The following is a 113091-nucleotide window of genomic DNA, read 5'->3' as shown; positions in this document are numbered from 1 at the left end:
GCAGTTGCACGCCGAGGATGAGGACCCGCTGCGGGCGCGGGCCGGTGGTGGCGACGCCGGCGTTCCAGCCGAAGGTGATCAGGACGACGTCGGGCCGGGGCGTCTCCAGCCGGTCGGCGATGCGGCCGATCAGCGTGTGCAGGGTGGGCGCGTCCGCCGGCTCGACCCGGTAGCTGTTCGCCAGCAACGGCTTGAGCCGGTTGAAGCGCGGGCGCAGCACGGCCGCGAAGCTCAGCAGGAGCAGTCCGAACACGATGGGGAAGAACGGGCCGCCCGCGATGATCAGCCACAGTCCGGCGGCGATGGCCGCGACCATCACGACCATGACCGCCGCCGAGAGAGCGACCAGGAACCGGTGGCCGTGGTGGCGCACCGGCTCCGGCTCGGCCGACTCGGCCAGCAGCTTGTCCGAGCGGTAGCCGGCCCGCCGGTCAGCGGCCACGATCCGGTTCCAGAACCAGCCGTATCCGGGATCGGCCGGGTAGTGGTCGAGGTTCCACTCACAGGCGGCGCACCACGGCGTCTCGTCCTCGGCTGTGGCCGTTGTCGTGCCGCAGCGCGGGCACGGGGACGCCAAGGTCGTCGATGTCACGGCCGACATGATGATCGATACCCGGACTCTGTGCAATACCGGTCAGGTCAGCCGTCGGCGGCCACTTTCCCGGGCCGAGAGCGTGCGGACTCGGAATGCCGCGAGAGTGGTGACACTTCGTCACGACCGGAGACTTCGAGCCCGACCTTCGCGTTGCGGTCGGCGGTGGGGCTCCGCGGTGTGCCCGCGATGGCTACGCTGCCGCGGATGAGAAAGCTTCTGCTCACCGACTCCGGCGTCAGGAACGCGAGCATCCGGGCCGCGCTGACCGATCTGCTGGGCAAGCCGATCGCCGAGGCCACCGCCCTCTGCATCCCGACTGCGGGATACGGCGGCCCCTACGCCGACCCGGTCTCGCCCTGGAATTTCGTCAGCGGGAATGCCCCCAGTCCGATGACCGGGCTGGGGTGGAAGTCGGTGGGCATGCTGGAACTCACCGCGCTGCCCAGCCTCGAGGAGGAGCACTGGGTCTCCTGGGTCCGGGCGGCTGACGTGCTGCTGGTCAACGGCGGTGACACGCTGTACCTGGCGCACTGGATGCGGGAGTCCGGGCTGGCCGGCCTCCTGCCGTCGCTGACGGACACGGTCTATGTGGGACTCAGCGCCGGGAGCATGGTGCTGACCCCTCGCGTCGGGCCGGAGTTCGTGGGCTGGGAGCCACCCGGTGGCGGCGACAGCGCGCTGGGCGTCGTCGACTTCTCGATCTTCCCGCACCTGGAGGGCCCGGACACTCCCGACAACACCATGGCCGCGGCGGAACTGTGGGCGGCCGGAATCGGCGGGCGCGCGTATGCGATCGACCAGCAGACCGCCATCACAGTGGTCGACGGCACGGTCGACGTCGTCTCCGAGGGCCACTGGAGACTGTTCGATCCGGCGCCGTGAACGGTCGGCGCTGACTCGGGGACGGCAGCGACGCGCCAGGCCGATCGGCCCGGCGCGCCGGGCAGCGTCACTGGGTGCGGAGCTTGCCCCAGACGTGCCAGTGCGTGATTTCCACCTGGGCGCTGACGCGGGGGCGCTCGCGGTTGGCGTACGGCTCGCCGCCGTAGTGGCGGGAGAGGCGGTCGATGTCGCGCAGGCCCTCGTCGGGGACGATGGAGACGACCGTGCCCTGCAGGCTGACGTGGGTGTACCAGTCGTCCTGGGCCAGCACGGTCAGCGAGATGCGGGGATCCTTCTCCATGTGCTTGATGCGGGCGCGCTTGGCGTCCAGGCCGAGCAGGATGCGGCCGTCGTCCTCGAGCAGGTACCAGGTGGCGACGCTCACCGGGCGGCCGTCGGCGGCGACGGTGGCCATCACGGCCGGGTTGGGCAGGCGCAACATGTCGATGACCGGCTGCGGCATGGGAGTCGTAGACATCCCAGCAGCTTAGGCTTCGAAAGTATGACGGTGATCGCCAAGGTGTCGGCCATCCTCGACGCCTTCAGCGCCGACGACCGGGGGCTCGGGTTCGCCGAGCTGCAGCGGCGTACGGGGCTGGCCAAGGCGACGCTGCACCGGCTGACCGGCGAGATGGTCGAGGCGCGGCTGCTCGACCGGGCGGGCGACGGCCGGTTCCACCTCAGCGGCTACCTGTTCGCCCTCGGCATGCGCGCCTCGGTCGAACGCAGCCTGCTCGAGGTGGCCACGCCCTTCCTGGAAGACCTCTACGAACGTACGCATGAAACCGTGCACCTGGGCCTGCGGGAGGGTGCCGAGGTCGTCTACGTGGCCAAGATCGGCGGCCACCGGCAGGCCCGGGCGCCCTCGCGGCTGGGCGGGCGGATGCCGCTGCACGCCACGGCGATCGGCAAGGCGCTGCTCGCTTTCGCGCCCGATCCCGTACGGGCCGAGGTGCTCGCGGCCCCGCTGGCCCGCCTGGCGCCACGTACCGTCACGTCGCCGCTGATCCTGCGGCGGCAGCTCGACGAGGCAGCCGCGACGCGGGTGACCTTCGAGGCCGAGGAATCGGCGGTCGGGATCGTCTGCGTCGGCGCCCCGGTGCTCGATTCCGACGACCTGGCCGTGGCCGCCGTCAGCGTGGCCGGCCCGGCCACCCGCTTCCGCCCTCAACAACACGCCGGCTCGGTCAAGGCGGCCGCCGCGGGTATCGCGGCCATGCTCGCCCGGCGGAAAAGTTCCGCCTAGCGGAACTCTTCGGTAGGCCGCGGCGGCCGGAATCAGGCATGGTCGGCACATGACCACACCCGCGGCGCAACGCCTGCTCGACGCGGCGCGCACCAAGACCCCGTGCCCGCCCGTCCGTGACCTGCTCGGCGCCGACGACATCGAGGCCGCGTACGCCGTCCAGCGGGAACTCACCGAGCTGCGGCTGCGGACGGCCCGGATCGTCGGCCACAAGGTCGGCCTGACCTCGCCCGCCGTGCAGAAGCAGCTCGGGGTCGACCAGCCAGACTTCGGCGTGCTCTTCGACGACATGGACGTCAGCGCGCTCGACCCGGTGCCGGTCGGCGACCTGTTGCAGCCGCGGGTCGAGGCCGAGGTGGCGTTCCTGCTCGGCGCCGACCTGACCGGCGACTTCACGCCGGCCGACGTGTGGAACGCGGTCGACGAGATGGCGCCCGCGCTCGAGATCGTCGACAGCCGGATCGCCGGCTGGGACATCAGCATCGCCGACACCATCGCCGACAACGCCTCCAGCGCCCTGTTCGTGCTGGGCGACCAGCGGGTGCGGCTCGACGCGCTGCGGCCGGTCGACATCCAGATGGAGATGAGCGTGGACGGCGCGGTCGTCTCCAAGGGCTCGGGCGCCGCCTGCCTGGGCGACCCCCTCGCCGCGCTGGCCTGGCTGGCCGCGGCCGCCCGCGATCACGGCGATCCGCTGCGGGCGGGCCAGGTTGTGCTCTCGGGGGCACTCGGACCGATGGTGCCGGTGGTGCCGGGCATGCAGGTCACCGCGACGCTGTCCGGGCTGGGCCTGGTCGCGGCCAACTTCGGGGAGGTCTGATGCCGACGAAGGTCGCCGTCATCGGTTCCGGCAACATCGGCACCGACCTGATGATCAAGATTCTGCGCCTCTCGGCGACGCTCGAGATCGTGGCCATGGTCGGCATCGACCCGGCCTCGGACGGGCTGGCCCGGGCGGAGCGGCTGGGCGTCGCCACCACGGCCGAGGGCGTCGACGGGCTGATCGCCATGCCCGGGTTCGACGACATCGCGGTCGTCTTCGACGCCACCTCGGCCGGTGCCCATGTCGCCAATGCCGCCAAGCTCACCCCGTACGGGAAAATTCTCATCGATCTGACGCCGGCCGCTCTCGGGCCGTTCGTGGTGCCCGCGGTCAACCTCGACCTGCAGGCCGGCGTGCGCAACATCAACATGGTCACCTGCGGCGGTCAGGCCACCATCCCGATCGTCGCCGCCGTCTCGCGGATCGCCCCGGTGCCGTACGCCGAGATCGTGGCCTCCATCGCGTCGAAGTCGGCCGGTCCGGGCACCCGGGCCAACATCGACGAGTTCACCGAGACCACTGCCCAGGCCATCGAACAGGTGGGCGGGGCCGGCCGCGGCAAGGCGCTGATCGTGCTCAACCCGGCCGAACCGCCGCTGATCATGCGGGACACCGTGCTCTGCCTGGTCGACGCGCCCGCGGCCGAGACGCGGGAGGCGATCAAGGCGTCGGTGGAGGAGATGGTCAAGGTGGTCTCGGGGTACGTGCCCGGCTACCGGCTCAAGCAGCAGGTGCAGATCAACCCGATCCCGGACGACCAGCCGGTGCAGACGCTGGCCGGCTCGGCCGCGGCGACCCACCAGGTGTCGGTGTTCCTGGAGGTCGAGGGAGCCGCTCACTACCTTCCCGCGTACGCCGGGAATCTCGACATCATGACCTCGGCTGCCATCGCCGCGGCGGAGAGGATCGCGGCGTGATCGACTGCACCGGAGTGAACGAAGTAGTCGTAGGGCCAGGAGAGCACGCCCAGGAGGCTCAGTCATGACGAAGATCTTCGTGCAGGACGTGACGCTGCGGGACGGCATGCACGCCGTACGGCACCGGATGGCACTCGACTCGGTGGCGAAGATCGTCTCGGCCCTGGACGCGGCCGGGGTCGACGGCATCGAGGTGTCGCACGGTGACGGGCTGGCCGGCGGCAGCCTGACCTACGGGCCGGGCTCGAACACCGACTGGGAGTGGCTCGAGGTGGCGGCGGCCAACATCAGCCGCGCCCGCCTCACGACACTGCTGCTGCCCGGCATCGGCACGATCGCCGAGCTGAAGAAGGCGTACGAGCTGGGGGTGCGCTCGGTCCGCATCGCCACCCACTGCACCGAGGCCGACGTGGCCGCGCAGCACATCGCCACCGCGCGTGAGCTGGGCATGGACGTCAGCGGGTTCCTGATGATGAGCCACATGGCGCCCGCGCCGGTTCTCGCGGCCCAGGCCAAGCTGATGGAGTCGTACGGCGCCCACTGCGTCTACGTCACCGACTCGGGCGGCCGGCTGATGATGGACGGCGTCCGCGAGCGGGTCCGTGCCTACCGCGACGTGCTCGAGCCGGAAACCGAGATCGGCATCCACGCCCACGAGAACCTGTCGCTGTCGGTGGCCAACTCGATGGTCGCCGTCGAGGAGGGTGTCTACCGGGTCGACGCCTCGCTGACCGGGCTCGGGGCCGGGGCCGGCAACTGCCCGATCGAGCCGTTCATCGCGGTCGCCGACCTGCAGGGCTGGGAACACGGCTGCGACCTGTTCGCGCTGCAGGACGCGGCCGAGGACCTGGTGCGCCCGCTGCAGGACAGGCCGGTGCGGGTCGACCGCGAGACGCTGACCCTCGGGTACGCGGGCGTCTACAGCTCGTTCCTGCGCCACGCCGAGGTGGCGGCCGGGCGGTACGGCGTCGATGTGCGTGATCTACTGGTCGAGGTGGGCCGGCGAGGCCTGGTCGGTGGCCAGGAGGATCTGATCGTCGACATCGCCCTGGATCTGGTGTCCGCGGGGCCGGCCGAAATCGATTAGCATGCGTCAATGCGTCGTCTGCTGGCGGTTCTCGGTTCCGTAGTTGCCCTTCTGTTGCCCGGCTCGGCGGCGGTTGCTTTTTCTCCCGCCGATGATCTTCTCGACCGGCTGAAGGCGATACCCGGGCTGACCGTCGTCTCGGAGAGCCAGCCCACCGGCTACCGGTTCTTCGTGCTCACCTACCGCCAGCCGGCCGACCACCGGCATCCCGGCCAGGGCACGTACGAGCAGCGGCTCACCCTGCTGCACCGGTCGGCCGACGCGCCGGTCGTGCTGGCCACCGGCGGGTACGGGCTGGCGGCCAACCCCCAGCCCGGGCGCACCGAGCCCACCCGGCTGCTCGACGCCAACCAGGTCTCGGTGGAGCACCGCTTCTTCACGCCGTCGCGGCCCAGCCCGGCCGACTGGTCGGACCTGACCATCTGGCAGGAGGCCAGCGACGAGCACCGGATCGTGCGGGCGCTCAAGTCGGTCTACTCAGGCAAGTGGATCCAGACGGGCGCCAGCAAGGGCGGCATGACGTCGGTCTATCACCGGCGGTTCTATCCGAACGACATCGACGGCGTGGTGGCCTACGTGGCGCCCAACGACTCGCTCAACGACCTCGACGGCGCGTACGACCGCTTCTTCCGGACGGTGGGCGACGCGGCCTGCCGCAGCGCGCTCGACGGCGTACAGAAGGAAGCGCTGAAGCGACGCGACCGCCTCGTGCCCCGCGTGGCCGCGGAGGCCGCCGCCAACGGCTGGACCTTCAACCGCACGATCGGGACGGCCGACCGCTCGTTCGAGATGACAGTGCTCGACACGGTGTGGGCCTTCTGGCAGTACAGCGTGGCCGCCGACTGCGCGGGCGTGCCCGCTGCGACCGCCACCGACGACGAGATCTTCAACTGGATCAACGGCGTCGCCGGCTGGTCGTTCTACACCGACCAGGGCCTCGAGTTCTACTGGCCGTACTACTACCAGGCCGCCACCCAGCTCGGCTGGCCGTCGCTGCGCTTCGACCACCTGCGCAACCTGCGCCGCTACCCGGCGCTCTACACGGCCAACTCGTCGCTGCCGCCGGAACTGCGCCGCTCGCACAACCCCCTGCCGATGCTCGACGTCGACCTCTGGGTCCGCACTCTCTCGCAGCGCATGATGTTCGTCTACGGCGAGAACGATCCGTGGGGCGCCGAACGCTTCACCCCGAGCCGCCGCGACTCGGCCCTGTACGTGGCCCCCGGCGCCAACCACGGCGCCAACATCTCCCGCCTGACCGCCGACGACGCGGCCGAGGCCACCGCCACGCTGCGCCGCTGGGCCGGCGTCCCGCAGGCCACCACGCTCACCCAGCGCCCCGCCGCCGACCTACCCTTCGACGACATGCTGGAGCCCCGCCGCCGGCTCGGCTGACCCCGCCCCGGCTCGTTCGTGGCATCATCCTCGCCCATGGATCATCAGGGGCAGTTTCGCCGGGCGGCGCTCGAGTCGGGCATTCCGGACGACGAGGTCACCGCATTCACCGAGTACCTCCGTTTGTCGATCCGGTTGAGCGGAGGTTCCGGCGGGGCTCCGGCCGGGCAGTTCGGTGGGTTGCCCCGGCTGCCGGTCGGCATGGACTGGCCGTCAGCCGGGGCCGGTCCGCTGCCGTTCGTCTTCTCGGTCGCCTGCGCGTCGTTGCCGAGGGTGGACGGCTTCGGACTCCCGGCGGACGGCTCGCTGCTGTTCTTCCTGGATCACGAGCGGGATCACCTGGCCGCTGCCGCCGGGGAACATGATTACGCGCGAGTCGTGTACGTGCCGGCCGGCGCCGACACGGAGGTGGCGGAAGCACCCGCCGACTACGCGCCCGGCGAGCAGTACGACGTCGGCGCCACGCTCGTCGCGCAGCTTCCCCCGTGGTTCGAGACGGACGAGGATGAGGACGAGGACGACCTGTCGCCCTTCCAGCAGCAGTTGCTCATTGACCTGGAGCGTGACCTGCCACGCCTGGACGAACTCTCTGCTCTGGCGGACGCCCTCTGGCCGCCGGGCGAAGGGCTCGCCGGCGCCTTCATCGGCGGGTATGTCGACGATGAGGTGATGACGAGTATCGCGGAGCAGACGCTCGCGGGTCGCGAGAAGGCCGGCGAGATCGTCGTGCCGGTGGCGAAGTGGAGTTCCCACGTCGAGAAGGAGAAGCACCAGCTGACGAGCGAATGGGTTTCGCTCGCCGACTTCTCCGTGGCCGACGAGTTGTACTCCGGCAGTTTCGTGACCCGCCATGACGACCTGACCGCCCGTCGGCTGGACAAGGCGCTGTCAGTGACCCGGTTCAGCGAGTAAAGCGCCGGTCCCGCCGCGTGGGCGCGGTGGCGTACTCTCGTGCCGCCGATGGCGCGCAGGCGGTGACCCCCGGGTCGCCGAACTTGTCGTGCGGCGATGGGGTGACATTGATGTGCGACAATGTCTCGGTGTCGGGAGGGCTGGGGTGAGCGGAATCATGGGCGCGTCACAGGACGTCGCCACCGCGGCCGACCGCGACGAGCAGGCGGCCGGCGGAAGCGCTCAGAGGTCCGGGCCGATGCTGAACGCGGTGAAACGGCTCTGGTCGCGCCGGGAGTGGATCCTGGTGGTCCTCGGTGGGCTGGCGCTCGCCGTGGCGCTGACCTGGCCGACGATGCGCGATCCGCGGCACACCGTGCCGGGGGACATCGGCGATCCGGCCATGTTCGCCTGGCAGATCGCCTGGATGGGGAACGCGCTCCTGCACCATCCCTCGCAGCTGTGGGACTCGAACACGTTCTACCCCGATCCGAACTCGCTGGCCTTTACCGACACCATCCTCGGCTACGCGCCGTTCGGGATGATCGGTTCCGGCATGGATGCGGCGGTGCTGCGCTACAACCTCTTGTACGTCCTGCTGCACGCGCTCGCCTTCGTCGGGGCGTACGCCCTGACCCGCCAGCTGGGCGCGCATCCGCTCGGCGCGACAGTGGCCGGGATCGCGTGGGCGTTCGCGCCGTGGCGGCTCGCGCATGTCGGGCACCTGAACGTCATCTCGACCGGCGGCATCGCGCTCAGCCTGGCCATGATCGCTCGCGGTCACGGCTGGTCGTTGCGCCGGGGCCACCGCCCGGACAGGCACAGCCCGGGATGGGCGCTGGCCGGCTGGCTGGTCGCCGCCTGGCAGATCACCCTCGGCCTCGCCATCGGGCTCGTCTTCGCGTACGTGATGGTCGCCGTCTGCCTGGTGGTTGCCGCGCTCTTCGGCTGGGCCTGGTGGCGACGCGGCCGGCCGGCCTTCGGGCGGCGGCTGCTGGTCGCCGATCTGGTCGGCGGGGTGTTCTTCGGCGCCGCCACGCTGTACCTGGGCCTCGCCTACTCCCGCGTCGTGGAGCTCCAACCGCAGGCCGACCGGTCGCTGGCCTGGACCGAGATGTATTCGCCGGCCTGGCGCGGCCTCTTCATCGCGCCGGAGTCGTCCTGGCTGTACGGCGCCCGGCACGCGACGGCCCGCGCTGAACTGTCGTGGCCGCCGGAGATGGCTCTGCTGCCCGGCATCGCCTTGATCATCCTGGCCGCGACGGGCATCTTCTTCTCGGTGTTCCGCGTCCGCCACCGGATCCTGCTGACCATCGGCCTGGCCGTCGCGGTGCTGCTGACGCTCGGCGCGACCCTGCCCTGGAACGGCGATCCGGGTTACCTGACTCTCTCCAAACACCTGCCGGGCTGGTCGGCACTGCGGACCCCCGGGCGAATAATGATCTGGACCACGCTGGTGATGGCCATCCTGGCCGCCGGCGCGGTCAGCGCCTTCGTCGCCGAGGTGCGTGCCGCCGCGCCCTGGCCCAAGGCCGGCGCCGCGCGGTCGGTGCTGGCCCGCGGCAAGTTCGTCGTGCTGCGGCTCGCCCTGGTGATCCCGCTCGCGCTGGTCGTCGTCGACGGGGTCAACCGGAGCCCGCACCCCGAGGTGCTGCGATACCCGGCCGCGATGGGCGCCGCGTCGGAGCCGACCCTGGTGCTGCCCAGCGAGGGCAGCCTCGAGATGTCCATCATGCTGTGGTCCACGAACGGGTTCCCGCGCATCCCGAACGGGATCGTCACCTTCGTCCCGTCCGGCCAGGAGCGGATCCGCTCGAGCAGCATGACGTTCCCGGACTCGACGAGCATCGCCGCGCTGCGGGCGGCCGGCATCAAATCGGTCGTCGTCCTGCCCGAGTGGCTGAGCGGAACGCCGTGGGAAGGGGTGCCCAACCGTCCGGTCGACGGCCTCGGCATCACGCGCGAGGAGATCGACGGCGCCCTGCTCTATCGGCTCGGCTGACGCGGCACGGCGTCGACCAGTGCAGGTTGTCCGGGCGCGTTCACGAGCGGAGCGTCAGCGGGCCGGAGGGCATTCCTGAGTTCGGCCCAGGAGCGGTGCCGCTGGAACGGCGCCTCGAACAGCCGGGCGACGAGCCAGGCGAGGGCCAGCGAGAGGCCGCCGGCGAGCAGCGTCGTGATCGTGAACGAGACGGTGTCGCGGCCGAACCGGGGGATGACCACCTTCAGCGTGATCACGACCACGATCGGCAGGTGGACCAGGTAGAGGCTGTACGAGAGCGAGCCCAGCCACTTCAGGGGCCCGGAGTCGAGCAGCCGGACCAGGGCGGCGGGCCGGCCGCTGACGATCGCCAGCAGGAGCATGGTCATCGCGGGGGCGATCGCCAGGTCGACCCAGTAGTAGTGGCCGATCATCCACCGCGAGCCCTGATACAGGACCAGGATGCCGACCGGCGCCGCGGCCAGCACCGACAGCCAGGCCCAGGGCACCCTGAACCGGTCGCCGGCCGCGACCACGCCGGCTGCCACGACGCCGGCCGCGAAGACGGGCACGAGGTGTGGCGCCAGCCAGTTGTCGGCCTGCGGCGGCGACCCGCCGAAGACGGCGAACCCGGCCACGACCACCGGCAGCGTCACGACGGCCAGCATCGCCGCCGGGCCGATCCGCCGGCACAGCAGCACGAGCAGCGGAAGCAGGGCGTACAGCAGTGCCTCGACGCCGATCGACCAGAAGGCGCCGTTCGGGGTGGGCGCCGCGATCAGGTCCTGCAGCAGCAGCGCGTAGACCACCACTGACTCGAAGGTGGGCTCCGCCGAGTGGGGCTGGCGCACCACGGTCCAGGCGACGACCAGACTGAAAACCAGCGCGGCCCAGTACGCCGGGAGGATCCGCCACGCCCGCCGCCGGGCGTACCGGCGCAGGCTGCCCAGGCGCCAGCCGTTCCGGGCCGCCGCCATCGCCAGCGAGAATCCCGACAGGATCAGGAACATCACCACGGCCAGCCGGCCGAACCCGAGCCAGCTCAGCCATTCCGGGCCGCGATAGCGGGGAAACCCCCGGAACGTGTACGCCCAGCAATGGAACAACAGCACATACAGGGCGCAGAGGCCGCGCAGGCCGTCCAGCCCGGCCACCCTTTTCGCGCTCACGTCACTGTTCACGCAGAACGGGGGTGAAACGTTCGACGAAGCTCGCCCGGATGGTTCAGGACGCGGGGCCGTACAGCCGGGCGACGTCGGGGGAGTCGAGCCAGCCGCTGTAGGCCGGTGCCTGCGGCCAGCCCTCGGGAGAGTCCTGCCACTCCTCCTGCCGCCCGTACGGCAACGCGTCGACCAGGGCGAACGTGTGGGTGAGCTGCTCGACGCCGCGACCGCTGGTGTGCCAGGTGCGATAGACGGTCTCGCCGTCGCGCAGGAAGACGTTGAGCGCGAACCCGCCGCCGGGAGGAGCGTCGACGTCGGCCCCGAAGGGGCTGTCCGCGGTGGAGTACCACGTCATTGTGTTGCCGACCCGTGCGGCGTAGGCGAGCGCGTCCTCGATGGGGCCCTGGGTGACGACCACAAATCGCGCGTCGTAGTTGTCGAGGAAGCCCAGCCGGGTGAAGACCGAGGTGAAGCTGGTGCAGCCACCGCACTGCCACTCGGCGCCCGGGTCCCACATGTGGTTGTAGACGATCAACTGCGACCGGCCGTCGAAGATGTCGGCCAGCCGGACCGGACCCTCGGCTCCGACCAGGGTGTATTCGGGCAGGCGCACCATGGGCAGCCGCCGCCTCTGCGCGGCGATCGCGTCGAGTTCCCGGGTGGCTGCCTTCTCGCGTGCCCGCAGCGCGTCCAGTTCCTCGCGCCAGGCCGCCTGATCGACAACGGGTGGCATCGCCATGATCGACGTCTCCTTCTCGGTGAGTTCGCTCGGTAGTCGTCAGACTCACCGTGCCGCTCGAACTCATCGGTGATCCGCGGATCGGCGTGTCCTACCGGCCGGCGTTGGTGACGTACGGGTCGTCGGACAGCCAGCCGGTCACCACGCGGGTACGCGTCTCGTAGCGCGCCTGGACGAGCACCCGGACGATCCTGGTGATCCTCCTGGTCTCGTAGTGCGCCTTCACCCACGTCCGCGCCCTGGCCTTGACGGTCCCGGTCGCGTACCGGCCGGGGACCCACACCTTGGCGGGGCCGATGATCTTCCTGGTGGTGTAGTGCGCCTTGATGTGCACCCGGTAGGCCTGAGTGACAGTGCCAGGCCGCTGCCAGCCGGTGGGGCGCCGGGTCCAGCGGCTGCAGGCGGCGCGCCAGGTCTTCCTGCCGGCCACCGTCTGGTTGATCCGGAAGCACAGGGTGGTGGCGGTGGCTGCGTACGGGTTGCTGCCGGCGGGCCAGTCGTCGCCGCCCGGGTAGACCGTAGCCATGGCCCGGTAGAGGTTGTAGGCCATCTTGGCGTAGCCGTCGTCGTTGGGGTGCAGGTTGTCGAACTCCGACAGCCCTCCGATCGACGACTGGTCGACCAGGTACACCTTGGCGTCCTTGCCGGCCAGGATGCCGGGAATCCGCTCGTTGTAGGCCGCGATCCGGCTCCGGTACGGCTCGACGTGGCCCTGGACGAGCTGCTGCACGAAGATGTCGGCGTCCGGCCGGCCGGCGCGGATCTGGTCGATCAGCGCCGACAGCCGGGCCGCCGAGTCGCCGACGCTCCTGTTCTGGGCCATGTCGTTGGTGCCGAGGTGCAGCAGGATCACGTCCGGCTGGTAGGCGGCCAGCCAGCCGTCGACGTTCGCGGCGATCTGATCGATGCGCCAGCCCGGGTGGCCCTCGTTGTCGCGATCCGACCCCCGCGGTCCGGCCTGCTGGGACCCGACGAAGTCCACGTCCAAGCCCGCGGCTTCGAGCCGTTTCTGCAGGTCGATGCGGTAGCCGCTGGCCGTGGTGGCGCCGGTCCGGTTGCCGGCCCGCGAGTCCGCCGACCCGCTGCCCCAGGTGATCGAGTCACCCAACGGCATGATCTTCAGCGGCGCGTACGCCGGATCGGCCGCGCCCGGGACAGCAGCAGCCACGGCCGGCCCGGCGGTCGCGGCAACCGGTCCCGACAGCGCGGCCAGGACCGCGACGACAGTGAGAGTGATGCCGCCGAGGCGGCCGGCGATGCGGATCGTCACACCGAAGCCATCGGCCCGTGCGGGTGCGCACCCGGTCATCCCACGGGTGCAGCACGGGTGCCGTGCCTCGTTCAGCCGTCCTTTCCGACGGTGATGACGGGGTTGGTCAGCGTTCCCAGGGCCGGGGACGTGATCTCGATGGTGTCACCCGGTTGGGTGGTGAAGCCGGCGTCCGGGACGACGCCGGTTCCGGTCAACAGCACCGCGCCGGTCGGGAAGGTCAGCGCCCGGAACAGCCAGCCGGCCAGGTCGTCGAAGCTACGGGCCATCGACGACGTCGAGGTCGTGCCGGCGTACGCCTCCTTGCCCTCGCGCAGAATTCGCAGCCCGATCTCGAACGGGCCCGGAGGGATGGCCCAGCTCGGCACGATCGCCGGGCCCAGGGCGCACGAGCGGTCGTAGATCTTCGCCTGGGGCAGGTAGAGCGGGTTGTCGCCCTCGATCGAGCGGCTGCTCATGTCGTTGCCGAGGGTGTAGCCGAAGATCTCGCCGGCCGAGTTGAGCACCAGGCCGATCTCGGCCTCGGGGACGTCCCAGCCGGAGTCGGCGCGGATCCCGACGGCGTCGCCGTCGCCGACCACCCGCCACGGGCTGGACTTGAGGAAGAGCTCGGGGCGGTCGCTGTCGTAGACGTCGTCGTAGAGGGAGCCGTGCCCGGACTCCTCCTTGCGGCCGTCGCGGCTGCGCAGGTAGGTGACGCCGGCCGCCCACACCTCCTGGTGGTCGACGGGCGGGAGCGCGTCCCCGCCGGGTATGACGCGGGCGGCCGCCTCGACCGCGGAGCGCGCCTGGTCGAGCGGCCGGGCGAGCAGATCGGCGAGCGTCACGCCGAGCTCACGCCATTCGCCGTCGGCGCGCACCGCCCAGCGCGACTCGTTGCCGTTCCGCAGGCGGTACAGGGACATCGACATCTGACCATCCTAGGTGTGTGAGGTGCGCAAACAGGCCGGAACGGGGGCGCCCGGGGGGCGCGGCTACGCTCTGGGAATGCCTCGTGCAGTACCGGCGGTCGTCCGCGCGCTCGACATTCTCGAGCTGTTTCTCGAACGCCCCCAGCTGTCGGCCCGCGACGTGATGGAGCGGCTCGACCTGCCCCGCACCACCGTCCACGAGCTGCTGGTCACGCTCGTCGACCGCGCTTACCTGATCTCTGTGCCCGGTCAGCCGGTGCAGTACCGCCTGGGGATGCCGCTTTTTCAGCTCGGCGCGGCGTTCGCCGGCCGGCTCGACCTGGTCCGGGAGGCGCAGTCCGTCACGCGGGACGTGGCTGCCGCCTGCAACGAGGCGGTTCACGTGGCCGTGCTCGACGGCGCCGACGTCATCTATCTCGTCAAGGTCGACAGCATTCACCCCGTCCGGATGGTCTCCGCGGTCGGGCGGCGGCTGCCGGCCCACTGCACGGCGGTCGGCAAGGTGCTGCTGTCGGGCCTCGACCGGGCGACCCTGGACGCCGTGCTGTCGAAGGGCGTGCTGCCGGGCATGACGCCGGAGAGCATCACCGACCCCGACCGCCTGCGCGAACAACTCGAGCGCGTACGGGCCGAGGGTGTCGCCATCGACGCCGGCGAGTCCGACACGGCGATGCGCTGCGTCGCCGCGGGGATCCGCGACCACCGCGGCGTCATCATCGCCGGGATGAGCGTCTCGGCCCCGATCATCCGCTGGACCCCGCAGGCCCATGTGGAGTGGACCGAGCTCGTCCGCGAGGGGGCGGCCACGCTGTCGGCCCGCATGGGCTGGTCGGCGCCGCCTCGATAGCCCGCTTGCCGCTCCGGGCCAGAAACCGCTTCGAAACATTGACACCCCTCACGGTCCTGCTCTAGCGTCGCGTCCACTCCATACGATATCTCGAACAGAGTTCGGTATTTCGAACGGCGCGAGTCAAGGAGGCGACACCATGGGGGGCGACATTTTGCGGACCCGGCGCGATTTCCTGGGGATGGGCGTGGGGGTGCTCGGCGCGGCCGGCCTGGCCGCGTGCGGGGGCACGTCCTCATCGAGCACCTCCGTGCAGCCGGAGGTTCCGAAGGATCTGCTCGACGCCGCGGCGTCGTTGAAGGGCACCTCGATGGGGTTGCTGTCGCAGAAGCTGTACTCGACGGCGGCCAACGACGCGCTCGACAGCTCGATCAAGAAATTCGCCGAGGCGACCGGCTCCAAGATCGAGAACAGTCTGGTCCAGGCCGACGCGGGGGACGTGGTCGCCAAGATCGACGCCGAGGTCAAGGGCGGCGTGGCGCGCGACCTGGCCTTCATGACCGACTCGCGGTTCATCGCGCAGTTCCACGCGCTGGGCGACCTCGAGGACGTGACGGACGTCGTCAAGGCGCTGACGGCCAAGTACGGGGAGCCGTGCGCGGAGGCCAAGAACTTCTGCGTCTTCGACGGCAAGTGGTACGCGATTCCCTACCACTTCATCGGGATCGGGTCGTTCCTGCGCAAGGACTGGATGCAGGAGAAGGGCCTCACGCCCAAGGACGTCTACAGCTGGGAAGAGCTGCGCGACGTGTGCCTGGAGATCTCCGACCCGGGCAAACGCCGGTACGGCTGGGGCATGATGGTCAACCGGTCCGGCGACGGCAACGGCATGATCGAGGCGCTGATCAACTCGTACGGCGGGGCCATCGCCGCCAACGACGGCCGGAAGGTCACCTTCGACTCGCCCGAGACGGTACAGGCGGTGACGTTCCTGGGCGACATCTACACCAACCCCAAGTACAAGCCGATGCTGCCGCCCGGCGTGGCCAGCTGGACCGACACCAGCAACAACGAGAACTGGCTGGCCGGGGTGCTCGGCTACACCCGCAACAGCTTCAGCGTGTACGCCGACTCCAAGACCAAGAAGAACCCGGTCTACGAGAACACGCACGTCTTCTCCGACTGCATCGGCCCGGCCACGGACAAGTCGCTGCTGCTCGGCCAGTCGCAGGGCTTCACCGTCTTCAAGGGCGCCAAGAACGCCCCGCTGGCCAAGCTCCTGGCGCAGTACCTGATCACCGCGCCCGCCCTGGTCGGCGTGTCCAAGGAGGCGCCCGGCCTGGTCATGCCGGCCTGGGAGAAGGTGTGGGACGCCGACCCGTACTTCACCGGCGGTGACCCGGCCTTCAAAATGGTGCGCACGCTGTCGCAGCAGCCGCTGCCGCTGAAGACCAAGAACGGCCTGGAGTTCCCGCAGAAGGCCAGCGCCGGGCAGCAGGCCGTCGTCGCGGCCTACGTCCTCACCGACATGATGCAGCAGGTCGTGCAGGGTACGGCGCCCGCGCAGGCCGTCAAGTCGGCCCACGACAAGATGGTGCAGATCTTCAGCCAGCAGGGGCTGCCCCAGTGAGGACGGTTCGCCAAGGCCCGGCCCCGGTGAAGCGGTCAGCCCCGCCGCCGGGGCCGGGCTCCCTCACGCCGGCCCAGCGGCGGCTGGGTCGTGACTGGCGGCTGTCGACGCTGTTCCTGGCGCCGACGGCCGTCCTCGTCGGGGTGCTCGTGCTGCTGCCGATCGGCCGGTCGATCATCACCAGCACCACGGAACGGCACGGCTCCGACAACGTGTTCGTCGGCCTGGACAACTACACCGCCCTGATCGGCGACGACCAATTCCGTACGGGTGTCATCAACTCGTTCGTCTTCACCACGTACGCGGAAATCTTCAAGGTCGTGCTCGGACTGGCGGCGGCTCTGCTGCTGCACAACCAGCGTCGTGGCCGCGCCCTGCTGACCGGGCTGCTGCTCGTGCCGTGGGTGGTGCCGACGGTCGTGACGGCGTTCAGCTGGCGCTCGCTGCTCGACCCGATCTTCGGCAGCGTCAACTCCCTGCTCGGCGCCTCCGGAATCGGGCAGCTGCTGGCGTCGGCACACCTGATCGACAGCTGGCCCGCGGGCTGGCTGTCCGACACGTCGCTGGCGATGCCGTCGGTGATCCTGGTCAACGTCTGGAAAGGCGTGCCGTTCTTCACGATCTGCTTCCTCGCCGGGCTCAAGGCCATCCCGAGCGACCAGTACGAGGCGGCGACGATCGACGGCGCCTCGGCCTGGCAGCGGTTCATGCACGTGACGCTGCCCGGGCTGCGGCACGTGATCACGGTGACGGTGACCCTGTCGTCGATCTGGACGTTCAACAACTTCGACCTGATCTGGCTGCTGACCCAGGGCGGGCCGGGCGACGTGACCGCGCCGTACGTGCTCATCGCCTACTCCAAGGCCATCCTGCAGCTGCAGTTCGGCGCCGGGGCGGCGGTCACGCTGGTCATGCTGCCGGTCATCGGCGGGCTGGTGTTCTACCTGGTCCGGCTGCTGAGACCGGACCTGATCAACCGGCCCTACCGGCCACCCGGAGCCCTGCGCAAGGCCGTGCCGTGGATCATCACGGCGATGGTCACCATCGCGCTGGCCTGGGCATCGCCGCAGATCTTCTGGAAAGCGGCCGTGCTGCTCGGCGTGTTCATGCTGATCGCGGCGGGGGTCGGCCGGGTGGTCTCCGGGCTCCAGGCGCGGGGAGGACGCCGTACGTCGTCGGCAGTGTCCAATGTGGGTCGTAGTGTTGCGACGTTCGGGTTGCTGGCGTTCGTGCTCGGCCCGATGTACTGGATCGCCGTCACGGCCTTCAAGACCGAGGGGCAGGTCGTCTCCCGCGTCAACGACCTGTGGCCCACGCCGTGGAGCTTCGAGCAGTTCACCGCCCTGTTCACCAACCAGCCGTTCGGGCGCTGGTACCTCAACACCATCCTGGTGTCCGCCGCGTCCACTGTGGTCGCCCTGATCTGCGCGGTGCTGGCCGGATACGCCTTGGCCCGCCTACGTTTCCGCGGGGCGCAGGGTTTCACCGTCACGGTGCTGCTCACCTACGTGATGCCCGGGGCGCTGCTGTTCATCCCGCTGTACCAGCTGCTCATCGGGGTGCGGCTCACCGACTCGTTGTGGTCGCTCGTGGTGACGTACCCGACCTTCACCATCCCGTTCGCCACCTGGCTGCTGGCCGGCTACTTCTCGTCGATCCCGGCCGAGCTGGAGGAGGCCGCGCTGGTCGACGGCTGCTCCCGCGTCCAGGCGTTCGGCCGGGTCGTGCTGCCCCTGGCCAAGCCGGGACTGCTGGCGGTCGCGCTGTTCACCCTGACCAACGCCTGGAACGAGTTCCTGTTCGCCTTCGTCTTCATCACCAAGGACGAGTTCAAGACGCTGCCCGTGGGGATGCAGTCCATGATCGCCGGCGATGTCGTGCCCCAGGGCCAGCTCGCCGCGGCGTCGCTGCTCGTCAGCATCCCCGTCGTCGTCATGTACGCGTTCGGCCAGCGCTTCCTGACCGAGGGACTCACCGCGGGCGCCGTGAAGGGCTGACCGGCCCCCACCAGGGGGCCGGTCACCGTATTCTCGACTCGCACCCGGTGGCCTCACGCCGGGCCGGGAGAGGGAAACCATGCGGATCACCGTGCTGGGCGCGGGTTCTTGGGGTACGACGGTCGCGTCCGTCCTCACCCGGCGGGACCACGAATCGCTGATCTGGGCGCGCAGCGCGGCCGCGGCCGACGAGATCAACGCCAAGCACACCAACGACCGCTACCTCGAAGGGTTTCCGCTGCCGGACCGGCTCCGGGCCACCGCCGACCTCGCCGAGGCGGCCGCGCACGCCGAGTTGCTCGTTGTCGGCGTGCCCACGGGGGCGTTCCGCGCCACTCTGGAGCGGGTGCGGCCGGACCTGCATCCGTGGATCCCGGTCGTGAGCCTCAGCAAGGGGCTCGAGCGCGACTCGCTGCTGCGGATGACCGAAGTGATCAAGGACGTGCTGCCGGGGCACCCGGCCGCCGCCCTCACCGGGCCCAATCTGGCCAAGGAGATCATGGCGGGCATGGCGGCGGCCACCGTGATCGCCACGGAGGATCTCACCGTCGCCGCGGAGCTCCAGCGGGTGTTCCGCCGCGGCATGCTGCGCGTGTACACCAACCACGACGTGATCGGCTGCGAGGTCGGCGGGGCGCTGAAGAACGTCGTGGCGATCGCCACCGGCATCGCCCAGGGCCTCGGCGTCGGCGACAACACCCGGGCCGGGGTGATCAGCCGCGGGCTCGCCGAGCTGACCACGCTGGCGGTCGCGATGGGCGGCGAGCCGAGCACGCTGGCCGGCCTGGCCGGGATGGGCGACCTGGTCGCGACCTGCATCAGTCCGCACAGCCGCAACCGGTACGTCGGCGAGCAACTCGGCCGCGGGCGCAGCCTGAACGACATCCTCGCCGAGATGGGCCAGGTCGCCGAGGGAGTCAAAACCGTGCACGCCGCGGTGCAACTGGCCGACCGCCACGACCTGGCCATGCCCATCACCCGCACGATCCACCGCGTCGTCACCGGCGACATCACCGCCGAACACGCCTACGACGGCCTGCTGCGTACCCACCCGGCCGGCCACGAGTCCGACCCCGGCTGACGCCGATTCGACGGCAGATCGGGAAGTCGCGGCTTGTCCAGGAACTCTGCGACCGTTGTGCTCGATGAGATGCCCTGGATCTCCGAACAGGATGCGACCTTCGACGGCCATGTGCAGGCTGCTTGGGATCGGCTCATCTCCCGCAAGCCCGTTCTGCTGCTGTTGCTCGGGAATCTGCCTGGAATGGTCGCCAGGCGTTCCGCCGGCCGACTTCCTGACTGCGGAGATCGCCAACAAGACCTCGGCGTTGTTCACCGTTCCCGAGCAGTCCCTGGCATCGGAGTTCCCCGCCCCGGATACTGCCAAGCGCGTTCTGGAAGCGGTCGGTGGGACGGGCGGCCGCACGTTCAGCAACATCGCAGCGGCCGCCGGCGACCGCGCGGGGCAGGTCAGCTCGGGCACCCTGTCCCCACTGCTGCACCGTCTCGTCGATGAGAAGCAGACCCTCGCCGTCGACCGGCCGCTGTCCACAAAGCCCAGCATCGCGTTCGCCGGTTCCATGAAGTGGCAGGATGGCCCCTTCGACCGGCGCCACCTGGACGACCTGCAACGGCACGCTCCGATGATTCCGGGATTCGAACCCGGCGTCAGCGGCCTCGTCGTCGTCAGCCGCTCGGGAGCTGACCTTCCCGTCGGAGCGGCCGATCTGATCTGGGACCGGACAACGTCGTCCAAGCCTGGACGGCCTGATCTAGCTCCGGCCCGGGTGCCGGGGTTGGCGTCCGGGAGCGACCAGGCCGTTCTCGTAGCCGAAGACGACCGCGTGGACGCGGTCGCGCAGGCTCAGCTTGTGCAGGATGCGGCTCACGTGGGTCTTGGTGGTCTGTTCGGCTATGAACAGCTCCTTGGCGATCTCGGCGTTGGACATGCCCATCGCCACGTGGCGCAGGACCTCGCGTTCGCGGTCGGTCAGGGCGTTCAGGGCCGTCGCCGGTGGGGTGGGCTGGGTCTCGACGAAGTTCTCGATCAGGCGGCGGGTGATGCTGGGGGAGAGCAGCGCCTCGCTGTTGGCCACCACGCGTACGGCGCGCATGAGCTCTTCCGGTTCGCTGTCCTTCAGCAGGAAGCCGCTCGCGCCGGCCCGCAACGCCTCGTACACGTAATCGTCGATGTCGAAGGTCGTCAGCATCAGCACCTTGGGGGTGTCGCCGGCCGCGGACAGCAGCTCGCGGGTGGCGGCCAGGCCGTCCAGCTCGGGCATGCGGACGTCCATCAGCACCACGTCGGGGCGCAGGGTGCGGGCCCGATCGATCGCCATCCGGCCGTTCTCGGCCTCGCCGACCACCGACATGTCGGGCTGGGAGTCGAGGATCGCGTGGATCCCGGCGCGGATCATCGGCTGGTCGTCGACCACGAGCACACGGATCATTCTGAGCCTTCCAGCGGGAACGTCGCGGTGACACGGTAGCCGCCCTCGGGGCGGGGGCCGGCCTGCAGCGTGCCGTCGGCGAGCCGGGCCCGCTCGCGCATGCCGACCAGGCCGTGACCGGCGCCGGGGGACTCCTCGATCGACCGCGGCAGCTCGGTCGGCAGGTCGTTCTCGACGACGACGACCAGGGTGCCGTCGTCGACGGTGACGCTGATGCGGGTGGGTGCGCCGGGCGCGTGCCGCACGACGTTGCTCAGTGACTCCTGGACTATCCGGTACGCGGCCAGTCCCACCGTGTCGGGAAGGTCGGCGTCGGCCACCTCGAGCTCCACCGGGACGCCTCCACCGCGTACGGAATCGGCGAGCTCGCCCAGATGCTTCAGGTCGGGCATCGGGCGCAGTTCGTTCTCGGCGTCCTCGTCGCGCAGCAGCGCCAGCAGCTGCCGCATCTCGCGCAGCGCGCCCCGTGTGCCCGCGGCGATCCGGCCGAACTCGGCCTTCGACTCCGGGTCGAGATCCTTGATCCGGTACGCGGCCGAGGTGGCCTGCATGTGGATGACCGACATGCTGTGTGCCACCACGTCGTGCAGCTCGCGGGCGATGCGGTTGCGTTCCTCGACGAGGGCCCGCTGCGCCTGCTCCAGCTCGACGTCACGGTAGGCCTCGGCCAGCTGACGGCGGGCCGCCTCGCGCTGATTCCAGGCGATCATGCCGAAGAGCACGAGCACCGAGGTCGTGGCGTACAGGATCAGCGAGCCGTCGGCGTCGTCGAGGGCACGACGGCGGGGGTCGGCCAGCACCAGCAGGATGCCCGCGAGCGCGCTGGCCCACCAGGTGATCACGGCGTCGCGCCAGGGCCGGGTCGCCGCGATCAGCCCGACGTGCGCGATCAGCAGCACCATGACCGGCAGGTTCAACGGCCACAGGCCGTCGGCGTCCGGCTGCACCCACGCGAACGTGGTCACCCCGCCGAGCTGCAGAACGAGGGCGGGCCAGGGCCGGCGCAACGCCAGCGGCAGAGCCGCGCACTGGGCGGTGGCGGCCGCGTACGAGACCAGCAGCGGCACATCGTAGAGCGAGGTCATCAGCAGGGACTGGACCACCAGCAGGAAGCCGGCCGCCGCACCCACGACCAGCACCCACAGCCGCCTCACCGGTTCCACCCGCGCCACCTCCACACCGGCGACGTTACCCACCGGATCCGGCGCCGGCGTCCCGCTCGCGAGCCACCGGACCCCCTACCACGGAGCTACGCGGAAGGGCCCCGCGGACGGACGCCCCGTTCGGAACCTTTCCCCGAGTCTTCTCGGCATGGATCTGACACAGGCCGTGCTGGAGCACCCGTACCTGGTGCTCGGCCCGCTCGTGCTCATCGAGGGGCCGGGCGCGACCATCGCCGCGGGCACGCTCGTCGGCGCCGGGCTGGCCGCGTTCTGGCCGATCTGGGTCATCGTCGTGCTGGCCGAGGTGGTGGGCGACAGCCTGCTCTACCTGCTCGGCCGCTGGGCCCGGCGGCCGTGGGCGGCGCGCCTGCTGCGCAAGCTGCGGGTCGACCGGCTGGCCGCGATGCCACTGCCACGGCTGGTCATCACGGCCAAGCTCGTCGACGTCGTGGCCCTGCCCGCCTTCGTCTCGGCCGGGATGGCCCGGATCCCGTACCGCCGGTTCGCCGCCTGGGTGGGGGCCACTGCCGCCGTACGCGGTCTGGTCCTGATCGGCCTGGGCGCGCTGCTCGGCAGCCGGCTCACCGGCCTGCTCGAGCGGCCCGGCGGCATCTTCCTGCTCACCGCGGTCGTCGCTGTGCCGGTCGCGCTCGTCCATCTCGCCATTCGTCGCTGGAGCAAAGGAAAAATCGCATGCGCATCCTCATCGGAGCCGACACCTACTCGCCCCACGTCAACGGAGCCGCGGCCTTTGCCGAGCGCCTGGCCGTGGCGCTGACCGCCCGGCACGAGGTGCACGTCGCCGTCCCGTCGACCACCCGCCGCAGCCACACCGGCATGACCCGCGACGGCGTCGTCGAGCACCGGGTGCGGTCGCTGTCGATCCCGGGCCACCCCGGTTTCCGGTTCTGCCCGCCGCTGGGGCTCAGGGCCGAGGCCCGGCGGATCCTCGACGAGGTGCAGCCGGATGTGCTGCACGTGCAGAGCCACTTCCCGTTGTGCCGGGCGCTGATCGAGGCCGCCAACGAGCGCGGGCTGCTCGTCGTGGCGACCAACCACTTCATGCCCGAGAACCTCGTGCACTACCTGCCGATCGGCGACGCGGGCCGGCAGGGCGTGCACGGGTGGGCCTGGCGTGACGCTGCACGGGTGCTGGGCCGGGCCGACATCGTCACGGCGCCCACGCCGTACGCGGCGGCGCTGGCCACGGTGGCCGGGGTGCCGGGCCCGGTGCTGCCGATCTCGAACGGCGTCGACCTCAGCCGGTTCCGCGAGCAGGCCACGGCCGGGGAGTTCCGGCTGCGCTACGGCGTGCCGGACAAGCCGGCCATCACGTACGTGGGAAGGCTCGACGCCGAGAAGAACCTGGACGTCGTGATCCGGGCCTTCGCCGCGGTGCGCCGCAGCATCGACGCCCAGTTGGTTCTGGTGGGCGCGGGCGCCGAGCGGCGAGGGCTGAGCGCTCTGGCCGCGGGCCTGGGCGTCGGCGAGCACGTCACGTTCACCGGTTACGTGGCCGATTCCGACCTTCCTTCGGCGTACGCCGCCACGACCGTCTTCGTCAACGCGGGCACCGCCGAGCTGCAGAGTCTGGTCACGCTCGAGGCGATGGCCAGCGCCCGCCCGGTGGTCGCGGCGGACGCGGCGGCCCTGCCCCACCTGGTCGAGAACGACGTGACCGGCTATTTGTTCCCGCCCGGCGACAGCGACGCCCTGGCCGGCCGCCTGCTCGCCCTGCTCTGCGACCCGCAGCTCGCGCAGGGGATGGGCCGCAAGGCCCGTGCCGTCGCCGAGCAGCACGACGAGACGCGGACGGTGGCGGCTTTCGAGCAGCTGTACGCGATCCGGAAGGCGCCCGCCCGCCCGGTCGAGGCAGCAGCGTGACAGCCACAACGACCCACGAGCGCCCACCGGGCAATGGCGCGTCCCCTGTCGGGTCCCTCGACGCTGAGCCGGCCCGTGCTCGCCGGGGTGACCGCTGGTTCCGGAACTCGCGGGTGAGCCTGGGGGTGTCCACGGTCGCCGGGGTGGGGCTGCTGGTTGTCGGGAACGCGGACCCCCTGAACGAGATGCTGAGCGACGCGGTGCGGACCGTGCCGGGCGCCCTGTTGCTGATGGTGGCGGCGTGCGGCCTGGCAGTCAGCGAGATGTGGCTGCTCGCCGGGGTGCGGCGTGCGCTGCCCCGGGCTCGGGCGGTCAGCTGGCTGCTCGGGGTCTGGTGCGCGTCGCTGGTGGCGGTGGCGTTCTTTCCGACCAACCTGCCGGGCACGGAGCCCGGAGTGGCCGCGGTGGTGCATCGGGTCGCCGCGGCTCTGCTGGCAGCGTTGCCGCCCCTGATCGCTCTACTGGTGGTGGAGGCGGCCGGTCGTCGGGCGGAGGCGGGCCGGGCCGGTCCGGTTCACGCAGACGGGCGGGCGGAGGCGGGGCGCGTCCGGTGGCTGCGTGTGGCGGGGCTGTCGGCGCTGGCCGCCTGCGTGGCGTTCGGCGCGGCCCACGGGCCGGCCGTCATGTTCGGGGCCGAACTCTTTCCGTACGCGGGGCTCGCCGAACGCATCCTGCTGGCGCTCGTGCTCGTCGTGGTCGGCCTGTGCGCCTGGGCGGTCGAAGGGGTGGAGCGGGAATGCTGGAGCTGATTGAGGGCTGGATGGCCGCTCCCGCGATCTACGCCGTCATCTTCGTGCTCGCCCTGCTCGACGCGGTCCTGCCGATCGTGCCGTCGGAGACCGTCGTCATCGCGGCCGGGGTCTTCGCTGTGTCGGGCGTTCCCGCACTCCCGCTGGTCATCGTGCTGGCCGCGGTGGGGGCGTTCGCCGGCGACCATCTGGGCTACGGCCTCAGCCGGTGGCTGCGCCGGCGTCGCTCGCACGGCCGGCTGGCCCGGGCCGCCGACCGGATAGCCCCGCACTTGCACCGCCGCGGTGGTGCGCTCATCGTCGCGGGCCGCTTCGTTCCCGGCGGCCGCACCGCGGTGGTGACGGCAGCCGGCGCCACCGGCTACCCGTTGGCCCGCTTCTCGGGGTTCACGTCCGTCGCCGCCGCGCTGTGGGCCACGTACTCGGGATTCGTCGGATATCTGGGCGGCGCCGCCTTCGAGTCCAACCCGGCGATGGGCCTGCTGGCCGGCCTCGGCATAGCGATGGCAGTCACCCTGCTGGGCGAGCTGATCCGCCGTTTCCGCCCGTCGAGGAAGCCCGTAGCGGACGGCCTTCCAGCGCCACAGGTTCACGAGCTGACGCGGTGATCAGGCGAAACCGCGAGTCCAGTACCACCATGGCTTGCCATTCATCGAGGCCGGCTCCCCGTTGAGGTCTGTTTCGCGGCTGGGGCGGGGCTGCGGCTGGCATGCTCGTTGAATGCGCCTGTGTCGCAGTGTGGTGGCGGGGGTGGCCGGCTTGAGCTGCGCGGTGGTGCCCGGCTGCGGCACGGATCCGGGGGCTCGAAGCGGGTCGGCGCCTTCGGCGGACGCTGTTGCAAGTGCGGGTGTCACGGTGAGCCCCTCGGCATCGCAGTCGTGGCGGCCGTGGATCCCGCCGATGGACTGGCCGGATTTCGGGCTGTCGCCGACGCCCGCGGCGAGCACCAGGCCCGTCCCGGCGACGTCCAGCCCGAGTTCCGGGCGGGTCAGCGACGGCTGGGAGGTCACCGTCTATTACACGGCGGTGGAGGAGTTCCACGACGGCGAGCCGGAGCAGGTGTCCGGCTGTCTGCAGCTGGACTGCTCGAACGGCGACGACGACCTGGGCCGCTATCCGGCGGATTTCGTGCGGGCGGTCCGGGACGAGGGGACCGGGCGGACGGCCGCCGGGCGGTATCTGAACTGGTCGTACGACGTGGGGTTCTGGATCGACTCGCAGCCGCGCAGCGCGGATGGGCGGGCGCTCGTCCCGTTCGTGTCGGCGGCGGCCGACCCGGGTGTGCTGCCGCACGGCACCCGCTTCACCATCAGCGCCTGCGGGCGCCAGGACGACGGCTCGGCGCTGCCCTCGGCTACCTGTGGGGCGCTGCGCCGGGCGTCCTGGCTGATCACCGACGAGTTCACGCCGGGGCTGGGCGGCAACCGCCACATCGACGCCTACATCGGGCCGGAGACCGGGCCGGATTTCACCGACTCGGACTGGTACGTGACCCTGCAGGGCGCCCGTCTGACCATCAACTGAAGCCCGGTCATTGGGTCACGGCGGCGACGTATTTGTCGGTGCGCAGCGTGGACGGGGTCAGGCGTGGCTCGGGTGCGGCCGGGGCGTCGGCGGTGGGTGCGGGCGGGGCGGCCGCCGGCGGGGCCGGTTGCTGGCGGGCCAGCAGGCCCTTGCCGAGCGCGGCGAGCGTCGTCACGGTGGCGACGTTGAGGGCTGTGCCCCAGTCGAACGCGGTGATGTCGAAGACGGTGGCGGCCGCGACCGAGGCGGCCAGTGAACCCAGGAACGTCTTGCCCAGGCGGACGATCAGGTCGGGCCAGAAAGCCAGGTCCGTCCTCTTGGCCAGGTATTGCAGCGCCGTGAGAATGACCGAGGAGACCGCCGCGCTGAAGGCCAGCGTCAGGGCGTACGCCCAGGGAAGGGTGGCCACCGAGACGGCCGTGCCCCCGGCGAGCAGCGTCGCGAAGAAGATCTCACCGGCCGACCAGCCCGCCCTCTCGAGGAAGTCGAGCAGGACCGCGCGCCATTTCTCTGTCGTCCACACCGTCCACAGAGTCCTCCCGCCGGGGCGTCACCACAAGGGCTACACGGCGAACGTCGTGCCGATGCCCATGCCGGTTATCCATTCGGGGACGGGCTCGTAGCTGTCCCACACCAGCGGCAGCCCGGCCGCCGCGTGACCGACCAGCCAGGTACGGACCTCGTGCCCGCCGCTGCCCGCCTCGTCCTCCAGCTTGTCGTGGCCGAGCGCGACGATCGGGTCGAGATCCCGGGAGTACAACTGGCGCAGGAACCACTGGTCCCAGGCGGCGTTGACCGGCGCGTCGGGGTTGCCGGCCATGGCCCGTACGCGTGGTTCCCGCACTGCGGCGAAGGCGCGCGCGTCCTTGCGGCCGTTGATGAGCGACTCACGCTTCTCGCCGGCGACCGACGGATCCCGCGGGTCGTTCGAGGGCAGCCAGTGCGACAGCCCGCCGCTGGCGACGATCAGCACCCGGCCCGCGAAGGACGATCGCCGGATCGCGTCGCCCAAAGCCTTGCCCAGGGCCACGCAGCGGGCCAGCGAGGGCAGCGGCGGCGCGGCCGTGTTGAGCACCAGCGGCACGAGCGGGACCGAGAAGCCGGTCGTCATCCCGTAGCTCTGCACCACGCCGTGGTCGACGGTCAGCGCGTACGACAGGGAGACGTCGAACCCCGCCTCGTCGAGCCCGTCCCGCACCGCCCAGGCCAGCGGGGCGGCGACCGGCAGCTCCCCCTCGAAGCTGCCGAAGTCGCCGAACCCCGTGGCCATCTCGACACCCAGCACGAACGGCGGCATCTGGTCGTAGAAGTTGGCGTGGAAGTGGTCCGGCCCGATCACGACCACCGCGTCCGGCGCCAGAGTGGCCACCGCCGCGGCCACGCGCCCGGCGTCGGACAGAAACTGGCCGCCGGGACCGCCCTCGAAGGGCAGCAGCGTGGCGAACGGCGAGTGCGACATCCCCACGAAGCCGACGATCTCGCTCATGCCGCGCTCCCAGCCGGACCGAGCAGGAAATCCCGGTGTGTGCGCAGGTATTCGTCGACCTTCTCCCACTGGGGCCAGTGCCCGGCGTCGGCGATGACGTGCAGCCGCGCGTCGGGCAACCACTGCAGCAACATCTCGGCCTCGTCGAGCCCGCCGGTCGGGTCGTGCTCGGTCCACAGCAACAGCGTCGGCGCGGTCACCTTGCCGACCCAGCCCGGTTCCCAGGCGTACGCCTTACGCACCACCGGATCCTGCAACACCAGCGTGTTGGTGATGGCCTGGACGAAGCCGGGCCGGCTGTAGACGGCGCGCCGCAGGTCGACCAGCTCGTCGGTCACCATTTCCTTGTGGTGGAACAGGAACTCGACCCGCCGCCGCACGGTCTCGTCGCTGGGATCGCGCACCGCGGCCATCGTGCTGTCACGCATCCGGGCCATCACCTCGGGCTTGTTGGCGATGTTGCCCGGCGTGTTCAGCACCAGCCGGTCGACCCGCTGCTGGTGGAAGGCGGCCGTCCACGCCACCACCCAGCCGCCGAGCGATTCGCCGCTGAGGTGCGCGCGCTCGATGCCGAGCGCGTCCATCAGGCCGATCAGGTGATCCGAGAGAACGTCGATGGTGTACGGGCGATCCGGCGTGTCCGACCAGCCGTGCCCCAGCATGTCGTACGCGGTGACGCGGAAGTCCTCGGCCAGGCCGGCCAGATCCCGCGCGTACGCCTCGAGGTGTCCGCCCGTGCCGTGCAGCAGGATCAGGTCGGGCCCGCTGCCCGCCTGCAGGACCCGGGTGCGCACCCCGCCCACGTCGACGTGGCGCAGCGCGTGGTCCAGCGTCGCCAGCTCACCCCAGATGCTGATGTGTGTCATGCGCCTTCCTTGCCTCGTCGACGGTGGCCAGGCCCATGCTCTGGCGGCGGGCGATCCCGAAGTGGCTGAGCAGCCGGGAATTCTCGATGGTGAGGAACTCGACCGGCTCGTCCGCGGAGTCGTTGTAGTGCCGATGCCAGGTCCACGGCGGCGTGTACACGAAGGCGCCCGCTTCCCACGGTGAGGACTCGTCCTCGAGCTCGGTGTGCCCGTGGCCGCTGATCACGAAGTGCACGGTCTCGTGGTAGTGCCGCTGCATGTCCGAGCTGAGGCCGGGCGGGATGGTCTGCCGGAAGACCTCGAACGTGCTGGTCGGCAGCTTCCCGGCGATCCGCAGCGTGGTCGGGTTGTGCACCTGCGCCGCGGGCAGGGTCTCGAGTTCGTGGTCGTGCACCACGAACGGCCGGGCCGTTCCGGGCTTCACCACGTCGGAGATCGCGCCGAGGAAAGCCGCCATGTCGAAGGACATCAGGGTGTCTCCGTTCTGCCGCCGTCGACCGTGAGCACGGTCCCGTTGACGTAGCTTGCGGCGGCCGAGGCCAGAAAGGCGATCACTTCGCCGATCTCCTCCGGTCTTCCCGCGCGCCCTGCCGGCACCGTGCTCACGTCGGCGGCGTCGATTTCCTCGTACGGGATTCCGGCGCGCTCGGCTCGGGCGGTGAGGACGTCGCGCCGCCGGCCGGTGGCCGTCGGACCCGGAGCTACGCAGTTCACCGTGATGCCCCGGTCCGCGTACTCGCGGGAGAGCAGTTTCGCCGCACTGGTCACCGCGGCCCGGAGAACCGTGCTCGCGGCGAGGTCGGGTTGCGGCTGCCGCACGGCCGTGGACGTCACGAAGACGACCCGGCCGAAACCTCGCGCAGCCATGGCGGGCAGCGTCGCCCTGGCCAGCCGTAAAGGCCCGCGCAGCAACAGATCGAACGCTCGCTGCCAGCCGTCGTCGTCCACGGTCAGGATGCGCCCGGGCGGCGGCCCACCCGCGTTGAGCACCAGAACGTCGGCGGAAACGGCCGCCGGCGGGCAGTCGGCGGCGAGATCGGCCCGAACAGTCGTGACCGCGGCCCCGGTGCGCTCGGCGATCGCGGCAGCGGCCTTCCCGAGCGGCTCAGCGCGGCGGCCGGCCAGAACGACGTCGTGCCCGGCACGCGCCAGGCACTCGGCGGCCGCGAATCCGATCCCGGATCCGCCCCCACCGACCAGAGCGGTTCTCGTGCTGATGAGGCCTCCTCGTGTTACGCGGACTCCCGACGTGGCTCGAACACGGCTAGCCTGACCGCCATGACTGCCGAGGCCCTACCGTGAGTCCCGCTCAGCGGGACAGTGGGTCGCTGGGCGGGCTCGACCGGGCCGCCGCCATCCTGGGCGCGTTCGACGAGCAGCACCGCGAACTCAGCCTGGCCGCCCTGGTGGCCCGCTGCGGCCTGCCCCGCTCGACCACGCACCGCACGGCCGACAAGATGCTCAAGCTGGGCTGGCTCGACAAGCCCGCCGACCGCTACCGGGTCGGCAACCGCATCTTCGAGCTCTCGGGCCTCGCCCCGGTCCGGCACCAGTTGCGCGAGGCAGCGCTGCCCTACCTGCAGGATCTGCACCACGCCACCCGCCTGACGGTGCAACTGGGCGTGCTCAGCGGCACCCAGGTGCTGCTGGTCGAGAAGATCACCGGACATCGGCCGATGCCGATGCTGTCGCAGGTCGGCGCGTTGCTGCCGGCGCACTGCTCGGCTCTGGGCATGGCGATCCTGGCCTACAGCGACGAAGCGGCCGTGCAGGCGGTGATCAACGCCGGTATGGAGCGGCGGACGCCCCGCACGATGACCACAGCCACCGCGCTGCGACGGGAGCTGGCGGCCATCCCCGACCGCGGGCTGGCCGTCGAGCGCGAGGAGGGAAACGTCGGCATCAGCTGCGTGGCCGCTCCGATCTTCGGGCCGCTGGGCGTCGTCGTGGCTGCCGTCTCGGTCACCGGGCCGGTCGCCCTGGTGCGCGCCGACCGGGCCGGCCCGGCCGTGCGCCTGGCCGCGGCGGCCGCCTCTCGGGCGTACAGCAGCTTTCCGTCCCGCTGAGCGGGACGGTCGTTTGGGTGCTCGCGCCGCGAGCCGCAGGCTGTGACCCAGTGCACAGCCCGGCGAAGTGGAGGAGGAGCCGTGAGTCTTGGCGGCGGTTACATGCTCAGCTCGCGCAAAGGGACCCAGATCCCCGCGATCGGCCTGAACATCACGATGAAGGCGAACGGGCCGGCCACCCGCGACGCCTACTCGCTTTTCGAGTACGCGATCCCGCCGGAGACCAACGGCCCGCCGGCCCACCTGCACACCCGCGAGGACGAGTCGTTCATCTGCCTGGCCGGCCGGCTCGATGTGTCGCTCGGCGGCGAGGAGTTCACCCTCGAGTTCGGCGACTACCTCTACCTGCCGCGCAACGTCGTGCACACGTTCCGCAACCCGTACGGCGACGAGGCCCGGGTCGTCTCGGTGGTCTCACCGGCCGGGCTGGAGGCGTACTACCAGGCGCTCGGTGAGCTGCCGCCCGGCCCGAAGGACATGGCCACGCTCAAGCCGATCATGGAGGAGTTCGGGATCGAGCTGCAGCTGCCGCCCGGCGGGGGTCGCTGACCATGCGCGTCGGGATCATCGGCGCCGGCGTGGCCGGGCTGGCCACCGCGAAGACACTGCTCCAGGCCGGCCACGAGGTGGTCGTCCACGACTCGGCGCCGGACGTGGGCGGGGTGTGGAGCCGCACGCGGCGGTACCCCGGCCTGACCACTCAGAGCGCCAAGGCCACGTACGGCCTCTCCGATTTCCCGATGCCGAAGGATCTGCCCGAGTGGCCGACCGGCGCCCAGGTGCAGTCGTGGCTGGAGGCGTACGCCCACGAGTTCAAGATCGAGCCGCACCTGCGCCTCGGGGTCCGTGTGCTGTCGGCGGCCGGCGACGGCAAAGGGTGGACGCTGACCCTGTCGACCGGCGGGACCGACACGGTTGACAAGCTGGTCGTGGCCAACGGCGTGTTCTGCGAGCCGGCGATGCCGGTCTTCCCCGGCGCCGCCGACTTCGAGAAGGCGGGCGGGCAGATCCTGGCCGGCACGTCGGTGCACTCGGCCGACATCGCGCGCGGGAAGCGCGTACTCGTGGTGGGGTACGGCAAATCGGCGTGTGATGTCACCGTGCCGCTGTCGCAGGAGGCCGCGAGCACGGACGTCATCGCCCGGCAGCTGCTGTGGAAGGTGCCGCGCAAAATCGGCGGCGTGCTCAACTTCAAGATGCTGCTGCTGACCCGGATGGGCGAGGCGCTGTTCCGCTACCACCGGCTGCGCGGCGTCGAGAAATTCCTGCACGGCCCGGCCAACCCGGTGCGGCGCAGCATGCTGAACTCGGTCGGATCGGTGTCCGTACGCCAGTTCAAGCTCGAACAGCTGGGCCTGGTGCCCCGGGGCACGATGGAGGGCATCGTCAAGGGCGCGATCGGCCTGGCCACCGAGGGCTTCTTCGAGGGCGTCGAGAAGGGCACGATCCGCGTGCGCCGCGACACCACCATCGTCCGGCTGAGCGCGGGCCGGGCCGAGCTTTCCGACGGTACGGTGCTGCCGGCCGACCTGATCGTCTGTGCCACCGGCTTCCGGCAGGGCGTGCCGTTCCTCGACGAGACGGTGCAGCAAAAGCTCTTCGACGAGCGCGGCAACTTCCAGCTGTACCGCCAGATCCTGCCGCCCGGCGTCGACGGCCTCTACTTCAACGGCTACAACTCCTCGTTCTTCAGCCCGCTGAACGCCGAGATGGCCGCCGTCTGGATCACCGCCCACCTGGCCGGCGCGGTGCCGCTGCCCGGCCCCGAAGCGATGCGCCGCCAGGTCGAGGCGCAGCTGGCCTTCATGGACGAGGCCACCGACCGGCACCACAGCCGCGGCACCAAAATCATCCCGTTCTCCTTGAAGAACGTCGACGAGGTGCTGGACGACCTGGACCTCAACATCAGCAAGCGCGTCCGCGCCTCGCACTGGCTCAACCCGGTCGACCCGTCCGCCTACCGCGGCGTGACCCCGGCCCTGCTGGGCCGCCTGCGCGCCCGCGAAAACGTCCTCGAGGACGCCTGAGCCCGGTGCCGGCCCGCAACGTGGCAGCGGGCCGGCACCGGCAAGGACCCAGTACGGTGCCACCATGCCTGACAGCGCGTATTTCGATCAGTGGTATGCGGACATGTCCTCGCCCGCTCGGGACGCGATCGTCGCCCGTGCCATGGGACTGCCGGTGGAGCTGGGGGATGCGGGCGTCCTTTCCTGGCCGGGAATCGGCGAGCTGACCCGGGAATTGCGCCTGGCGCCGGGCGGCCTGCTGCTCGACATCGCCTGCGGGCGGGGCGGGTACGGCATCGAGGTCGCCCGGCGGACCGGCGCACGCGTGGCCGGGGTGGATTTCTCCTCCGTGGCCATCGAGCGCGCGAAGCAGAACGGCGCGCGCCGGCTGCCCGCCGGGCGGGCACAGTTCCAGACGGGGACTCTGGTGGCGACGGGCCTGCCCACGGGCGCCGCGGACGGCCTGATGTGTGTGGACGCCGTGCAATTCGCCGTACCACCGCTCGCCGCGCTGCTCGAGTTCCGCCGGCTGCTGAGGCCCGGCGGTCGGCTCGCCGTGACCTGCTGGGAGGCCGAAGACCCGTCGGACGAGCGCGTCCCGGCGCGGATCCGTGCGGTGGATCTGCGGCGAGACCTGACGAGAGCCGGTTTCCTCGGGGTGGAGGTGCACGAGAAGCCCGAATGGCGCGAGGCTGAGCGAGCGATGTGGGAGGACGCGGTGGCGGCGGATGCCTCGGACCCGGCAGTGAGGTCTCTCCAGGCCGAGGGACGGCTCTCGCTGGCGACGTTCGACTCGCTGCGCCGCGTGTTCGCCACCGCCGCCGCGCCCTGAACGAAGGCGGCGCCGGTGTTCAGGCCGGGTGGGAACATGAGGGGATGGCGACGCTTCGCTCGGTCAATGTCGGACTGCCCAAGGACGTGCTGTGGCGTGGGCGCACTGTGCACACCGGGATCTGGAAGGCGCCGGTCGACGGGCCAGTCATGGCGCGCCGTCTCAACCTCGACGGGGACGGGCAGGGGGATCTGGGCGGGCACGGCGGTGAGATGCGGGCCGTGTTCGTGTACCAGCTGGACTCGTACCGGTATTGGCAGAAGTTTCTGGGCCGGGACGATTTTGTGCCGGGACAGTTCGGCGAGAACTTCACGGTCGACGGGCTGGCCGACGACGAGGTGCGGGTGGGCGACCGCTACCGGGTCGGGGCCGCGCTGTTCGAGGTGACCCAGCCCCGGGTCACCTGCTATCGGGTCGGCATCCGGATGGACGATCCGCGGATGCCGGCCCTGCTCGTGCAGCACCACCGGCCCGGCTTCTACTTCCGGGTGCTGAGCGAGGGCGAGGTGCGAGCGGGCGACGACATCGTCAAGGTCGCCGACGGTCCCGAAGCGCTCACCGTGGCCGAGGTCGACGCCCTGCTCTACCTGCCCGGCCATTCCCGGGAGCGGATCGAGCAGGCGTTGCGCATCCCCGCGCTCAGCCCGGGCTGGCAGGGCTCGTTCCGGGCGATGCTCGACGAGCCGGCGTCCTCGAGCGGCAACGCGGGCCTGGTCGCCGCCTCGCCCCCGCCGGCCTGGGCCGGGTTCCGCCCGCTGCGGGTGACCGCTGTCGAGCCGGAGAGTTCGACGATCGCCTCGCTGCGGCTGGCCGATCCGGACGGCACGGCGTTGCCCGCGGCCTTACCGGGCCAGTTTCTCACCGTACGGCTGAAATCCGGCCTGGTACGCAGCTACTCCCTCTCCGGCGCACCCGGCGGCCCCGAATACCGCATCAGCGTCAAGCAGGAACCGCACGGCCGAGCCAGCGCCTACCTGCACACCGGCGTCCGCTCCGGCGACCTGATCGACGCGGCCGCACCCCGCGGCACGTTCGTGCTGACCCCGGGCGACGGGCCGGTCCTGCTGGTCAGCGCGGGCGTCGGGGCGACCCCGGTGCTGGCCATGCTGCACGCGCTGGCCGACCAGGCGTCGACCCGGGAGGTGTGGTGGGTGCAGGCCGCGCGCAACGGCGAGGAGCAGCCCTTCGCGGCCGAGGCGAGGGCCCTGCTGGCCCGGCTGCCGAACGCTCACTCGTACGTCTGCTTCAGCCACCCGCGCCCGCAGGAGCCCGGCGACTACGACTTCGCCGGCCGCTTGTCGGCCGCCTCGCTGCACGCCCTGAACCTGCCGGGGGACGGCGACGCCTACGTGTGCGGCCCCGCCACCTTCCTCACCGACGTGACCGCCGCTCTAGCCGGCCGCCGCGTCCACACCGAGATCTTCGGTGCGGCGCCCGGCCTGACCCCCGGCATCGAGGCGAAGCCCACCCGCCCACCGCACCCGCCGGCGGGCGAGCCGGGCACCGGCCCCGCGGTGTCCTTCGTCCGCAGCGACCTGACCGTGCCCTGGCCGCGGGAATCGGCCAGCCTGCTCGACCTGGCCGAGGCGTGCGACGTCCCGGTCCGCTGGTCGTGCCGCGTCGGCGTCTGCCACAACTGCGAATCCGGCCTGCTGTCGGGCGAGGTCACCTACACCACCGACCCGGTCGACCCGCCGGCCGAGGGCAACGTGCTGATCTGCTCGGCCCGCCCGGAAGGCGACATCGTGCTGGACCTGTAGAGCGCCCCCATTCTCTCCGGGGCGCGGAGCGATCACTATGAGGTCTGCGCCGAGACGGACCACGTGACGGGAGCATCCATGGCCGACGAGACCAGGCAGTTCATCGACGCCGACCTGAGTGGCGCCCGCTTTGTCCGCAGCGACCTGTCCGGCGTCGTCATGCGGGCCGTCGAGCTGCAGGGCGCGGACCTCGACGCGCCGTGGCTGTTCGAGGGCGACGGCGTCCTGCGGGTCAACGGCGTCGACGTGGTCCCGCTGGTCGAAGCGGAACTCAACCGCCGCTTCCCCGGACGCGCCGACCGCCGGGCGACCGACCCCGACGGCCTGCGGGCCGCCTGGGCCGCGCTCGAACGCACCTGGGCGGCCACGCTCGACCGCGTCGCCGCGATGCCGCCCGGCACCACCGACGTGTCGGTCGACGGCGAGTGGTCGTTCGCCCAGACCCTGCGGCACCTCGTCATGGCTACCGACACGTGGCTGCGCGGTGCCATTCTGGAGGTCGCCGAGCCGTACCATCCGATCGGCCAGCCGAACGCCGAGTACGAGACCGACGGCTACGACCTCTCCGTCTTCATGACCGGCACGCCGCCGTACGCCGAGGTGCTCGAGGCCCGGGCCGGCCGGGTCGCCCTGGTGCGCGGCTATCTCGCCACGGTCACCGCTGACGACCTGGCCGCCGTCCGCCGCAACCCGTGGGGGCCCGAGCATCCCGAGACCGTCCTGTCCTGCCTGCACACCATTCTGCAGGAGGAGTGGGAGCACCACCGCTACGCCGTCCGCGACCTGGACGCTCTCAAGGCTTGACGACGACCAGGCGGGCGACGGTGGCGCTGCCGTCCTCGGCGCCGGCCACGCCGACCTCGGCGCCGGTCTTCAGGGTGCCGCGCAGCCGCAGCTTGTCACCCTTGGTCCAGGTCAGCGTGAAGCCGTCGGTGGACTTCACGCTCAGGGTCTTGTCGTCGGTGGCGGTGACCGTGCCGCGCTGCACGACGAGGGTGCGGGTGCCCTGTTTGCCGCTCACGACCACCTCGCCGTGCAGGGTGTTCTTGCGCAGGTAGGCCCGGGCCGGCTTGGCGCCGGCCTGTTGGTCACCCTCGAGCGCGGCCAGGGCGTAGGTGTCGTCGGCGGCGTCGGCCGGGGTGGCGACGGCCGCCCCGACGGCGACCGCGGCCACCACGCCGGTCACGCCCAGAGCGGTCAGGGTCAACGTCATGCGGGTACGTGTCATGACGGGAAGCCTCGACCCGGCGTACGCGGAACGGGTCAGGGTTTTGTTCGGGCTGTGTAAGGCAGCGTCACCGTGAACATCGCGCCGCCCTCGGGGGCGTGCCCGGCCGCGATCGTGCCGCCCAGCCGGGTCACCAGGCGCGCGGCCAGGGCCAGGCCGAGCCCGCTGCCGGTCGGGCGTTCGTGGCGGTAACGCTGCCGCAGCGCGCCCCGCTGGAAGGCCACCTCGAGATCCTCGTCGGTGAAGCCGGGCCCGCCGTCACGCACCTCGACCACGCCGCCCTGCTCGCCGGCGCGGACCGCCAGCACCAGCGGCGTCCCGGCCGGAACGACCCGCAGCGCGTTCTCGCACAGGCCGTCGATGACCTGCCGGATCCGGTCGGGGTCGGTGTCGACCAGCACGGGCTCGGTCGGCAGCTCAGCGCTCAATTGCGGACCGTAGCGCGGCCGCCAGGCCTGCGCCGCCGCGTCGACCAGCTCGTTGAGGTCCACGGCGACGACGGTGACCGGCAGATCGCCGGCCTCCAGCCGGGACAGGGCGAGCAGGTCGGAGATGAGCCGGTCGAGCCGCTGGGCCTCGCGCAGGATCGTGTCGCCACCCTCGGGCCCCTCGACGACCCCGTCGGCCAGGGCCTCGGCATAGCCACGGATGGTGGCCAGCGGCGTACGCAGCTCGTGCGAGACCGACAACAGGAACTCGCGTTCCCGGCCCTCGCTGCGTTGCAGGGCCGCGCCCAGCTGATTGAGGGCGGTCGCCAGCTCGGCCGCCTCGACCGGCGGGCGCACGGCCAGTCGCACCGACCGGTCCCCGGCCGACATCCGCCCGGCCGCGAGCGCCGCCTGCCGCAACGGACGGGCGATGAACCGGGCCAGCAGCGCGCCCGCGCCGATCCCGCCGGCCAGACCGGCCAGCAGGGCCACCCACACCCCGCCGAGCACCCGCGCGGCCGTTCCCGAGGACGCGGCCCGGGTCAGCACGACCCCGGCGTCGTTGCCGCTCAACGGCCGCCCCGCGATGAACACGGACTCGCCACCGACCACCCCGCGCGTGTCCACGGTCGAGCCGGCCGCGATCTGCTCGAGAACCCGCGGCGGCAGGCCCGGCCGGTCGGCGACGCCGCGGCGGACCAGATAGACCGAGATGCCGTCGTCCCGCAGCCGCGCCACGATCCGCTGCCGCGCCGCGAACCGCTCGGTGGTGAGCAGCTCGACCGCGATCGCCGACTTGTCGGCCAGGTCGGCCCGGCCCGCGTTGTTGGCCGAGCGCACGGCGATGGGCAGCGCCACCAGCGCGGTCACGATCACCGAGATCACCGCGGTGGCCGCCGTGACCAGAACGGCCCGTCCGGTCAGCGTCCTAAGCATCGGCGGTGTACCCGACGCCGCGGACGGTGCGGATCAGTCCGGCCGCGTCGCCGAGCTTGGCGCGCAGCTGGGCGACGTGCACGTCGACGGTGCGGGTGCCGGCGTGTGACGCGTAGCCCCACACGCCGGCCAGCAGCTCCTCGCGGGTGAAGACCCGGCCGGGGCGGCGCAGCAGGTGCCCCAGCAGGTCGAACTCGGTGGGAGTGAGCACGAGCGGCCGATCGGCGACGGTCACCGAGCGGCGTGCCGGGTCGAGCGAGACCGGGCCCAGGGTGCGTACGCGCTCGCCCTCACCCGGACCGGCCGCGCGCCGCAGCAGCGCCCGCACGCGGGCCACCAGCTCGCGCGGGCTGAACGGCTTGGTCAGGTAGTCGTCGCCGCCCAGCTCGAGCCCGAGGATCCGGTCGACCTCGTCGTCGCGCGCGGTCAGGAAGACGACCGGTGTCCAGTCCCCGTCCTCGCGGAGCCGCCGGCAGATCTCGGTGCCCTCCATCGACGGCAGTGCGATGTCGAGCACGCAGGCCACCGGCCGCATGCGCCGGGCCGCCGCCAGTCCCGCGGCGCCGTCGTGCTCGACGTGCACCCCGAAACCGTCCCGGCTCAGATAGAGCCGCAGCAGGTCGGCGATGGGCCGCTCGTCCTCGACGACCAGCACCAGCCCTTTCTCCGTCACCGGCCCATTCTGCCCGCTGGAAGCGGTCCGCGATGTTCGGGGAACGTACGGGCCTCGCGCTACTGTCCTGCGGTGGCGGCGTTCGATGCGGTAGTGACGGATCTCGACGGCACGGTGGTTCGAGCTGACGGCACGGTCAGCGACGCGACGCTGCTGACCGCGCGCACCCTCGCCGAGCGAGGCGTGCCCCTGCTGGCCGCCACCGCCCGCACGCCCACCGGGGTGGCCGCGCTGGAAGAACTGGCGCCGCACCTGGCCTTCGCGGTCTGTTGCAGTGGCGCCGTCGGCTGGGTACCGGGCGCTGCCACTCCTGCCTGGTGCGAGCGGTTGCCGCGCGACACGATGACCGATCTGATCGCCTTCCTGACCCGCGAGTTGCCCGCGGCCGCGATGGCGGCCTTCGACAACCGCCAGTGGCGCATGAATGCGGCCTACCAGGTCATGCGACCGAACACCCATCGGGGCCCGATTGCCGTCGTCGCAGCGGAGGCACTGGCCGAGGCGGATCCCTGCACGATGGTCGTCGCCCATGCCGGCTGGCCGCCGGAGCGGCTCGTCGCGGTGCTGATCGAGGCCGGCTTCGACACCACCCGCCTCGGTCTGCATCGCGCCGGGCGCCGATTCGTCGAGGTGACATCCGCTCGGGTCGACAAGGCCAGCGGGGTGCTGCGCGCGTTGCACACCATCGGCGCCGCCCCGGAACGCACCATCGCCTTCGGCGACATGCCGATCGACACCACGATGTTCGCAGTGGTCGGCCACTCCGTCGCTATGGCCGATGCCCCGGCCGAGGTCCTGGCAGCAGCGGCCCACCGGACCGCGTCCGTCGAGGACGACGGCTTCGCCCGCACCCTCGCGGCACTGCTGTGACGCGGCGATCACCGTCCGAGCGTCGCCGGTCTCACCGGGATCGCAGAGAGACCTTCACGCCGCCGGACAGCGGGGAGTCGTGCAGCTCCAGAATCGTCAGCTTGACTGTCCGGGGAACGTCGAAGACGAGCTTGCCGGTCACGCGCTCGCCGGGGTCGAGCTTCTCGAGGAACGTCTGGGTGTCGCGGTTGGCGTAGACGCCGGCGACGGTGTCGTCTCCGTAGGCGGTGCCGGTGGCGTCGTACGCCTTCTGGGCCTGGCCCAGGAAGTAGCGGGCGCCGTCCGAGATGTTGCGGACCGACAGGCTGATCACGCAGAACCTGCCCTCGGCGGTGCGGGTCAGATGCTCGGGGCCGACCGTGGTGCGGGAGCAGTCGAGGCGCGAGACGACGAACTCGAACTTGCCGTCGCGGACCTTGTCGCCGAGGCCGGGCTGGGCGGCCCGGGTCGTGGGCGCTGTCCTGGTCGGCTCGGCCGCGGCGACCGGCTCCCCGCTGCCGAGTTGCTGCGCGGCGACGCCGGTGAGGAACAGCGCGACCACGGCGACGACCGCGAACAGGGCAGCGAGCAGCGGGTTGAGCCGGAATCGAGGTCGAGGGTCGTGCGGCATCGGATCACTCCAGGCGCCGGCGTGTCTACCCCCTCACTGTGAGTCACCGGGCGCGGTCTGGCCACCGATTCGTCCGATTGGCGTCAGCCGTCACCCCGGCCACGGCTGCCGGGCCGCGCGGGTCAGGCCCTCCAGCATCCCGGCGATCTCGAGCAGCCGGCGCACACTCCGCTGCGCGGCATGCCACCTCGATCGAGTGGTCCCCGGCCGGGCCGCTGTCGGTGGTAGAAAGGCCCGATGAGCGCAGCCGATCCTTTCACCGATCTCGACGCGTACGTCCGGGTGCCGCGACTGGCCGGGTTGTGGCTCTCGCCCGACGGAAGCCGGCTGGTCGTCGGCGTGGGCACGCCGGACAAGGACAATGCCCGCTACGCCACCGCGTTGTGGCAGGTCGACCCGGCGGGGGAGCAGCCCGCCCGGCGCCTGACCCGCAGCGTCAAGGGGGAGTCGGCGGCCGCGTTCACGCCGGACGGCGACCTGCTGTTCACCTCGGCCCGGCCCGGCCCCGACGGCGACGACGACAAGGACGCCAAGGCGGCGCTGTGGCTGCTGCCGGCCGCCGGCGGGGACGCGCGGGTGATCGCCAAGCTGCCCGGCGGTGTGCACGGTGTGCAGGCCGGACCGGACGGGACGCTGGTGGCCGGCTCCGCGGTGCTGCCCTCGGGTGACGACGAGGGGCGGGAACAGCGCAAGAAGGCCGGGGTCTCGGCGATCCTGCACGAGGGCTATCCGGTGCGGTACTGGGATCACGACCTCGGGCCCGACCGGCCGCGGCTGTTCGCCGGGTCGCTGCCCGATCCCGAGCTGCGGGATGTCTCCGGGCATGCCGGGCGGGCGCTGGACACCGAGGGGGACTGGGAGCTGACGCCCGACGGCCGCAGCGTGGTCGCGACGTGGCTGGTGCCCGAGAGCGGCGGGTCGGAGCGGTCGACGGTCGTGGTCATCGACCTGGCATCGGGGGAACGCCGGGAGATCGCGGGCGACGACCCGAACGGCTACAACTCGCCGCGGGTGTCGCCGGACGGGTCGCGGGTGGCGATGCTCGTACGGCGGAAGTCCTCCGCGGACGACCCGGGCGACTTCTGGCTGGCTCTGGTTCCGCTGGCGGGCGGGCCGGTGGAGGCGGTGGCCGCGGACTGGGACCGCTGGCCGCACAGTCCACGATGGACGCCGGACGGGGCCGCGTTGATCGTGGCGGCCGACGACAACGGTCGTTCCCCGCTGTGGCGTGTGGACGCCGCGACCGGCGCGGTGACACGCCTGACGGACGACGACGGCGTCTACACCGACCCACGGGTGTCGCCGGACGGGCATTACGTGTACGCGTTGCGAAGCACCATCACCAGTGCGCCGCACCCCGTGCGGGTGTCCCTGGCCACCCACGAGATCGAGCTCCTGCCCAGCCCGGCCCTCACTCTCGACGTACCGGGCCGTCTGGAGGAAGTGACGGCGCAAGCCGCCGACGGCAGCCCGCTGCGCGCGTGGCTCGCGTTGCCGGCCGAGACCGGCGAGCCGGCGCCCCTGGTGCTGTGGATCCACGGTGGACCGTTGAGCTCGTACAACACCTGGTCGTGGCGCTGGAACCCGTGGCTGCTGGTGGCGCGCGGCTACGCCGTCCTGATGCCCGACCCGGCCCTGTCCACCGGCTACGGGCTCGACTTCATCAAGCGCGGCTGGGGAACGTGGGGCGACAAGCCGTACACCGACCTCATGACGATCACCGACGCCGCGCTCGAGCGCCCGGATCTGGACGCCACACGCACTGCCGCCATGGGTGGCTCGTTCGGCGGCTACATGGCGAACTGGGTGGCCGGGCACACCGACCGCTTCGACGCGATCGTCACGCACGCTTCGCTGTGGGCCCTCGACCAGATGATGACCACGACCGACCTGGCCTTCTACTGGCTGCGCGAGCTGACGCCGGAGCGGCTGGCCGAGCACTCGCCGAACCGCTTCGCCGACGCCGTCACCACGCCCATGCTGGTCATCCACGGCGACAAGGACTACCGCGTGCCGATCGGCGAGGGCCTGCGCCTGTGGTGGGACCTGCTGTCACGCTCCGAGGGCAAGCACAAGTTCCTGTACTACCCCGACGAGAACCACTGGATCCTCAAGCCCGGCAACGCCAAGGTCTGGTACGAGACGGTGCTGGCGTTCCTCGACCACCACGTGCTCGGCGAGAAGTGGCAGCGGCCGGAACTGCTCGGCTAGCCGGCTTCGTCGAGGCGGCGGCGCTGCCGGGGGTCGAGTTTCAGGTCGCGGGCGGCCAGCACCTCGTCGAGGCGTTCCGGCGTGCTGGCGCCCACGATCGGCCACACCGGCGGGTCGCCGGCCAGCAGCCAGGCCAGAACCACCTGGTTCGGTGTGGCGCCGAGCTCGGCGGCGACCTCGGTGAGCGCGGCGAGCCGCCGGTCGGTGCCGGGATGCGCGTACGCCTCCTCGAGCGGCCGGTCCGGGCGGCCGTACCCGCCGTTGATCAGCGTGGAGTACGCCCACAGGTCCAGGCCGGTCGTCCGCACGTAGTCGAGGGTCTCGGGAGACACCTGCCGGTGCGCCGACGACTCGAGGGCGGCGCCCGGCCGCGGCTGAACGTAGGAATGGCGCAGCTGCAACGCCGTCCAGCTGTGCCCGGCAAGGCCGCGCGCCTGCTCGACGCGCCACGCGGGGGTGTTCGAGGCGCCCAGCCGCGCGGCGAGGCCCTCGGCGACCAGGTCGCTGAAGGCGCCGGCGGTCTCGGCGAGCGACACCGAGCGATCCTCGACGTGCGCCCAGCACATGTCGACGCGGTCGGTTCCCAGCCGTTGCAGGCTGCCCGTCAGCGCCGAGCGGATGACCGGCGCCGACAGTCCCTCCATGGCCTCCAGGCCGCGGGCCGGATCGGTCGGCTCGGCGCCCACCTTCGTGCTGATCAGCACCCGGTCGCGCATTCCCGGTCGTGCGGCCAGCCAGCGGCCGATCACGTGCTCGCTCTGGCCGCCGAGCCCGGACGGGTGCAGCCAGAACGCGTAGTTGTTCGCGGTGTCGATTAACCGGCCGCCGCCCTCGACGAACCGGTCGAGCAGCGCGAACGACTCCCGCTCGCCGATCCGCGTTCCGAACAGCATGGCTCCCAGCACGATCTCCGTCATGCCGGCGATGATGGTCCTTCGAGCGCGCTCGAAGTCAAGGCAGTGATACAAAGACCTGGATGAGCGCCGATGCCTTTCATGACCCGGACGCGTACGTTCGTCTGCCGCGACTGGCCGGGCTGTGGCTCTCGCCCGACGGGCGCCGGCTGGTCGTGGGCGTGGGAACGCCCGACCGCGAGGGCATCCGCTTTCGCACCGCGCTGTGGGAGGTCGACCCGGCCGGTCAGCGCCCGGCACGGCAGCTGACCCGCAGCGACAAGGGGGAGTCGGGCGCCGGCTTCACCCCGGCCGGCGATCTGCTCTTCACCTCGGCGCGGCCCACGCCCGGCGACTCGGGCGACGACGATGGAAAGGCCGCGTTGTGGCTGCAGCCGGCGGTGGGCGGGGATGCGTACGTGCTCGCGAAGTTGCCCGGGGGGATTCACGGGGTGCGGGTCAGCCCGGTGGGGACGCTCGTGGCGGGCTCGGCGGTGCTGCCCGCCGGCGGCTCCGGGCGGGAGCAGCGCAAGGCGGCGGGGGTCTCGGCGATCCTGCACGAGGAGTTCCCGGTGCGGTTCTGGGATCACGACCTCGGGCCGGACAGGCCGCGCCTGGTGGCCGGGTCGCTCGACGACGGCGTCCTGCGGGACGTCACCGGCCATGTCGGGCGGGCGCTGGACACCGGAGGGGACTGGGAGGTCACGCCGGACGGGCGCAATGTGGTCGCCGCCTGGCAGCTGGCAGCGCCGGGTGGGGCGCAGCGCTCGGCCCTGGCGGTCATCGACGTCGCGACCGGCGAGCGGCGGATGCTCGCCGACGACCCCGGCTACGACTACGTGTCGCCGAGGGTGTCGCCCGACGGCGCCCAGGTGGCTTTCGTCGTACGGCAGTGGTCCTCAGCGGACGACCCGGGCGGCATCCGGCTGGCGCTGGCGCCGCTCGACGGTGGACCGGTCACGTCTCTGACGGGTGACTGGGACAGATGGCCGCACAGCCCGCGCTGGACGCCGGACGGCACTGCGCTGATCGTGGCGGCCGACGACAACGGCCGCTGCCCGCTGTGGCGGGTGGAGGCCACGACCGGCGAGGTCACCCGGCTCACTGCCGACGACGCCGCGTACACCGATCCGCACGTGTCGCCGGACGGGCGCTGGGTCTACGCGTTGCGCAACACCATCGCGAGCCCGCCGCACCCGGTGCGCGTGTCGCTCGACTCCCACGAGGTTGAACTCCTGCCCAGTCCGGTGCCGGCGGTGCGCGTACCCGGGAATTTGGAAGAAGTGACAGCGCAAGCCGCCGACGGCACCCCGTTGCGCGCCTGGCTCGCGCTGCCGACCGGCGCCGAAACGCCGGCGCCCCTGCTGTTGTGGGTCCACGGCGGTCCGCTCGCCTCGTGGAACATCTGGAAGTGGAACTCGAACCCGTGGCTGGCCGTAGCCCGCGGCTACGCCGTGCTGATGCCCGACCCGGCCCTGTCCACCGGCTACGGCGACGCCTTCCTGCGCCGCGGCTGGGGCGCCTGGGGCGAAACGCCGTACCACGACCTGATGGCCATAACCGACGCCGCGCTCACGCGCCCCGACCTGGACCCATCACGGACGGCCGCGGCAGGAGCCTCGTACGGCGGCTACATGGCAAACTGGATAGCCGGCCACACCAACCGCTTCGCCGCAATCGTCACCCACGCGTCGTTGTGGGCGCTCGACCAGATGATGACGACCACCGACTTCCCGTACTACTGGCTGCGCGAAATGACCCCGGCCCGCATCGAGGCGAACTCCCCGCACCACTTCGCCGACGCCATCACCACCCCCATGCTCGTCATCCACGGCGACAACGACTACCGCGTCCCGATCGGCGAGGCTTTACGCCTGTGGTGGGACCTGCTGTCCCGCTCCTCGGACGGCCGCCACAAGTTTCTCTACTACCCCGACGAGGCCCACGGCGTGGCCAAGCCGGGCAACCTCGCCGTCTGGCATGCCACGATGCTGGCCTTCCTCGACCACCACGTACGCGGCGAGCAATGGCAACGCCCGCCCCTGTTGGGCTGAATCAAACGCTGGTATCAAAAGGGCCCCAGCTATTTCGGCCAGGCCTTCGTAAAGATCCATTCAGTCGGCCTACCAAGAATTATCAGCTGTAGGAATGGCAGGCCGACCAGATCCACTATCTATTGATCGTCACGATCGTCAGGGCAAGTATCAGCGCGGCGAAGGCCGCGATCGCGGTGGCGAGGAGTGATGTCGTCGCGACAAACACTCCGCCGATGCCGGCGAGCGTGCCCTCGATGATCAGAAGCAGTCCACGCGCTGACCACCCCGGGTTCGACCGGCCCGACCGTCGGCGTGTTGCACCCGACCTGTTTTGGTCACTCACCGGCATGACTCCTCGGCTGGGTCGCTGAGGATACGACCATGCTGGGCCCTTGGGTCATGCAGATTTCGTTGGACCTGGCATGTCTCTTTGCTACGGTCATTTCGAGACCTCCTCCGACTGAGGGTCGCGGGTAAGGGATCATGAACGGCATCCGTGAGCAAGACGGATGCCGTTCTTCTTGGCTTCGCCACGGGTTCAGCAGTGGTTACTGCGACCTCCGGCAAAAGGTCCCTCGGGTTCTCTTTTCACTACCGTAGGTGCTCGACCCCCTACGGAAGCAAGACACCGGGGTGGAAACAATGGGGAATGAGATGAGATGAATGCCGCATTCACGCAAAGCCGGTTCTTGCGAATGGTGCATCTCTGGGGCTCGTCATCCTGTGTGGCACTCCGTGGACCAAGTTAGTCGACGCGCCGACCCGGCGCATAGATGTCTCATGATCTAGGCATAACGTGATTGCTTGAGTTCGGAGAGTGCGACAGATGATCTGCGGTCGGCTCGTGGTGCACTACGTCGACGGAAGTCGGACAGCTGCGTACCGTGCTGCTGCACCGGCCCGGCGCCGAGCTGGCCCGCCTGACCCCCGCAACAACGACAGCCTGCTCTTCGACGGTATCCCGTGGATGAGCCGCGCCCAGGAGGAGCACACGCCTTCGCGGCCGCCCTGCGCGAGAGCTGCGTCACTACCTGGCCGACAGGATTCCACAGCGCCTGGCCGAGGTGTTGATGGCCGGTCTGGCCACGAGGAGCTGGCCCGGCGGGTGTTCGCGGCCGGGCTGGCCCGCACGATCCTGGCCGTCCCGATCGCTCAGGAACGCGCCACCATGCACCTCGACACCGTGTGCACGATGGCCGACGTCGACGCGGTGGTGATGTAGCCGAACATCGCCGACACTCACGGCCGAACGTGAGCAGTGGGACGACGGCAACAACACCCTGGCCATCGCGCCGCGGCTGTGCGTGGCCTACGAGCGCAACGTCGAGACAACGCGCAGCTCGAGCGGGCCGGCATCGAGGTCGTCCGGATCAGCGGCAGCGATGCGTCAAGATTGCCGCTGGCGCGTGGCGATCATCGGGGGCGCCCGCCGACCCGCGAAGCGGACCCTGTTCGATGGAGCCTGGTGGAGTGTGGGCGAGCCGCGGGAGGCGCCATGCCGGAGCTGCCGGAAGTCGAGTCGGCGCGGGCGGTCATCGAGCGGGCCGGACTGGGTCGCAAGATCGTAGAGGTGGACGACTCGGACACGTACGTGTGCCGCCCGCACCTTCCGGGTCAGATTCGCGACGCGCTGGTGGGGCGGATGCTGGTGGCGGCGCACCGCCGGGGCAAGAGCATGTGGTGTGACACCAGCGAGGACGGGCCCGAGCTGGGCATCCACCTGGGGATGTCCGGCAAGATCGTGATCGGCGATCCGGACGGTACGGAGGTCGACGGCGGCGACTACTGGGAGGGGCGCCGCCTGCCGGGCGACTACCGGTGGTCGCGGTTCGCCCTGACCTTCGCCGACGGCGGCCGGCTGATGCTGGTGGACCCGCGCCGGCTGGGGCGGGTCCGTCTGGATCCGCCGGTCGAGGCGCTCGGGCCCGATGCCGCGACGATCACTCCGCAGCAGTTCCGGGCCGCGCTCGCGTTCGGCACCGCTCCGGTCAAGGCACGCCTGCTCGATCAGGACGCCGTGGCCGGCATCGGCAATCTGCTGGCCGACCAGATCCTGTGGGCGGCCCGCCTCAACCCGGGCCGCCGCGTCGACAAGCTCACCGACGACGACATCGCCCGCCTGCTGCGGGCCACCCGCACCGCCGTACGCGCGGCGATCAAGGACGGCGGCGTGCACACCCTCAAGCTGATCCCGTTCCGGGTCGCCGGCGCCCATTGCCCTCGCGACGGCGCGCCGATGGCGAAAAGCACCGTCGGCGGCCGTACGAGCTGGTGGTGCAGCGTGGAACAGGCGCTTGCCTCGTAGTTCTCAGCTCAGCAGAATGTCGCAGGCGATGCCCGCGCCGATACCGATGGCGCTGCTCCTGATGGCGCTCTTCAAACGGCCCAGGCGGTCCGAGGTCGTGTTGCAGAAAACGGATTGGACGATCCCGCCGTTGATGCCCGGAATGGCTGCGCCCTTGTCGCAGTTCTCGGGTGTGGCCCGACTGCATTGCGTGTCGATCGGCGCGCCCGGGCGTGGCGTGGCGACGCTGTTCTCTTTCATGTGCACGTAGTCGCGGTAGAGCGCGAGGCGTGAGCGGTCGCCGAAGCGGCCGTCCGGCTGGAGGCCGTGCCGGCCCTGGAACTTGATCACCGCGTCCTTCGTGGCCTGGTCGAAGTAGCCGGTGACCGGGATGTTCGTGTCGTCGAAGATGTTCAGCCAGGTCTGCAGGCTGATGATGCATGTGCCCTGGACGCCGACCGCCATCACGTCGCACTCGAGCATGTCGATCGTGATGCGGTAGTCGCCGGCGGCTGCGGCGGCCGCGGGTTGCGCGCCTACCAGGCTTGCGGCCGAAAGGGTGAGAGCCAGCAATGCCGGCGCGAGGAATCGACGAATGCGCACAGTGAGAGGCCTTTCGGAGAAAGCCGAGCGGATTCGGCCATTCTTCCGGTGAATTCATGGTCAACGAACGCCCGTCGGGGTGAATACGGTGTCAATCACCTGCACGGCGAATTCGGTATCTCCACCGTCACATGCGGGCGCGGTCCGGGCCGCCTACCCTGGTGCGGTGACTGACCTGGACGAGACCACCACCCTGCCCGACCTGATCGCCACGTACTACCTGACCAGCATCGACGAGGTGACCGAACACCTGCGCGCGGCCAACCAGCTGGGCCTCGGTGTCCGCGTGCGCAGCTATCTCGAACCCGAGGAGGAGAGCGACTCCCTCACCGAACGCTGGGAGGTCGAGTTGCTCACCGGCTCCCCGGTGCAGGAGGACGAGCCGGCGGAGCAGCCCGGCGAGGCCGACCCGCTGACCTGACTTCGCGCGACATGAAATGAGGGGCGGGCCGGCGTGCAGCCGACCCGCCCCTCAATGCGCGATCAGTTGGCCGGGCGCAGATCCTTCAGGTACGGCATGGTGCCGCCGGTCGCGCCGAGCAGGCCCGACAGGTCGACCGCGGTCGCGCCGGCCGGGGCGTCGATCGCGCCGCCCTCGGTGAACTCGAGGCGGGCGGCCACCCGGCCCTGAGCGCCCTCGACGAACTGCAGGACGTTGACCTCGGCCGCGGTGAACTTGCCGCCGTCGAGCCACAGGTCGATGACGACCGGCTGGTCCTTCTTGGGGGCGGCCGGGAACTCCGACGCCAGCGACGGCTCCACCGCGGTGGCCAGGCGCTTGGCCTCGGCGTACCCCTTGGCCGTGGACGAGGTGACGATGAGGTGCTTGTCGTCGGCGCTGTCGCGGACCACGTCGGCGCCCTCGAGCAGGTTGGTGGCGCTGGCGGTCACCTCGGCCAGGATCTTCTGCTGCTCGGCGTCCGGCTTGGCCGAGGCGGCGGCCGCACCCGGCAGCTGCTTGGTGTCGACCGAGATCCACTTGCCGGCGAGGAGCGCGTCGAGGCCGGGCGCCCCGCCGCTGAGCTCCTTGATGTCGGCCGGGGTGGCCCCGAACTTGGCGGCCAGGTCCTTGACCGGCGCCTTCAGGTAGAGCGATCCGTCGACGAACCGGATCTCGGTGCCGGTGACCCCGTCGACGTCGACCGCGAGGCTCGACTTGTCGTCCGCTTCGCCCGCGCCACCCTTGTCGGTGGTCATCGTGATCGACGAGTTGAACAGCTGCGCCACCGTGGCGGCATCGGCCTCTTTACCGGCCGCGGCCACCAGGTCGTCCGGGTTGCCGGTGACCTTGAGGACGAAGCCGGTCCGCTGGGCGTCGGCGAGCTGCTGGGCGGCGTTACGCAGCTCGATCTTCGGCTCGAGCGCCTGGATCTGCTGGGCGGCGCAACCACCGAGCACAGAAAGCGTGGTGACACCGGCGATGACGCCGGCCAGATGACGCTGAACGCGCATGGTTCCCCGTTTCGTGTTAAGACCCGATCAGCGTAGAAGAACCGTTCAACACATTTTCGGGGTGACCGTCATGCCGGTGGGACGTCTGCACCATCTGATCTTCGACTGCTCCGATCCGGCGGCCGCCGCCCGATTCTGGAGCGCGCTGCTCGGCCGCCCCATCACCTATCAGGACGACGATTTCGTGGTCGTCGCCGACAACGACACGACCTCCGGCCTGGCCTTTCAGCGTGCTCCCGACCACCGCCGGCCGACCTGGCCCGACCCGGCCGTCCCGCAGCAGGCGCACTTCGACGTCATGGTCGACGATCGCGCCGCCGCCACCGAGGCGGTCCTGGCGCTCGGCGCGACGCGACTGAGCGGTGACCACGTCTTCGCCGACCCCGCGGGACACCCGTTCTGCTTGATCCCGCGACCCGGCTGGGCTCCTGAGCTGGGAAAACTACACTGATGTAGTTAGGTGATCTTTCCGCGTACCGGTTGCCGCCCCGGACTTTATGCGCATGACTGGTATTTGTGATCAGCCCGATGCTCGCGGCCGCCGGCGCTCTGCCGGCCGGCCCGGGCTGGGCTTTCGAGTTCAAGTACGACGGCGTACGCGCCATCGCCGACGTCCGCTCGGGCCGGGTTGAAGCATTCTCGCGCAACCTCAACGACATCACCGCCACCTACCCTGAGCTGGGTGAACTGGCCGGGCTGCTCGGTGGCCGGAGCGCGGTGCTGGACGGCGAGGTCGTCGCGCTCGAGACCGACCGCCCCTCGTTCGCCCGCCTGCAGCAGCGCATGCACGTCGCGATCCCGAGCCCGGCGCTGGTCGCGAGCGTCCCGGTGCTCTACTACGTCTTCGACCTGCTCGAACTCGACGGCGAAGATCTCACTGCCCTGCCGTACGCCACCCGGCGCGACCGCCTCGCCCAGCTCGACCTGACGAGCGAGCACGTCCGGGTGCCCGTCCGATTCCTCGAGGTCGACGGCCGTACGGTGCTGCAAGCCGCCGAACTGGCCGGCATGGAAGGCGTGGTCGCCAAGCGCCTGGCCTCCCCGTACCGCCCCGGCAAACGCTCGGCCGACTGGACCAAGGTGCCGCTCGTCAAGACGCAGGAGGTGCTGGTCATCGGCTGGAAGCCCGGTGCCGGCCGGCGCTCCGGCACGATCGGCTCCCTGCTGCTGGCCGTCCACGACGACCACGACCGCCTGGTGTTCGCCGGCCACGTGGGCACCGGCTTCACCGACGCCGCCCTGACCCACCTGCAGAACGAAATGGCCCCCCTGGCTCGCACCAGCCCGCCGGTCGGCGACGTTCCGCGCGAACACGCCCGCCACGCCCACTGGGTCGAGCCCTGCCTGATCGGCGAGGTGGCGTTCCGCAACTGGACCCCCGACGGCCGCCTGCGCCACCCCTCATGGCGTGGCCTGCGCACCGACCGGGCCGCCTCCTCGATCCGGCGCGCCGCCGAACCGATCCCACCCCCTTCCCAGGGCACGGTGATCGGCGCCATGCAGACCCCCGACGGCCGTTGGCGAGTGGAAGCAGTCCGCCGGAACCGCCAGGACTTCTACCGCCTGATCCACGGCGACAACATCGTCGACGGCCTGTCCATCGCCACCGTCCAGCGTCTGCTGGAGGAGGCCGGCGTCCACCTGGGCGACCTGATCGACGCCCGCCAGTCCTCGGCCTCGGGCGCCGCCTGAGAAGGGTCTACCTCTCGGCTGCGCGCTGATGCGGCAGGCCACGGTCGCCGGCCGTGCTGACCTGGGCGCCGCCGGCCTGCACGGCCAGCATCAGACAGGAGCGGATCGCGTCGCCGTCCACCACCACGGCGCAGACGTTGCAGGTGCCGTCCGGGCAGGCGACGCGGCACCCGGGGACGCCGCATTCTGTTCCCAGCACGTCGGCGAGGGTGCGGCCGGTTCCGATCTCCAGGTTATGACGCGTTCCGTCCACGGTCAGCGTCACCCGCATCGGCGGGCTCCCTCTCGAGCGTGGCGAAGCGCTCGGCTGACCAGCACTCGAAAGGCTCGGCGTTGTTCCGGCGATCGGGCATCGTCGTACAGGAGGCGGGTGTCCCTCTCCGCCGCGGTTTCCGCGCCGGCGGCGATGGCGGTGTCCGAGAACGTGGTCCCGAGCAGCGCATCCTCGGCGGCGCCGGCCCGTGCCGGATGGGGCCCGGAGTTCACCAGGCAGATCGCTGCCGAGCTGACCACACCGTCGGTCACCGTGACTGCCGCGATCGCCGCCGCGTGCGGGAAGATCGAGTTGCGGCGGTTCTCCGCGTAGCCGATGCCGGTGCCGTCGGGCAGCACGGGCAGCTGTGCCTCGATCAGCAGTTCCTCGGGCCGGCGGGTGGTGACGAACGGTGCGGTGAAAAAGTCTTCCGCCGTCACCGTCCGGCGCCCGTCCGGCCCGTCCAGCACAAGCCGCGCCCCGAGGGTGACCGCGACGGCCGGCCACTCGGCCGCCGGGTGCGCATAGGCGAGGCTGCCGAGCATCGTCCCCCGGGCACGGATGGGTGGGTGTCCGATGTGGCGCACCACGACCCGTAACAGGTCACCGAGCGGCCCGGCGACCGTGTCGGACTCGAACGCCCGGTGCCGGACCAGCGCTCCGACACGCAGGTACCCGTCCGTTTCGACCAGGGTGTCGAGCCCGTCGATCCGGTTGATGTCCACCAGCCGGCGCGGTTGCGCGCCCGGGCGTGTCACTTCCGGAACCAGACTCTGACCCCCGGCCAGCACCGATGTCTCCCCATCGGCCAGCGCGTCGATCACCTCACCGACACTTCTCGCGACGACGTACTCCATAGCTGCAGTCTTCATTGCACCGCTCCTCCACCACATCTGTGGTGCCGTATGGACAGGCGCGCGTGTCCTTAAACCTTGAAACCCCACTGTGCCCCCGAAAAGGTGATGTCGGGGAGCGGCTCGGCCGGGCGCGCGATGTGGACGCGAGACGAGGCTATCGCGACGACAATTCGCTGTGAACTTATATAAGGCCGTGCTGATATCATGCCGCCATGAAGTACACCGTGTCGCTGGAGATCGCCCTGCCGCGTGAGAGGGTCGCCCAGCTGCTCGCCGACCCCGCACACCTGCCGAAGTGGCTGCGTGGCCTGGTACTGCACGAGCCGCTGAGCGGGGTGCACGGGCAGGTCGGCACCAAGTCGCGAGTAATTTTGCAGACGGGCCGGCAGAAGTTCGAGTGCACCGAGACCATCACGCGGCGGGAACCGGTGGACCTGCACGAGATCCCGCGGGGGAGCGTCGTCCATTTCGAGCGCGAGATCGCCGGCCCGGGCATGTGGAGCGCCGCGCGCGAACGCCTGACCGAAACCGGCCCGGAGACGACGCTCTGGGTGAGCGAGAACGAGTACCGGTTCAGCGGCTTGCTGATGCGACTCGTGGGGCTCCTCATGCCCGGCATGTTCCGCAAGCAGTCGCTTCGGCACATGCGGGACTTCAAGGCGTTCGCCGAGCACGGACAGGACGTCCGCGAAGCGAAGAGCTGAGAACCCGCTACCTCCCGTACAGCTCGGCCATGGTGTGGAAGGCCTGCTTCGGTTCGAGACGACCGTCGGGCATCACCTTGCACACCCCGAACCCGGCCATGTCGAGGTCCAGGTGCGGATCGGGGTGGTACGGGCTGTTGTAGCTCGCGAAGGTGAACCAGAACGCGGTGTCCACGCCCGCCTGATCGAAGGCGCCGATCAGGCGGCGGAGGTATCGGGCCGGCTCCTCCTCGTCGCGCACGTGGTCGCCGGGAATGCGGGGCGGGTCGGCGTCGTGATCGACGATGTCCCAGCCCATGCCGCCTCGCGCAGCCGCGCCCCGGTACGTGCAGCAGCCGAATTCCGTTACCGCCAGCGGTTTGCCGTGTCGGCGGAAGTGCTCCACAGCCGCCCCGAAGCCGGGGTTGTCGGGATCGACGTACGCGTCGACGCCGACGATGTCGAAGGGCGTCCAGTCGATGTCCTCCCACGTTCCGGAGGCGTAGGTGATCTTGCCGTGGAACCGAGGGCGTACGGTCGCCGCAGTGTCGGCGAGCAGCGTGTTCACGGCGGCGGAGGCGTCCGCGAGCCGGCCCACCGCCGCCGGGTCGCCGTCGGCCAGGGACCTGATCCGGGCGAAGGCGTCGGCCCCGGGCAGGAAGCCCGAGTTGAACAGGCTCAGTTCGCACCCGGCGACGAAGACCGCGGCGCCGGCGGCCTCGGCCCGGTCGGCGCAGTCGGTGAAGTACGGCAGCAACTCCTGGGCGGTTCGCTCGCACGGAAACGGGGAGAACCAGACCTCGAGCCCGGCGTCGGCGGCGTGCCCGGCCGCGACGGACAGCCGTTCGGGGTCGCCACCGCTGATCCGGACGGCGTCGCAGTGCAGATCGTCGGCGATGATCCGCATTTCCCGCTGGACTGCGGCGGGGTCGAAGCCGGGCCGGGTGCTCCGCCCACCGGGGGTGAATCCGGTGTCGTAGGTGATGCCCTTGGCACGCAAGAATGCTCCTTCTCGGGTCGTCGAACAGGTAACCGAACGTTAGGCGCCAGTCGAATAGCGCTCCACCCGGCACGCATCAAGGCTCGGCGTCCTCGCTGCTCGCAGGCATGTTTGCGATTGCAATGACGATGTCGACGAACGCACGGGCATTGCAACGGACGACGGCCGGCGCCCACACTGCTGTCCAGCGGAACGGAAGGAGGGTGGACGAGATGCCCGGACGCAGGCTGACCAGCGCCGACCGGCAGCGGATCGCCGCCGGGCTGGCGCAGGGGCGCGATTTCGCCGAGATCGCCGGCGATCTCGGCCGGCCGACCTCCACGGTCAGCCGCGAGGTCGCTCGCAACGGCGGGCCGGGCCGCTACCGCGCGGAGCTGGCGCAGCTGGCCACTGTCCGTCGCGCCCGGCGCCGACCGCACGCTTCCGCCCCGGAAGCCCGGGGTGTCCCCGCCGGCCCCGCTGCGGAGGCGCGGACCGCGTTGGTCACCGATCTCACCGCGGCCCTGATCGACACCGGCATGCCCCGCACCGCCGCCGGTGTGCTGGCCTGTCTGTTCACCGCGGAGACCGGCAGCGCCACCACCGCCGAGCTGACGGGGCGCCTCCGGGTCAGCCCGGCGACGATCTCGCTCGCGGTCGGGCTGCTGGAACAGCACGGCCTGATACGCCGCGGCCGTGACGGCGGAAGCCGGCGCCACCGGTACTTCCTCGACGAGGACGCGGATGTCCGATCCGCTGTGGTCAACGTACGCGCCAACCAGCGGCTGGCCGCGACCGTGCTGCGCGGCGCCGACACCTTGGGGAGCGGCACCGCCGCCGGGGCCCGGCTGGCCATGGCGGGCCGGTTCCTCGAACAACTGGGCGACACCATCATCCGGTTCGCGGAACAGCACCGGGCGTCCGCGAGCGGTGATTGAGGGCACGGATGCAACCGAATGCGGCCCTGGCTCGTCTTGCTGCTCATGAAACGGACAGGGGCCTCGTATGACACGTGGTGACGACGACTTCGTCGCTTTCGCCCGGGCGAGCTCGGTGCGTCTGCAACGTGCGGCGTACCTGTTGACCGGCGATGGTCATCAGGCGGAAGAGGCGGCCCAGGCCACCCTGGTCCGGGTGTACGCCGCCTGGGGGAGCGTCCGGCGCAAGGACCCCTACGCGTACGCCCGCCAGGTGCTCACCAATCTGGTCATCGACCAGTGGCGCCGCCCGATGCGGGAGTACGCGACCGAGACCATGCCCGAACAGCCGGCGCCGCACGACATCGCCGACGTCGTGGCGAAACGGCGCTGGCTGATCGGTGCGTTGCAGGCGTTGTCGCCCCGGGAACGGGCGGTGATCGTGCTGCGGCATTTCTTCGACGCCAGCGAGGCGGAGGTGGCCCGTGAGCTCGACCTGTCGGCGGGCACGGTGAAGAGCCTCAACTCACGAGCCTTGGCGAAACTGCGCATCACGGCCGGCTCCGTGCCGCCGTTGCGCCTCGAGACAGAAACCGGAGCAGGGCTATGACGCAGCTGGAAGAACTGAAGGACGCGATGCACTCGCCGCCGGACTTCGCGCCTGCTCCCTTGGACCTGGCGCAGGTGATGACCGTCGGTGGCCGGATGCGCCGTCGCCGCCGGTACGTCGTCGGCGGCGTGTCCGCGCTCACGGTGACCGCTCTGCTGATCGGTGGCAACCAGCTGGCCGGTCTGGGCGGCCCAGCCGGCGGGCTCCCGGCAGCCGGCCCGTCGGCGCCGATGCCGTCGACCGTCAACTCCTCGGCCCCCGGCGTCCTCGGCACGGTCGTCGAAACCGGTCGGGAAGCCGGTGGACGTCAATGGATCATCTATGTCGAGACGACCGCCCCGGACGATCTGGACAGCACCCTCACGCTGGTTCTCGGGCGCACGAAGACCGTCACCATCGACGACTTCCGCATCGAGATCGTCAGCAGCGACCCGGGCGCGGGCCGGATGCGGCCGGGCTTCCACGCGGTCGAGGCCGGGCGCCTGCTCGACGGCCGCACCACGCCCACGTTCGGCTACTACGTCGGCGACGCCACCAGGATCACTGCTCGTGACGCCACTACCGGCCGGACCGTCGAAGCGCACCGGACGGCATGGCAGGGTTTCGCCCCGGCGGACCAGATGCAGATCTTCTGGTTCGACTTCGCTCAGGGGCAGCCGCCGGCGAAGCTGACCGGTCTGACCGCCTACGACAAGGACGGCACCCGATTGTCCTCCGGCGGCTGACGCGGCTGCCGGTAGGCTGCCGCGATGGATCGACTGGAGTCGCTCTCGACGAAGTCCGGGTGGGTCGAGGATCCCGTGGCCGCACCGCATCTGGTTCTGCGGGAGGGGATCGACGAAACGCAGGACGCGGCGTTGGTCACCGTGCGGGGGCGTGCGGTGCTGGCGATGCCGGCCGCGGACGGCGACTCCGGTCTGGTCAAGGCCGTCGACCTGTCCACCGGCACGGTGCTGCCTGATCGTTCATTGTTGCGACGCGCACGGCACGAGGTCCTGGCAGTGGGCGCCGGGCGCCTCCTGGCGACGCTGGGCCAGCAGGACGGCGCCGTCGTCGTCCGCGACGCGGTCACGGGCGCGCCGGTCGGCGTGCCGATCCGGCAGGCGAACCCGATCAGGTCGCTGGCACTCGCCCTGGTCGACGGGCAGCCGTTGGTGATCACGACGGGATCCGGCCTGGCGGTCTGGGACGTGGCGACGGGCGCGCTGATCGTCCGGCACGAACGCATCAACGGCCGGCACTTCGCGACGTACCGGGGCCGGCTCCTGCTGATGGCGGAGGAGTCGGCCCGATCGCTTCAGCTGTACGACGTGCTGACCGGCGAGCCGCTCGGGCACCCGGTTCCGTGCGACTTCTGCATGAGCGTCTACCGGCTGACGGCGGTCGAGCACGACGGCCGGCTGCTCGTCGCGTTCCTCGACTCGCACCACGACACCAAGGTGACGCTGTGGGATCCGATCGCCGGCGTCGAGCTTCACACGGCCCCGCCCGGCGACGACGTCCGGGAGATCGATCTCGCGACGTCGGACGGGCGGCCGCTGTTGCTCGTCGCCCGATCCGCCGGGTCCGGATCGCCGCCGACGCTGTGGGATCCGGTCACCGGGCGACAGGTGCTCCCGGACTTCTTCGCCGGGTACGAGGGTGACTGCCGGCAGGTCGCGTTGGCGAGCTTAGACGACGGGTTCGCCGCGGTCACGGTCGACGGCGGATCGGCGGAGCTGTGGGTGTCCTCATCGGACGGCCGGCGCCGCACGGCACTGGCCGGTGACGCGGTGTGGCGAGCCGAGCTCGGCCTGGTCGATGGCAGCCCCACCGTCGCCGTGGGCGGCCCCGACGCAAGCCTGCGCCTGTTCGACGTGCGGACGGGACAGGAGTTCAGCAGTCCGTTCTACGGCGGGCCGGTGAGCTCCCGGATCCTGGGCACCCTGAATCGGGCCGGCCGCGCCCTCGCCGTTCTGAGCGGGCGGCCCATGCGCCTGTGGGACGTCGGAGCCGGTGTTCCGGTGGCTCAGCTGAACCGGTCCGCCGACGGGATCATCCGTTCCGCGGCGGGCGAGCTGGACGGGCGGACCGTGATCGCCCTCGTGTCCGGCACCGGCCTCGACGTCTGGGATCCCGGCGCCGATGCGGTGGTCTGCCGGATCCCGCTGGAGCACGTCATGGCCGACGGCCCGGGGTCGCGCGACGTGATTTTCACCGAGATCGAGGGTTGTACGGCGGTGGCCGTGGCGACTGCCCGCACAGTCCACGCGTGGGACGCCGCCACGGGCGAACCACTGGGCCGGCCGTACCGGGGCGTCGGCAAGTCCATCTCGGCGCTGACCGCGGGCCGGATCGGCGACCGCCCGGTGCTCGCCGTCAGCGGCCACGACCAGCAGGTGCACGTGTTCGACCCGGCCACCGGCGACGCCGTCGTGCCACCCCTGGCCGGCCACTCCCAGCGGGTCACGGCGCTGGCTCTCGGCGTCGCGGACGGTCGCACCGTGGTCGCCTCGGGCGGCTATGACAACACCGTACGAGTGTGGGATGTCGCCACCGGCGCATCCGCCGGTGGGCCGTGGAGCGGACACAGCGAGGTCATCAGCGCGGTGCGGGTGACCGAGTGGAACGGCGAACCCGTTGTGGTGTCCCACACGCGCAGCGATCCGCCGCGCATGTGGCGGTTGCGTGCCCCCGCCGGCGACAGCGGACACACCGATGCCGTCCGCGCCGTTGCCGCCGGGCGGTGGGCGGGCCGGCCGGTGTTCGCCTCGGGCAGCGCCGACCGGACCGTGCGCCTGTGGGACGCGGCCACCGGGCGCTCGTTCGGCCCGGCGCTCACCGATCATTCCTCCGCGGTCACGCACGTCACGTTCGCCGGTCCGGACCGCGACATCCTCGTCACGGCCGATGAGGTCGGTGACGTGTTGCGCTGGCAGGTTCGCGCCGGTGCCCCGCACAGCGAGCCGCTGGCCCGGCTGGGCGCCGGAGTCAGCGGGCTCGGTACGGCCGACGTCGGCGGCCGCCCGGTAGTGGGGGCCGGCACCGCGGACGGAGTTCTGCGTGTCTGGGACGCCGTGACGAGCGAACCTCAGGCCGAACTGCGTACCGGCGCCCCCACGGGTCGCACGGACCTGGGCGTGCTCGACGGGCGTCTGGTCGCCTTGACGATCGCCCGCGACGGTTCCGATGACGACTCGGCGCTGACCCTGTGGGACGCGCTCACCGGCAAGCCGTTGTACGGGCCCATGACCGTGCCGGAGGAGTCGGACACCCTGGGTACTCTGGCGACAGTGGACGGACGGCTCGTGGTCGTCCAGGGCCTCGACGCCTTCGAAAGCGGAAGTTTGTACCACCCGGCGGAAGCCGCGGACGTGCGAGTGATCGACGTCGCCACGCGCACGGTGCTGAGACGGTACCGGCCGAAGCGGGGATGGAGTCAGCACGCAACCGTCGCCCGCGCCGCCACCCGCACCGTGGTGCTGGTGGCGGCGGACGACTCGGTCGCCGTCATCGACCCGTACCAAGAGGGCGGTCCCGCCATCAAGGACTTCGAGTACACCGGGCACGGCGCCTACGTCACCTGCTCGGCCGCCACCGAGATCGACGGTCGCATGATCGTCGCTTCCGGCGACAGCGGCAACGGCCTGCACTTCTGGAACCTGGACACCGGCGAGCGCTTCCGCTGACCGCGAAGGCGTCCCGTCACCGTAGCTTTCGGAAGAACGTGCGGACGTCGTCAACCAGCAGCTCGGGCGCTTCCAGGGCGAGGAAGTGCCCGCCCTTGCCGAGTTCGGTCCAGTGCACGATGTGGTGGTCACGCTCGGCCCACGGCCGGATCGCGAGGTCCTGACCGGACACGAGGACGCCGGTGGGCACGGTCCCGCGCCGGCCGGCGCTGCTCGGTGCGCTCGCGGAGAACTCCTCGTAGTAGATCTGGGCGGCGGAGACGGCGGTGCCGGTCAGCCAGTAGATCGAGACGTCGGTGAGGATGCGGTCGCGGTCGATGCTGTCCTCCGGCAGCCCCTCCTCCGGATCGGTGAGCTCCTTGAACTTCTCCACGATCCAGGCGAGCTGCCCGACCGGGGAATCGGTCAGGCCGTACCCGACCGTCTGCGGGCGTTTGCTGTTGCAGCGCAGGTAGCCGTCGTTGGAGTCCTGCATGCGCTGCCACCGCTGCTGGTCGACCTCGCTGAGGCCGTCCATCTCGCCGTCGGCGCCGACCGGGATGGTGACCATCGCGGTGAGGTGGACGCCGATGACCCGCTCCGGGTCCTGCTCGCCCAGCTTGGGGCCGATCCACGCGCCCCAGTCGTAGCCCTGTACGCCGTACCGGTCGTACCCGAGCCGGGCCATCAGCGCCACCAGGATCCCGGCCACCCGGGTCGCATTCATCCCCGGCCCGGCCAGCGGGGTGGAGAACCCGAATCCCGGCAGCGACGGGATCACCAGATGAAAGGCGTCGGCGGGGTCGCCGCCGTGGCTACGGGGATCGGTCAGCGGCCCGATGACGTCGAGGAAGTCCACCACCCCGCCGGGCCAGCCGTGCAACAGGACCAGCGGCTTGGCCTCCGGCTCGGGCGAGGGCACGTGCAGGAAGTGCACGTTCTGCCCGTCGATGGTGGTCAGGCCCTGCGGGTACTGGTTGAGCGCCGCTTCCTGGACCCGCCAGTCGTAGCCGGTGCGCCAGTAGTCAGCGACCTCCCGCAGGTATCCGACGGGAACTCCGCGGCTCCAGCCGACCCCGGGCAGCTCGTCCGGCCACCGGGTGTTGGCCAGACGGGCCTTCAGGTCGTCGAGCTGCGCCTGCGGAATGTCGATACGGAACGGGCGGACGTCCGATTGGCTGTTCGTCATGCGAGCGACGCTAAAACCCCTTCAGGCCAATTCCTGTCCGGATGCCGGTGCTCCGGCTGCGCAAGAACCGTCAACCGGTGGCCGGACCTGATTGGTAGCGTCCAATCGTGTCGTCGCCCACCCGCGAACTGCTGCAACTCCTCGCCGTCGTCAACTCCCGGCTGAGTGAGGACGTCTCGCTGCCCGCCCTGGCTCGGTGGGCCAACCGATCGCGTTTCGATCTGCACCGCCGGTTCCGGCGGCTGACGGGTCAGACGCCGAAGGCCTACACGACGCGGGTACGGCTGGCCCGGGCCGCGGGCGAACTGGTGACCGGCGACCGCCGGGTGTCGGTGATCGCGTTCGACCACGGCTTCGGCAGTCACGAGGTCTTCACCCGTACGTTCACCCGCCACCTCGGCCGCAGCCCGCAGAGCTACCGCGCCCGCGGGCTGACCGTTCCCGGGCGGAACATCGCCGCCGTACACGCCTCGACGGTGACGTCGGCGGCACCCTGCGTCAGCCTCTATCGCATCAGCATCACCGAGAGGAAAACCGCTGTGCCCCTGGACATCTCGGTTCGTGACCTGCCCACCGTCCACGCCCTGGTGATACGCCGCCGGGTCACGCGCGACGAGATCGCGACCGCGCTCGCCGAGTGCCTGCCCGCGGTGTTCGACTACGCCCAGCGGCAGGGCCTGGCGATCGCCGGGCCGCCGTTCGCCCGCTACCCGGAGGTGGGGATGGGGTCGCTCGTCATGGAGAGCGGCATAACCGTCGCCGAGCCGCCGTCGGCCGTCCTCGCGGACGGGATCGAGGCGATCGTCATCCCCGCGGGTCGCGCCGTGGTCACCATCCATCGTGGACCTTACGACGGCCTGCCCGAGTCCTACCAGCAGATCGAGAAGTGGATGCGCGACCAGGGACTGTCCGCGGCCGGAGCGCCCCGGGAGACGTACCTGACCGATCCGGGGGACCACCCGGACCCGGCGACGTGGGAGACCGAGATCGTCCAGCCTGTGTGAGGTGAGGTGTCGCCGACCGGCGGGGTGCCGGCCGGCGACATCGAGATGGTCAGGGATTGACCCGGTCGAGGCTTCTGGGGTCGTCGGGCGCCTGGTGCTGGGCGTACAGACCGCTTCGGGCCACCCGTCGCCACGGGCGTGCGTAGTTCTCGGTGCTCAGGTCGAGCTCCGTCGTGGCGATGGCGGGCACGGGTTCCGGTGGGCAGCGGGTGAGCCAGTCGCCGTTGGGGCCGACGACGCCGGACGGGGCGTTCGGAGCGTCCTGAGCCGTGCCGGCGTAGCTGACCCAGTAGCTGCTGGCCGCGGCCAGCGCCTGCGCCTGCAGGGCGAACGGGCCGTTGTTGACGGCCGTCCCCGGGCCATGGGTCGAGAACAGGACGCAGTCGACATCGAGGCGCTCGTACTCTCCGAAGATCTCGGGAAAGGCCGCCTCCATGCCGAGCGAACAGCCGAGACGTACGCCGTCGACGGTGAACGTGACCGGCTCCGAGCCGGGGGTGTACAGGTGGCTGACCTTGGTGTTGGACAGCATCCGCTCGTCGTACCGGGTGGCGATCGTGCCGCTGTCCGAGATGACGTACAGGCTGAGGTGCGGGCGGCGTGGCGCGGTCAGCCGGTGGACCGAGCCCAGGACGGTCCACAGCCGCAGTTCGCCGGCGAGCTCCGTGATCGCCCGGAGCTCGCCGGCCAGGGTTGCCCAGTCGGCCCGGCTCCAGTCGGCCGGGCCGATGTTCTGCGGACCGGTTGCTGACATGACCCTCTTGTCGGGACAGGTCAGCGCGCCCTCGGGCAGGTGCAGCAGCCGGGCCCCGGCTGCGTGGGCTTCGTGCATGAGGCGACGGATCTGCTCGCCGCTGTCGCGCAGGGCCGCCGTGTCACCGGGGTCGGGAGCGACGGTCAGTTGAGCGACGGACAGTCGCAGGGCAGTGTTCTTCGGCATCGATTCTCCTGGCGGAGTCGCGCGGAAGTGCCGCAACGCAGCGGTGTAGGACTCGCCGGTCTTGGCGGCGCGGGCACGCACCCGGCGCTTGAAGTTCCTGTTGGCTGTCATCGGCCCTCCGCAGTCCCGTGCGTCGATCCCCCGCGCGACCAAGACGTCCGAGACAACGAACGAGGACAGCGACCCGAGATGAGAATCCCTTTGCCTCTGACAAGGACCGCGCGTCGGGGACGGTCACCGGAGGTTGGGCGTGGGCCACGCCACCGACGACGTTACCAGTGCCTCATCCGTTCCGGGGGAGGCCCCTGTCGCCGGTCGCCGCACACTGATGCGCGCGACGCGACCGGACACGAGGAGAGGCGGTGGCGATGCCTGCGACATCGAACCCGTACGTCCTGCTGGCCGCGGCCCTCGCCGCCGGGGTCGCCGGCGGCGCGGGCACCGTGCTGGTGTGGGAGCTGGTGAACGATCCCGAGACTGTCGCCGCGGCCGCCCCCGTCTGCGCCGTGGAGCAGGTCGCGCAGCGGGCCCTCCCGTCGGTGGTCACGATCAACGCCGGAGGTCCGCAGGGCGACGGCGTCGGAAAGCCCGTCGCCGGCCGCGGCGCCCCTGACGGTCGCCGACTCCGGTCAGCTGCGCGTCGGGCAGCCCGTCGTGGCGCTCGGCTCCCCGCTCGGGCTGACCTCGACCGTGACCAGCGGAATCGTCAGCGCCGCCGATCGCTACGTGAAGGTGCCGGGCGAGGGGACGCCGGCGGCCCACCTCATCGGAGCCATCCAGACCGACGCCGCCATCAACCCGGGCAACAGCGGCGGCGCGCTCGTCGACTGCGACGCCCGGCTGATCGGCATCAACACCGCCGGCGCCTCCCCTTCGGGCGATCCCGGCAGCAGCGGCCTCGGCTTCGCCATCCCGACCGCCCTGATGCAACCCATCGCCGCCGAGCTCGCCCAGGACGGCGCCGTGGCCCACCCCACGCTCGGACGGCAGGTGCAAGGAATCCCGGCCGGCTTGTTCGTCCAGGCGGTCCGCCCCGACGGGCCGGCCGCGCGGGCCGGACTGCGGGCCGGCGACCTCCTCATCGACATCGACGGCGAGCCCGTACGGACACCGGAGGATCTGGTGAAGGCCGAACTCGCCGCCCAGGTCGGCCAGAAGATGCGCATCACCTACGAGCGGTCCGGCGCCCGGTCGACCGCCGAGGTGACCGCCGAACGCATAGCAGCCGCGCCGCGACGCTAGCCGTCAGCGGCGCAGGACGGCGAAGGCGGTCGCGTCGGCCTGCTCGACGACGCTGAACCGGAAGTCGCCGGTGATCGGCAACCGGTCGCCCGCTCCGATGACCGTGGGGAACGTGATCAGGCGGTACTCGTCGATCAGGTCGGCCGTGGCCAGGGCACGCACCAGGGACAGGCTGCCGATCACGATGACGTCGCGCCGGGTGCGCTCGCCGGTCACCCAGGCCAGCGGGTCGCCCACGATGACAGCCGAGTTGGCCCAGCGGGTGGAGTCCATGGGCGTACGCGTGGCAATGCGCTTCGGCACGGTGTTCATGAGTTTTGCGTAGCCGGTGTCGCGGCTCGGCCAGAGCTGGGCGAAGTGCTCCCAGGTGCGCCGGCCGTAGAGCTGCACACCCTGCTCCATGCGCCCGCCCAGGCGGAACTTGTCGCCGCTGACGGGTCCGGCCCCGTACTTGAAGGCCCAGCCGCCGTGGCCGGTGCCCCAGCGTCCGTCGGGGTCCGAGACGACGCCGTCGAGCGTGGTGAACTGAATGACGATGACCTCACCCATGGGGGAGTCCCTTCCTGTGGTGGCTTGTCGTCTGTTACTTACCGGCGAACAGCGGCAAACTCATCGGCGTGGAGCTGCAGGGCTATCGCGGCGAATTGCTCGCGCACTGCTACCGGATGGTCGGTTCCGTCGACGAGGCGGAGGACCTGGTGCAGGAGACGTTGCTGCGCGCCTGGCAGGCGGCCGACCGGTACGACGCGGAGAAGGCCTCACTGCGTACGTGGCTGCATCGCATCGCGACGAACGTGTGCCTGACCGCGCTGGAGGGCCGGGCCCGCAGACCGTTGCCGAGCGGGCTGGGGGCGGCCGGGGATGACCCGTACGCGGCGCTGACCCCCAGTCCCGAGGTGCCGTGGTTGCAGCCGTTTCCCGATGCGCGGCTGGGTGATCCGGCCGACGCGGTGCAGCAGCGGGCGGGGCTGCGGCTGGCTTTCGTGGCGGCGCTGCAGTTGTTGCCGGCTCGGCAGCGGGCCGAGGACGTGGAGCTCGAGATGCCGCCGGTCAACCTCTGGCTGGCCGGGCGGGACCACTACGCCGAGTTCCTGCGCCGGGTCTTCGAGATGCGCGGGACGGGCTGGCGCCTGCGTCCCGTACGGGCCAACGGCGGCCCGGCACTGGCGGCGTACACGCCGTCGGGCGCGCACTCCATCCAGCTCTTCGCCGTGCGTGACGGCCTGATCCGAAGCTGTGTGACGTTCGTCGACCCGGAGTTGTTCCGGCTCTTCGCCTGACGTCGCGCAACCTTTGGTTGCGCTAGCCGGGCCTGCGCGCTACTGTCTGATGCAACCAAAGGTTGCTATTGGAGGTGCGGCATGGAGATCGGATCCATCGAGCGCGAGATCTACATCGAGGCCTCACCCACCGTGGTGTTCGAGGTCGTCAGCGACCCCCGGCACGTCAGCCGGTGGTGGCCCGACGAGGCCCGCTACGAGCCCGTGCCCGGGTCCACCGGCGAGATCAGCTTCGGCGGCGACAAGGTGGAGGCGTTCACCGTCCTCGAGGTGCGACCGCCCCGCACCTTCACGTTCCGCTGGACGCAGCCGCCCGGCGAGCCCGCGACGGCCGAGAACTCGCTGCTCGTCACCTTCGAGCTGGTCCCATCGGGCGACGGCACACTGCTCAAGCTGACCGAGACCGGCTACCGCGACGAGGAAGCGCGCAGGGACCACGTGAACGGCTGGGACTACTTCCTGCCGCGGGTCGCCCCGTACGTCGCCACCCTGACGGTCCGCCCGTGACGACCGCGGTCGACGACGACCTCTGGTCGGCGATCGGCGACCCCACGCGCCGCCGCCTGCTCGACCTGCTGCTGGCCGGCGGCCCCGGCACCGCCACCACCCTCAGCCACCATCTGCCGGTCACCCGGCAGGCAGTCGCCAAGCACCTCGGCGTCCTCGACCGGGTCGGCCTCGTCCGTGCGGCCCCCACCGGCCGCGAGAAGCGCTACCAGGTCGACGACACCCAACTCGAACGCGCGGTGACCCAGCTGGCCGCGGTCGGCGCCGAATGGGACGCCCGCCTGCGCCGCATCAAGCGGATCGCCGAGACCATCCAGACCGAAAGGAACAACAATGCCTGACATCCTGCACCGCATCGGCGTCAAGGACGCGACCCCGAACCAGGTCTACGAGGTTCTGACCACTGTGGACGGCCTGGCCGCGTGGTGGACCGCCGACACCAAGGAGGCCGGCGGCGTACTCCAGTTCCGCTTCCCCCCGGTCGGCGGCTTCGACATGGAGGTCCTCGAGACCCGCCCCGCCGAACACGTCCGCTGGCGCGTGGCCGACGGCCCCGAGGAATGGATCGGCACCACCATCGACTTCGAGCTGCGCCAGGACGGCGACTACACGATCGTCCTGTTCGAACACCAGGGCTGGCGCGAGCCCGTCGAGTTTATGAGCCATTGCAGCACGAAGTGGGCGTCCTACCTGCTGAGCCTGAAGTCCCTGGTCGAAACCGGCCGCGGCGCCCCCGCGCCCGACGACGTGCAGATCAGCGACTGGCACTGAGTCAGCCGTCTCCCTGCGCCGGCCCGCTGATCTGCAGACGCCGGTCCACGGCCGCGGCGAACGGGTCGGCCCGGCCGGCGCTGATGCCCCGTGCCCAAGGACGCAGGGCGGTCAGGAAACCGGCGAGATCCTGCTGAACCGCGCCCAGAAGGTTCGGCAGGGTGTCGCGCGGGATGTCGATGTGTGGCTCGTCCGGGTCGAAGGTCGGCCCGGACGGAAGTTGACCGGCGTCCTTCCACACCCGGACCACCGCCCCTCGATCGGGGAACCGCGACATGGAAGTCGGTCTTCTCGACCGGCCAGAACGGGCAGTGAGTGGACCACCGCTCCAGCACCGGCGTCACCGTGATCATCGAATGAGGCTAATGGGCCGAGGGCGATGCCTGCGACCGCATTCGACTGCCCCGCCGAACTCATCGCAGCGCCGCTGCGAGGTCGGCGGCGATCTCGAAGTTCGGTGCCGCCCTCGCGGTCTCGTCCGCGTTCAGCGTGATGTGCTCGACGCGGGCCAGCATCTCCGTTGCGGTTTCCCGGTCGTTCAGCGCCATCGCCAGTTCCGCGCGGTACACCAGAACCTCCAGGTGTGTGACGGGGTCGTCGTCGGCCCGCGGGCGAGCCAACGCGCTGTCGAGAATGCGGACGGCCTGGCCGGCGTCACCCTTGGAGTCGGCCAGCACGACGGCGTTCGCCAGTGCTTTGGCGAGTCGTCCGGCGGGCGCGGGCGCCGGCGTGGGCGCCGTGGCGGGCTTCTGGAAGACGCGGATCCAGTTGCCGCCCGGGTCGATGACGCTGAACCCGCCCAGCCCGTCGGCGTTCTTTCGAGTCCTGGGCCGGGTCATCCGCGGCACTCCGGACACCAGGATCTTGCCGTACGCGGCCCGCATGCCGGCCGCGAAAGCCCGGTGCAGTTCCGTGATGTCCGGGGTGATCACGAGACAGGAGCCGTAGGACTGCTCCGGATCGAACCCGGCGATCTCGAAGAACTGCAGGTGCAGGCCTTCCCGTTGCAGTCCCGCGCAGGGATAGGGTTTGCGCTGCTTGTAGGTGGTGCTGAAGCCGAGAACCTCGTAGAAGGCGATGACGTCGTCGATCGACGGGCAGGGCAGCAGGGGAACGGCAACCTCGTTGGTCATGGCTCCTTCCTAGGCGTCGCGGACGGTCCGTCGCACATGGAAATAGCCGATCATCGCCTCGTCCCCTCCGATCGGCCGATGTGAGGGGCACTGGCGTCTGGCAGCTCGGCGGCCACGGTTCCCAGCAGGGCCAAGGCTTGGGCCGAGGCGCTGCCGGGCTCGGCCTGGTAGACGATGAGCTGCTGGCCGCCCGCGCCGTCGACGGTGAGCGAGTCGTACGTGAGGGTCAGCTCGCCGACCTCGTGATGGTGCAGCCGCTTCGCCTCGTGAGACTTTCCCCGTACGTCGTGCCGGGCCCACAGGCGGCGGAACTCGCGACTTCTCGCGGCGAGGTCGTCGACCAGTCCGGTTTCGTCGAGCCCGCCGGACGCGGCGCGCAACGCGCCCAGACTCGACTGCGCGATCTGCTCCCACTCGGGATAGAAGGAACGGGCGTGGGGGCTGAGGAAGACGAACCGTACGAGGTTGGGCTCGTCCTGCTCGAACACCCGGGCGAACAGGGCGCGCCCGAGTGCGTTGGCGCCCAGCACGTCCATCCGGCGGTTGACGATCAGAGCGGGCGTGTGCAGCCAGCCCTGCATCAGGCGCAGCAGGCTGGGCCGGACGGTCTCGCGTACGGTCCGGTCGACGCGACCGCGGTCGGCGTGGCCGCGGTCTACGCGACTGCGGTCGGCGCGGGCCAGCCGGTGCAGGTGCGCCGTCTCCTCGGGATCGAGCCGCAGGGTGCGGGCCAGCGCGTCCAGCACCTGGCCCGAGGGGTGCTGCTCGCGGCCCTGCTCCAGCCGGGTGTAGTAGTCGGTGCTGACGCCGGACAACTGGGCCACCTCTTCGCGCCGCAGGCCCGGGGTGCGGCGCCGGCCCGACGAGGTCACCCCGGCCTGTTCCGGGCTGGTCAGCTCGCGCCGGGCCCGCAGGAAAGCGCCGAGCGGAGGGGTGCCGTCCATGATTCCAACCTAACCTGGGTGTGACTCACCCTGCCTGGCCGCGTCCGGAACGCGGAAGGTGGATCTCATGGAATCCACTCCCAAGGTCGTTCTGGTCACGGGTGCGAGCAGTGGCATCGGCGAGGCCGTCGCGCTGCGCCTGGCCGGCGAGGGGCATCACGTGGTCGCGGGCGCCCGCCGCCACGACCGCCTCGCCGCGCTGGCCGGTCAGAACAACAACATTCGCGTACGACATCTCGACGTGACCGATCGGGCCGATGTCACGGCCTTCGTCGCCAGTGCGGTGGCCGAGTTCGGCCGGGCCGACGTGCTGATCAACAACGCGGGCCTCATGCCCCTGTCGAGGCTCGACGCGCTGCTGGTCGACGAGTGGGACCGCATGCTGGACGTCAACGTGCGCGGCCTGCTGCACGGCATCGCGGCCGCGCTGCCGGTCTTCCAGCGTCAGGGCAGCGGCCACCTGATCACCGTCGCCTCGGTCGGCGCGCACGAGGTCGTGCCGACCTCCGCGGTGTACTCGGCGACGAAGTTCGCGGCCTGGGCTATCACCGAGGGTCTGCGCCTCGAGTCCGACCCCAGCCTGCGCGTCACCACGATCACCCCCGGCGTCGTCGAGTCGGAGCTGGCCGAGACGATCAGCGACCCGATCGCCCGCGACGCGATGAAGGAGTACCGCCGCAACTCGATCCCACCGGACGCCGTCGCCCGCGCGATCAGTTTCGCCATCAACCAGCCGCCGGACGTCGATGTCAACGAGATCATCGTCCGCCCGACCCGCCAGCGAGGCTGAGATGCCCGACAACCCGTACGTCGGCATGTGGGTGACCGCCGACAACCACATCCGCCAGGAACTGCTGCCCAACGGCCGGTACGACGAGGCCCGCGGCCGCCGATCCAGCGCCTACACCGGCCGCTACGAGGTGACCGGCGCCGACATCTACTACTGGGACGACACAGGCTTCACCGCCGACGGCCACTTCGAAGGCGACATCCTGCACCACGGCGGCTACGTCTTCTACCGCGAAGGCAGCCCGGCTCACCGAGCTTCAGGACTGCAGCGCTGACTCGATGCCGTCGGTCATCCGGGAGAACTCGACCGCCAGGTCGACGCCGTAACGGTCGGCGAGCACGAGGACCGACCACAGGCAGTCGGCGAGTTCATGGCCGAGCCGAGCGCGGGCGTCGGGAATCTCCCGGCGCCCGTCGACGGCCATGACCAGTTTGGCCAGATCGCCGACGTCTCCCACGAAGCCCAGCGCCAGATCCCCGGTGTGGCGGATGGTGGCACATCGGTGGCCTTGTTCGAATCATCTTAGTCATTAAGATAATCGCATGGGCATATCGACCGACTTCTCGGTGGCAATCTCCGGCGCGGGCCTCTCCGGCCTCTGCCTGGCCCAGTACCTGATGCGCGCCGGCATCGACGTGCACGTCTACGAGCGGGACCCGGGGCCCTTCGTCCGGCAGCAGGGCTATCGGATCATCCTCGACCGGTACGGGCTGGAAGCGCTGCGTGAGAGCCTGCCCCGCCCGCTGTACCGCCTGGCGCTGGCCACCGGCGACGAGCCCGGCGGGCACCTGCGCTTCACCGACAGCCGGCTGCGGAACGCCTTCACCATCAATTTCAAGATCGAGCCGAACGCGACCCGCCAGGTCGACCGGCTGACCCTGCGGTCGATCCTGATGTGCGGGCTGGACGGGCGCATCCACTACGGCAAGGCCGCCGTCGCGGTGGACAACGGCGGCCCGGCCGGGCTGCGGCTGCGGTTCGCCGATGGCGGGGCCGTCGCGGCGACCGTGGTCGTGGGCGCGGACGGCGTCGGCTCGGACCTGCGCGCGCAGCTCATGCCGGACGCGGGACCGGCGAACACTCCGATGGCGGGCGTCTACGGCCGGTCGCCCCTGCGGCAGAACGGCGAGAGCATCATCCCGGACGCGTTGCGTACCAGCGGGGTTCTGGCCATCGCGGACAGCCCGGGCCGCGCGTTCTTCTTCACCTCCATGCGGTTCGGCGAGAGCCCGCGCGAGGCGTTCGCACGCATGGCCCCGGGCAGCTATGCGCCCACCGGCGACGACTACGTCATGTGGGGGCTGCTGTTGCGGCGGGAGGAGGTGCCCGCCGGCGTCCGCGGGAACCTGCTGGCGCTGCGGGAGCTGGCCGCCCGGATGAGCACGGACTTCCACCCGCTCATCCGGCGGCTGGTCGAGTCGGCGGAGCTGGACGCCACGGTACTCAACCTCTTCGTCACCGGCCGGCGCCCGCAGCGATGGGCGGTGCCCCGGGCGACGATGATGGGCGATGCCGTACACGCCATGCCGCCGTTCGGCGCTCACGGCGGCAACACCGCGCTTCGCGACGCCGCCCTGCTCGGCGAGAGGCTTGTTGAAGCGCGGGCGGGCGGCATGTCCGTGGAGGAGGCCATCGCCGGCTACCAGGACGAGATGGTGCCCTACGCCTTCCACGCCGTCGACACCGCCGCCGGGCTGATGCGCCGCCTCACCGGGGGCGCGGCGGCGCCGCACTGGGTGCTGACGCGCGTGCTACCTCGGCTCCACCGGGTCACCGTGCCGGAGGCATGATTGCGGGCATGTCCGACGAGCCGGCCCGTACGCCCGCGATCGCCGACCTCATGCGTGCCGGGCGGGAGACCTCGCGGCTGGCCATGGTGTTCCGGTACGCCATCGCGGACCGCCTCGGTCTCACCGTGAGCGACCTGGAGTGCCTGGACTTCCTGGCGGACGCCGGATCCGCCACCGCGGGCCAGGTCGCCGAGCGGACCAACCTCACCACCGGGGCCGTGACCAGCATGCTCCGCCGGCTCCAGCAGGCCGGCTACGTCACAGCCGAACGCGACCCGGCCGACCGGCGGAGGGTGATCGTCACCCTGCGGCCGGAACGGATCGCCGAGCTGGAGCGACCGTACGAGCGGTTCGCCCAGCGGGCGGGGCGGCTCATCGAGGGCTACAGCGCCGAGGAAGTCGCGCTGCTGGTCAGGCACTACGACCGCATGCAGGGGATGTACCTCGCCGAACTGGACCGCCTCCGCAGCGGTCGCACCGTGCAGCGCTCCGCCTGAGCCGGCCGCGGAGGTCGCCGGGGTGAACGGTCTAGCGCTTCAGCAGCACGTCGAAGACGGTCGTGAAGAAGGCGGCGAACGAGTCCTCCGAGTGGGCGGCCCGCGCGCCGAGCAGCGCGCCTTCCCACGCGTTGAGCACGAAGCGGGCGGTAACCGCGGGGTCGAGACCGGGCGCGGCGGCCCCCTCGCGCTGGGCCTGAGCGATCGCGGAGGTGATCAGCGCGGCCCACTGGTCGAAACCGTCGGCCACATACCCGCGGATCAACTCGCTGTGGTCGGCTGCCTCGGCCGCGAAGTTGCCGAAGAGGCAGCCGCGCCGGTAGCCGGGTTCCCGCACCGCGTCGGCCAGCAGTTCGAAGTGCGCCCGCAGCCGGGTCAGCGGAGTCTTCACCGCCATGCTGGCGCGCTACCCCGGCTACCGCTACGGCACGACGCTCGCGTGGGTAGGAGCAAAAGCGATCAGGGCGATGCGGGACGGTACGGAGGTCCGGGCGGCCGCCGCCGGGGCGTGGTTGAGCGCCTGAGGCTGTGCCGGGCGGGAGCGGAAGAGCTTACGCACTCCTTACGACCCGCTCCGATGTTCAACTGCTCCCTGCCGCGGTGCCGTACCGGACGACGAATGCACTGTTCGTTCGTCGAAGGTAGGGCAGACATGCGTAGGAGAACTGGCATCGCCGTGGCCGTGGGCCTGCTGTTGACGGCCGGTGGCGTGTCCACGGGAATCGCCTCAGCGCATGAGAACCCGGCCGCCGAGCACACCAGCAACGGCGCGGCGGTCAAGCGCGGCGGGATGGTCTTCGTCCAGTCGAACGACCCGCGACGCAACTCGATCCTGGCCTTCCGGCGTGCGGTGGACGGCAAGCTGACGGCGGCGGGGGAGTACCCCACCGGGGGTCGTGGCGGCGCCCAGAAGGACAACCCGTTCGACCCTCTCGCGTCGCAGGACTCCCTGGTCTTCGACCGCCGGAGCAACGTGCTGATCGCGGTGAACGCCGGCAGCAATTCGGTCACCACCTTCCGCGTACGAGACGGCAAGCTCACCCACCCGCGCACGGTCAGCTCCGGCGGCGACTTCCCGGTCAGCATCGCCGTGTCCGGCCGGACCGTGTACGTCCTCAACGCCGGCGGCGCCACGAAGGTGACCGGCTTCCGGCTGGGCCATGACGGGCTGCGCCCGATTGCCCGCTCCGCCCGGAAACTGGGCATCACCAACGCCGCCGTGCCGCTGTTCACCGACTCCCCGCCGCAGGTGGGCTTCAGTCCCGACGGCCGGCACCTGCTGGTCACCACGAAGAGCGGGAACACGATCGAGGTCTTCGCGGTGGCCCCCGACGGCAGGCTGTCCGCCAAGCCGGTGACGACCAGGTCGACCGGGGACGTGCCGTTCTCGTTCGTCTTCGACCGGGCCGGCCATCTGCTGGTCACCGAGGCCGCCAAGTCCGGGGTCACCTCGTACCGGCTGCGCCGGAACGGAACTCTCGACGTCATCACGCCGTCGGTGGAGTCGGGCCAGCAGGTGCTGTGCTGGATCGCCCGCGCCGGAAAGTTCTTCTACGGCACCAATCCGGGCAGCTCCACCATCAGCCTCTACACCGTCGACGGCCGGGGCAAGGTCACCCTCGGCGGCAAGGACGGCGTGATCGCCGCCGCCGGCGGCCCGAAGGCAGTCGCGGAGGTAGCCGCCGCGGCGGCGGCCACTGTGGACGATCCGATCGCCGAACCGGCCCGGGCGCCGGGGGCGGGTCCGATCGATCTGGCTGCCACCGCTGACGGCGCGTTGCTGTACGTGCAGAACACGCTCGCGGGCACCATCGAGGGGTTCCGGGTCGGCCCGAACGGCGAGCTCACTCTCGTGGAAACCGAGAACGCAGGCCTCCCCGTCTTCGCCGACGGATCCGGCATGGAGGGCCTGGTCGTCTGGTAGGTCCCCAAAGCAGGCGAGGTACGCGCGCGGGCTTCATCCCCCCGCATGTCCGCCGCGTGCCTCGCCGTGTCTCCCTGAGGTGGCTGCGGGGAGTTCTTACCAACCGCTTACCCCAGTACCTCGAACCCGTCTGCCACGTCGCACCACCCGTACCCGCGAGTGGCGAGGCTCCACCGGAGCCACCCCCGCACCGACGAGCCACAAGGAGTGAAGCGTGCGAACCACACCACGCCGACGAGGGCGAATGCACACACCCACCGCACGGATCGCCATGGCCGTGGCGGTCGTCGCCGCATCCGGGGCCCTGACGGCCACCTTCGTCTCGAGCGGAGGCAAGGGCGCCGCTGACGCGGCCACGGAACTGAACCAGTTCGTCGCCATCGACAAGGTCCGGCCCAACGTGAAGAACCCTACGCCGGGCGCGCAGGCGTCGAAGGGGTCCTTCACCGTGGACTGCGGCACCAACGGCAACGGCAAGTTCAGCCCGGACAACCCGGTAGCGCAGCCTGGCATCAAGAACGGCGCCGAGCACCTCCACGACTTCATCGGCAACCTGGCCATCACCACGAACTCGTCCAACGCCGACCTGGACGCCTCCGGCACCACCTGCCGCAACGGCGACAAGTCCTCGTACTTCTGGCCCGTCGTCCGCATCGACAAGACCGTCCGGTCCGGGGCCGAGGCCCAGCGCGCCCTCGCCGCGACAACCCCGAGGGTGACGTGCCCCAGCGTGCGCGACCGGCTGCCCGCCGTACCGGCGGCGGCGAAGCGTGCCGTCGACAGCCGGCTGGCCGCCCTCGACCGCGGATACGCCGCAGCCAACGAGCGGATGGCAGCGGGCAAGGGCCGCGTCGATGCCCGTCTCAACTCGGCTGTCCTGGCCGAGCTGCGGCAGCAGCGCGCCGAACTGATCAAGGGCATCAGCGACGGCATCGCCGCTGCCGGCGGCGGACGTACCTCCGGCATGGTCTCGCTCGTGGAATGCGACACCAACTACGACGGCATGCACGCCGGGATGCGGCACACCGCCGCCGGCCTGAAGGCCGGCCTGGCCGCCTCCTCGCAGATCCAGTGTCCGACCGTGCGTGACAAGCTGCCCGGCGTGCCCGCCCGAGCCGTCGACGAGGTCAACCGCAACCTCGCCGAGCTCGACCGGCAACTGTCCGAGGCCAACGAGCGCCTGGTCACCACCCGCGGACAGGGCGGCAAGAACTTCGTCGACAACGCCATCCTCGGTCCGCTGAAGGCCAAGCGAACCGCCGTCCTCGACCGCATCGGCATCGCCATCTCCCGTGGCGCCGCCCGCCCGCAGGGACTCGAGGCGCTGGCCGGCTGCACGGTGACCGGCCAGCCCTCGGACGGCGGAGCGGCCGCCCCCAGCGCTCCAGCGGCGCTGCCCGACCCGCAGGGTCCGGACCTAGAGCTGCCGAACAACACCGGCGGTATCGTGCGGCCCGCATCGGTACTGATCGAGTACCGCGGCAACGCCACCAGCAAGGTCGTACCCATGCCGAAGTTCCTGCGGGCGCTCACCGGCGACGCCAAGCCGACCAGCCGTGGCCCGGCCAACGCCCGCGCCACGTGGACCTGCTCCGGCTTCACCGATCGCCTCGCCGACAAGTACCCGATCTGCCCGGCCGGCAGTCAGGTGCAGCGCGTGCAGGACTTCCCCGGCTGCTGGGACGGCAAGAACATCGACAGCACGAACCATCGCGACCACCTGGCCTTCGCCGACGCGGCCACCGGCGCCTGCAAGCAGGGCTTCGTGGCCATCCCGCAGCTGCGCATCACCATCTCGTACGACATCCCCCGCGACGTGCAGACCAAGGGTCAGTTCGCGCTGGACTCGTTCCCCGAGGAAGACCACAACCCGTTCTCCGACCACAACGACTTCATCAACGTCAACTCGGACCGGACCATGCAGAAGATCGCCACCTGCATCAACAAGGGCAAGACCTGCCGCTGACCGGAACCGCGTCCGCCGTGCCGCCGATCGGCGGTACGGCGCGACCGGTGCGGAAAGCCCGCCACCGATCAGCGGCGCGGCGCGACCGGTGCGGACAGGCCGCCGCCGAACAGGCGCTGGTCCACCTCGTTGAGCGCCAGTTTCAGGGCGCCGAGGGCAACCGAGTCGGCGCCCAGCGTCGAGGCGCGGACGTCCGGCATGCGCAGGCACAGCCGCTCCAGTTCGCGGCGCAGCGGATCGAGCACGAGGTCGGCGGAGCGGGAGAACCCGCCGCCGAAGACGACGACCTGCGGGTCGAGCGTGAGCACGAGTGCGGCGGCACCGACGGCGAGGTCCTTGACGTAGCGGTTGACGGCGGCGCGGGCCGCCTTGTGGCCGTCGCGGGCGGCATTGAAGACCCAGGCGGCGGCGTCGTCGGGCCCGACGGTCTCCGGGACGCCGGGGCAGTTCTGCAGGTGCGCGGGGGCGTCGAGCCAGCGAACCTGTTTGAGGGCGCCGATCTCGCCTGCGGCTCCGCCGAAACCGCGGCGCAGCACCCCGTCGATGATCAGGCCGGCGCCGGTGCGCATGCCGCCCTGCAGATAGACGATGTCGACGGCGTCGGTGGCGGCGCCCTGCCACTGCTCGCCGAGGGCGCCGAGCTTGCAGTCGTTCTCCACGACTATCGGGCAGGAGAATCGGCCGGCCAGGTGGGCGGTCAGGTCGACGCTCTGCCAGCCCGGCAGAGGTGTGAAGAAGCTGGTTCGCCCGCTGGCGTCGACCGCACCGGTCACCGCGACGGTGACGGCCCAGATGTCGGTGGGGGACTTGCCGGCCTGGCTCAGGCAGGACTCGATGACCGCGTCCAGTTCGGCGAGCCGTTCGGCGGGGCCGGCCTGAGCGTCGACGGCATGGCGGACGCTGTGCACGATGGTGCCGTCGAGGTCGGCGAGCAGCGCCAGTATCTTGTGCGCGCCCACGTCGACGCCGAGCACGTGGCCGGCGCCGGCCCGGAACTGGTACCGGCGGGCCGGGCGTCCGACGGCGCTGCTGGAGCCTGGTTCCAGCACGCGGGCCCAGCCGTCGGTGACGAGTCCCTGCGCGATGACGTCGACAGCCGGCCGGGACAGGCCGGTGCGTCGCGACAATTCGGTGACGGTGGAGGGCGGATGGTCGCGCAGGGCCCGCACGATGCTCAGGGAGTTCAGCTCGCGCAGCCGGGGCAGATCGGCCCCCGTCGTCGTCACCTCGGTCACGTCTCTTTCCTTTTTACGCTTGACGCTTTACAAAGTAGCAACCGACCGGCTCACGTGATCGGGTACGCCTGCGCCGACGGCGAGATCACCGCGCTGAAGTCGGCCTCGCGGCCGTCCACGGTGAACCGGTACCGGCCGAGCCGCCGGATCTCGGGTGTGGTCCGCAGATAGCCGGTCATGTGGTCGAGCTCGGTGGGCGTCAGCCAGCCGGGCGGGTCCGACACGGCCCGGAACCGGCAGATGTCGGCGAGGTCGCGCAGCCAGGCGAGCTGCTGGTCGGTGAGCAGGTTGAGGCGGCTGCGGAAGTAGACGACATCCGGGTCGACCTCGGTGAGCGGCTGGTGCCACAGCCGGTGCAGCGTGTTCACCACGGCGTTGCGCGCCATGGCGTCGGACGGGTCGTCGCTCGCGTAGTTCTGCCACATCGGCGCGACGTCGGGGCCGCTGCGCAGGCCGTCGAGAATGCCGAGCGACGGCAGCAGGATGGCCCCGCTGCCCAGCAGATAGACGTCGTCGCCGGCGACTTCGCGGATCACCGTGAGCGCGTCGCGATAACTTTGCTCCCGCTCGGTCCCGCCGGCTCGCACTCCCGGTACGGCGCCGGCGTTGATGAAGTCGAGCTTCAGATACCGGAAGCCCCAGTCGTGGACGACCCGTGCGATGAGTCGGCGGACGTGCTCGAGGGCGGCCGGGCGCGACAGGTCGAGCGCGTGGTAGCCGGTGCCCCAGTTGTTGCCCGCGATGACCGGCACGCCGCCGGCGTCGCGTAGCAGCAGATCCGGGTGCTCCCGGGCGAACCGCGACTCGGGCAGCGCGATGAAGGGCGCCAGCCACAGCCCGGGTACCAGTCCGGCGTCGCTGATCCGGTCGGCCAGGGCCTTCATCCCGGACGGGAACTTGGCGTTCGGCTGCCAGTCGCCGACCATCTGCTCCCAGCCGTCGTCGATCTGCGCGACGTCGAAGGGTATGCCGGTCAGGTCCTTGAGATCCTTCGCCAGCTGCTGCTCGGAGATCGTCTCGTAGTACGCGTACCAGGAGCACCAGACGTTGCCCGCGCGCCGGTCGCGGCGGCCGAACCGCTGCGCCAAATGCCGGGTGTAGGCGGCGAAAACCTCCTCCTCCGGGCCGTACGCCAGGAACCACGGCGCCGCTCCGCTCTCGTACCACCCGGCGAGGGTGTCCCGGTCGGCCTGCAGCCGCGGCGAGCCCAGGCCGAGCGCGCCGAGCAGCAGCACGTTGCCGTCGCCGGCGTCGAGGGCGGCCACCGCGGAGGAGTGGTGGCGGGCCGGGTCGTCCCAGACGTCGTCGTCGGCGGTGACCCGGCGCTGCGGGTTGGCGATGCGCAGCGGCGGATCGGAGAGCCGGCGCCAGCCGCACGGGCTCCAGGAGTTCTGTCCGTGCCGGTAGAAAAGGGCATCGCCCAGTCCGTGCAGCAGCGCGACCCGTCCGGGCGGCAGGATCAGGCCACCGTCGGCTGCCTCAGGGCTGCCGGGTCCCTCGTGGCCGAGGGCGAGAGTGCGACCGGCGAGCTCGACGAGCAGTGCCATGGATCTCCTTCGGGCAGGCGCGGCGGGACGGGCCCGCCGCGCCGGGTGGTGAGGGTGGTTACTTGAACAGGGCGTTGACTTGGTTGTTCGCCTTCTTCAGCGCGGTGGCCGAGTCGCTCTGGCCCAGCACCGCCGACTGGATGGCGTCCTGCACGGCCTGGCTGACCTCGTTGCCGTGCTCGGTGATGGGCAGGAAGAAGGTGCCGCCGGGCGCCTGGGCCTCGTCGACGAAGACCTGCACGTCCCGTTGCTTGGCCTGGTGCGCGGCCAGCGCCTTGGCACTCGCCGACTTGATGGCCGGGAAGACCACGGCCTTGTCGCCGACGATGTTCTGGCAGTCGGCGGAACCGAGGAACTTGACCCACTTCCAGGCCGCGTCCTTGTGCTCGGTGCCGGCCCAGATGGCGTCGGAGAGCCCGTTGATCGCCGTCTTGCGGCCCTGCGGACCGGCCGGGACCGGAGCGAACGCGAACTTCGCCTTCGCGTCGTCACCGAGGTAGGTGTTGATCGTCCACGAGCCGGCGTAACTGATGGCCCCCTTGCCGGCGCCCATCAGCGTGTCCCGGCTGAGGGTGGAGTTCTTGTCGAGCGCCGGGCTGTAACCCTTGGCGATCAGCGACTTGAACCAGTCGATGGTCGCGGCCAGGGCCGGGTCGTCGTACTTGTACTGCGTACCCCACGGGTTCTTGTCGAGGTAGGTGAAGCCGTTGCTCGCGGCCAGGTTGCCCCAGCCGTTCTGGCCCTGCGAGCCGTCCGCCCACTCCGGCAGATACCCGTACACCTGAACCTTGGTCTTGTCGAAGGCCGGGTCGAGGCCGTTGCGGCCGTTGGCATCGCGGGTGGCCTTGGCGATGATTTGCTCGAACGTGCCGCCGTCGGTGGGGTTCCAGCTGAGGTCGGCGAGGTCGTCGGCCTTGATGCCCTGCTTGCCGAGGTGGTCCACGTTGTAGACCAGCGCCATGGTGTCCCAGTCCTTCGGCAGGCCGTACCGCTTGCCGTCCTTGGTGAACAGGTCGGCCAGCCCGGCCTGGTACTGGCTGACGTCGACCTTGTCGGCGTCGACGTAGGGCTGGATGTCGAGGATCTGCCCGGAGGCGACGAACTGCGGGTAGTAGGAGCCCTGGTTGGTCCACACGTCCGGAGCGTCGCCGGAGGCGAGCTGGGTGGTGAGGTTCTGCCAGTACTGGTCCCACGCCGACTGGGTGATCTGGATCTTGATGGTCGGGTTGGCGGCGGTGAAGGCGTCGGCGCAGGCCTGGTAGGCGGCCTTCTGGTTGTCGTCCCAGAGCCAGTAGTCGAGGGTGACGGCGTCCCCGTCGCCGCTGCTGTCGCCGGAGGAGCAGGCGGTCAGACCGGTGAGCAGGGCGATGGACAGCAGGGCGGCGCCGGCCCGGGTTCTGCGGGTCATCTCAATTCTCTCTTCTGCGGTGTGGGCGGGGCTATTTGCTTCCGGTGAAGTTCAGGGACTGGACCAGCCGCTTGCCCATGAAGATGAGCAGGATCGCGACCGGGACGACCGACAACGTCGAGGCGGCCATCAGGCCGGTCCAGTCCGGCTGGGTGTTGGGTGACTGCTGGAGGAAGACGCCGAGGGCGACGGTGACCAGACGGTTCTGTTCCCCGCGGCCCACCAGCAGCGGCCACAGGAAGTCCTTCCAGGCCCAGACGATCGTGGTGAGGCCGATGGTGATCAGCGGGCCGCGGCTCATCGGCAGCGCGATGCGCCAGAAGATGCCCCAGGGGCCGTTGCCGTCGAGGATCGCGGCCTCCTCGACGTCACGGGGCAGTGACAGGAAGAACTGGCGCAGGAAGAACACCGCGAACGGCGTCATCAGCAGCGTCGGCGCCACCATGCCGGCCATCTTGTTGATCAGGCCGAGATCCTTGACCAGCACGAAGTTGGGTAGCAGCGTGAAGATCGGCGGCACCATCAGGGCGCTGATGATGATCGCGAACATCAGGTCGCGCCCGGGGAAGCGCAGCCGGGCGAACGCGTACCCGGCCATCGCGCAGAACAGCGTCTGGAACGCCGCGATCAGCGTGCAGTAGATGATCGAGTTGAGGATGTAGCGGGCGAAATCGATGTGCGCGCCCGAGCCACCGGCGGCGCGCGCCTCGGCCTCGCTGGTCAGGCCGAGCACCCGCTCGAAGTTGATCAGTGTCGGCTCGCGGGGCAGCAGGCCGGCGTTGTCGGTCAGCAGGTCGCCGGCCGGGGTCAGCGCCGTGCGGATCATCCACCAGAACGGGAAGATCGTGGCCACGACGATGATGCCCAGCACGGCCCAGCCGAGGAATCTGCGCACCGGAACGCTCCTCACGTCAGGTCCGAGGTGGACGCCCGCAGCAGGCGCAGCTGGACCGCGGTGAGGATGCCGAGGATCAGCGCGAGGAAGACCGCCGCCGCCGACGCGTAGCCCATCTGGAAGTACGAGAAGGCCTGCTGGTAGATGAAGTAGTAGAGGACCCGGGTCGCGCCGGCCGGGTCGCCCTGGGTGGTCACCGCGATGGTGTCGAAGATCTGGAACGAGCCGATCAGCGAGACCACCAGCACCAGCGCCAGGATCGGGCGCAGCAGGGGCAGCGTGATGGACCGGAACATCCGCCACTCGCCGGCGCCGTCGATCGAGGCACCCTCGTAGAGGTACTGCGGGATCTGCAGCATGCCGGCGTAGAGCAGCAGCGCCGTGTAGCCGGTGTAGGCCCAGGTGTTGATCGCGGCGATCGACGGCATCGCCAGGGTGGCGTCGGTGAGGAACCCGACCGGTCCCACGCCGAGCGAGGTGAGCAGATGGTTGACGAACCCGAGATTGGTGTCGAGCAGCCACATCCAGAGCAGGCCGACGGTCACGTTGGGGACGAGCCAGGGCAGCAGCAACGTGGCCCGGAGCAGCACCGATCGGGTCAGCCGGTGCATGAGCGCCGCCACGAGCAGGGCCAGGACGGTCTGCGAGCCGATGTTGAGGACCACGTACCAGATCGTGACCAGCAGCGATCGCCAGAACTGGCTGTCGTGCACCAGCTTGTCGTAGTTGTCCGCACCCACGAACGCGGGTGTGCTGAGCATGGTGTAGTCGGTGACCGAGTACCAGGCGCCGCGGATCGCCGGGTAGCCGTAGAAGACGGCGAACCCGGTCAGCACCGGCGCCAGGAACCACCACGCCGCGCGACGGTCGTCGCGCTGTTTCGTCGAGCTCATCCTCGCCTCTTGATTCGTCTCCGGGTGGCTCTTGCCAGCAGCCCCGATGTCGAATAATGATGTAGACCTTCGATATTTTGTCAATACCTCTTCGTAATCCCCGGGCAACAAACGACCCACGGAGACCGACAATGAGAAGATCGATCGGCGCCGCCGTCCTCGGCGCCCTCCTCGCTCTCACCCCCGTCACCGCGGTCCAGGCCGCCCCGGCCGGACCGCCCCCGCGTCCACCGGCACCGTCCACTCCCGACCCCGCGCTGACCGCCCATCCGCTGACCGCGGCCCCCGGGCCGCTGGACAACCCGCTCAAGGGCTGGGCGAAGTTCTACAACCCGGGCAGCAACCAGAACGTCGGCTACCCGCACTCGCTGACCTGGGGTTACTTCGGCCTCTCGGAGATCATGACCAGCGCGTCGACCTGCGGCAGCTACAACTGGTCGATCCTCGACGCGATGCTGGCCGAGACCGCCGCCAACGGGAACCAGGCGGCGATCCGCATCTACCTGACCTATCCCGGCGGCACCGGCAGCCACCCGGCCAACGCCATCCCGCCCTGCTTCAACGGCAACGTCGCCAACCGCTCGGACTCGTACTGGAACGTCACCCACCCCGACTACGACAGCCCGTTCGCGATCACGGCGCTGCGCAACTTCATCACCGCGTTCGGCGCCCGCTACGACGGCGATCCCCGGCTCGGCTTCATCCACCTCGGCCTGGTGGGGCTCTGGGGGGAGTGGCACACCTGGCCGTACGACAGCGACACCGCCGACGGCCGCCCCGACTACATGCCGACGGCAGCCAACGGCGCCCAGCTGATCGCCGCCTACGACGCCGCGTTCAACCGCACCAAGCTCGAGGTCCGCTATCCCGACGTCGCCGGCGGCGCCGCGAACAGCCGCGACATCGGTTACCACGACGACTCGTTCTGCTTCCGCGAGGGCTCACCGCTGCAGGGCGTCACCCTGCCGCAGTCGATGGGCGGCGCCTCGTACTCCCACCTGCAACGCACCCTCGCCGCCGGCGTCGAGAACAAGTGGATCACCAGCTCGATCGGCGGCGAGCTGCGTCCCGAGATCCAGTCCACGGCCTTCCAGTCCTGGCCGAACGGTGCGGGCGCGGTCGACGACCTGCGGGCCTGCATCGAGCTGCTGCACCCGAGTTGGATGATCAACGAACAGAGCGGCAACTACCCGGCCGGCGACGCCAACGTCGCTGCCGCCGTCCGCCTGATGGGCTACAACCTCACCGTCGACAACGCCTACTACCGCGACACCGCCACTGGCACGACGAATGTCGGTGTGCGCATCGCCAACACCGGGGTCGCGCCCTTCTACTACCCGTGGAAGGTCGTTCTCGGGCTCAAGAACAACAGCGGCACGGTGGTACGCACCTTCGACACCCCGTGGGACCTGCGCACCGTCCAGCCGCTGACTATCCGCAACTTCCCGGACTGGAACGCGGGCACCGGTAACCGGGACTTCGGCCACCGGCAGTACTTCCAGCAGAGCGTCAACCTCTCCGGGCTGACCGACGGCTCCTACCAGTGGGTCATGCGGGTGCAGAATCCACTGGAGACCGTCAACACCGGCGCGAAGAAGCTGCGTTTCGCCAACACCACTCAGCAGGCCGACGGCTGGCTCGGCCTCGGAGCGGTCACCATCGGCGGCGGCTCGGGCGGCCCGGCCAGTCACGAGGCCGAGGCCGGGACCCGCACCGGCGGCGCCGCCGTGGCCGCCTGCGCCGCCTGCTCCGGCGGCTCCAAGGTCGGTTACGTCGGCAACGGCGCCACCCTCACCTTCACCGGAGTGACCGGCGGCGGGCCCCGAACCGTCACCTTCCACTACCTGACCGCCGAGACCCGCACCGCCGTCGTCAACGGGCAGAGCGTCACGTTCCCGTCCACCGGCAGCTGGGACACCGTCGGCACCACCGCCGTCACGCTCACCCTGCCCGCCGGCGCCACCACGATCACTGTCGCCAACCCCGGCGGCTGGGCGCCCGACTTCGACCGCATCACCGTCAGCTGAGGAACGCCACCATGCGCAGAGCACTCGTCCTGGCCCTCGCCCTCATCCTGGCCATGGGCACACCGGCCGTGGCCAAGCCCGCCGCCTCCTGGAAACCGCTGGCCTATGCCACCGCGCCGGCCGACAACCCGCTCAAGGGTTTCCTGCCGTTCGCCGGCGACTTCGACACCTTCCCGCACAGCATGGAATGGTTCTATCTTCCGCTGCGCGACATCATGACCGGGCCGGACACGTTCGACTGGAAGCCGGTCGAGCAACAGCTGGACGCCATCGCCGGCCGCGGCCACCAGAGCGCGTTCCGCGTCTATCTCGACTATCCGGGCCGGCCCACGGGCATCCCGCAGTACCTGCTCGACGACGGCCTGCTCACCCGGCCGTACCCGGACTTCGGCAACAACGGCGTCAGCGTCGCCCCCGACTGGAACGACCCGCGACTGGTCACCGCCCTGGAGAACTTCATCACCGCGCTCGGCCGCCGCTACGACGGCGATCCGCGCATCGGCTTCCTCACCCTCGGCCTGATCGGGTTCTGGGGCGAGTGGCACACCTGGCCGTACGACGGGTCGACCCAGCCGGAGAACTGGATGGCGAGCACCGAGGTCCAGGCCCGCATCCTCAACCGTTACGACGACGCGTTCGACACCACCCGGCTGCTGGCCCGTTACCCGAGCCCGCAGAACCGCGACCTGAACATCGGCTACCACGACGACTCGTTCGCCTTCGAGACCCTGCCCAACCAGTCCTGGCACTTCGTGCAGCGCCTGATCGACGAGGGCGTCACGGAGAAGTGGCGGGCGGAGCCGGTCGGCGGCGAGTTGCGCCCGGAGATCCAGTCCTGCCTGTGGGACGAGCCGGTCAGCTGCCCCCAGTACGAGGACTTCACCGCCTCCGTCGCCCAGACCCACGCCTCCTGGCTGATCAACCACGCCGCCTTCACGGGCACCGGTTTCACCGGCGACAAACTGCAGCGCGCCTTGTCGGCGTCCAGATCTCTGGGGTACGAGCTGACGGTCACGCAGGCGGCCGTCAGCCCGGACCGGGTGTCGATCCGCGTCGCCAACCGGGGGACAGCACCGTTCTACTACGACTGGCCGGCCGAACTCGCCGCCGTCGATCGTCGCGGGCACGTGGTCCGGCGCTGGCGGACGCCCTGGACCGTCGCCGGCATCCAGCCCGGCCCGGACCCGGCCGAGATGTCCACCCGGATCAGCACGCGTGGGCTGCGCGACGGCCGCTACGACATCGTGCTGCGCGTGCCCAATCCGATGCGGGGAGGCATCCCGTTGCGGTTCGCCAACACCACGCAGGACGCTCGTACCGGCTGGTTGAAGCTCGGCAGCATCACCCAGCGATAGCACGACCGGCGCCCGGCCGGCTCCCGGCCGGGCGCCTCGACCCGAAGGAAGCGCATGAACCTCGACGACGTGCGGTTGCGCGACTACATGCCGGTGTCGTCGATCCGCCGCCCGCAGACCCGCGTTCCCCGGGCGTCGACAGCGGCCGTCGACATCCACAACCACCTCGGCCGCTGGCTCGGCGACGGCGACTGGCTGATCCCCGACGTCGGCGCGCTGCTGGATCTCATGGACTCCGCCGGAATACGCACGATCGTCAACCTGGACGGCCGGTGGGGCGCGGAGCTCGACGCGAACATCGCCCGGTACGACCAGGCGCACCCCGGCCGGTTCGCGACGTTCTGCCACCTGGACTGGACAGCCCTGCACCGGCCCGATCCGACGGGCACGCTGATCGCCGCGCTGCGCCGAGCCCGCGATGCCGGCGCTCGCGGCCTCAAGGTGTGGAAGGACCTCGGACTCGGCGTCACCGACGCGGACGGCCGGCGGGTGCTGCCGGACGATCGCCGCCTGACCGACGTCTTCGCGGCCGCGGGCGAGCTCGGGTTGCCGGTGCTCATCCACACCGCGGATCCGCTCGCCTTCTTCGCGCCGCTGGACGCCCGCAACGAGCGTCTCGAGGAACTGGCGCAGAACCCGGACTGGTGGTTCGGCGGCCCCGAACATCCCAGCTTCGACCGGCTGATGCAGGCCCTGGAGGCGGTGGTGGCCGGTGCGCCGGGCACCACGTTCATCGGCGCGCACGCCGGCTGCGCGGCCGAGGACCTGGCCTGGGTGGACGGCATGCTGCGCCGGCACGCGAACTTCCACATCGACCTGGGCGGACGGCTGGCCGAGCTGGGCCGGCAGCCCCGCGCCACCCGCCGGCTGATCCTCGGCCATCCGGACCGGGTCCTCTTCGGCTCGGACGCCTTCCCGGCGACGCGGGCGGCGTACGAGGTCTACTGGCGGTTCCTCGAGACCGAGGACGAATGCTTCGCCTACGCCCCCGATGCGCCCGTGCCACCGCAGGGCCGCTGGGACATCTCGGCGGTCGGCCTGCCGTCGGACGTGCTGGCCAAGGTGTACTCGACCAACGCCGATCGCCTCCTGCAGCTGCGATGAGCGCTCCGTTCAGCTGATCGGACGGCGCCGGTGAGGGCGTCACCGACGGCGTGATCGGCCGCGCTCTGCCGTACCAGGAACGCGAAGAAGGTGAAAAAGGCTGTTGCCGGGGATTCCCGGGCGGCGATGTCCTCCGCGCTGCGGACCAGGTGTTCGATCCGGTGCAGCGCGACCGCCCGGAAGAGCGACTCCTTGGTGGGGTAGTGCCGGGTGACGGTGCCGGTGCTCACGCCGGCCCGGCGGGCGATCTCACGGATCGACACCGAGGCGCCGTGAGCGGCGAAGGCGGCGAAGCCCCCTCGAGGACTCGTGCCTGATTGCGCCGGCCGTCGGCGCGCTGGGGCCTGCCTGCCTTGGCGCGCACGTCGGTGTTCGCTCGGTCTGGTGACATCGCTGCGATCGTAAGCCGTGTCTTCGTCCGCAGTCGAAACACACGACCGGAACAGCGCCCCGCTCAGCCTTGGAGCGGGCCGAACCCGCTGATCTGGTACCGGACGAGCTCCACGCTGCGCACTTCCGGCATCGGCGGCGCGGACATCGCGATGCCGGCCAGGTGTGCGTTCAAGTGGGTCTCGGATTCCCACTGCTCGTGGACGCGCTGCGACACGGCCATGAGGTCAATGCGCTCACCGCGACCCGGCCCGGATCAATCCGCGTCCGCAGCTTCATGTTGTCGGCGGCGACGTGCGCGATCCCGCTGCGGTGGCCCGGACACTCGACGGCGCCGACGCGATCATCAGCACCTTGGGCAGGCAACGACGAGGCCCTCACATCTGTGCCGAAGGCATCCGTACGGTGCTCTCGGCCGCAGCCGGCAACGGCCCCCATCGCCTGATCATCCTGAGCAACTACGGTGTCGCCGACAGCCGGCGCCGCACCGCCTATGTCGCCGCATCGTGGCTGCTCGAGCGGGCTGTGCTCCGGGACAAGGAACAGATGGAATCCCTCGTCCGCGACAGTGACGCCGAGTGGACCGTGATCCGCGCCCCCGTCCTCACCAACGGTTCCCGCACCGGCGACTACCGCACCGGAACCGACCTCCGGCTTTCCCTCACCGCCAAGGTGTCCCGCGCCGACCTCGCGGCATTCATGCTCACCGAGCTCCGTGAAAAGGCTACCCGCGCCGAGCAGTGGTCATCACCTCGTGAACGAAGCCGCCGGCACCAACGGTCCAATCCTTCTGTGGCGCCCATGTTCGATCCTGTCCAGTGAGGAGTTGCGCCGGGTGCCGGAATCGGCTCATGCGAATGCAGGAGCCTCAAATTCCCACGGGTAACACGCACGCTTGACGTCAACCTTCGGGGCGATTTCTCACCGATGCATGACGCACGCTACTTCTCGTCGGATCCGCCTACGAGGTTCACGTTTTCGCCCTTTCCGTGCATGCCGCTGTTATACGTTCCGAAGGGCCTCAGGAGTACCGTCCCGGGGCGCGACTGACGGAGAGCTGATCATGGTGGTCGATGTTGCCGCGGCGTCACGGGCCCGAGGCCCGCTGGCCCAGCTGAGGAACCTTCGGGTGGCCGGCAAGTTGGTCTTCAGTTTCGCGATCGTGTGCGCGCTGGCTGTTGTCATCGGTGTCATCGGTGTCCTGCAGGTGCAGGCGGCCAACGACCGGATGAAGGGCATGTACACCTCCAACCTGAAGGCCATCGAGTACATCGGCGCGACCGGTACCGCAGTCGCTCAGATCCGGTTCCAGCTGGTGAATCTGCTGATCATTGCCGACCAGGCCGGCATGGATGCGACCCAGGAAAAGATGCGGACGCTGGACAGTCAGGTCGACAAGAATCTCGCCGACTACAAGGCGACCGGTGTGGAAGGCCGCGAAAGTCAGATCGCCGCGCTCGAGCAAGGTCTGGCCGGCTACCGGAAGGTGCGCGACGAGAAGCTTGTACCCCTCGCGCTCGCGAATAACGTGGCCCGGTTCGTCGCGGTGCGCGGCGCGGAAGCGCAGCCCTTCCTCAATACCGTAGACAAGGCCCTGGCGGACCTGATCCAGTCGGAGGACGACTTCGCAGTCAAGACGCAAAGCGAGTCCGATACAGCAGCCGCCCGGGCCACCACGACCATCATCGTCATCGTCGTGGCCGCGGCCATCCTGTCGGCGATCATCGTGGTCGTCATCAGCCGGGCGGTGGCCCGGCCACTCGGCCGTGCGGTGACGGTCCTGGAACGGGTCGCCGAGGGGGAGCTCCTCGGCCGGCTACCGGTGGACACCACCGACGAAGTCGGGCGGATGGGCGGAGCGTTGAACACAGCGCTGGACCGCATCAGCGGCGCCATGCGCGACATCGGCGGCAACGTGGACACGCTCGCCTCGTCGTCCGAGGAACTCGCAGCTGTCGCGGCGCTGGTCAACGAGTCGGCCGAGCGGTCATCGGCGCAAGCCCACACGGCGTCCTCGGCAACGGAACAGATCAGCGTGAACATCAGCACGATCGCGGCCGGGTCGGACGAGATCGGAGCGTCCATCAGCGAGATCGCCCGGTCGACCACCAGCGCCGCCGGCGTTGCCGCGGGAGCGGTGACGGCTTCGGCGAGGGCCGGCGAGATCCTCAACAAGCTGGGCGCCTCGTCCAACGAGATCGGCGAGGTGGTCAAGCTGATCACCTCGATTGCGGAGCAGACGAACCTGCTGGCCCTCAACGCCACCATCGAGGCGGCCCGGGCCGGTGAGCTCGGCAAGGGCTTCGCGGTCGTCGCCGGTGAGGTCAAGGAGCTCGCACAGCAGACCGCCCGCGCCACCGAGGACATCTCCACCCGGGTCGCGGCGATCCAGGACGACTCCGAGGCGGCAGTCGTGGCCATCGAGGACATCAGCCAGATCATCGAGCAGATCAACGTGACCCAGTCGTCCATCGCTGCCGCCGTCGAGGAACAGACCGCGACCACCAGCGAGATGAGCCGCAACGTCAACGAGGTTGCGACCGGCGCGTCCCAGATCAGCGAAAGCATCGCCGCGGTCGCCGCCGCCGCATCGGAAACCACCAATGCGGCCGCCAACACCGCACAGACCTCGGACGACCTCGCCCGCGTTGCAAGCGCACTGCAGGGCAGCCTGTCCCGCTTCACGTACTGACGCTCTGCGCCCTGCAGCTCCGCACATGCGGTGTCAGGAGTGGGCGGGGTCGGAGATCTGCCGCATGAGGCCCATCATGTCGGGTGACACCCATTCCTCCGCCAGCTTGTCGCCTTCGACGCGGTAGATGTCAATGCTGGAGAACGCGACCTGCCGCTGAGTGGCCGGCACATCCTGGAATGATCCGGTGTGGGTGCCGCTGAAGTGCAGACGCACCGCGACCCTGTCATCGGCGCCGAAGATGTCCTCGATCGTGATGCGAAGGTCGGGGAATCCGTCGCGCATGGCTTGGACGCCGAACTTCCAGACCTCGCGGCCGTGCAGGGGCTCGGGCAGTCCGGGCAGGTTGATGATGAAATTTTCGGTGAGCTGTTCGGCGCACGCGTCGAGGTCGCCGCGCTGCATCTTTTCGAAGGCCGTCCGTACGACCGTCACGTGCCTCTCGATCGAATCCGTCATGGTGATCGCTTCCCTTCGCGGCCGAGTCTCGGCGTCCGCCGGTTTTGCAATACGACTGCACCGTATCCGCGTCGGCGGCCTTTTGCAATACGACCGCAATGTAAAGAGCGGGCACCCTCAGGTTGCAGCGCGGTTGTCCGAACGGAGGGGTATGCCGGACCAGATCTATCTACTGGGCAATCTGGTGATCATGGCCGCCTATGCGGCAATCACGGTGGCGATCGTGGTACCGGTCGCCCGGGCCGGGCAACTGCGCACCAACAGGCTCGCCACCGCCACCGCGTTGATCTTCTTCAGTTGCGCGGTCGGCCACGGTCTGCACGCGGTGATGGCCTACCGGACAGTCATCCAGGTCCCGGCCGCTCACCTGACCCACACGGACGGCGCCGGATGGCCGTGGACCTCGGCGCTGTGGGACCTCTTCACCGCCGCCGTAGGCGTCTACTACTGGACGCTGCGCCGGGGATACGGCGTCCTGCTGGGCAAGGGCGCCATCTACGTCGACCCGTGGGGCCAGCGCCGGCTGGACGAGGCCGACGCTCGGGAACGCGCCGCCCGGGACGCCGCGGAGGCTCATCGCGCCACCCTGGCGACCGTGGTCGAACATACCGACGACGCGGTCGTGGGCGTCACTCCGGAAGGGATCATCACGGCGTGGAACGGTGGCGCGGAACGCCTTTTCGGGTACAAGGCCGATGAGGTCCTCGGCCGGCTCGCCACCATGTTGGCCGACGAGACGGGATTCGGCGAGCAGCAGGACGCGCTCGCCCGGGTCAGGCAGGGTGAGCGTGGCATCGCGTACGAGACGCGGCGGCTACGCAAGGACGGGACACTCGTCGACGTCGCGCTGAGCATCACGCCGATCAAGGATCAGGCCGGCGCCGTCATCGGGGCCTCGGCCGTCGCCCGTGACATCACCGCGGCGAAGGAGGCCGCCGAACGCCGGCGCGCCATCGAGGAACGTAGCAATCAAGCACAGCGCATGGAGAGTCTCGGCAAGCTGGCCGGCGGCGTCGCCCACGACTTCAACAACATCCTGGCGATCATCGCCAACTACACCGAGTTCGTGGCGGAGCAGACCACTGATCGGCCGGACGTTCAGACTGACCTGACTCAGGTACGTACGGCGGTGGAGCGGGCCACCAACCTGACCCGGCAGTTGCTGACCTTCACCCGCGCGGAGGCCATCCAGCCTCAGGACGTGGATCTCAACGCGGCGGTCACCGAAGTTCAAATGATGTTGGAACGAACCATCGGCAAGCACATCGACCTGATTGCGGTGCACTCGCCGGAGCCGGTGACCGTGCGCGCCGATCCCGGCCAACTCCAACAGGTGCTGTTGAACCTGGCAGTCAACGCCCGCGACGCGATGTCTGAAGGCGGCACGCTGGTGCTGGAAGCCAACTGCGCCACCCTGGACGGCGACGAAATCGACATGCAACCACCCTTGCCCGCCGGCACCTACGCCCGCCTGCTGGTCAGCGACACCGGCGAGGGGATGTCGCCGGAGACCGCAGCGCGGATGTTCGAACCGTTCTACACGACCAAGCCCCAGGGCCAAGGCACCGGACTGGGCCTTGCCACCGTCTACGGCATCGTGACCGAAGCCGGAGGCAGTATCAACGTGTACTCGGAACCGGGCATCGGCACCACCTTCCGGATCTACCTTCCACTGGTGACCACAGCGGCTGACACGACCGCATCCTCGCCCGTGGCGACAACGCCGCCGCCGCGAGGAGACGGCAGCACGGTGCTCGTCGTCGAGGACGAACCAGCTCTCGCCCGTGTGACCACCCGCATCCTCACCGGCGCCGGATACCACGTGCTCACCGCCGCCGATGCCACGGAAGCGCTTGCCCTGTACGAAGAACACGGCTGCGACGCCCTGCTCACCGACGTGATCATTCCCGGGATCTCCGGGCGACGTCTGGCCGAGCTGCTGCACGAACGCCAGCCCGGCCTTCCCGTGCTCTACATGTCCGGCTACAGCAACGGCCTGCTCGGCACCACCCGCATCCTCGACGAGGACATCGCCTTCCTCGAGAAGCCCTTCACCGCCGCCGACCTGCTCCACAAGCTCGCAGCGACGCGCGAAAGAAGCCGGTCCCACGTTCGGCTATGATCGCGCTCCCGGGCCGGGCATGTACCACGAGGGCAGATAGCCGGTGTCCTGTTTGATCTGCTCGGCGCGGGCCGCGTGCTCGCGGTGGGCGGCCAGGTCCCCGCGGTCGGCGGCGATCATTGCCAGCAGTTGGGCCGCCTGGCATTCGGCCAGCCGGAACCGTCGCTCGTGGGCGCCCGACAACGCCTGCCGTACGTGCTCGAGCGCGGTGTCGACGTTACCGAGCCGATAGTGCCCGCTGGCCAGGCCGATGTGTCCCTGGAGTTCGGACAACACGAAGCCGGTCTCCTGGGCGATCTCCAGGCAGCGGGCGTGAGACTCGACGGCGAGGTCGTCCTCGCCTCGCACCCAGTGCGTCCAGCCCAGAGCCGTGCGGGCCGCCGCCTCGTACTCCTTCAGTCCCGCGGTCAGAATGAGCTGCAGTCCCTGCGTCGCATGGTCGAATGCCACGTCGGGCTGCCGGGTGTCGAGAGCCGTCAGCGCCAGCACGACGTTGGCGCTGGCCTCGTAGTGCCGCATCCCCGCCTTGCGAGCGAGGGCCAGTCCCTCGGTCACGTCTCGCCATGACTCGTCGTACTGGCCGATCAGCCGCGTCGACACCGCCCGGTTGATCAACATCGGGATCACGCGCTGGTTGTTCGCCTTCGCGCGGAACAGGTCCAGGGCTTCGGTGATGCAGGTGACCGCGGCGTGCAGTTCTCCCTCGCTGTGATGCAGGGCGAACAGGGTGGCGAGGGCGATCCCGGTCAGGTCGGCCAGTCCCTGCCGGCGGGCCTCGACGACGGCCTCGCCGAGCAGCGCCCGTGCCTGCGTCAGCTCACCGAGGTCGGCGTGGGCCGAGCCCAGCCCGACCGTCGCCGCGACCCGGCCGTCCCGGTCGTCGACCTGGCCGAACAGATCGAGTGCGGTCCGGTGGTTCCGGCGCGCCCCCGCGAAGTCGTCCACGAGGCCGCACAGGCTGCCGAGCGCGTACGACATGGTGGCCTCGGCCCGCACGTCGCCGGCCTGACGTGCGGCCGACAAGCCGGCCTCGACAACGGTGCGCGCGTCGGCCGTGTGCCGGTTCTGGAACAGGTAGGCCCGCAGCACGTCGGCCAGCTGCCAGGCGACCTCCAGCGGCCCGGTGTCGGCGGCACGGCGACACGCCGCCACGACGCACACCCGGTTGGCGTCCAGCCAGCGGACGGACTCCTCGGCCGTACCGAAACCGGCCGGGTCGGCCGGCGGCCGCGGCAGGCCGAGTTCCACCGGGAAGGTGCGCTCCGCTGCGGCTGCCGACCTGGCCAGGTAGTGGTGGCACAGCCCCTGCCACGCGACCTCCCGGTCGGGCTCACGGTCGACAAGCTCGATGGCGTACGCCCGGAGCAGATCGTGCATTCCGTACCGGTCACGGTATTGCTCGATCAGGTGCGCTGACGTCAGGGCGCCGAGGAGCGGTTCCACGTCGGCGAGCGGCTGACGGGCGAGGGCCGCGGCGGCCGGCGCGTCCCAGTCGTCGCCCGGGACGAGTCCGAGAAGGCGGAACAGTCCGGCCGCGGCGGGCTGAAGCGCCCGGTACGACCAGGAGAGCACCGCCCGCAGCGCCGTGTGGGGGTCGCCGCCTGCGGCAAACGCGTCCAGCCGGCGTCCGTGGTCCAGGTCTTCGACCGCATCCGGGAGCGGGGTATTCCCGCCGGCGACCCGGTCTGCGGCGATCCGCAGCGCCAGCGGCAGTCGGGCACACAGCCGGACCAGCTCGTCCAGCGCCTCGGGGTCGTCGTCGACAGCCGTCGGACCGAGCAACTTCCGGAGCAGTGCGACGGATTCCGGGTGGGTGAGCAGATCCAGCCGGACCCGGACGGCGCCGTCGCGAACCACCAGGCCGGTCATGTCGTCGCGGCTGGTCAGCAGGACGAAGCAACCGGGGGCGCCGGGCAGCAGGGGCCGGACCTGACCCGGGTTGCGGGCGTTGTCCAGCACAATCAGCATCCGGCGGCCCTCGAGCAACGATCGGTAGAGCCCGGCCCGAGCTTCCGGCTCCACCGGGATCTCTGTGCCGGGGACGCCCAAGCCGCGCAGGAGCACCGCGAGCGCCTGCTCAGGCGGCACGGTCCGGTCAGGGCCGTGGCCGCGCAGGTTCACCCACAGCTGCCCGTCGGGAAACTCGTCGGCGACCCGCCGGGCCCAATGCGCCGCCAGTGCCGACTTCCCGACTCCAGCCGTGCCGGTGACGGCGCCGATCAGCGGTGTTCCGTCCGGTCCGGTGTCACGCAGCAGGGCGTCCAACCGGGCGAGCTCGCTTGCCCGGCCGGTGAAGCGATGGGGTGCGGGCGGCAGCTGTCTCGGAATCCGCGGCCGGGTGGTCGACCCGTCCTGCGTCGATCCGCCGGCCAGCACGGCCGCGTGTATCTCCTGCAGTTCGGGGCCGGGATCGATGCCGAGTTCGTCGGCGAGCCGGTGGCGCACCGTCTGGTACGCCTCCAGCGCGTCCGCCTGCCTCCCGCCACGGTGGAACGCCGACATGAGCTGCGCCCACAGCCGTTCCCGCAGGGGATGCTGGGCTGTCAACACCATCAGCTCACCGGTCAGCTCCGCGTGCCGGCCGTGGCTCAGATCCACGTCGATGCGCCGTTCCAGCGCGCGCATGCGCTGCTCGCGCAGATGCGGCGCGACCTCCCGGTGCAGGACGTCGGAGGGCACGTCCGCGAGCGGTTCGCCCCGCCACAGGGCCAGCGCCTCGCGCAGGGCTTCGGCCTCACCGGGCAGATCGCCGCGCTCGCCGTGGCTGCCGGCGCGGGCGAGCAGTTCCTCGAAACGCCCGATGTCGACGTCCGTCGCCCGGGCTGCGATCCGGTACCCGTCGGAGGTGGTCTCGATGACGTCGCCGACCGCCGCGCGCAGCCGATTCACGTAGATCTGGATGGTGCTCCGCGGATTGGCCGGTGACCCGTCGCCCCAGACGATGTCGACCAGCTCGTCGAGCGGCACTGATCTTCCCGTACGCAGGAGCAGGGCAGCGAGCAGCGCCCTTTGCTTACCAGCCCGGATCGGCAACAACCGTCCTTCGTGGACCACCTCGAGCGGACCGAGCAGACCGAACTCCACCCCGCTACCGTAGCGAGCCGCGAACATCGCCACGACCGGCGGCACGGCGGACCGCTGCGCAACGGTCGTGCCACGCGTTGGCAAGCCGTTGGAGCAGGCGTTACCGCGCGCCAGGTGCGGCGCGCGGCAACACTTCAATCTCGGTGCGCCCGCCCCGGCGGGCATTCGCCGGATTCCCCCGAAAGTGATGAATACTTCGCAATGCGTCACCTCCAAACCCGGGAAATGCCTGCCGGAGAGCGGCCCCCGTGCGCTGAGCAAACGGTAGGACAGGGCGCTTTCGGCCGGCTTTCGCGGCGCTGTCGCGGGCACTCGGCGATGCTTCTCAGGGCGCTGGTGGAGCTGCGGTCCATGTGCACGACGACACCGGCACAGAACCGGGAGCCGGCATGGTGGGCGTCACATTGCGGCTCTGATCGGATCGACCGCGGCCCGCTCATCCGCGGGCGTCCCGGCGGAGGCCTCGAGGGTCGGTGCGCCGGTTGCCGGAGGAGGCGATGCCGGTCGTACGGCCATGATGCAGGTGTCGTCCTCGGCGTTGGCCCGGCGGAACCGGCCGACGAGGTCGGTCAACGGTGGGTCGTCGCCGGCGTCGCGCATCGTCTGGATGGCCGCCGCGAATCCGTCGGCGAGGGGTTGTTCCCGGTGTTCGACCAGCCCGTCGGTGTAGAGCAGGAGCACGTCGGATCGGTTCAGGCGTACTGTCGCGGTCTCGTAGACGGGCTCGGGCAGGGCGCCGAGCAACGGGCCGCGGGGCCGGTTCAGGGCGGTGATGCTGCCTTCGTGGCTCAGCAGGGGCGGCGGGTGACCCGCTTGCGCCCAGACGAGTGTGCGATCGACCGGGTGGTAGCGGGCGACCACGGCGGTGGCGGTGGCGATGTTGTGGTTGCCGGCGCGCAGGAGCATGTTCAGAAAGGACAGTAACTGTGCTGGATCGGTTGTGGTCGTGATGCTCAGGGCCGCGAGCGCGTGACGCAGGCGTGCCATGGCGGTGGCCGCTTGGATGCCGTGCCCGGCTGCGTCACCGACGGCGATCAGGACGTGTCCGTCGCCGAGAGCGGCGGCGTGATACCAGTCGCCGCCCACCCGGCTGGCTTGTTCCGCGGGCAGGTACCGGACTGCGGCGTGCAGTCCGGGTAACTCGATGGTTCCGTCCGGGATCGGCAGGATGATGTGTTGCAACTGGGCGGCGAGTTCGTCCCGGGCCCGCAGCCTCAGCCGGTGCTCGTGCAGCTGCAGCTCGATCTTGGCCAGATCGGCTCGGTTGACCTCCTGCGCGGTCACGTCCTGGACGACGCCGAACACCTTGATCGGACGGCCGGCGGTGTCGCGTACCGCGTCGACGACGCACCGCAGGTGCTTGATTCTGCCGCCGATGAGGGCGCGGTAGGTCATGTCCACTGTGTCACCGCGTCCGAAGGCGATGGCTCCTTGCTGATGGATCGGTTCGTCCTCGGCAAGCCACAGCGCCCGTGACTGCTGTCCGCTCAGCGGACCGTCGGCGGGTTCCCGCTCGTAGATCCGGTACATCTCGTCGGACCAGACGACCTCACCGGAGAGCAGGTCCCATTCACCCCACCCGAGACGGCTGAGCCGTTCGGTCTGGGCGATCCGATCGCTGAGCCGGCTCTGTTCGTCCGGTCGTGTCCAGGTGTTGACCAGCCCCGGGCCGACGGGGTGGATCTGCACAACCACCGGGACCGCGATCGTGGCCTCGCCGAAGGTGCGCTCGTAGGGCAGCGGTCCGACACGGCGTGGCGTCCGGTCGGCGAGGGTTTCCTGCCAGGCCTGCCAGATCGGCCCGCCGACGAGGCCGGGGTCCGCCTCGCTGACCAGGCAGCCGACGAGTTCGTCGCCGCGGCGGCCGGACGGGTCGACCACGGACTGGCTGACGGCCACGATGCCGAAATCGCGGATCCGCCCGTCAGCGTCACATATCGGCGTCACCGCAGTGTGATTGCCACCGACGGCCGCCAATACCTGTTGGGTCGTACGGGCCCAGCCGTCTTCGGCGGACATCTCGACATCGGCCCGGGCCGGTTCGGCGGGGTGCTGCACAGGTGGCCGGACAGGTAGCACTTCCTCGATCGCGGCCCGGACCACACGGGCGTCCAGCGGCAGCCCCGACTCCAAGGTGCTCAACACGTCGCCGGCGATCTCCTGCGCCGAGCATCCCTGCGCCTGGGCGATCCGCAGAATTTGTGTGTGCGCCTCGCTGACGCGGCAGCCAACGCGCCCGGCGATGAGGCCGGCCGCGCGTTCCAGGAGCGCGTCCGGAGGTAGCTGGGCGCCGGCGATGGACGCGTCAAGCTCGGCCAGGCGTTGCAGATAGTCGCGCGGCGAGTTCGCCATCTCAACCGCGATCCGGTCGCGAACGCCTCAGTGCCCCGATGCCTGACGAATCCATGAACTCCACTCCGACGAGGTCGCTTCGGACGTCCGGTGTATCGCGTGCCGATCACCCAGCTGGATCGCCGCTTGATCGGTGTCGCCGGTAGCGGCCGCTTCGACAACCGTCGCCGAGTGGTGAACGTTGTCCGACTCCGTCCGGCTGACCCAACGGTTGTCCCATCGCGTGATGGCGTGGTGTCGCACACTGAGTCCGATTGCGGCCCGACGGTGCGACTGGACCTCCACCACCGTCCACACGCGCGTCGGCACACGGTCTTCCTTACAGGTGTCGGCGCGGCGACACAACGCGCACAGGCAATCGTGCGTACGGAGGGCCGGGGTTGAACCTTCAGCCAAAACACCGCCCCGCTAGTGCAGATGCACGTGCAGAAGCTCGCGCCGCTGCGCGCGCACGGGGATGCTTGCGGCATCCGGGCCTTACTTGGTGGGCTCCGGCGACGACGGGGCGCGGCATGGAGCGAGAGAGCGGGTCCGGCGCACAGGTGTGGATCCTCGCGGAGACGGACTACCGGTTCGGCGCTGGTGAGCTGCGGATAGTCGTCAGCAGCGTCGACTGGGCACAGCCGCACGTGCTCGACGGTGAGAGCTGGTACGACGTTCGCGGCACCGAGGTCACTGCGGATGGCCGTGTCATCGGTCCACGGCAAACCATGGTGAGGGCCAGCCGGCTGAACGGCGCCCGACAACGTCCGGCTTAATGGTCGATTCACTGACGGCGGCAGCTTGGTTGGCGACCATCATCCCAAGGTGCTGCGCCTCGCCCCGCCACCCGGCGCCACTGTATGGTGACTCTGCGTCGACGAGCAACGATAGGGTGTCGTCTTGCCGACAGCGCCTTTCCACCCCTGTCCAGGGCGCGTGCAGCTAGCTGACCGACGCAGTGCTCGGCTAGGTGGTGAGATGCGAAGACGGTACTGGTTCGGCATCGCGCAGTCGTTCGTCGTCGTCGCCGGCGTGCTGACGGCATTGGCGGTCAACTTCGTGAGCGACGCGCCGGCCGGGCCGCTGAAGCTCGTGAAGGCTGAGCCGGTGCCGTGGCTGCTGGGCTTCGTGGTCCTGTCGTGCGTGGCCGCGGCGCTGCTCGGTCGGGCGGGTGCAGCGCGCGACGACAAAGGCCGGGGCAGGGAGCTCGCGGAGGCGCTGGCCGTCGCGGCCGGCCCCGCCGTCCCGCTGCACGACTGGCAACAGCGCATCGTGCCGTTGTCCGTGACGCTCGACGGGCACACCCGGCCACGCTTGCTGGCCCGCGTGCTGCGCCGGCACCGCCGCGGCGTCGTCCATCTGGAAGGTGACGCGCTGGCAGGCAAGACCACGGCGCTGCGCCATCACACCGACAGCTGCGCCGTCCGGGCCGGGCAATGGTGGCGTCGACCGAGCCGGCTCACCGTGTACGTACCGCTCGGCGGCTTCCGGCCCGACGGCGCCCCGGACTTCGCAAGCGTCTACCAGCACGTCGAGAAGGTCGTCAACATCGCGGGCGACACCACGATCGGCGCGATCTGCTCAAGGCCCTCGAGGACCGGCTCCGCCGAGGACAACTGCTCCTTCTCTTCGACGCGTTCGACGAGATCCCGGCGCTCACCGCCGTCGAGGGCGCCGACGACCGCGTCGCCCGCAACGCCAAGGCCCTCATCGACTTCGCCAAGCAGACCGGCTGCCCGGCGGTCATCGCGTCCCGCCTGTTCCCGGGGCCGTCGGCGGTGCGACTTCCCCGGGCGCGTGTCGTGCCGATGACCCGGGGGCAACGCAGGTGGCTGGTCCGGCGCAACGACGACCTCACGGACGGGCAGCGCGGGATGCTGTTCGCGGAACTCGATCACGCGTGGTCCCCGGTCGGTGCCTTCGCCGCCAACCCGTTTCGACTGGATCTTGCCTGTCGACACGTTGCGACCACCGATCGACTGCCCACAAGCGTGTACGCCGCGTTCGACGAATACGTTCGCGGCACCCTGCGGTCGGACGAGCTTCTCGCCCGGGCCGCCGACATCGCCTACTGCATGACGGCGGTCGACGGGCTGGGCCTCGCCGCCGACGAGCGCCACCTGCAGGCCGCGCTGACGGCGCACGACCCAGCCGTCTGGTCGGCTGCGGTGACGACCGACGTGCTCGACGGACTGATTCGCAGCGGCCTGGCCGACCGCACCGACACGACGCACGGGCGGATGTTCACCTTCCGGCACCGGCGTCTCCAGGAGTACCTCGCCACCAAGGCGGTCCTCGACCGGCCCGACCTGGTGAACCGATCGGCGCTGATCGCCGACGACCGGTGGCGAGAGGTTGCCGTACACGTTCTGCAGAGCGGCTCGCCGGGCAGCACGGCTCTACTCGGTGAGATCGAGGCGCGCCTGGTCCGCCGGGATCCGCGGGACGACGAGCCACCGTGGCCGGACGGTGTCCGCAAGGCTCTGGAGGTCTTGGCGGCCGGGCTCGGCGACCTCGCGGGCCGCGTGCCGCCCGCGTTGCGCCTCGCCGCCAGTGAGGTGCTGATGCACGCTTGGCGCACCGGACGCCGGGACGACCACATACGTGTCCTGCGCCTGCTCGCCGTGGCACACCCCGGCCGTGCCGGTGGCCGGCGTGGCAGCCGTGGCACACCTGGCACTATGGCACCGCCGTGCCGGGCTGGGCCGATCGGCGCTGCCGGTCTCCGTGGACCCACTGGTCGATTGGGAGATCCCGGTCCAGCGCGGCGGCGGCGTGGTCCTCCGGGTGCTGGGCCGGCTGACGCGAATCTCCGCCACCGCCGTCCTGATCGGCTGGGTCGTTCAACAGACCTCGTCCACGGCGGGCATCCTGGCCGGGTGTGCGGCAGTGCTGTACGCCCTGTCCTGGGCCGGCTGCGCGATGGACCTGGCCCTGACCGGCCGGACCCCGTCACCGATCCGCTGGGTCGCGATGCCCCTGGCCTGGTGGAACCGCAGCCGTGAACCCCTCTTCGACGCCCGGCTGTTCGGCATACTCGCCCACGCCATGGGCATGGTCATGGCGGCGATCGCGTCGGCCCTCGTCCTGGCGACGCTGGCCGGGCCGCAGACAGCTGGACGAACTTCTTTCCACACTTGCCGAACCCGTCGCACCCGGCCACGTGCTGGCGGCACTCGAGAAGGTAGGCGACTGGCGACACGTCCACCGCACGATCGCTGCCCTCCGGACGCGGCCCGGCTTGTTCGAGCCGGAGACACTGGACCTGCTGACCGACATCCTTCAGGCCAACCACGACGGCGTACACCGGCGGTACGTTGCGCCGCACGGCGACGAGTACGGCAACTCCTACCCCGGCCGTCCGGGAGTCGTCGCCGTGCCGCCCGGCAGCCGTCCCGCCTTCCGCGAATGGGCCAGGACCTACGCCCGGGCGGCCAACGTCGTGGCTGACCTGACCGGGGAGGCGGTGGACGAGATCGGCTGCCTACTGGTCGAGCGCAGCGGCGAGGTGGCGAGCCGGCCGCCGGCGGCTCGACGCGCCACCTGACTTCCGCTGGATCCGCAACAACCGAGTGCACGCCGCGAACACGTGACGGCCGGGGCCCGCGGGCCCCGGCCGTCATGAGCTGTGCTCAGTGCCAGGCGTTGTCGAACGCGTCGAGCAGGATGGCGCACGGGCTCGGGTAGTCGCCGCGGCTGTTGACCAGCAGCGACGCGTCGACGTGGATGTGGAACGACATGGCGCAGCTGCGCATCCCCCGGTTGCCGGACTGCGTCCACGAGCCGTTGTGGCCGTGGTAGGTGCCGTAGGCGCCGTCGTAGGAGTACATGCCGACGTTGTCGTCGACCATCAGCTTGCGCGCGTCCGCCGAGATCACCTTCTCGGTGTAGCGGATGTGCGACAGGAACGAGGTGATCCCGTTGGCGGACATGTTGTAGCCGTAGCCGCCGCAGCCGGTGGTGTAGTCCTGCGGGCCCCAGCCGGCTTGGCCGCCGGTCGGGTACGCGTACAGCTTGGTCGGGTTGGCGTCGGCGTTGGCGCAGCCCACTGAGGCCTTGGCCAGCGCCAGGACCGGCTTGAGGTAACCGAGGAACACGATCCCGGTCAGGTAATCGATCTGCGCCTTGGTGATGTTGGCCGGCGGCGCGTCGTACAGCGGGCTCAGGTCCACCCCGTACGCGATCTTCGGCACCATGATGCGGAAGATGCTGAAGTTCATGTTCGCGTACTTGAAGCCCTTGGACCCCAGGTCCTGGCCGATCGCGATGCGGATGTTGTCCCACGCGCCGGTCGACTTGCCACCGGTGGTGCCGGTGGCGGTCTGGTAGTTCTGCAGCAGGCCGCTGGTGTGGGTCATCAGCTGCCTGAACGTGATCTTGTCGACGTTGGCGCCGCGCTTCCAGGCTGACGGCAGCCACGGCCCGATCCCGCTGTCGACCGAGATGTTCTTCTGCTCCAGCAGGCGCAGCACGGCCGCCGCGGTGACCGGCTTGCTGACGCTGGCAATGGTCATCGCCTTGGTGGCCGACTGGGCGGTGACCGGGTTGTCCGGCGCCACCCGCGCGGAGCCGACCCCGGCCTGCCGGTCGAGCTGGCCGGCCTTGCCGATCGAGTACGCGTACCCGACGGTCTTGCCGGTCAGCGCGGCCCGCAGGTTGCGCTCGAACCAGGCCATGTCGAACGTCGTGCCCGGCGTGGCGACCTTGCCGGACCGCGGCCGGTCGGCCTCCTCGGCGGTGAGGTCGAGGCTGCTCGGCTCGGCTGCCGGGGTGGCCCGCTGCAGCCCGGCCAGGGTGCCGTCGGCTTGTAATTCGCGCAGTGAGATGTGCCGTCCGACCTGATCGAGCAGGCGTTGCAGCTCCGGCGACAGGCCGGTGGCGAAGGCGGGCACGGCCGGCCGGGCATGGGCGGGGGCACTCACTGCGGCGATGGCGCCGGCGCCGAGCAGCAAGGCGGTGACGGCGGCTTTCACCCGGACCGACCTGTGGGGATGGCTGGTGCGCATGTGACTCTCTTCCTCAACGGTTGCCGCGACGGTGCGGCTGGAAAGAATCAATCACGCAAAAGGCCTGGTGGTGGCGCCTTTGCCGCGAATCAACCCACCAGTCGCGGACCACGGCTGCCGGTGGTTCGGACTGGCGAGTGTGGAGTCGGATTGCCATGCGGCGAGCAGATTCGGCGCGACGAAGTGGAAATATGATGCATCTGTCCAGTTCCAGCGGTGCCGGTGCATCAGCAGATCGTTGTTCGGCCGGTTCACCGGTGCCAGCGCAGCGGGCCGGGGTGGAGGCTCCACCACAGGCGGCGCCACCAGGAGCGGCGGGCTCGTAGTTCGGTGGCGTACGCGACGGCCTGGTCGCCGGCCCTCGCGGCCTGGGTTTCGTCGGCCGAGCCGGGCGCGAAGCCGACCGTGTTGATGCCGGCGACCAGCTCGTCCAGCGGCGGCATCTCGCCTGCGGCGGGCTCCGGCACGGCCTTGCGCAGGCGCTTGCGGGGTGGTTCCGGTTTCCCCGCGTACGCCGCCGCCTCGCTGGCCGCCAGATGCGGGGGCACCGGCTGACCGGCGAGCCGCAGCGCGTCCCGGAACTCGGCCCACGCCCCCGTGATCCGGTCGTCCGGGCTGCCCGCGAACAGCCGTTGCCGGCGCAGCGAGCGCCGCAGAAGCACGACGGCCCCGGCCGCCGCGATCAGCGCCAGCAACACCGACCCGGACGCGCCGCCCGCCACCAGCCCCGCGGACGGTCCTCCGCCGGGCTCGGCCGCGAGCGCCGCGGGCGGCCCCGACGACGCGGGTGTCTCCGAGGGCGGCGGCGGTTCCGACGGCGGGGTCGGTGGCTTTGTCGGCTTCGGGGTGAAGTCCTCCTCGACCGGGCGCGGGTTCTTGTCCTTCGGCATCGGGTCGAACGCCACCCAGCCCAGCCCGTCGAACAGCACCTCGGGCCAGGCGAGCGCGCTGCCCGCGGTGACGATCCCGCCCGCCGCGGGCGCGTCGAAGCCCACCACGACCCGGCTGGGCAGCCCGGTGAGCCGGGCGAGCAGGGCGAACGACGCCGCGAACTGCTCCGACGTGCCGACCTGCCCGCCCTGTTGCCGCGGCCCGAACAGGAAGAAGTTCAGGTTGGGGAACGCGTGCCCGCTGGGGGCGTCGGCGACCTTGCGGTAGTGCTCGGCCAGGAACTCCTCGATCGTGATGGCCCGGTCGAAGGCGGCCCCGTTGTCCTCGGCGAGCTGGTCGGCCAGGCGCTGGATCTGCGGCGGGATCTGCGAGGCGCCCACGGCCAGGTAGCGGGCCACCGCGTCCCCGGACGGCACGTCGGCGGTCGGCAGCAAGTTGAGGTCCGGCGTCTGCAGTTCGGACGTGACCGCGTACCGCAGACCTGGTGTCAGCCCCTCGGGCCGGATCATCGTGCCGGTCGACGCGTCGAACGCCACCCGCGCCCCGTCCACCCCGGTCGGCGTGGGCACGACCGGCAGCAGCCGCCCGGTCAGCCCGTCCACGATGACGGTCTGCCGCACCTCGGTGATCTGAGCGTCCGGCATCCTCGGCTGCGCCGGCAGAATGCGCCCCGCGTTGCGATAGGTGGCGCCGACCCGCCAGGTCACTCCGTCGTAGTCCGGCAGCACCGCGAGCCGCAGCCGCAGCCGTTTGCCGGGTGAGGCGGACGCCTTCGAGACCTTCAGCAGCGGCTCCTTGGGCGTGAGGGCCCACCCCGAGATCCGGTTGAGCGGGCTCTCGTCCAGGCTGTCCACCTGAGGCGGCTCGACGTACTGCCGGGGATCCACCGGCGTGGACCCGACCTGCCCACTGATCCACGGCCCCACGGCCACGATGAGCACCAGCACGGCCGCCAGCCCCGCCGCGGCACTGACCAACGCCCGTCCACGCGCCTTGTTTCCCACCGTCCCGTCCGTCCGGGTGGTGTCCCGGGCGCTGGCGGCCAACGCGACCACCGCGAGCACGGCGAAGACAACGGTGGTGGTCCCCGCCGAATCAGCGTTGGGACCCACCACATACAGCGAACCACCATAAAGCCCGGCCACCGGTACGAGCCCCAGCAGCACCCGCCCGGCCCGGACCGCGATCTCGGCGCCCGCCAACCCCGCCAGCCAGGCCGCGATGACCGGCACGACAACAGTGTCCGGAGTGGGCTCCACCGGAATCAGGGCCGTGAGCAGCCGCGGGATCCCGTTCTCCAGGCTCTCCCGGACGATGCGCGTCAGCGGCCCGGTCAGCTCGGCCTGATTGGCCGCGATCAGCAGGGCCAGCACGGTGTAGCCGCCCAGCAGCACGGCCGAGAGCGGCGCCACCACCCAGTTGGGCAGCCGCCGACAAGCGAGACTGAGGCCCACCGACCCGATGGCCGCCCCCGCCACCAGTTCCAGCAGCAGAGCCCCGGAGAAGATCCGTCCCAGCACCACGCCCGACAGCGAGATCATGCCCGCCAGGGCCGCCGCCACCACCGCAGCGCGAATCCACCTCACCATCCGCGGACCCCGTCCCAGGCGGCGGCGAACTCGTTGCCGTCGGCGGCCTCGATGACGATCAGGCCGTCGCCCGCCGAGACCGGAGCGCCGTCGCGGTCGCCGAACAGGCCGGCCATCACCACGGGGTACGGGCCGCGCAGCGCGCTCACCGCCCCCAGGTCCTCGCGACCGCCGGGCCCGGTGAGGAACACCAGGGTGTCGCCGAGCCGCTGAGCCCGTACGCGTCGCAAGGTCGCCGCCAGATCGCCCGGCCGCAGCGTCGCCCGGGTGAGCACGTCGAGATAGGGTCCGCTCGCGACGTCGGTGACCAGGTGCAGGCTGACCGGGATGTCCTCGCGCACCGCCGCGGCCACGATGGACGCCGCCGCCTCGCAGGCCGCCTCGAACGACTCGGCCGTCCCGTCCCGCAGCTCCGGATGCGCGGCGGCCCGATCGTCGAGCAGCACGACGATCGTCGGCTCGGACGTGTCGAGCTGCTCGCGCACCATCAGCTCGCCCACCTTGGCGCTGGACCGCCAGTGCACCCGGCGCAGCTCGTCGCCGATCACGTACTCGCGAAGCGTGTCGAACGTGATCGTCCCGTGCGGCACCTTGTCGATACGCCCGTCGAGGCTGCGGGCCATCCCGGCCGGCACCGCCCGGAGCAGATGAATCCGCGGGTGCACCCACACTTCAGCGAGCCCACCGTACGTACGGGCCAGCGTCACCAGCCCGAGCGGATCCCCCCGGGTGACCCGCAACGGCCCGATCGGCACGATGCCCCGCCGGCTGGTCGGCACCGGATACCCGACGGTCGTGTCCCGCCCCGGCCGCAACCGCAGCAACGGCACCGGAACCGCCCGGCTCCCGCACCGATCCGAGGCCACCAGGTTGGCCGCCCGCAGCCGGCTCGTGTTCCGCACGGTGAGCGTCATCCGAGCCGCCTCACCCCGCGCGACCCGGTCCGGCTCAGCCACCCGCTCCACTCCGAGCCGAGGCCGCCACGAAGCGAACCCCACCGCACACACGAGAGCGACGCCCGCCGCGGCCCCCAACATCGCCAGATCCGGGTACCCGTAACGGAATCCCGCCACCAACAGCCCCGCCGCGGCCGCCGCGATCCCGTACCCGCGGGCCGTGACCCCCGTCAGACCACGCCATTGCCGCAGACGCGCGACCGTCAGGGAGGGGCCGCCGCCGGTCGGCGGAGCGCTGCCGACCGGCAGCGGCAGCTCTCCCGGGGGCGTAGGCGTGCTCACGCCCCGGCCGTGACGCGGGTCGTGTCGGGCAACGGCACCGGCACCGACCGCACCGCGTCCTGCAGCACCTCGCCCGCCGTCACCCCGCGCAGCTGGGCGTCGGCCGAGAGCAGCACGCGGTGCGCGAACACCGGCTCGATCAGCGTCTTGAAGTCCTCGGGCAGCACGTACCCGCGAGCGTTGATCAGCGCGTACGCGCAGGCCGCCCGGGTCAGCGCGATCACCCCACGCGGGCTGACCCCGACCCGCACCTGCGGGTGGTTGCGGGTGGCGGCGGCCAGCCGCACCGCGTACGTGTAAAGCGGGTCGGCAATGTGCACCCGGGTCGCCATGCGCACCATCTCACCGACCACCGCCGTGTCGGTGATCGGCTCCAGCGCGTCGGGGGAGCGCAGCGCCGCTCCGCGCAACACCTCGACCTCGACGTCTTCGCTCGGGTAGCCGACCGACAGCTTCACCAGGAACCGGTCGAGCTGCGCCTCGGGGAGCCGGTAGGTGCCGTCCATCTCGACCGGGTTCTGCGTGGCCACCACCAGGAACGGCTGCGGCACCGGGTGCGGCACGCCGTCGACGGTGACGCGGCGTTCCTCCATCACCTCGAGCAGCGCCGACTGCGTCTTGGGCGAGGCCCGGTTGATCTCGTCGGCGATGACGATGTTCGCGAACACCGGCCCCGGGTGGAACTCGAACCCGCGCGAGGCCTGGTTGAAGATCGTCACGCCGGACACGTCGGAGGGCAGCAGGTCGGGCGTGAACTGAATGCGCCGCCACTGCCCCTGAATGGACGCCGCCAGGGCGCGGGCCAGCGTCGTCTTGCCCACGCCGGGCACGTCCTCGAGCAGCACGTGCCCCTGCGCGAACATCGCGGTGAGCGCGAGCCGCACCACCTCCGGCTTGCCCAGCACGACCGCGCCGATCCTCTCGGCGAGCGCGGCCGCCACCTCGGCGAAGCCGTGAATGTGCTGCGGCGGCAGTGGTTCCGTCACTTGTGTTCCCCAGTAGCTCAGCTCAGCAGGTCGGCAGGTTGTTCAGCTTGTCCCCGCCTTCGAGGTTCAGCCAGGCCCACGGGATGTAGTTCTTGCCGCTGTAGTTGACCTGAACCCACCAGGTGCTGCGCTTCTCGTTGTTGTAGATGTAGGCGTACACCTCTTGGCCGGACTTCTTGCAGTACGCCTGCAGCCGCGTTCCCGGCTTGGCCCAGCCGACCTGGTTGCCGTTGTCCTGCCGGGCGACGCTGAAGATCTCGTTGCCGTTGCGGCCGTCGCGATCCTTGTCGCAGTACGTCGCGGTCTCGCCCTCCTGGCCGTTCTTGCAGGTGGCAACGCCGAAGAGCGCATCGGTGGTGGCCGTCGCGGTCTCCTTGACCGTGCCGGCCGCGTTCTTGGCGGTCACCGTGAACGTGTACCTCGTGCTCGGCTTGAGCCCGTTGACCCTGATGCCGGTGCACGCGCCGGACACCGCGGCGACGCCGTTGGCCGCGGCGGTGCAACTGGCCGTGCCGCCGCCCGCGTCCACGCTGAACCGCACCGTCGCCGTGTTGAACGTCGGGTCCACCCCGGTGATCGTGATCCGCGGCAACGCGACCGTCTTGGCGGTGGCCGTGCCCGGCTCACTCTCGCCGGCCTCGTTGACCGCGCGCACCTCGACCGCGACCGTGGCGCCGGACTCGAACCCGGTCAGCGTGGCCGCCGTGCCGTCGGTGACGTCCAGGCTCTTGTCGCCCGCGCTCACCACGTACTTGGTGATCGGGCGCCCGTTGTCGGCCGAGGGCTGCCACGCCACCGAGATGGAGCCCGCCTGGTCGCCGGCCGTCGCCGCGTCGGTGCCCTCGGGCTTGCCCGGCTTGGTGAACGGCACAACGCTGCCGCTGATCGGCGACGCCTTCGACCCGGCCCCGCGCTCGTTGACCGACACGACCGTGAACGCGTACTGCTTGCCGTACTCGAGCTCGCCGTCCTTGATGGTCAGCGAGGCCTCGGTGGCCTCGCCGATCGGGGCGCTGCCGCCCTCGCTGATCGCGGTCACCGTGTAGCGGCGGATCTCGAGCCCCTGCCCGTTGGCCGGCGGCCAGGTGACCACGACGGATCCGTCCGGCTTGGCCTCGGCGGTCACCGCGGTCGGCGCATCGGGCACCTCGGAGGTGGGACGCACGGAGTTGCTCGTTCGCGCCGGGCCCTCCCCCTTCTTGTTCACCGCGCGCACCGAGAACTCGTACGTCTGCCCGTTGACCAGCCCCGTGACGGTGAGCGCGCGCTGGTCGGCGCCGACCTGGAAGCTGCGCCCCGCACCGGTCACGATGTAGCGGGTGATCGCGGCGCCGTTGTCGCGCGCGGCCTGCCAGGTCACCCGGGCCTCGGCGTTGCCGGCGGCGGCCCGCACGTTGCGCGGGGCGCTCGGCTTGGTGACGACCGGCTTCTTGGGCTTGGGCGGCGGGGGAGGAGCCTCCGGCGGCGCGGGCGGAGCGTCGCCCCCGAGCACATCGTCGGCGTACTTGTCGACGGTTCGTACCGCGTGGGAGCCGTCGACGACGCGTGCGGTGGACGAGCCCGGTGCGTTGATGAACAGGTAGCCCTCGCGCACCTCGAGCTCGAGCGGCCCGCCCGGGTTGCGGAAGCCGATGTCTTTCTGCCGCTTGCCCGCCGAGTCGAACACGCGCACCGCGCCGGTCGCGTCGGCCACGTAGAAGTAGCCCTTCCAGGCCACGGCCGGTTGCAGGTTCTCGCCGTCGCCCGGCACCGCGAAGTCGCTGCGGAACCCATTTTCACCGGCCACATAGACGTGCCGCGCGTCGGGCACGGTCACCGGCACGCGCTCGCCGTCGGTGTGCGGGGCGAGCGTGCCCGGCCCCGGCAGCGGCAGCGTGGCGCTGGTGAAGGACGGCTGGCTGCCCAGCACGGTGTGCAGCTTGTTGTTGGTGCGGTCGAGCACGGCCACGCCGTCCTCGAGGGTCGAGAGGGTGAGGTCGTGTGCCGGCTGGGCCACGGACTCCGTACGTACGCGCTGGGGTTCGTTCTTGACCGGCGCGGAGGGGGAGGTGGCCGCCGGTGTGATCGCCGTGACCGTGCCCTCGCTGGGCGCCGCGACCCACAGCCGCCCCTTGCCGTCGAAGACCCCGCCCGCGACACCGGGCGGGAACCGCAGCGGATTGCCCACCTTGCCCAGCGTGCGCGGGTCGAGCTGCTGCACCTGCCCCTGCACGGTGTCGATGACGAACACCGAGTCCTCGTGCAGGGCGACCCGAACCCCGATGCCCGAGGTGGCGGAGGCGCTCCAGAACTCCTGCAGCGTGGTCAGGTCCATCGACCCGATCGCGCCGGTGTTCACGTCCCGCAGGATCACGAACCGGTCGTTCTGCACGATCTGCACCTGGTGGCCGCGGGCCTTGGGCACGTCGACGCGCGTGTCGACCTTGGCGGTGACCCCGTTGATCCGCGCGACCTCGCCCTTCGCCTTGCTCCAGACCCACGACGCGGAGTCGAAACTGGCGACGGCCTGATCGGCCGAACCCAGCCCCAGCACGGTGAGCGCGAGGCCACCAGCCAGACTCAGGACGGTGCCCACAGTGACCAGATAGCCGCGGCGCCTGCGGCGCTTCGGTTGGTCGACGGTCACCTCGTCTGCGCTGGTCACTGCCACTTCCTCCCCGTTGGAACCCGGAACGCAGGCCATCATAGGGGAGTGCGGCAGGCGTCGATACCCGCTGTGGATAAGGACGGTAGCGCAGAGTGATCATCTCTTCCGGAGAGTCACGGACCTCTATCGTGGAGTAGCCGAAGCCCGGCTGGTGCACGCCTGCGGCGACGTAGCGAACTGATTCCCGCTGTAGACGGCGACAACCGCGAAGCAGTAGTTGACGGTGGCGTTGAGCCCAGTCATCTCGAACGATGTCTGCCCAGGTCCGACCGTCCCGACCGGCTTCAATTCCTGCCCCGGCCGCCCCATGATGACCATGAAGGACACGGTGGCCTGGGTCGGATCCGTCCAGTTGACGTCGACCGTGGCCCCGGTGTCCCGCAGCCGCACATCGGTGGGCGGCGGCCCCGCCAGAGTTGGCACATTGTCATTGTCAGACGAGTCACTCGTCCGGTTGGCCAGCACGAAGACCAGCGCCGCAACAGCAATGACGGCCGCCAGCACCGCCGCCACAGCGGCGAAAACCCCGAGCCCCTTACGCCCGGCGGGGCTGTCGCTTGCTTGCGCGTACGGGCCGGCGCCGCCGGACGGGTACGCAGGCGCGAACACTTGGCCCGCACCCGGCGCCTCGGAGTAACCCGACCCGTGCGGATACGACTCACCCGGCGTGGTCGTGTAGGGGCCACCGCTGCCCGGTGCGCTCGGATAGACGGGCTCCCCGCGCAGCGTCCCCGGGTGGGCGCCTCCGCTCGACGGCACGCCCGGACGGGCGGGGTCGCCGGCGTCAGGGAAGTAGGGGTCGACGGGCGGCGCGCCGCCTCCACTGGCGGGCGCGTTCGGGTAGGAAGGGGCGCTTCCGCTGGCGGGCGCGTTCGGGTAGGAGGGGGCGCTTCCACTCGCTGGCACGCTGGGGTAGGACGGGGCGGATCCGCTCGCCGGCGCGCTTGGGGGAGGCAGGGCGGCTCCGCTGATGGGCGCGTTTGGGTGAAGCGGGGAGCCTCCACTTGCAGGCGCGTTCGGGTAGGGCGGGGCGGCTTCATTGCCGGACGCACCCGGGTGGAGTCGGCTGCTTCCACTGGCGGGCGCGGCCGCACCCGTGGTCGGTGCGCCGGGGTAAGCGGAAGTGCCGGGCGCCGTGCTCCGGTCGGGACTCGCATCGGGTCGCGGACCCGGGTGGGCGGTTGCGCTGAAGGGCACGCCCTGGGCGGCCGGCGTAGTTGGCTGGAATGCCTCGGACCGCTGGACCGGTATCTGGGGATTGTGCGGGTAAGGCGCGGACGACCCGGATCGCGGGTCGATGGCCGGCTGTTCTACCGGCGCTGGCCGGGGCCCGCTGACCGTGTCGGGCGCAGTCCAGACCTGCTGGTTGGCGTCGGACGGCGGTCGCACCTCGCCACGCCGAGGCTCCGGAGGCACGGCCTCGAACACCGTGGTCGGCGCGTCACCCGCAGATGCCGGGTGGCTCGGAACGCTTTCCCCCCGTACGCCTAATTGACCCGCCCCCAGATAGGCCCGAGCCCGGGCAACCGCCCAGTGCCCCGCACCCAACGCGCCCGGCCCCAACTCGGCCACCCGGGAGAAGGCCTTGCGCGCCTCGTGCCGATTCCCCAGCTCCTCAGCCACCACCCCGATGTCATGCGAAATCTGCAACATGAGCGGATCCGAGTCCCCCAGCCGCCACTGCCCAGCCGCGTAAGCCTCCTCCAGCACCCGCCGAGCCGCCATCGGATCATCACTCTGCTGAAGCACCCGCCCCAGCTCGAAGCCGGTGAGAAGAACGTCCGGATCATCCTCGGAAAGATTGATCTTCCCCAGCTCCACCGCCTGCTCGAGCATGGCCCGGGCCCCCGCCAGATCCCCCGACGAGGCAAGTGCAAGAGCCCGCTGCCGAGCGGGAGCAAGAGGCGATGGCTGCGACACGCAGGCCATGCTGCCCGCAACAGAACCCCCAGGCCACCCCACCCCACCCAACCCGGGCGTATGCCCCCTTTTGTCCCCACCCCCACCCTCCCTGCAACCCCTACGCGAGGCCGTGTAAAGTTCTCTCCTGTGCGGCCCGCTGGGACGCCGACCTGAGTCGGCCCTCAACAGGTAGCAATGCAGGTCCGGGTGGCGGAATGGCAGACGCGCTAGCTTGAGGTGCTAGTGCCCTTTATCGGGCGTGGGGGTTCAAGTCCCCCTCCGGACACAAATCCGTAGCATCCATGCACGGCATGGGTGTTCATGGGCACATGATATCCAGATGCCCGATCGTCAGTAGTTCTCGAAGCCATACGAGTAATGGCCAGCCCATGGGGCTGGCCATTACTTGTATGGCTTTGTAGGTGTTCTGAGCAGGGCAAATGCGCCGCAGGTGATCGCGGTCACACCGCTTAAGAATCTTCGGCCGGGACCGTGTCGTGAGGCTGGGTTGCGTCATTCGACCAGGTCAGAGCTTCGGCGCGGAGCATTGATGCCATGGGGTCCATGTCGGCGACGGGATGTGGTTCGCCGGTCATCGTGGCGAGTGCTTGAGCGATTTCCTGCAGGGTGGCTTTGACGTAGGTCGCGGTGGTGCCGGCTTCGCTGCCGCCGGCGTGGCCGGCGAAGGCGCGGGCGATCGCGTAGGAGAAGTGCCGTTCGATCCAGGTGAGGGTGGTGTGGCGTATCCAGTGGACGCTGATCTGTTGGACGGCGACCCAGGGCAGGTAGGTGCCGATGCGGTGCCAGAGGTGGTCGTAGCGGCGGCGGCCGACGGGTCGGCCGCCGCGATAGCGCAGCAGCTGCCCCGCCGGGCTGCCGTCGGAGCGTTCGCTGTGGTGGGCGATCAGCGATGCGGTGAGGGTCGGTGAGATCGGCTGCCAGCGTTGGGTTTGGCCTTTCTCCTGGAGCCGGACGAGGCACTGGTCGGTGTCGAGGTCTTGGCGTCTGAGCGCGAGTGCGCCGCCGCGGCGGCATGCGGTTTCTATGTGCAGGCGCAGGATGAGTAGGTCGAGGTCGGGGTCGTTGCCGGTTTCGCCGGCGACTTTGATGATTGCGGCGAGGGCGGGGTCGGGGAGTGCGTGTCGCAGGCTGGGCTGGCGGTGGGGTTTGTCGACCCGGGCGGCCGGGTTGTTTCCTGCCTCGATGAGCCGGTCGGCGACGGCGTAGCGGTAGATGCAGCGGAAGGCCGCGATGAGGTGTTCGGCGGCGCCGGCTCCGCCGCGGTGGTTGCGGCGGATGACGGCGTTTTGGCGGACTTCCTCGGCGAATCGTCTGATCTCCAGGGGTGTGGGCTCGTCGAGACGCCGGTGTCCCCATTTCTCGCGGATGCGCCGCCAGTAGGTGTCGTAGACGCGGCGAGTTCCGGCGACCACACCGTCGGCGACCTGGGGGATGTAGTCGTCGAAGGTAGGAATGGCTCGGTTCGGGCGTGGGGCAGCGTCGGTGCGGGGGAGCTGGTCGGCGGTGATGTTGAGCTGCGCCATGAGGGCAGCGACCAAAGCTATGTTGCTGTCGGTCGGGCTGGTGCCGTCGGCGTTCGGCGTTGTCACGGCGGTTGGTCCTGGTCGGCGGTGTAGGCGTGCAGGATCAGCGCGAGGACTTTCGGTGGGAGGAGCCGGAGGATGCCGGCGTTGGTGTCTGCGGCGGTGAGGAGCCGGTCGCCGGTGCTGATGTCTGCGCGGCGGCGGATGGCAGCAGGCAGGTTGAGGTGGCCTCGTGGGGTGACTTCCCGGCGCGGTGCGGTGCTGCCCGGCGGTGGCGGACCCTCGATGCGAAACGCGGTGATGAGGCGGTTGGCGTCGACGCCGAACTCGAGGACGGTTCCGGGTGTCCAGCCGAGCGCGCGCAAGGGAGTGGTTGCCGCTATCCGGCCGTGACCGTCGACAACCGTGACTGAGTAGAACGCTGGACGGACGTAGCGGGACTGCAGCAGAACGGGCACTGGAATCGGGGACGGAGAGGCTGCCTGCCGAGGTAGATGGTGCTGCGATGGTGGCACAGCCGTATGGCCCGGTGCGTGCTGGTGCACAACTGCTACCCCCTTGCCCAGCCACTGCGATGGAAGGCGCTCAGCTGGCGGAATCGCGAGCTGGGCGCTTCTACCAAGGACACCTCCTGGCTGTCCACGGCGACAGTGGTCTTCGGCTGTCCTTGGTGGTCCCACAAGAATCTGCGGTACCGCCCCGGACCAGAGAGGACTACCGCGGACCACTAGAGCCCTTTTGGGGTGGGGGTCAGGGTGGTGTTGGTGGAGGTAGACCTGTTCCGGTGAAGTAGCCGTCGATCAG

At 70.5% G+C, this 113091-nt stretch carries 105 protein-coding genes, 1 tRNA gene and 3 pseudogenes (1 of these 109 only partly in view); 58 read left to right on the top strand and 51 right to left on the bottom strand.

Annotation, left to right across the window (positions count from 1 at the left end):
- Positions 1 to 592, bottom strand: the 5' end (the start) of a protein-coding gene (locus KXC43_RS42505; RefSeq protein ID WP_221381948.1) for a M48 family metallopeptidase. The gene continues 686 nt to the left of window position 1, outside the view; the window shows 592 of its 1278 coding nt (coding positions 1-592); the start codon lies at positions 590 to 592; its stop codon lies off the left edge, out of view.
- 207 nt (positions 593 to 799) lie between these two features.
- Between KXC43_RS42505 and KXC43_RS42500 the strand changes: the two genes are divergently transcribed.
- Complete coding sequence (locus KXC43_RS42500) at positions 800 to 1477, top strand: Type 1 glutamine amidotransferase-like domain-containing protein (RefSeq protein ID WP_221381947.1); 678 nt, start codon at positions 800 to 802, stop codon at positions 1475 to 1477.
- Between the two features lie 67 nt (positions 1478 to 1544).
- Here KXC43_RS42500 and KXC43_RS42495 read toward each other — a convergent pair whose 3' ends face one another.
- Positions 1545 to 1955, bottom strand: coding sequence for a TIGR03618 family F420-dependent PPOX class oxidoreductase (locus KXC43_RS42495; protein ID WP_221381946.1), 411 nt, complete (start codon positions 1953 to 1955; stop codon positions 1545 to 1547).
- A 24-nt stretch (positions 1956 to 1979) separates the two neighbouring features.
- Here KXC43_RS42495 and KXC43_RS42490 point away from each other — a divergent pair, with 24 nt between their 5' ends.
- The 7 genes from KXC43_RS42490 (at position 1980) to KXC43_RS42460 (ending at position 9838) form a co-directional block, all read left to right on the top strand.
- Entirely contained in the window at positions 1980 to 2723 is a 744-nt protein-coding gene (locus KXC43_RS42490) for an IclR family transcriptional regulator (RefSeq protein ID WP_221381945.1), read from the top strand.
- A gap of 49 nt (positions 2724 to 2772) precedes the next feature.
- The gene (locus KXC43_RS42485; RefSeq protein WP_221381944.1) at positions 2773 to 3543 is read left to right on the top strand and encodes a 2-keto-4-pentenoate hydratase; all 771 of its coding nucleotides are present in this window, start codon (positions 2773 to 2775) and stop codon (positions 3541 to 3543) included.
- The gene (locus KXC43_RS42480) at positions 3543 to 4463 is read left to right on the top strand and encodes an acetaldehyde dehydrogenase (acetylating) (RefSeq protein WP_221381943.1); all 921 of its coding nucleotides are present in this window, start codon (positions 3543 to 3545) and stop codon (positions 4461 to 4463) included. Before KXC43_RS42485 ends, KXC43_RS42480 begins: the two co-directional genes overlap by 1 nt.
- A gap of 64 nt (positions 4464 to 4527) precedes the next feature.
- The gene (gene dmpG, locus KXC43_RS42475) at positions 4528 to 5550 is read left to right on the top strand and encodes a 4-hydroxy-2-oxovalerate aldolase (protein WP_221381942.1); all 1023 of its coding nucleotides are present in this window, start codon (positions 4528 to 4530) and stop codon (positions 5548 to 5550) included.
- 9 nt (positions 5551 to 5559) lie between these two features.
- Positions 5560 to 6945, top strand: coding sequence for a S28 family serine protease (locus KXC43_RS42470; RefSeq protein WP_221381941.1), 1386 nt, complete (start codon positions 5560 to 5562; stop codon positions 6943 to 6945).
- A gap of 36 nt (positions 6946 to 6981) precedes the next feature.
- Positions 6982 to 7857: a DUF1963 domain-containing protein gene (locus KXC43_RS42465; RefSeq protein ID WP_221381940.1), complete on the top strand. Its 876-nt coding sequence runs from the start codon at positions 6982 to 6984 to the stop codon at positions 7855 to 7857.
- A gap of 238 nt (positions 7858 to 8095) precedes the next feature.
- Positions 8096 to 9838: a putative glycosyltransferase family protein gene (locus tag KXC43_RS42460; protein ID WP_255645783.1), complete on the top strand. Its 1743-nt coding sequence runs from the start codon at positions 8096 to 8098 to the stop codon at positions 9836 to 9838.
- Here the strand turns inward: KXC43_RS42460 and KXC43_RS42455 are convergent.
- The 4 genes from KXC43_RS42455 to KXC43_RS42440 form a co-directional block, all read right to left on the bottom strand.
- The gene (locus KXC43_RS42455) at positions 9823 to 10998 is read right to left on the bottom strand and encodes an acyltransferase family protein (RefSeq protein ID WP_221381938.1); all 1176 of its coding nucleotides are present in this window, start codon (positions 10996 to 10998) and stop codon (positions 9823 to 9825) included. The genes KXC43_RS42460 and KXC43_RS42455 overlap by 16 nt on opposite strands.
- A 43-nt stretch (positions 10999 to 11041) precedes the next feature.
- Positions 11042 to 11719, bottom strand: a complete 678-nt coding sequence (locus KXC43_RS42450) for a DUF899 domain-containing protein (protein ID WP_221381937.1) — start codon at positions 11717 to 11719, stop codon at positions 11042 to 11044.
- A gap of 91 nt (positions 11720 to 11810) precedes the next feature.
- Positions 11811 to 12989 carry an SGNH/GDSL hydrolase family protein gene (locus tag KXC43_RS42445; protein WP_221381936.1) on the bottom strand — a complete coding sequence of 393 codons (1179 nt, stop codon included), beginning with the start codon at positions 12987 to 12989 and terminating at the stop codon, positions 11811 to 11813.
- 71 nt (positions 12990 to 13060) lie between these two features.
- Positions 13061 to 13900: a fumarylacetoacetate hydrolase family protein gene (locus KXC43_RS42440; protein ID WP_221381935.1), complete on the bottom strand. Its 840-nt coding sequence runs from the start codon at positions 13898 to 13900 to the stop codon at positions 13061 to 13063.
- 76 nt (positions 13901 to 13976) lie between these two features.
- On the opposite strand from KXC43_RS42440, the gene KXC43_RS42435 reads away from it, so the two are divergent.
- From KXC43_RS42435 to KXC43_RS42420, 4 genes are all read left to right on the top strand, one after another.
- Complete coding sequence (locus tag KXC43_RS42435) at positions 13977 to 14747, top strand: IclR family transcriptional regulator (RefSeq protein ID WP_221381934.1); 771 nt, start codon at positions 13977 to 13979, stop codon at positions 14745 to 14747.
- A 139-nt stretch (positions 14748 to 14886) separates the two neighbouring features.
- Positions 14887 to 16317 carry an extracellular solute-binding protein gene (locus KXC43_RS42430; RefSeq protein WP_255645759.1) on the top strand — a complete coding sequence of 477 codons (1431 nt, stop codon included), beginning with the start codon at positions 14887 to 14889 and terminating at the stop codon, positions 16315 to 16317.
- Between the two features lie 26 nt (positions 16318 to 16343).
- Positions 16344 to 18314, top strand: a complete 1971-nt coding sequence (locus KXC43_RS42425; protein ID WP_221381933.1) for an ABC transporter permease — start codon at positions 16344 to 16346, stop codon at positions 18312 to 18314.
- A gap of 79 nt (positions 18315 to 18393) precedes the next feature.
- Positions 18394 to 19395, top strand: coding sequence for an NAD(P)H-dependent glycerol-3-phosphate dehydrogenase (locus tag KXC43_RS42420; RefSeq protein ID WP_221381932.1), 1002 nt, complete (start codon positions 18394 to 18396; stop codon positions 19393 to 19395).
- Between the two features lie 691 nt (positions 19396 to 20086).
- Here KXC43_RS42420 and KXC43_RS42415 read toward each other — a convergent pair.
- Complete coding sequence (locus KXC43_RS42415) at positions 20087 to 20764, bottom strand: response regulator (RefSeq protein WP_221381931.1); 678 nt, start codon at positions 20762 to 20764, stop codon at positions 20087 to 20089.
- Complete coding sequence (locus KXC43_RS52995; RefSeq protein ID WP_221381930.1) at positions 20761 to 21927, bottom strand: sensor histidine kinase; 1167 nt, start codon at positions 21925 to 21927, stop codon at positions 20761 to 20763. Before KXC43_RS52995 ends, KXC43_RS42415 begins: the two co-directional genes overlap by 4 nt.
- Positions 21928 to 22075: 148 nt before the next feature.
- On the opposite strand from KXC43_RS52995, the gene KXC43_RS42405 reads away from it, so the two are divergent.
- The 5 genes from KXC43_RS42405 (at position 22076) to KXC43_RS42385 (ending at position 26084) form a co-directional block, all read left to right on the top strand.
- Entirely contained in the window at positions 22076 to 22705 is a 630-nt protein-coding gene (locus KXC43_RS42405; protein WP_221381929.1) for a DedA family protein, read from the top strand.
- Positions 22621 to 23811 carry a glycosyltransferase gene (locus tag KXC43_RS42400; RefSeq protein ID WP_221381928.1) on the top strand — a complete coding sequence of 397 codons (1191 nt, stop codon included), beginning with the start codon at positions 22621 to 22623 and terminating at the stop codon, positions 23809 to 23811. Before KXC43_RS42405 ends, KXC43_RS42400 begins: the two co-directional genes overlap by 85 nt.
- A gap of 113 nt (positions 23812 to 23924) precedes the next feature.
- A complete protein-coding gene (locus tag KXC43_RS42395; protein ID WP_221381927.1) occupies positions 23925 to 24560 on the top strand; it encodes a DUF998 domain-containing protein in 636 nt (211 codons plus the stop codon).
- Positions 24548 to 25168, top strand: a complete 621-nt coding sequence (locus KXC43_RS42390) for a DedA family protein (RefSeq protein WP_221381926.1) — start codon at positions 24548 to 24550, stop codon at positions 25166 to 25168. Before KXC43_RS42395 ends, KXC43_RS42390 begins: the two co-directional genes overlap by 13 nt.
- Before the next feature lie 292 nt (positions 25169 to 25460).
- Positions 25461 to 26084: an RlpA-like double-psi beta-barrel domain-containing protein gene (locus tag KXC43_RS42385; protein ID WP_221381925.1), complete on the top strand. Its 624-nt coding sequence runs from the start codon at positions 25461 to 25463 to the stop codon at positions 26082 to 26084.
- Positions 26085 to 26091: 7 nt separating this feature from the next.
- Here KXC43_RS42385 and KXC43_RS42380 read toward each other — a convergent pair whose 3' ends face one another.
- From KXC43_RS42380 to KXC43_RS42360, 5 genes are read right to left on the bottom strand one after another with little or no spacing between them, the layout of a single operon-like run.
- Entirely contained in the window at positions 26092 to 26607 is a 516-nt protein-coding gene (locus tag KXC43_RS42380; RefSeq protein ID WP_221381924.1) for a hypothetical protein, read from the bottom strand.
- Between the two features lie 39 nt (positions 26608 to 26646).
- On the bottom strand, positions 26647 to 27570 hold the full coding sequence (locus KXC43_RS42375) for a DODA-type extradiol aromatic ring-opening family dioxygenase (RefSeq protein WP_221381923.1): 924 nt from the start codon (positions 27568 to 27570) through the stop codon (positions 26647 to 26649).
- Complete coding sequence (locus KXC43_RS42370) at positions 27567 to 28436, bottom strand: alpha/beta fold hydrolase (RefSeq protein ID WP_221381922.1); 870 nt, start codon at positions 28434 to 28436, stop codon at positions 27567 to 27569. The genes KXC43_RS42375 and KXC43_RS42370 overlap by 4 nt, the downstream gene beginning before the upstream one ends.
- Complete coding sequence (locus tag KXC43_RS42365; protein ID WP_221381921.1) at positions 28411 to 28905, bottom strand: cupin domain-containing protein; 495 nt, start codon at positions 28903 to 28905, stop codon at positions 28411 to 28413. Before KXC43_RS42365 ends, KXC43_RS42370 begins: the two co-directional genes overlap by 26 nt.
- Positions 28905 to 29588: an SDR family oxidoreductase gene (locus KXC43_RS42360; protein ID WP_438870951.1), complete on the bottom strand. Its 684-nt coding sequence runs from the start codon at positions 29586 to 29588 to the stop codon at positions 28905 to 28907. The genes KXC43_RS42365 and KXC43_RS42360 overlap by 1 nt, the downstream gene beginning before the upstream one ends.
- A gap of 146 nt (positions 29589 to 29734) precedes the next feature.
- Here KXC43_RS42360 and KXC43_RS42355 point away from each other — a divergent pair, with 146 nt between their 5' ends.
- The 6 genes from KXC43_RS42355 to KXC43_RS42330 all read left to right on the top strand — a co-directional run bounded on the left by KXC43_RS42355 (position 29735) and on the right by KXC43_RS42330 (position 35904).
- Positions 29735 to 30502: an IclR family transcriptional regulator gene (locus KXC43_RS42355; protein ID WP_221381920.1), complete on the top strand. Its 768-nt coding sequence runs from the start codon at positions 29735 to 29737 to the stop codon at positions 30500 to 30502.
- Between the two features lie 81 nt (positions 30503 to 30583).
- Complete coding sequence (locus tag KXC43_RS42350; RefSeq protein ID WP_221381919.1) at positions 30584 to 31051, top strand: cupin domain-containing protein; 468 nt, start codon at positions 30584 to 30586, stop codon at positions 31049 to 31051.
- Positions 31052 to 31053: 2 nt separating this feature from the next.
- Positions 31054 to 32529 carry a flavin-containing monooxygenase gene (locus KXC43_RS42345; protein ID WP_221381918.1) on the top strand — a complete coding sequence of 492 codons (1476 nt, stop codon included), beginning with the start codon at positions 31054 to 31056 and terminating at the stop codon, positions 32527 to 32529.
- 64 nt (positions 32530 to 32593) lie between these two features.
- Positions 32594 to 33340 carry a class I SAM-dependent methyltransferase gene (locus KXC43_RS42340; protein ID WP_221381917.1) on the top strand — a complete coding sequence of 249 codons (747 nt, stop codon included), beginning with the start codon at positions 32594 to 32596 and terminating at the stop codon, positions 33338 to 33340.
- A gap of 44 nt (positions 33341 to 33384) precedes the next feature.
- Entirely contained in the window at positions 33385 to 35100 is a 1716-nt protein-coding gene (locus KXC43_RS42335) for an MOSC and FAD-binding oxidoreductase domain-containing protein (RefSeq protein WP_221381916.1), read from the top strand.
- A gap of 78 nt (positions 35101 to 35178) precedes the next feature.
- Entirely contained in the window at positions 35179 to 35904 is a 726-nt protein-coding gene (locus KXC43_RS42330; protein WP_221381915.1) for a DinB family protein, read from the top strand.
- On the opposite strand, the gene KXC43_RS42325 is transcribed toward KXC43_RS42330, so the two are convergent.
- Genes KXC43_RS42325 through KXC43_RS42315 form a run of 3 tightly spaced genes read right to left on the bottom strand, consistent with a single transcriptional unit; the run spans position 35894 to position 38365 of the window.
- Positions 35894 to 36328, bottom strand: coding sequence for a hypothetical protein (locus KXC43_RS42325; RefSeq protein WP_221381914.1), 435 nt, complete (start codon positions 36326 to 36328; stop codon positions 35894 to 35896). The two genes, KXC43_RS42330 and KXC43_RS42325, sit on opposite strands and share 11 nt — an antisense overlap.
- Positions 36329 to 36363: 35 nt before the next feature.
- Positions 36364 to 37692, bottom strand: coding sequence for a HAMP domain-containing sensor histidine kinase (locus KXC43_RS42320; RefSeq protein WP_221381913.1), 1329 nt, complete (start codon positions 37690 to 37692; stop codon positions 36364 to 36366).
- Positions 37685 to 38365: a response regulator transcription factor gene (locus KXC43_RS42315; RefSeq protein ID WP_221381912.1), complete on the bottom strand. Its 681-nt coding sequence runs from the start codon at positions 38363 to 38365 to the stop codon at positions 37685 to 37687. The genes KXC43_RS42320 and KXC43_RS42315 overlap by 8 nt, the downstream gene beginning before the upstream one ends.
- Before the next feature lie 72 nt (positions 38366 to 38437).
- Between KXC43_RS42315 and KXC43_RS42310 the strand changes: the two genes are divergently transcribed.
- On the top strand, positions 38438 to 39235 hold the full coding sequence (locus KXC43_RS42310; RefSeq protein WP_221381911.1) for an HAD family hydrolase: 798 nt from the start codon (positions 38438 to 38440) through the stop codon (positions 39233 to 39235).
- A gap of 31 nt (positions 39236 to 39266) precedes the next feature.
- On the opposite strand, the gene KXC43_RS42305 is transcribed toward KXC43_RS42310, so the two are convergent.
- Positions 39267 to 39845, bottom strand: coding sequence for a DUF4352 domain-containing protein (locus tag KXC43_RS42305; RefSeq protein ID WP_221381910.1), 579 nt, complete (start codon positions 39843 to 39845; stop codon positions 39267 to 39269).
- Between the two features lie 237 nt (positions 39846 to 40082).
- Here KXC43_RS42305 and KXC43_RS42300 point away from each other — a divergent pair, with 237 nt between their 5' ends.
- Positions 40083 to 42056 (top strand): S9 family peptidase, encoded by a 1974-nt coding sequence (locus tag KXC43_RS42300; RefSeq protein WP_221381909.1) that lies wholly within the window; start codon positions 40083 to 40085, stop codon positions 42054 to 42056.
- Here KXC43_RS42300 and KXC43_RS42295 read toward each other — a convergent pair.
- Positions 42053 to 42973, bottom strand: coding sequence for an aldo/keto reductase (locus KXC43_RS42295; RefSeq protein WP_221381908.1), 921 nt, complete (start codon positions 42971 to 42973; stop codon positions 42053 to 42055). The genes KXC43_RS42300 and KXC43_RS42295 overlap by 4 nt on opposite strands.
- A 59-nt stretch (positions 42974 to 43032) precedes the next feature.
- Here KXC43_RS42295 and KXC43_RS42290 point away from each other — a divergent pair, with 59 nt between their 5' ends.
- Positions 43033 to 45003 carry a S9 family peptidase gene (locus KXC43_RS42290; RefSeq protein WP_221381907.1) on the top strand — a complete coding sequence of 657 codons (1971 nt, stop codon included), beginning with the start codon at positions 43033 to 43035 and terminating at the stop codon, positions 45001 to 45003.
- A gap of 115 nt (positions 45004 to 45118) precedes the next feature.
- Here the strand turns inward: KXC43_RS42290 and KXC43_RS42285 are convergent, their stop codons facing one another.
- Positions 45119 to 45334: a hypothetical protein gene (locus KXC43_RS42285; protein WP_221381906.1), complete on the bottom strand. Its 216-nt coding sequence runs from the start codon at positions 45332 to 45334 to the stop codon at positions 45119 to 45121.
- Between the two features lie 729 nt (positions 45335 to 46063).
- Here KXC43_RS42285 and KXC43_RS53645 point away from each other — a divergent pair.
- Both KXC43_RS53645 and KXC43_RS42275 read left to right on the top strand, forming a co-directional pair.
- Positions 46064 to 46399: pseudogene (locus KXC43_RS53645) on the top strand (arginine deiminase family protein); the annotation flags it as partial.
- Positions 46400 to 46480: 81 nt separating this feature from the next.
- Positions 46481 to 47290, top strand: coding sequence for an Fpg/Nei family DNA glycosylase (locus KXC43_RS42275; RefSeq protein ID WP_255645772.1), 810 nt, complete (start codon positions 46481 to 46483; stop codon positions 47288 to 47290).
- Between the two features lie 3 nt (positions 47291 to 47293).
- Here KXC43_RS42275 and KXC43_RS42270 read toward each other — a convergent pair whose 3' ends face one another.
- Positions 47294 to 47872: a peptidoglycan-binding domain-containing protein gene (locus tag KXC43_RS42270; RefSeq protein WP_221381905.1), complete on the bottom strand. Its 579-nt coding sequence runs from the start codon at positions 47870 to 47872 to the stop codon at positions 47294 to 47296.
- A 166-nt stretch (positions 47873 to 48038) separates the two neighbouring features.
- Between KXC43_RS42270 and KXC43_RS42265 the strand changes: the two genes are divergently transcribed.
- Positions 48039 to 48293 (top strand): phospholipase D-like domain-containing protein, encoded by a 255-nt coding sequence (locus KXC43_RS42265; RefSeq protein WP_221381904.1) that lies wholly within the window; start codon positions 48039 to 48041, stop codon positions 48291 to 48293.
- Positions 48294 to 48355: 62 nt separating this feature from the next.
- On the opposite strand, the gene KXC43_RS42260 is transcribed toward KXC43_RS42265, so the two are convergent.
- Entirely contained in the window at positions 48356 to 49324 is a 969-nt protein-coding gene (locus KXC43_RS42260; protein WP_221381903.1) for a hypothetical protein, read from the bottom strand.
- 70 nt (positions 49325 to 49394) lie between these two features.
- Between KXC43_RS42260 and KXC43_RS42255 the strand changes: the two genes are divergently transcribed.
- Both KXC43_RS42255 and ligD read left to right on the top strand, forming a co-directional pair.
- Positions 49395 to 49775 carry a VOC family protein gene (locus tag KXC43_RS42255; RefSeq protein ID WP_221381902.1) on the top strand — a complete coding sequence of 127 codons (381 nt, stop codon included), beginning with the start codon at positions 49395 to 49397 and terminating at the stop codon, positions 49773 to 49775.
- Positions 49776 to 49852: 77 nt separating this feature from the next.
- Positions 49853 to 51016 carry a non-homologous end-joining DNA ligase gene (gene ligD / locus KXC43_RS42250; RefSeq protein ID WP_221381901.1) on the top strand — a complete coding sequence of 388 codons (1164 nt, stop codon included), beginning with the start codon at positions 49853 to 49855 and terminating at the stop codon, positions 51014 to 51016.
- A gap of 7 nt (positions 51017 to 51023) precedes the next feature.
- Here ligD and KXC43_RS42245 read toward each other — a convergent pair whose 3' ends face one another.
- Both KXC43_RS42245 and KXC43_RS42240 read right to left on the bottom strand, forming a co-directional pair.
- A complete protein-coding gene (locus KXC43_RS42245; RefSeq protein WP_221381900.1) occupies positions 51024 to 51287 on the bottom strand; it encodes a (2Fe-2S)-binding protein in 264 nt (87 codons plus the stop codon).
- Positions 51278 to 52141 (bottom strand): FAD binding domain-containing protein, encoded by an 864-nt coding sequence (locus tag KXC43_RS42240; protein ID WP_221381899.1) that lies wholly within the window; start codon positions 52139 to 52141, stop codon positions 51278 to 51280. Before KXC43_RS42240 ends, KXC43_RS42245 begins: the two co-directional genes overlap by 10 nt.
- Positions 52142 to 52338: 197 nt before the next feature.
- On the opposite strand from KXC43_RS42240, the gene KXC43_RS42235 reads away from it, so the two are divergent.
- Positions 52339 to 52830, top strand: coding sequence for an SRPBCC family protein (locus tag KXC43_RS42235; protein WP_221381898.1), 492 nt, complete (start codon positions 52339 to 52341; stop codon positions 52828 to 52830).
- Positions 52831 to 52837: 7 nt separating this feature from the next.
- On the opposite strand, the gene KXC43_RS42230 is transcribed toward KXC43_RS42235, so the two are convergent.
- Positions 52838 to 53809, bottom strand: a complete 972-nt coding sequence (locus KXC43_RS42230; RefSeq protein WP_221381897.1) for a glycoside hydrolase family 113 protein — start codon at positions 53807 to 53809, stop codon at positions 52838 to 52840.
- 212 nt (positions 53810 to 54021) lie between these two features.
- Between KXC43_RS42230 and KXC43_RS42225 the strand changes: the two genes are divergently transcribed.
- The 4 genes from KXC43_RS42225 (at position 54022) to KXC43_RS42210 (ending at position 58983) form a co-directional block, all read left to right on the top strand.
- Positions 54022 to 54726: a helix-turn-helix domain-containing protein gene (locus KXC43_RS42225; protein ID WP_221381896.1), complete on the top strand. Its 705-nt coding sequence runs from the start codon at positions 54022 to 54024 to the stop codon at positions 54724 to 54726.
- 67 nt (positions 54727 to 54793) lie between these two features.
- Positions 54794 to 55315: a SigE family RNA polymerase sigma factor gene (locus KXC43_RS42220; protein ID WP_221381895.1), complete on the top strand. Its 522-nt coding sequence runs from the start codon at positions 54794 to 54796 to the stop codon at positions 55313 to 55315.
- Complete coding sequence (locus KXC43_RS42215) at positions 55312 to 56040, top strand: hypothetical protein (RefSeq protein ID WP_221381894.1); 729 nt, start codon at positions 55312 to 55314, stop codon at positions 56038 to 56040. The genes KXC43_RS42220 and KXC43_RS42215 overlap by 4 nt, the downstream gene beginning before the upstream one ends.
- 24 nt (positions 56041 to 56064) lie before the next feature.
- Positions 56065 to 58983: a WD40 repeat domain-containing protein gene (locus KXC43_RS42210; protein WP_221381893.1), complete on the top strand. Its 2919-nt coding sequence runs from the start codon at positions 56065 to 56067 to the stop codon at positions 58981 to 58983.
- A gap of 16 nt (positions 58984 to 58999) precedes the next feature.
- On the opposite strand, the gene KXC43_RS42205 is transcribed toward KXC43_RS42210, so the two are convergent.
- Positions 59000 to 60151, bottom strand: coding sequence for an epoxide hydrolase family protein (locus KXC43_RS42205; RefSeq protein WP_221381892.1), 1152 nt, complete (start codon positions 60149 to 60151; stop codon positions 59000 to 59002).
- 107 nt (positions 60152 to 60258) lie between these two features.
- On the opposite strand from KXC43_RS42205, the gene KXC43_RS42200 reads away from it, so the two are divergent.
- Positions 60259 to 61155 (top strand): helix-turn-helix domain-containing protein, encoded by an 897-nt coding sequence (locus tag KXC43_RS42200; RefSeq protein ID WP_221381891.1) that lies wholly within the window; start codon positions 60259 to 60261, stop codon positions 61153 to 61155.
- Between the two features lie 49 nt (positions 61156 to 61204).
- Here the strand turns inward: KXC43_RS42200 and KXC43_RS42195 are convergent, their stop codons facing one another.
- On the bottom strand, positions 61205 to 62206 hold the full coding sequence (locus KXC43_RS42195) for a carbon-nitrogen hydrolase family protein (protein ID WP_221381890.1): 1002 nt from the start codon (positions 62204 to 62206) through the stop codon (positions 61205 to 61207).
- A gap of 357 nt (positions 62207 to 62563) precedes the next feature.
- On the opposite strand from KXC43_RS42195, the gene KXC43_RS42190 reads away from it, so the two are divergent.
- Positions 62564 to 63337 (top strand): S1C family serine protease, encoded by a 774-nt coding sequence (locus tag KXC43_RS42190; RefSeq protein ID WP_308129513.1) that lies wholly within the window; start codon positions 62564 to 62566, stop codon positions 63335 to 63337.
- 3 nt (positions 63338 to 63340) lie between these two features.
- Here KXC43_RS42190 and KXC43_RS42185 read toward each other — a convergent pair whose 3' ends face one another.
- Positions 63341 to 63886 carry a dihydrofolate reductase family protein gene (locus KXC43_RS42185; RefSeq protein ID WP_221381888.1) on the bottom strand — a complete coding sequence of 182 codons (546 nt, stop codon included), beginning with the start codon at positions 63884 to 63886 and terminating at the stop codon, positions 63341 to 63343.
- A gap of 68 nt (positions 63887 to 63954) precedes the next feature.
- Here KXC43_RS42185 and KXC43_RS52475 point away from each other — a divergent pair, with 68 nt between their 5' ends.
- From KXC43_RS52475 to KXC43_RS42165, 4 genes are all read left to right on the top strand, one after another.
- Positions 63955 to 64617 carry a sigma-70 family RNA polymerase sigma factor gene (locus KXC43_RS52475; protein WP_221381887.1) on the top strand — a complete coding sequence of 221 codons (663 nt, stop codon included), beginning with the start codon at positions 63955 to 63957 and terminating at the stop codon, positions 64615 to 64617.
- Between the two features lie 81 nt (positions 64618 to 64698).
- Positions 64699 to 65124 (top strand): SRPBCC family protein, encoded by a 426-nt coding sequence (locus tag KXC43_RS42175; RefSeq protein WP_221381886.1) that lies wholly within the window; start codon positions 64699 to 64701, stop codon positions 65122 to 65124.
- Complete coding sequence (locus tag KXC43_RS42170; protein WP_221381885.1) at positions 65121 to 65465, top strand: ArsR/SmtB family transcription factor; 345 nt, start codon at positions 65121 to 65123, stop codon at positions 65463 to 65465. Before KXC43_RS42175 ends, KXC43_RS42170 begins: the two co-directional genes overlap by 4 nt.
- Entirely contained in the window at positions 65458 to 65895 is a 438-nt protein-coding gene (locus KXC43_RS42165) for an SRPBCC family protein (RefSeq protein WP_221381884.1), read from the top strand. The genes KXC43_RS42170 and KXC43_RS42165 overlap by 8 nt, the downstream gene beginning before the upstream one ends.
- A gap of 1 nt (position 65896) precedes the next feature.
- Here KXC43_RS42165 and KXC43_RS42160 read toward each other — a convergent pair whose 3' ends face one another.
- From KXC43_RS42160 to KXC43_RS42150, 3 genes are all read right to left on the bottom strand, one after another.
- Entirely contained in the window at positions 65897 to 66172 is a 276-nt protein-coding gene (locus tag KXC43_RS42160; RefSeq protein ID WP_221381883.1) for a hypothetical protein, read from the bottom strand.
- Positions 66173 to 66308: 136 nt separating this feature from the next.
- Complete coding sequence (locus KXC43_RS42155; protein ID WP_221381882.1) at positions 66309 to 67028, bottom strand: DUF8817 family protein; 720 nt, start codon at positions 67026 to 67028, stop codon at positions 66309 to 66311.
- A 50-nt stretch (positions 67029 to 67078) separates the two neighbouring features.
- Positions 67079 to 67972 carry a helix-turn-helix transcriptional regulator gene (locus KXC43_RS42150; RefSeq protein ID WP_221381881.1) on the bottom strand — a complete coding sequence of 298 codons (894 nt, stop codon included), beginning with the start codon at positions 67970 to 67972 and terminating at the stop codon, positions 67079 to 67081.
- Between the two features lie 67 nt (positions 67973 to 68039).
- Here KXC43_RS42150 and KXC43_RS42145 point away from each other — a divergent pair, with 67 nt between their 5' ends.
- Positions 68040 to 68762, top strand: coding sequence for an SDR family oxidoreductase (locus KXC43_RS42145; protein WP_221381880.1), 723 nt, complete (start codon positions 68040 to 68042; stop codon positions 68760 to 68762).
- Position 68763: 1 nt separating this feature from the next.
- Entirely contained in the window at positions 68764 to 69036 is a 273-nt protein-coding gene (locus KXC43_RS42140; RefSeq protein WP_255645757.1) for an Atu4866 domain-containing protein, read from the top strand.
- Here the strand turns inward: KXC43_RS42140 and KXC43_RS42135 are convergent.
- Positions 69019 to 69219: a nucleoside triphosphate pyrophosphohydrolase family protein gene (locus KXC43_RS42135; RefSeq protein WP_255645756.1), complete on the bottom strand. Its 201-nt coding sequence runs from the start codon at positions 69217 to 69219 to the stop codon at positions 69019 to 69021. The two genes, KXC43_RS42140 and KXC43_RS42135, sit on opposite strands and share 18 nt — an antisense overlap.
- An 85-nt stretch (positions 69220 to 69304) precedes the next feature.
- Here KXC43_RS42135 and KXC43_RS42130 point away from each other — a divergent pair, with 85 nt between their 5' ends.
- On the top strand, positions 69305 to 70552 hold the full coding sequence (locus KXC43_RS42130; protein ID WP_221381878.1) for an FAD-dependent oxidoreductase: 1248 nt from the start codon (positions 69305 to 69307) through the stop codon (positions 70550 to 70552).
- A gap of 8 nt (positions 70553 to 70560) precedes the next feature.
- The gene (locus KXC43_RS42125; protein ID WP_255645755.1) at positions 70561 to 71049 is read left to right on the top strand and encodes a MarR family transcriptional regulator; all 489 of its coding nucleotides are present in this window, start codon (positions 70561 to 70563) and stop codon (positions 71047 to 71049) included.
- A 31-nt stretch (positions 71050 to 71080) separates the two neighbouring features.
- On the opposite strand, the gene KXC43_RS42120 is transcribed toward KXC43_RS42125, so the two are convergent.
- Entirely contained in the window at positions 71081 to 71446 is a 366-nt protein-coding gene (locus KXC43_RS42120) for a TetR family transcriptional regulator C-terminal domain-containing protein (RefSeq protein WP_221381876.1), read from the bottom strand.
- A gap of 255 nt (positions 71447 to 71701) precedes the next feature.
- On the opposite strand from KXC43_RS42120, the gene KXC43_RS42115 reads away from it, so the two are divergent.
- Together KXC43_RS42115 and KXC43_RS42110 are read left to right on the top strand one after the other, a co-directional pair.
- Positions 71702 to 72973 carry a lactonase family protein gene (locus KXC43_RS42115; protein WP_221381875.1) on the top strand — a complete coding sequence of 424 codons (1272 nt, stop codon included), beginning with the start codon at positions 71702 to 71704 and terminating at the stop codon, positions 72971 to 72973.
- A gap of 244 nt (positions 72974 to 73217) precedes the next feature.
- On the top strand, positions 73218 to 74939 hold the full coding sequence (locus tag KXC43_RS42110) for a DUF1996 domain-containing protein (protein ID WP_221381874.1): 1722 nt from the start codon (positions 73218 to 73220) through the stop codon (positions 74937 to 74939).
- Positions 74940 to 75007: 68 nt separating this feature from the next.
- Here the strand turns inward: KXC43_RS42110 and KXC43_RS42105 are convergent, their stop codons facing one another.
- From KXC43_RS42105 to KXC43_RS42085, 5 genes are read right to left on the bottom strand one after another with little or no spacing between them, the layout of a single operon-like run.
- Positions 75008 to 76174: an ROK family transcriptional regulator gene (locus KXC43_RS42105; RefSeq protein ID WP_221381873.1), complete on the bottom strand. Its 1167-nt coding sequence runs from the start codon at positions 76172 to 76174 to the stop codon at positions 75008 to 75010.
- Between the two features lie 50 nt (positions 76175 to 76224).
- Positions 76225 to 77721, bottom strand: a complete 1497-nt coding sequence (locus tag KXC43_RS42100; RefSeq protein WP_221381872.1) for a glycoside hydrolase family 36 protein — start codon at positions 77719 to 77721, stop codon at positions 76225 to 76227.
- Positions 77722 to 77779: 58 nt separating this feature from the next.
- Positions 77780 to 79129, bottom strand: a complete 1350-nt coding sequence (locus KXC43_RS42095) for an ABC transporter substrate-binding protein (RefSeq protein WP_221381871.1) — start codon at positions 79127 to 79129, stop codon at positions 77780 to 77782.
- Positions 79130 to 79160: 31 nt separating this feature from the next.
- A complete protein-coding gene (locus tag KXC43_RS42090; protein ID WP_308129511.1) occupies positions 79161 to 80024 on the bottom strand; it encodes a carbohydrate ABC transporter permease in 864 nt (287 codons plus the stop codon).
- Positions 80025 to 80035: 11 nt separating this feature from the next.
- Positions 80036 to 80917: a carbohydrate ABC transporter permease gene (locus KXC43_RS42085; protein WP_221381870.1), complete on the bottom strand. Its 882-nt coding sequence runs from the start codon at positions 80915 to 80917 to the stop codon at positions 80036 to 80038.
- A 131-nt stretch (positions 80918 to 81048) separates the two neighbouring features.
- Here KXC43_RS42085 and KXC43_RS42080 point away from each other — a divergent pair, with 131 nt between their 5' ends.
- Genes KXC43_RS42080 through KXC43_RS42070 form a run of 3 tightly spaced genes read left to right on the top strand, consistent with a single transcriptional unit; the run spans position 81049 to position 85403 of the window.
- A complete protein-coding gene (locus KXC43_RS42080; protein ID WP_221381869.1) occupies positions 81049 to 82944 on the top strand; it encodes a DUF4832 domain-containing protein in 1896 nt (631 codons plus the stop codon).
- A gap of 11 nt (positions 82945 to 82955) precedes the next feature.
- Positions 82956 to 84299 carry a DUF4832 domain-containing protein gene (locus KXC43_RS42075; RefSeq protein ID WP_221381868.1) on the top strand — a complete coding sequence of 448 codons (1344 nt, stop codon included), beginning with the start codon at positions 82956 to 82958 and terminating at the stop codon, positions 84297 to 84299.
- 54 nt (positions 84300 to 84353) lie between these two features.
- A complete protein-coding gene (locus tag KXC43_RS42070) occupies positions 84354 to 85403 on the top strand; it encodes an amidohydrolase family protein (RefSeq protein ID WP_221381867.1) in 1050 nt (349 codons plus the stop codon).
- A gap of 182 nt (positions 85404 to 85585) precedes the next feature.
- Here KXC43_RS42070 and KXC43_RS53385 read toward each other — a convergent pair.
- Both KXC43_RS53385 and KXC43_RS42065 read right to left on the bottom strand, forming a co-directional pair.
- Positions 85586 to 85849 (bottom strand): annotated as a pseudogene (locus tag KXC43_RS53385) (helix-turn-helix domain-containing protein); the annotation flags it as partial.
- 8 nt (positions 85850 to 85857) lie between these two features.
- A complete protein-coding gene (locus KXC43_RS42065) occupies positions 85858 to 86016 on the bottom strand; it encodes a hypothetical protein (RefSeq protein ID WP_221381866.1) in 159 nt (52 codons plus the stop codon).
- Between the two features lie 29 nt (positions 86017 to 86045).
- Here KXC43_RS42065 and KXC43_RS42060 point away from each other — a divergent pair.
- Both KXC43_RS42060 and KXC43_RS42055 read left to right on the top strand, forming a co-directional pair.
- A pseudogene (locus KXC43_RS42060) lies at positions 86046 to 86615 on the top strand (NAD(P)-dependent oxidoreductase); the annotation flags it as partial.
- A gap of 241 nt (positions 86616 to 86856) precedes the next feature.
- Positions 86857 to 88485 (top strand): methyl-accepting chemotaxis protein, encoded by a 1629-nt coding sequence (locus tag KXC43_RS42055; RefSeq protein ID WP_221381865.1) that lies wholly within the window; start codon positions 86857 to 86859, stop codon positions 88483 to 88485.
- 33 nt (positions 88486 to 88518) lie between these two features.
- Here KXC43_RS42055 and KXC43_RS42050 read toward each other — a convergent pair whose 3' ends face one another.
- A complete protein-coding gene (locus KXC43_RS42050; protein WP_255645754.1) occupies positions 88519 to 88890 on the bottom strand; it encodes an ester cyclase in 372 nt (123 codons plus the stop codon).
- On the opposite strand from KXC43_RS42050, the gene KXC43_RS42045 reads away from it, so the two are divergent.
- Positions 88835 to 91066: a PAS domain S-box protein gene (locus KXC43_RS42045; RefSeq protein ID WP_255645766.1), complete on the top strand. Its 2232-nt coding sequence runs from the start codon at positions 88835 to 88837 to the stop codon at positions 91064 to 91066. The two genes, KXC43_RS42050 and KXC43_RS42045, sit on opposite strands and share 56 nt — an antisense overlap.
- On the opposite strand, the gene KXC43_RS42040 is transcribed toward KXC43_RS42045, so the two are convergent.
- Together KXC43_RS42040 and KXC43_RS42035 are read right to left on the bottom strand one after the other, a co-directional pair.
- Entirely contained in the window at positions 91061 to 94150 is a 3090-nt protein-coding gene (locus KXC43_RS42040) for an AfsR/SARP family transcriptional regulator (protein ID WP_221381862.1), read from the bottom strand. The genes KXC43_RS42045 and KXC43_RS42040 overlap by 6 nt on opposite strands.
- Positions 94151 to 94549: 399 nt before the next feature.
- Positions 94550 to 96502, bottom strand: a complete 1953-nt coding sequence (locus KXC43_RS42035; RefSeq protein ID WP_221381861.1) for a PP2C family protein-serine/threonine phosphatase — start codon at positions 96500 to 96502, stop codon at positions 94550 to 94552.
- Between the two features lie 960 nt (positions 96503 to 97462).
- Between KXC43_RS42035 and KXC43_RS42030 the strand changes: the two genes are divergently transcribed.
- The 3 genes from KXC43_RS42030 (at position 97463) to KXC43_RS42020 (ending at position 100031) form a co-directional block, all read left to right on the top strand.
- Positions 97463 to 98296: a hypothetical protein gene (locus tag KXC43_RS42030; protein WP_221381860.1), complete on the top strand. Its 834-nt coding sequence runs from the start codon at positions 97463 to 97465 to the stop codon at positions 98294 to 98296.
- On the top strand, positions 98287 to 99489 hold the full coding sequence (locus tag KXC43_RS42025) for an NACHT domain-containing protein (protein ID WP_221381859.1): 1203 nt from the start codon (positions 98287 to 98289) through the stop codon (positions 99487 to 99489). Before KXC43_RS42030 ends, KXC43_RS42025 begins: the two co-directional genes overlap by 10 nt.
- A 158-nt stretch (positions 99490 to 99647) precedes the next feature.
- Positions 99648 to 100031 carry a hypothetical protein gene (locus tag KXC43_RS42020; RefSeq protein ID WP_221381858.1) on the top strand — a complete coding sequence of 128 codons (384 nt, stop codon included), beginning with the start codon at positions 99648 to 99650 and terminating at the stop codon, positions 100029 to 100031.
- Positions 100032 to 100116: 85 nt separating this feature from the next.
- Here KXC43_RS42020 and KXC43_RS42015 read toward each other — a convergent pair whose 3' ends face one another.
- The 7 genes from KXC43_RS42015 to KXC43_RS41985 all read right to left on the bottom strand — a co-directional run bounded on the left by KXC43_RS42015 (position 100117) and on the right by KXC43_RS41985 (position 109600).
- Positions 100117 to 101490 (bottom strand): serine hydrolase domain-containing protein, encoded by a 1374-nt coding sequence (locus KXC43_RS42015; RefSeq protein WP_221381857.1) that lies wholly within the window; start codon positions 101488 to 101490, stop codon positions 100117 to 100119.
- 51 nt (positions 101491 to 101541) lie between these two features.
- Positions 101542 to 101745: a hypothetical protein gene (locus KXC43_RS42010; RefSeq protein ID WP_221381856.1), complete on the bottom strand. Its 204-nt coding sequence runs from the start codon at positions 101743 to 101745 to the stop codon at positions 101542 to 101544.
- Positions 101742 to 103970: a transglutaminase TgpA family protein gene (locus KXC43_RS42005; protein WP_221381855.1), complete on the bottom strand. Its 2229-nt coding sequence runs from the start codon at positions 103968 to 103970 to the stop codon at positions 101742 to 101744. The genes KXC43_RS42010 and KXC43_RS42005 overlap by 4 nt, the downstream gene beginning before the upstream one ends.
- Positions 103964 to 105208 (bottom strand): DUF58 domain-containing protein, encoded by a 1245-nt coding sequence (locus KXC43_RS42000; protein ID WP_308129510.1) that lies wholly within the window; start codon positions 105206 to 105208, stop codon positions 103964 to 103966. Before KXC43_RS42000 ends, KXC43_RS42005 begins: the two co-directional genes overlap by 7 nt.
- A complete protein-coding gene (locus tag KXC43_RS41995; RefSeq protein ID WP_221381854.1) occupies positions 105205 to 106194 on the bottom strand; it encodes an AAA family ATPase in 990 nt (329 codons plus the stop codon). The genes KXC43_RS42000 and KXC43_RS41995 overlap by 4 nt, the downstream gene beginning before the upstream one ends.
- A gap of 22 nt (positions 106195 to 106216) precedes the next feature.
- Positions 106217 to 108838 carry a fibronectin type III domain-containing protein gene (locus KXC43_RS41990; RefSeq protein ID WP_308129509.1) on the bottom strand — a complete coding sequence of 874 codons (2622 nt, stop codon included), beginning with the start codon at positions 108836 to 108838 and terminating at the stop codon, positions 106217 to 106219.
- A gap of 126 nt (positions 108839 to 108964) precedes the next feature.
- Positions 108965 to 109600, bottom strand: a complete 636-nt coding sequence (locus KXC43_RS41985; RefSeq protein ID WP_221381852.1) for a fibronectin type III domain-containing protein — start codon at positions 109598 to 109600, stop codon at positions 108965 to 108967.
- 1344 nt (positions 109601 to 110944) lie between these two features.
- Between KXC43_RS41985 and KXC43_RS41980 the strand changes: the two genes are divergently transcribed.
- Positions 110945 to 111029: transfer RNA gene (locus KXC43_RS41980), tRNA-Leu, on the top strand.
- Between the two features lie 184 nt (positions 111030 to 111213).
- Here KXC43_RS41980 and KXC43_RS41975 read toward each other — a convergent pair.
- On the bottom strand, positions 111214 to 112353 hold the full coding sequence (locus tag KXC43_RS41975) for a tyrosine-type recombinase/integrase (protein WP_308129508.1): 1140 nt from the start codon (positions 112351 to 112353) through the stop codon (positions 111214 to 111216).
- On the bottom strand, positions 112350 to 112745 hold the full coding sequence (locus KXC43_RS41970) for an AbrB/MazE/SpoVT family DNA-binding domain-containing protein (RefSeq protein WP_221381851.1): 396 nt from the start codon (positions 112743 to 112745) through the stop codon (positions 112350 to 112352). The genes KXC43_RS41975 and KXC43_RS41970 overlap by 4 nt, the downstream gene beginning before the upstream one ends.
- Between the last annotated feature and the right edge of the window lie 346 nt (positions 112746 to 113091).

This window comes from Paractinoplanes polyasparticus (assembly GCF_019710575.1).
Classification (GTDB): domain Bacteria; phylum Actinomycetota; class Actinomycetes; order Mycobacteriales; family Micromonosporaceae; genus Actinoplanes; species Actinoplanes polyasparticus.
Note: the sequence above shows the minus strand (reverse complement) of the source record. Positions and strands in the feature narration are given on the sequence as shown.

Coding starts and splice junctions, on each gene's coding strand:
- KXC43_RS42390 (WP_221381926.1), top strand. CDS start 24,548: ATGCTGGAGCTGATTGAGGGCTGGATGGCCGCTCCCGCGATCTACGCC.
- KXC43_RS42430 (WP_255645759.1), top strand. CDS start 14,887: ATGGGGGGCGACATTTTGCGGACCCGGCGCGATTTCCTGGGGATGGGC.
- KXC43_RS42240 (WP_221381899.1), bottom strand. CDS start 52,141: ATGAAGACTGCAGCTATGGAGTACGTCGTCGCGAGAAGTGTCGGTGAG.
- KXC43_RS42165 (WP_221381884.1), top strand. CDS start 65,458: ATGCCTGACATCCTGCACCGCATCGGCGTCAAGGACGCGACCCCGAAC.
- KXC43_RS42485 (WP_221381944.1), top strand. CDS start 2,773: ATGACCACACCCGCGGCGCAACGCCTGCTCGACGCGGCGCGCACCAAG.
- KXC43_RS42150 (WP_221381881.1), bottom strand. CDS start 67,972: ATGGACGGCACCCCTCCGCTCGGCGCTTTCCTGCGGGCCCGGCGCGAG.
- KXC43_RS42235 (WP_221381898.1), top strand. CDS start 52,339: ATGAAGTACACCGTGTCGCTGGAGATCGCCCTGCCGCGTGAGAGGGTC.
- KXC43_RS42220 (WP_221381895.1), top strand. CDS start 54,794: ATGACACGTGGTGACGACGACTTCGTCGCTTTCGCCCGGGCGAGCTCG.
- KXC43_RS42215 (WP_221381894.1), top strand. CDS start 55,312: ATGACGCAGCTGGAAGAACTGAAGGACGCGATGCACTCGCCGCCGGAC.
- KXC43_RS42065 (WP_221381866.1), bottom strand. CDS start 86,016: ATGGCCGTGTCGCAGCGCGTCCACGAGCAGTGGGAATCCGAGACCCAC.
- KXC43_RS42125 (WP_255645755.1), top strand. CDS start 70,561: ATGTCCGACGAGCCGGCCCGTACGCCCGCGATCGCCGACCTCATGCGT.
- KXC43_RS42130 (WP_221381878.1), top strand. CDS start 69,305: ATGGGCATATCGACCGACTTCTCGGTGGCAATCTCCGGCGCGGGCCTC.
- KXC43_RS42035 (WP_221381861.1), bottom strand. CDS start 96,502: ATGGCGAACTCGCCGCGCGACTATCTGCAACGCCTGGCCGAGCTTGAC.
- KXC43_RS42155 (WP_221381882.1), bottom strand. CDS start 67,028: ATGACCAACGAGGTTGCCGTTCCCCTGCTGCCCTGCCCGTCGATCGAC.
- KXC43_RS42185 (WP_221381888.1), bottom strand. CDS start 63,886: ATGGGTGAGGTCATCGTCATTCAGTTCACCACGCTCGACGGCGTCGTC.
- KXC43_RS42255 (WP_221381902.1), top strand. CDS start 49,395: ATGCCGGTGGGACGTCTGCACCATCTGATCTTCGACTGCTCCGATCCG.
- KXC43_RS42005 (WP_221381855.1), bottom strand. CDS start 103,970: ATGGTGAGGTGGATTCGCGCTGCGGTGGTGGCGGCGGCCCTGGCGGGC.
- KXC43_RS42370 (WP_221381922.1), bottom strand. CDS start 28,436: ATGACACACATCAGCATCTGGGGTGAGCTGGCGACGCTGGACCACGCG.
- KXC43_RS42245 (WP_221381900.1), bottom strand. CDS start 51,287: ATGCGGGTGACGCTGACCGTGGACGGAACGCGTCATAACCTGGAGATC.
- KXC43_RS42100 (WP_221381872.1), bottom strand. CDS start 77,721: ATGGCACTGCTCGTCGAGCTCGCCGGTCGCACTCTCGCCCTCGGCCAC.
- KXC43_RS42045 (WP_255645766.1), top strand. CDS start 88,835: ATGATGAAATTTTCGGTGAGCTGTTCGGCGCACGCGTCGAGGTCGCCG.
- KXC43_RS42480 (WP_221381943.1), top strand. CDS start 3,543: ATGCCGACGAAGGTCGCCGTCATCGGTTCCGGCAACATCGGCACCGAC.
- KXC43_RS42110 (WP_221381874.1), top strand. CDS start 73,218: ATGCACACACCCACCGCACGGATCGCCATGGCCGTGGCGGTCGTCGCC.
- KXC43_RS42330 (WP_221381915.1), top strand. CDS start 35,179: ATGGCCGACGAGACCAGGCAGTTCATCGACGCCGACCTGAGTGGCGCC.
- KXC43_RS42075 (WP_221381868.1), top strand. CDS start 82,956: ATGCGCAGAGCACTCGTCCTGGCCCTCGCCCTCATCCTGGCCATGGGC.
- KXC43_RS42120 (WP_221381876.1), bottom strand. CDS start 71,446: ATGGCGGTGAAGACTCCGCTGACCCGGCTGCGGGCGCACTTCGAACTG.
- KXC43_RS42385 (WP_221381925.1), top strand. CDS start 25,461: ATGGACTGGCCGGATTTCGGGCTGTCGCCGACGCCCGCGGCGAGCACC.
- KXC43_RS42305 (WP_221381910.1), bottom strand. CDS start 39,845: ATGCCGCACGACCCTCGACCTCGATTCCGGCTCAACCCGCTGCTCGCT.
- KXC43_RS42320 (WP_221381913.1), bottom strand. CDS start 37,692: ATGCTTAGGACGCTGACCGGACGGGCCGTTCTGGTCACGGCGGCCACC.
- KXC43_RS42055 (WP_221381865.1), top strand. CDS start 86,857: ATGGTGGTCGATGTTGCCGCGGCGTCACGGGCCCGAGGCCCGCTGGCC.
- KXC43_RS42440 (WP_221381935.1), bottom strand. CDS start 13,900: ATGTCGATGTCCCTGTACCGCCTGCGGAACGGCAACGAGTCGCGCTGG.
- KXC43_RS42285 (WP_221381906.1), bottom strand. CDS start 45,334: ATGCCGGTGAGTGACCAAAACAGGTCGGGTGCAACACGCCGACGGTCG.
- dmpG (WP_221381942.1), top strand. CDS start 4,528: ATGACGAAGATCTTCGTGCAGGACGTGACGCTGCGGGACGGCATGCAC.
- KXC43_RS42030 (WP_221381860.1), top strand. CDS start 97,463: ATGCGAAGACGGTACTGGTTCGGCATCGCGCAGTCGTTCGTCGTCGTC.
- KXC43_RS42205 (WP_221381892.1), bottom strand. CDS start 60,151: ATGACGAACAGCCAATCGGACGTCCGCCCGTTCCGTATCGACATTCCG.
- KXC43_RS42415 (WP_221381931.1), bottom strand. CDS start 20,764: ATGATCCGTGTGCTCGTGGTCGACGACCAGCCGATGATCCGCGCCGGG.
- KXC43_RS42050 (WP_255645754.1), bottom strand. CDS start 88,890: ATGCAGCGCGGCGACCTCGACGCGTGCGCCGAACAGCTCACCGAAAAT.
- KXC43_RS42085 (WP_221381870.1), bottom strand. CDS start 80,917: ATGAGCTCGACGAAACAGCGCGACGACCGTCGCGCGGCGTGGTGGTTC.
- KXC43_RS42450 (WP_221381937.1), bottom strand. CDS start 11,719: ATGGCGATGCCACCCGTTGTCGATCAGGCGGCCTGGCGCGAGGAACTG.
- KXC43_RS42460 (WP_255645783.1), top strand. CDS start 8,096: ATGCTGAACGCGGTGAAACGGCTCTGGTCGCGCCGGGAGTGGATCCTG.
- KXC43_RS42095 (WP_221381871.1), bottom strand. CDS start 79,129: ATGACCCGCAGAACCCGGGCCGGCGCCGCCCTGCTGTCCATCGCCCTG.
- KXC43_RS42405 (WP_221381929.1), top strand. CDS start 22,076: ATGGATCTGACACAGGCCGTGCTGGAGCACCCGTACCTGGTGCTCGGC.
- KXC43_RS42375 (WP_221381923.1), bottom strand. CDS start 27,570: ATGAGCGAGATCGTCGGCTTCGTGGGGATGTCGCACTCGCCGTTCGCC.
- KXC43_RS42345 (WP_221381918.1), top strand. CDS start 31,054: ATGCGCGTCGGGATCATCGGCGCCGGCGTGGCCGGGCTGGCCACCGCG.
- KXC43_RS42225 (WP_221381896.1), top strand. CDS start 54,022: ATGCCCGGACGCAGGCTGACCAGCGCCGACCGGCAGCGGATCGCCGCC.
- KXC43_RS42015 (WP_221381857.1), bottom strand. CDS start 101,490: ATGCGCACCAGCCATCCCCACAGGTCGGTCCGGGTGAAAGCCGCCGTC.
- KXC43_RS42490 (WP_221381945.1), top strand. CDS start 1,980: ATGACGGTGATCGCCAAGGTGTCGGCCATCCTCGACGCCTTCAGCGCC.
- KXC43_RS42340 (WP_221381917.1), top strand. CDS start 32,594: ATGCCTGACAGCGCGTATTTCGATCAGTGGTATGCGGACATGTCCTCG.
- KXC43_RS42210 (WP_221381893.1), top strand. CDS start 56,065: ATGGATCGACTGGAGTCGCTCTCGACGAAGTCCGGGTGGGTCGAGGAT.
- KXC43_RS42295 (WP_221381908.1), bottom strand. CDS start 42,973: ATGACGGAGATCGTGCTGGGAGCCATGCTGTTCGGAACGCGGATCGGC.
- KXC43_RS42160 (WP_221381883.1), bottom strand. CDS start 66,172: ATGTCGCGGTTCCCCGATCGAGGGGCGGTGGTCCGGGTGTGGAAGGAC.
- KXC43_RS42465 (WP_221381940.1), top strand. CDS start 6,982: ATGGATCATCAGGGGCAGTTTCGCCGGGCGGCGCTCGAGTCGGGCATT.
- KXC43_RS42420 (WP_221381932.1), top strand. CDS start 18,394: ATGCGGATCACCGTGCTGGGCGCGGGTTCTTGGGGTACGACGGTCGCG.
- KXC43_RS42495 (WP_221381946.1), bottom strand. CDS start 1,955: ATGTCTACGACTCCCATGCCGCAGCCGGTCATCGACATGTTGCGCCTG.
- KXC43_RS42435 (WP_221381934.1), top strand. CDS start 13,977: ATGCCTCGTGCAGTACCGGCGGTCGTCCGCGCGCTCGACATTCTCGAG.
- KXC43_RS42195 (WP_221381890.1), bottom strand. CDS start 62,206: ATGACAGCCAACAGGAACTTCAAGCGCCGGGTGCGTGCCCGCGCCGCC.
- KXC43_RS42470 (WP_221381941.1), top strand. CDS start 5,560: ATGCGTCGTCTGCTGGCGGTTCTCGGTTCCGTAGTTGCCCTTCTGTTG.
- KXC43_RS42070 (WP_221381867.1), top strand. CDS start 84,354: ATGAACCTCGACGACGTGCGGTTGCGCGACTACATGCCGGTGTCGTCG.
- KXC43_RS42175 (WP_221381886.1), top strand. CDS start 64,699: ATGGAGATCGGATCCATCGAGCGCGAGATCTACATCGAGGCCTCACCC.
- KXC43_RS42365 (WP_221381921.1), bottom strand. CDS start 28,905: ATGTCCTTCGACATGGCGGCTTTCCTCGGCGCGATCTCCGACGTGGTG.
- KXC43_RS42140 (WP_255645757.1), top strand. CDS start 68,764: ATGCCCGACAACCCGTACGTCGGCATGTGGGTGACCGCCGACAACCAC.
- KXC43_RS42260 (WP_221381903.1), bottom strand. CDS start 49,324: ATGCGCGTTCAGCGTCATCTGGCCGGCGTCATCGCCGGTGTCACCACG.
- KXC43_RS42080 (WP_221381869.1), top strand. CDS start 81,049: ATGAGAAGATCGATCGGCGCCGCCGTCCTCGGCGCCCTCCTCGCTCTC.
- KXC43_RS42290 (WP_221381907.1), top strand. CDS start 43,033: ATGAGCGCCGATGCCTTTCATGACCCGGACGCGTACGTTCGTCTGCCG.
- KXC43_RS42275 (WP_255645772.1), top strand. CDS start 46,481: ATGCCGGAGCTGCCGGAAGTCGAGTCGGCGCGGGCGGTCATCGAGCGG.
- ligD (WP_221381901.1), top strand. CDS start 49,853: ATGCTCGCGGCCGCCGGCGCTCTGCCGGCCGGCCCGGGCTGGGCTTTC.
- KXC43_RS42500 (WP_221381947.1), top strand. CDS start 800: ATGAGAAAGCTTCTGCTCACCGACTCCGGCGTCAGGAACGCGAGCATC.
- KXC43_RS42145 (WP_221381880.1), top strand. CDS start 68,040: ATGGAATCCACTCCCAAGGTCGTTCTGGTCACGGGTGCGAGCAGTGGC.
- KXC43_RS42300 (WP_221381909.1), top strand. CDS start 40,083: ATGAGCGCAGCCGATCCTTTCACCGATCTCGACGCGTACGTCCGGGTG.
- KXC43_RS42400 (WP_221381928.1), top strand. CDS start 22,621: ATGCGCATCCTCATCGGAGCCGACACCTACTCGCCCCACGTCAACGGA.
- KXC43_RS42325 (WP_221381914.1), bottom strand. CDS start 36,328: ATGACACGTACCCGCATGACGTTGACCCTGACCGCTCTGGGCGTGACC.
- KXC43_RS42335 (WP_221381916.1), top strand. CDS start 33,385: ATGGCGACGCTTCGCTCGGTCAATGTCGGACTGCCCAAGGACGTGCTG.
- KXC43_RS42115 (WP_221381875.1), top strand. CDS start 71,702: ATGCGTAGGAGAACTGGCATCGCCGTGGCCGTGGGCCTGCTGTTGACG.